We start from the raw sequence: 111,249 nt of genomic DNA on the forward strand, positions 1-111,249 counted from the left end.
AGTCGTTGCCCGGCAGGTCCAGTCAGACCTGCCACTAGGAAGGGGGTTTCGTCAGACCCTCTCTCGGGGCGGGCCTTGCCAGACTCGCCCACTACTTTCGACGCGTTACCCCGCCAGTGCCGAGGACGAACCTCGCCGTCACGACAACGCTTAGGGTAGTGCCTCTCGCAGTCCAGAACATGACGACGAGCGACTGGGGAGACTGGCTCCCGCGTGCGGTCGAATCGGCGACACCCGACAGTATCGCAGTCTGGTATCTGGGCTGTAACGGCTTCGTGCTCAAGGCGAGCGACGGCACCACCGTGTTCATCGACCCCTACGTGGGCCTCGGTAGCCCGCCGCGGACGATTCGGATGATTCCGGTCCCCTTCGACCCCGAAGACGTCGAAGAAGCCGACGCCGTCTTCGCGACGCACGAACACTCTGACCACGTCGACGGGCCGAGTCAGGCACCCATCCTCGAACGGACCGGCGCGACCTACTACGGCCCGGACGACAGCCTCGCCGTCGCCCGCGAGGACCAGGCGTGGGAAGACGACTACGACCTGACCGACGACCAGTTCCACGAAGTCACCGAGGGCGACACCCTCGAAATCGGCGGCTTCACCGTCTACGTCGAAGTCGCACACGACCCCGACGCGACCCACCCCGTGAGCTACGTCTTCGAACACGACGGCGCAACCGTGTTCCACGGCGGCGACACGAAACCTAGCGACGAGTTCACGCGCGTGGGCGAAGACTACGACATCGACCTCGGCATCCTCGCCTTCGGGTCGGTCGGCACCATCCCGGACAAAGAGACCGGCGAACCGGTCCGCACCCGCTGGTACAGCGACGAGAACCAGATCATCGAGGCCGCCCACGACCTCCAACTCGACCGCTTGCTCCCGAGCCACTGGGACATGTGGAAGGGCTTGACTGCCGACCCGAGTGCCCTCCACGAACACGCCCGGAGTTTCGCGTACCCAGAGCGACTCGACGTGGTGGAAATCGGCGACCACGTCGACGTCTGAACAGAGACCGTTTTTCGCTGCTGAATCTCACGGTGGCGACGACAGTCGTCACAATCACTCCGGCGCGCGCTGGCTCGCGTCTCGAAGAGCGAGGCGACGCAGTCGCCTCGTGGCGAACGGGGAGCGAAGCGACCCGTGAGTCGAAGAGCGCGAGCCGATATCGCGCGAGGGATGAGCGGTGTGGAGGGAACGTAGTGACCGACACACCGCGAATCGGATGGGGAGGTAGTGGCTGCGGTATCCACCGTCGTGATTCGTGAACGACTTCTCGAACACAGTCCCGCTGACGACGACCGAACCGAAACACGACACCGACGATAGCACGAAACGCTTTGTACTCCACGGCCTACCTGCCGGACATGAGTCTGCTGTCACTCGGTCTCGTTCTCCTCGTGGTGGCGGCCCTGGTGGGGTCACTCGCTGTCGTGGTCGCCCTCGACCGCCCGGGTGGAACGTGGGGCCAGCGACTGCGGTCACGACTGGTGATGGGCGTCCCGTGGGGGACGCTCGTCGTCGTCACGCTCGTCGTCGCCAACTACCTCGTCGTACAGGACGGCTGGAACCACTGGCATCGGCCCATCACGCTCCCGTTCCGGGCGTGGTCGTACCTCTACCCGACCGGGATGTTCTTCGCGCCGTTCTCCCACGCCGACGCGGGCCACCTGACCGGGAACATGATTGCGACGCTCATCCTCGCGCCCATCGCCGAGTACGCGTACGGGCACTTTCCCGAAGACCGCGGGACGGCGTCGTTCGCCTCGCTAGGGTCGAACCCGTTAGTTCGCGCGCTGGTGATCTTCCCCGGTGTGACGTTCGCGGTCGGCCTCCTGACCTCCGTCTTCGCGCTCGGGCCGGTCATCGGATTCTCGGGCGTCGTGTTCGCGTTCGCCGGGTTCGCGCTCGTTCGGTATCCGATGACGACGCTCGTGGCGATTCTCGGCGGGCAGCGACTCCTCTCGCTGCTGTACAGTACGCTGCAACAGCCCATCGTCACGGCGAGTGCGACCCCGTCCCCGCCGAGTCCACCGTGGTGGGCGGGCATCGCGATTCAGGGCCACGCGCTCGGGTTGTTCATCGGTATCTTGCTCGGCGTGGTCGTCTTCTTCGGCCGGGACGACCGCCCGAGTGCGCTGCGGCTCTGGCTCGCAGTACTCTTCTTCGCGGTCTCGAAGAACCTCTGGGCAATCTACTGGTACCTCGGCGACGAGCGGTTCCAGTTGTTCCGCGGCCCGGGACTGGCACTCGTCGCCGTGCTGGCCATCGTCGTCGCCAGCGCGCTCCACCTCAGAGAGCGCGACCTCTCGTCGTTCACACCGCGCTCCGCGTCGTTGGTGGTGCTCGTCATCGTGACGGCACTCATGGTGGGCGCAGCGGTTCCGGTCAACCTCATGACCGTCAGTGACGGGAGCGTCCCCGGTGACTCGGTCGAGGTGCGCGACTACGAGGTCACGTACGCGGAGAACGTCCAGAACCAGATGGTCTCCGTCATCGATATCGACGCGCTCGGGCAGACGACGAACGTCAGTTCTTCAGGCGTCATCGTCTCCAGTGAGGGACGCAACATCTGGTATCAGGACGTCTCACGCGGGCGGCTGGCGTACAGCGGCCGAGCGACCGTCCGCCTCGGCGGCGTCGGCTGGCGCGAGACCGTCACCGTCACGCGAGACGGCTGGTCGGCGGTCGGCGGCGGGAAGACGTATCGGGTCTTCCTCCACCCACCGGAAGGCGAGAAGCGACTGGTCTTCACGGCGGGCAACGCGACCACGGAGGCACAGCTCGGTGGCAAGAACGTCTCCGTCGCAGCGACGGAACAGGGGTACGAGGTATTGGTGAGTCAGAACGGGACGGTCCTCGACCGCGCTGGGGTTCCGCAGGGGAACCAGACGGCGACGCTCTCGGGCATCACGTTCGTGCGTGACAACCGGAAGAACGGCGGCGACCGAATCTACGCGGTGCTCGACGGGACGAAGGTGCGCGTGTTCGTGAAAGAGACGTACAAGTAGTGACTGCAGACTCGAGGGAGCGCGGCCGAGTCCGGTCTCCGATTTTCAGCCGGACCACTCGATACGGAACACTTCCGTGTCGATGGTCTTCGTTTCCTCGTCGTGGAAGTCGAACTGTCTGTCGAGGTCTAACTCCGCCGCGAACGCGTGGGTCACCTCGCCACCCTCGTCGTCGGCGAAGGACTCGACGAACTCCCGGCTCCCGCCGTTGTGGATGGAGTAGGACACGTCGGCGATGCCGGCGGCGGCGTCGAGGAACGCCCGGTCCGCGTGGACGTTGTCGCGCTGTGCGCCGAAGGGTGGGTTCATCACCACGGTCACGGGGTCGTCCGTCGCGGGACAGAGCGGCGGGCGAGTCGCGTCGGCACAGCACCAGTGAATCGTCGCGTTCGCACCGATGCGACGCTCGTTCTCTCGCGCCGTGCCGAGTGCGTCACGGTCCACGTCGACGCCGACGACGCGACGTGCGCCGCGGAGTGCCGCGCCAAGGGCAAGCATCCCGGTGCCGGTACCGAGGTCGACGACGGTTCGGTCAGCTACGTCGCCTTCCATGTCGGCGACGTGAATCAGCGACGCCGCGACTTCCGGCGGCGTCGGATACTGTTCGAGGGCGACGCTTGGCGAGTCGAACCCCGCGACCACGCCGAGTTGCTGCGCGAGTGCGCGCCGTGTACTCATCGCTCGTGACTCAGACGTCGACGGTGATGGGTGCATCGAGTTCGAACGCGAGGCCCTCTCGCTGCGCACGCTCGGCACACGCCGACAGCGCCGGACGAACCTTCTCTGGGTTCGCCACAGTCTCGCAGTGGACCGAGACGGTCCCCACGCCGAGGAACGACGCGGCGCGGACGAGCCCACGCACGCGGTCGGCCTCGCGCTGCGTTTCGAGCGAGCAGTCCTCGGCGAAACTCGCGCGCACGTCGAGGACGGTCGGGACGTAACCCGCCTGCGTCAGTTCCTGTTTGAGGTCCCGGAGATACTCCGGAGCGGTCGATTCCAGGGTTTCCGCATCGAGGCGCACCGGCTGGGTGTCCTCGGGTCGACAGTGTTCGATGGCTCGTTCCACGTTCGGAGACGGCGTCGCGCTCATGACGATAGTGCATACTTGGTAGGAATACAAAAAGGTTTGTGTATGTCCAGAAGTTATATCGTGTCGATTGGCGCACTGTTCGACTACGATACATCAATCGAAGCCGTGAGAGAATGGAACACGCTTATTATTCCGGGGATTTAGAACCGTGTATGAAACAGTGCCCGCGGTGTGATTCGTCACTCAGCCACTACGCGCTGAGGGACGTCGAGGCGTACGGGTGCGACAGCTGTGGGTGGGTGGGAGTCGACGTGGAACATCGGTCCGAACCGGTCCGTATCGAATCGTGGCAGGACGCGATGTCGCGGTTCTACCAGAAGTTCCGCTACGAAGAGTTGCCCGAACACGCCCAGAAGCTCGAACGGGTCGAAGCCGAGCGCAAGGCCGCAATCGCGGGGAACGAAGCGGAAACGGAATCGGAAACGGACGCGACGAGCACCGCCGACGAGGACCCCGACGACGTGGCGGACGAACCGCAACCGACTGCTGCTGTGGAGACGACCGCCGACGAAGCAGCAGCGGACACCGACGACGTGGACGACGAGGATACCGTGGACGACGACACACTCGAACGAGAGCCAGCACCGACCCACGCCGAGTGAGTGCTGTCGGCCGACTGTTCTCCCGAACGATAGACGGTGAGCGGCGCGACTGCGCATAGAGACGAGCCGCCACAGGAGAGTTGGCAGGACGGGCGAGTAGTGTCGTGACTGCTGACGTCGGCGTCGAAAGAATTCGGGTACAGGTGACCGCTTATTCGTCTGCGGCCGGCGCTTCGGCTTCCTGCTCGCGCTCGTCGACGTCCTCGTCGGAACGGGCTGCGACCAGCGAGCCACGGGCGACCGAGTACAGCGGTTCGCTCGCGTGCTGGACGCCACTGATGGAGAACGGGATGTTCGCGTCTTCGAGGTGGTCACGGAACAGTTCCTCGAACCCGCTCGGGCTGGAGGTACCGCCGGTGACGACGACCGGCACGTCGAGCCCTTCCTCGATATCTTCTTCGTCCACCTCGCGGACGACGTTCTCGATGACGTAGTCCAGCAGGTTCTCGTAGTAGATGCTGAGTGCACCCTCGACGCCACCAACGTCGGTCGTGAAGTCCAGTTCGAAGTCGTTCTCCTTGATGGAGGTGACCTTGTCGACGGGCGTGCCCGTCGCCTGCGCGGCCTGCTCGTCCACCCAGTCGCCACCCCGGGCGACGGAGAACTTCATGACCGGCACCGCGTAGTACGCGAGACAGACGTTCGTCATCCCCGCACCGAAGGAGATGCCGAGTCCCGTGAAGTTGTTGTCGGCCAGTTCGGAGTAGATGACCGACATACCCTCGTTGATGGGTTCGGCGTCGTAGCCCATGTTCGAGAGGAACGACTCGATGGTCTTCTGGTGGTAGAGTGTGCTCAGGCTGGAGTCACTCGGGTCGGCCGGGACGGAGAAGTAGAGCTTCTCGTCCGGGTAGTTCGGCTCGCCGACGACCTGTTCGATGATGAGCTTCATCATCGGGATGGCCGACTTCTCCTGACTGGAGAGGATGCCGTGCTTCATCGGCCGTCGCGTGTTCTTGTTGAAGATGTTCGCGAAGTTCAGGGCGTCGTCTCCCACCACGTACACCTTGTCGTCCTTGCGGATGTGGAGGACTTCCGACCGCGACAGCATCTGCTCTGCCATATCGGAGTACTCGATTTCCACGAAGGAGTTTCGCTGCTGTACGAACACCGTGTCGTTACCATCCTGCTGCGCCGACAGGATATTCATCGTGCCAACGTCAAGGCCCTTAGCCATATTTGTCCATTTCCAACCTACCGTATAATAAAACTATGTGAAATTATTTCTGCATTAACAGGCTTCAAATAAAGGCTTGCTTCTAGAAACGTGTTGTGGCCGCCGGTGTCGGGTCTTCTACCGGAGTAATCGGTCATTACGTCGTGGGTCGCGCCAGTTCCGTCCGGGCCGACCTTCGGCCGCCCCACACGAAAATGTGGTATTTCGTCAACAAATTTTGCTGTGCGTACCAGTCGGCCCACTGATGGTCGTCTGAAACCAATCGGGCCCAGCCTCGCCAGCGTCTTCCGTCGAGAACAGACTGGACACGAAGACGTTGCTCGCAGTCGTCTGGAAAAGCGTCCCAAGAAACAGGTACAAGCGGTTCGGCTGGTCAGCGACCGAGCGCTTGCTTTATCCGACCGAAGAAGCTGGTCGCCGCCTTCGACCCACCGGCACTGCCGAGCGAGGCCTCCTCGTGCTTGCGCTCCTGTTCGCGCTGTTGTCGTTCGCGAAGCTCTTTCAGCTTCGCCGTCTGGTCGTCGACGGTAGAGTGCGACGTCTCGGTCTTCTTCTGCCCGCCTTTCATCGCTTTGAGATTCGCGATTTGCGAGTCCACGCCTTGCGAGCGCGTGACAGTTGCGGTGTTCTGGCTGAATCCCGAGGCGTCGATCTCCTCGTCGACGTCGAACTGGAGTCGGCGGTGTTCGGTCTTCTCGACGCCGCCCCACGAGAGGTTCACGCCGTCCATCGCGCTGTCGATGTCGGCTTGAATCTCCTCGTCGGAGTAGTGTTCGCTCTCCTCTTCTTCCTCGGCGTCCGCCGGGTGGAAGTCCGCCGGGTCTGGCTTGCGGTAGCGTTCGAGCTGGTCCGCGACGAGCGCGGCCCCGGTCGAGCCGACGACGAGCGTCAGGCCAACCGCGTACACCGCGACGACCGGCAGCGCGTAGTCGGTTCCATCGGTGACGTTCCAGTTCGCCGGATACGCGACGAGCCAGAAGAACCCGACCGCAGCCACGTCGACGGCCGCTCCCACCACGGAGGCGTACACCGCACGTCGTTCGACCGGCAAGAGGACGACGATACCCAGGATGAGCGTCGGCAGCGAGAGCATCCCGAAGCCGAACGCCGGGCCGGCCAGTTGGGTGTACTCCGCCGACCGCGCCTGGTACGAACTGGCCCACACGAACAGTCCCAGCGCGGCGAGCGCGAGCGCGATGCCGCCGAAGAACAGCCCGAATCCCAGATAGACGTCTGTCTCCTCTTCCGGTTCACCGATGTACTGCTTGTACAGGTTGTACAGTATGTTGTCCGGAGGTCCATCCCCAGCGAGGCCCTCCGTCTCGTCTGTTGCCTCGTCTGACATTGTGCCTCATTACAGGGTCATCTATGAAGACTGTTTGGTTACTCTTATCAAACTTGAAAAAAGTCGAACGGGCGGTGCGTCAGACGCGCGTCAGACGACTCAGTCCTTGCGCTTGACGACGTCGCCGAGCGTCTGGGTGGTTCCCGAGGAGTCGCTACTCCAGTCGGTGTCGTCCTCGCTGCTGCCACCGGCGTTCAGACTGATGGCGAGGAATTTTTCGAGTTTCTTCTGCATCCGGTCGGAGGGGAGCGTGTCGCCGCGTTCGAGTTTGCGGACGAGACTCGCCTTCTCGTTGAGTTCGTTGGCGAGTTGTTCCTGACTCAGGCCCTTCCCCTCGCGAGCCTTTCGGATGCGAGAGTCGTAGTCCTGGGCGATTTCGTCCATATCGTCGAACATATCCGAGCGACGGCGCGACCCGCCGGACGAACCCGACGACCCGGACGAGCCGCTGGATTTCGAGGAGGAAGAAGAACTAGACGAGCTGGTCGAATACTTCGTCGACCCGCTGGAGGTCTGCTGCGTGCGGACCTCGGTCCCGAAGTCGGCGCAGTTGCTGCAGACGTCGAGTTCCGCGCCTTCGACTTTCACCGTCTTCGGCTGCGACGTATCAGCACCACACATCTCACACTGAACCATGTCCGTGTGTTGACCGCCAGCAATGATAAAAGGTCCGCCGTGGCGGTTTGGGCCTCGTCCGAATACCCGGAGAACACCGCGCAGACATCAAAATTCCCCGACAAGAACGCTGGTAAACTGACCGACTCGACGGCTCAGGACAGCACCTTCCACGCACCCCAGAACCGCTGGAGTGCGGTGAGGTGGCCGACGACGGCGAACACGACGAGCAGCCAGCCGACGACGGTCAGGCCGTAGAACGACGCCGTGACGAACGCGGCGAGATAGCCCACGAGGCCAGAGAGCGCAAGGCGGTCCGCGCGGCCGAGGTAGCCCGCGTACACCCGGCCGACGCCGACGGCCTGTGCCTGCGTGCCGAGGTAGGAGGTCATCAGGACGCCGGTCACGGCGGCCATCCCGATGTCGTACCGGCCGATACCGGCGGCGAAGCCAGCGATGATGACGAGGTCGGCGTACCGGTCCAATACGTGGTCGAGCATGTCGCCTGCGTCACTGGCCACGTCCTGGGCCCGGGCGAGTTCGCCGTCGACGATGTCGAGCCACCCGTTCAGTGCCACACAGGTCGCGCCGATAGCGTACCAGATGGGGTCGCCGCCGCCGAGCGACTCGAACTCTGGTCCAGCGAAGCCGAACGCACCGCCCGCGGCGACGGCCAGCGCGAACGCGATGAGGCTGACCCCGTTGGGCGAGAGGCCGACCGCGTCGGCCGCGCGGACCCACGGGTCGAGGAAGGAACCGATTCGAGGGCGGAGTTGGTCGAGCGTCATAGGTAGTCGATGAAGTCCACGTCGCCTGCACTCGGTTCGCGCTCGCCGCGGACGACCGCTGCGATGTCGGTGGCTACGTCCTCTGGGTCGCGCTCGGTCGTATCTATCTCGTAGACGTTCTCGACGCCGTGGCGGTCGACCGCCTGCGAGAGCACCACGTCGAGGGCCTCGCTCTCGGCGTTCTCGTGGGCTTTCGACTCCGTCTCGCCCCGGTCGAGCAGGCGTTCTTTCAGGTCTTCGGGCGCACAGCGCAGCACGACCACGCATTCGGCGTCGAGGTAGTGTGCGAGGTGCGAGTCGAGGACCACGTCGTCGCGGTCGCCGACCCAGTCGGCGAGTGCGTCGAGGTCCACGACGACCGAGTCGCGCTCCTCGTCGACCTCGTCGTACAGTTCCTCGCGCTCGATGACCTCGTTGAGGTGGACCACGTCGAGGGCGAACTCGTCGTCGCCCGCGAGCAGGTCCGTCGCCGTCGTCTTGCCCGTCCCGGGTGTACCAGTGACGACGACTCTCACCGCGACAGCACCTCGTTTAGGACGGTGACCGCTTCGCGGGTTTCCTCTTCGGTGCCGCAGGTCACGCGTACACAGCCCGGTAGGCCGAAGCTGGTGCAGTCTCGCACGATGAGACCCTCGCGCTGTGCCTCTTCGAAGACGGTCGCGGCAGCCTCGGAACCGCGGGCGTCGGAGACGTCCACGAGGACGAAGTTGCCCTCGCTCTCGAATACGGGAGCGTCGAGTTCGTCGCGCATGTACTCGCGTGCCCACTGTGCGGTTTCGACCGACTTCTCGACGTGCTCGTCGTCGTCCATGGCGGCCAGTCCGGCCCGGCAGGCCAGTTCACTGGCGGCGAAGGGCGTGTTGACTCGCGCGTAGGCGTCGGCCCATTCCTCGGGGACGATGGCGTAGCCGAGGCGGATCCCGGCGAGGCCGTAGGCCTTCGAGAAGGTTCGCAGGATGGCCACATCGTCGCGGTCGTCGAGCAGCGTTCGTGCGCTCTCTGTCTCGGCGTACTCGCCGTAGGCTTCGTCGACCACGACGAGCGTGTCGTCGTCGGTCTCCGCGGCGATGGTCTCGACCGCGTCCAGCGAGAACGTCCCGCCAGTCGGGTTGTGCGGGCTGGTGAGGTAGACGACGCGCTCGTCGTCGTACTGGCTGAGGACCGTCTCTGCGTCGAGCGCGAAATCGGGCCGCGACAGGTCGTACTCTGCCACGTCGCCGTGGTGGAACCGGGCGCTCATCCCGTAGTAGGCGAAGCCGGGGTTCGGCACGAGGACGGTGTCGCCCGGTTCGAGTGTCGCACGTGCGAGGTAGTCGAGCGCGCCGTCGCCGCCGTTGGCCAGCCAGACCTGCGCCGGGTCGCAGTCCCAGCGGTCCGCGATGGCGGCAGTGAGGTCGGCGTGCGCCGCCTTCGGGTACGACGAGATGCCCGGGGCCGTGTCCTGAATCGCTTCGATAGCGTCTGGAGACGGGCCGTGCGGGTTCTCGTTCGACGCGAGCTTCGTGAGGGTCGCCGGGTCCACGCCGAGGTCCCGAGCGACCTCCTCGATGCCGCGCCCCGCCTGATAGGCGACGTGGGCCGAGAGGTCGCGTGGTTGCATGTGCGGGGAAACCGGCCGCGGGGCCTTAATCGGCCCGGTCCGTCGCGGAACTGCCCTCTTGGCCGCTGAACACTGGGTTCGGTGGTTCGTCAGCGGTCCTCGGCGCGCGCCCGGGCCTGCTGAATCACCGGCGGTCGGCCGCGAATCTCGATACTGACCGATTCACCGTACTCCACCGACTCGACCGTCGCGTGGTCGTGACACCACGAGAGGAACCGCATCGTCTCGTCGTCGTTCGGTAGCTCGAACTCGGCAGTCTCACACGGGAGTTCGGCGACGACACGGTCGCACAGGGCGTCGAGGCCCACGTCTTCGGTCGCGCTCACGGCGACTGGGTCAGGGGCGAGGTCGGCCAGTGCGTCCCGTTTCGCGGCGAGGTCAGCGTCGTCGACACGGTCTGCCTTGTTGAACGCCGTGACGACGGTCGAATCCGTGTCGAATTCGGCGTGGCACGTCTCGATTCGGTCCCGTAACTCGTCGACAGGCTGGCTGGCGTCGACGACGAGGACGACCACGTCCGCGTCGCGGACTTCGGTCAGGGTCGAGCGAAACGCTTCCACGAGGTCGTGCGGCAAGTCCTGGATGAAGCCGACCGTGTCGCTGACGAGGACGCGGCGGCCGTCGATGGTCGCCCGGCGCGTCGTGGTCTCCAAGGTCTTGAACAGGCGGTCTTCCATCGCCGCGGTCTCGTCGAGGTCGGCGTGTCCCTGCGCTGCATCGAGCGATAGTTCGTCGGCGAGTCGATGGAGCAACGTCGACTTCCCGGCGTTCGTGTAGCCCGCGAGCGCGACGAAGTCGAAGCCGTCGTCGCGCTTTCGGTCGCGGCGTGGGTAGCTCTCGTCGGGCAGTGCCTGTAGTTTGTTGTGCGCTCGGTCGATGCGCTGTTTGATCTCCCTGACCCACTCGCCCTCCGGGTCGCGGATAGTCTGCAGTCCCTGCCACTCCTCGTTTCGTCGCTGTTCCTCGCGCCTACGATGGAGTTCGTGGTTCAAGCGAGCGAGCTTTACCTGCAACTGCGCTCGTTTCGTGTTCGCGCCCGCCTCGAAGATGTCGAGGATGAGGCGATAACGGTCGCGGACCTCGACGCCGTCGGGGAGACGGTCGGTGAGGTTGAACAGTTGTGCGGGCGTGAGGCGGTTGTCGACGACGACCGTGTTCGCGTCGGTCTCCTGTAGGGCAGCGTCGACTTGGTCGACCTTGCCCGGGCCGAGGTTGTACGTAGCGTCCTCGGGCCGGGTCTGCGTGAGGATTCGTGCAACCTCGAAGCCGGCGGCTTCGGTGAGGGCCTCGATTTCGGCCGTGTTCGGCTGGTTGTCGTCGGTTCTGGCTGCGATTAGTGACTGTCGTGACATCGTGTACTGGTCGCTGTGTGGTCTGGTAGTGGGGCGATGAACGACGGGCCGCTGTACGAATCGGGTGGCTGACGGGAGCGCTGACTCGGCGAAGTCACCACGAACGGCCCCGTCGCTCGGGGCGTTCGAAAAACGAGGGCGACGACTCGACGACGGCTACTCGCGACTGCGAGGCTGTCGAGCAGTGCGGTCCCTCGTCAGAATTTAAATAGGGTCTCCATTCGACCTATCGGAAACCAATCTGGCAAAGAACATAAATCCTCGGTCGGGGTGAGAGTCGCTCGCATGCTCCGGATTCGCTGCTGGTTCACTCGGGGCGAATTCGACCTTCTTCTGCTGATTTTCCAACTATTCTGCTGCCAGAACCGTGGGCGAGCCGAGACATATGTACTGTATTTCGCTATACGAAATTGAGTCTGTTCTCTCAAGACGGCCAGTGTCTGAAACAGGTCAAAGCTGGCCGGAGAACCGTCGTCGCCGCTATCGGCTTGCGAGAACGGCTTGACACAGGAGACGAGTGGCCGGAAGACGCGCGTCTGGGAGTCCCGGTCCGGGACCGTCGCGGCAGTCGCTACAACGTCTTGTCGAGACGGTCCGCCAAGCGGAGCGACAGCGCCGCGATGGTCAGCGTCGGGTTTAACGCCCCACCAGTCACGAAGACCGACGACGACGCGACCCAGCAGTTGTCGAGGTCGTGGGTCCGACAGTCTGAGTCGACGACGCTCGATGCCGAGTCGGTCCCCATCCGCGTCGTCCCCATGTGGTGGAACGCCGGCCCAGTGTTCTCGGGGCCGACTTCCCACTCGACCTCGGCACCGAGTTCGGCCATGATGGCCTGTTGCTTCTCGACGGCGGCCGCGACGGTCCGGCGGTCGCGCTCGCTCAGCGACCACTGGATGTCCGGCACCGGGTTCCCGTGGTCGTCGGTCACATCCGGGTTCAACGTCACGCGATTCTCTTTCCGGGGCTCTTGCTCGCATAGACCGGTGACTTCTAGATACGACCCGTATGCGTCGCGGAGTTCCGTCAACAGGTCGTCGCCCCACGCGGCCTCGGTGTCGTCGTCGAGTGCCAGGCGACTCGGTGCTGGCCCGGCGTAGTTCGAGAACTCCAGTTTGTACGGGCCGCGGTCCGCGTCGGCGTCGGCGGTGTCGTAGAACTGGTGGCTCTCGCTCGTGATGAAGCCGACGTGCTTCTGGCGCGTCTCGCGGTCGACGCGGCCGCCGACGCGCGCGCCGAGGTGGTCCATGAAGTACCGACCAACGAGGCCCGACGAGTTGGCGAGGCCGTCGGGATACTGTTCCGAGCGCGAGAGCAACAGGAGCCGCGGAATCTCGATACCGCCAGCAGCGAGGACGAACTGTCTCGCCTCTTGTCGGTGTTCCTCGCCGTCTGGCGTCGCGTACACGGCTGCTTCGAGCGTCTCTCCAGCCGAGCCGTGTTCGAGTCGCTGGACTGGTGCGCGGTCGATGACCGTCGCTCCGGCTTCTTCCGACCGTGCGATGTGGACCGTCGCGTCGTACTTCGCACCGGAGGGACAGACTGGCTTGCAGGTCCCGTAGCCCTGACACGGCGAGCGCCCGTCGAACGCCTCACTGTTACGTGCATTTGGGGCGGTGTGCGTCGCGATTTCGAGTGTCTCACACGCCTCGGCGAAGATGGCGTCCGAGTGAGACGGCGGGAACGCCGGCATCGGGTACGGTTCCTCGCGTGCGGGCGCGAAGGGGTTGTCGTCGGCTCCGGCGACGCCCAATTCTGTCTCTGCTTGCGAGTAGTACGGCTGGAGGTCGTCGTAGCCGATGGGCCAGTCGGCCGCCACGCCGTCCCTGCTCTCGCGCGCGAAGTCGGCGTCGTGGAGTCGGTACACCATCCCTTGCCAGTGGAGCGTCGTGCCGCCGATGCCCTTCACGCGCGAGTGATTGAGCGGGTAGTGCTGCTCGCCCGAGTTCGTGAAGGCGTCGCGCTCGCCGCCCATGTCCCAGATAGATTCGGGCCCGTGGGTCGGGCGAATCTGGCGTTCCATCCGTTCGAGACGGTCAGCCGGGTCGAATCGCGGGCCAGCGTCGAGGACCACGACATCGTGCCCCGCCTCCGCGAGCTGGGCGGCGACGAGCGCACCCGCTGGGCCCGCGCCGACGATACAGACGGCTGCGCGTGGTTCGGGTGACCGGTCCAGATTCGACGACGACGGTTCGCTCACGACTCTGGCCCCCGCTGGTAACTTTCGGTCCCGCCTGGGTGGCCGACCGGGTTTTCGATACCGACGAGTTCGCCACCCGTCGGCGACGTGTAAAAGGCGTACAGCAGTTCGTTCACGACGTAGTAGCGAACCTGCGAGGCGGTCGTTCCGTCGGGGTCTGGCTCTACCCCGTCGACACCCATCGAGCGCAACACGCTATCGCGGGCGCCGGGTTCGAGTTCTGCAAACGGGCCGTCTTCCCACCGTGTCGCGCGGTCGTCGACGACGGCGAGCGCCGCCGCCATGCCCTCGCGATAGTCAGGCCGACCGTCGGTCCGCCCCGCAACGTACGTCCGGACGAACTCGTCGACACCGGAGACCTCGCTCGGGTAGACGACTTCTGCGACGGCGACTAGCGTCTCTACGTCGACCTCGGCGTCGACCCGGTCCTTGGCGTCGCGGAGGCTGGACTGCGAGAGGGCTGCTGCGCCGGTCCCGACGACGATGCCGGCCGAGGTGAGCGCCGCGAGCGCGTCCCGTCTCGTGAGTTCCATCTTGGCCGGATGTAGGCGACAGCGCGCTTAAGGACTGGGGATTTCGACGGTGTGTTCCAGCCGACCCACGCCCTCGACTTCGACAGCGACCTCGTCGCCGTCTTCGAGGTTGCCGACGCCCTCGGGTGTCCCGGTGGCGATGACGTCGCCCGGTTCGAGCGTCATGTACGTCGTAATCTCTTCGACGAGGTCTCGCACCGAGAAGATCATCTGCTGGCGCGAGCCGTCCTGTCGCAACTCGCCGTTGCAGTACGACCGGACGTACGCGTCGTCGGGCACCTCGTCGGGCGTCGCCAGCACCGGGCCGACCGGGGCCGCGCCGTCGAACGCCTTCCCGCGGACCCAGTTCGTTTCCTCGCGCTGGTCGTCGCGGTTCGACAGGTCGTTCACGCAGGTGAAGCCCGCCACGTAGTCCATCGCGTCTGCTGCGGCGACGTTCCGCGCCTGCTCGCCGACGACGACGCCGAGTTCCGCCTCGAAGTCCAGTCGATCCTTGCCGGCCGGCAGGGTGACCCTGCTTCCGTGCGACGAGAGCGTGTTCGGCGGTTTCAGGAACAGTAGCGGTCTGTCGGGCACATCGCTGTCCATCTCGGCCGCGTGGTCGGCGTAGTTGCGCCCGACACAGACGATTTTGCTCGGTTCGCAGGGTGGGAGAACGGTGACGTCGTCCTGTTCGTACTCGCTACTTGCTGCTCGAATCGTCCCGTCGTCCCACTCGCCTGTCCGGGTCGCCCCGGCAGGGTCGCGGAACCGTACGCGCTTCATGGCTGGGTGTCATCGTCTCGCGTGTTAAGGATTGAGGACCCGGCGACTCAGCGTGTCTCTGTCTCCCAGACGGCGACCGGAACGACAGGTTTAAAATTACTCACCGGGAATCAACGAATGCGCTCGGTTGGTGTAGCCCGGCCAATCATTTCGGCCTTTCGAGCCGATGACACGGGTTCAAATCCCGTACCGAGCACTTTTCCGAGGAATCGACGACTGAGCACCGCGTATCGTGTGTTCACCCCGGAGGATTACTCGGCGACCTGCCCGACGGCGGAAGACGATTTACTGGCGGCCGCTGCGTACAGTTCTTAGCTGAGTGACCAAATCGTTATCACCCACGACGGAGAGTGGAAAACATCCGATGTCGATGGAGTCCATGTACCCGACTGCGTACGATACGTACTTCGTCTACTGGGCCAGCGCCGCCGTTGGGGTGGCCGCGTTCGGCGTCTCTCTCGGGATGTGGTACGCCGCCGGGACGAGCGTCGGACTGACAGTCGCGAAGTCGCTGCTCGCAGCGAGTGCGTACGGCCTCACTGTGTTCGCCTTGCTGTCGTGCTGGCGGATGCTTCGAGAGTGGGAAGACGACTGGTGACGGCGAACGCAGACTCGTCCCAGAGTTACCCATGGCTCTTCAGTACACCATCTCGGTGTCGGCGCTCGCACCGTGAATCCGAGGCAGCAACCCACCGAGGAACACGCCGGTGGCGACGCCAGCCGCGGCACCGAGGACGAGTCCACCGATTGGATTCATCGAGAGCGACCACGCCGCCGTCAGGCCGGTCAGTGCACCGACGACGAGGCCGATACCGAGACCGACGGCCTGCGGACTCATCGACGGGGCAGTGTCGGGCCGCGAGTCGATGTACCAGCCGACGAGGATGCCGGTGAGTGCGCCGCCGCCCGCGCCGTAGACGATACCGTGCGTGATGGCCACGTCGGCCAGCAGCGTCGCGAGGATGCCGACGAACGCACCGAAGCCGACACCGATGCCGATGCCGCTTCCTGCGGCAGGAAACCGGGATGCAGTCTGTGTCTTCATGTGCGTGTGTAGGCAGTCTGCGAGCATCTACGCCGACGCTGATTCTCCGGCGCTGAGAACGGCTGGTGGCGATGAGTGCGAACCAGTAACTCTTTTGTGACCGCTAGAGAGTCACGAGCAACGGCACGAACCATGACTACGCAGGGTGACTCAGATTCGGGCGACGCCGTCGAGACCGACGGGGGGACGTCGTTCGTCGAGTACGGCATCGAGGACGAACCACCGCTGACCACGTCGGTACTGCTGGGTGTCCAGCACTACCTGACGATGGTCGGTGCGAACATCGCGGTCCCGCTCATTCTCGCCGGGGCGATGGGGATGCCCGGACCCGTGACGGCGAAGTTCGTGGGCACGTTCTTCGTCGTCTCCGGCATCGCGACGCTGTGCCAGACGACCATCGGGAACCGCTACCCAATCGTGCAGGGGGCACCGTTCTCGATGCTCGCACCGGCACTGGCCATCGTGGCGACTGCGCCCGCGCTTCCAGGAAGCGCCGGCTGGGAGAGCAAACTACTGTTCTTACAGGGGGCCATCATCGCCGCGGCGGCGACCGAGGTGTTCATCGGCTACCTCGGCATCGTCGGCCGGTTACGCCGCCTGCTCTCGCCGGTGGTCGTCGCGCCGACCATCGCACTCATCGGTCTCTCGCTGTTCAACGTTCCACAGATAACCGCTGCCGACCAGAACTGGTGGCTGCTCGGCTTGACCGTCGGCCTGGTCGTCCTCTTCTCGCAGTACTGGGGTGACAGACACAAGGTGTTCGACCTGTTCCCAGTGCTGCTCGCTATCGTCATTGCGTGGCTCGTCGCGGCGCTGCTCAGCGTCTCGGGCGTCATTTCGTCCGGCGCGAAGGGCTACGTCGACCTGTCGGCGGTGACCGACGTGTCGCTCGTCTTCGCCATCTACCCGCTCCAGTGGGGGATGCCCCGGTTCGAACTCGCGTTCGCCATCGGGATGTTCGCGGGCGTGCTGGCGTCCATCATCGAGAGCTTCGGCGACTACCACGCCGTCGCCAGACTCACGGGCACCGGCGCACCGAGTGAGTCGCGCATCAATCACGGTATCGGGATGGAAGGCCTGATGAACGTGTTCGCGGGCATCATGGGTGCAGGGGGCTCGACCTCCTACTCCGAGAACATCGGGGCCATCGGCCTCACGGGTGTGGCCTCCCGACGCGTCGTACAGGTCGGCGCGGCCGTGATGCTCGTCGTCGGCTTCTTCGGCCCGTTCGGCCAGCTCATCGCCACGATTCCGGACCCCATCGTCGGTGGCCTGTTCGTCGCGATGTTCGGCCAAATCGTCGCGGTCGGCCTCTCGAACCTGAAGTACGTCGACCTCGACTCCTCGCGGAACGTGTTCGTCATCGGCATCGCGCTGTTCACCGGACTCACGGTGCCGAACTACATGGGTGGATTGGAGGGCGTCGGCGCGCTCCAGTCCGGACTGGGAGATATCGCGCTCGTCGGTGGGATTCTCGGTACGCAGGCCGTCGCCAACACTCTGTTCGTCATCGGCGGCACCGGGATGGCCGTCGGCGGGCTCATCGCACTCGTGCTGGACAATACGATTCCCGGCACCGAGGAAGAACGCGGCGTCACGGCGTGGGAGGACATCGCGGAGGACGAGGACGACTTCGAGTCGGTCTGGTCGTAATCGGAACCCGCTACTATCGCTGTTCTCGGTCGAACCGGTGAGTACTGTTACGACGGCCTCTCGAAACCAAACTGATTACTCGGCGAAACTTTATGGGAGCAATGCGATAGCGTAGCAAATGCCCACTGCCGCCGCATCGGCACTCCGACGAGTCCACTGGTGGAGGCGATGAAGCAGGACGCCATCTACGTCGAGCGACCAGTCGACGGGTCCCTCGACGCGGTCTGGGAGCGGACCCAGCAGCCAGCCGAGCACGAACGGTGGGACCTCCGGTTCTCAGAAATCGAGTATCTCCCGCGAGACGGCGACGACGAACCGCAGCGGTTCACCTACGCGACGCGAATCGGGTTCGGACTGGGCGTCGAAGGGACTGGTGAATCGATTGCGACCACCGACGACGGCGGAACGACCACGTCTGTCCTCGAATTCCGCAGCGACGAGCGGCGTTCGCTCATCCGCTCTGGGCGCGGGCTCTGGCGATACGTGGAGACCGGCGACGGCGACGACCTGCGGTTTCTCACCGAGTACAACTACGAGACGCGCTGGGGACCGGTCGGGTCACTCGTCGACCGGTTCGTCTTCCGCCCGTTGATGGGCTGGGCGACGGCGCTCAGCTTCGACGTGCTCGCTCGCTGGGTCGAGGACGGGACGCCGCCGGAGACGAGTTTTCGCGCGATACTCGTCCACGCCGTCGCCCGAATCGGACTGGCCCTCATCTGGCTCTATCAGGGACTCGTCCCGAAATTGCTCGTCTCGCACCCGGCCGAGCGAGCGCCGTTCACCAGACTCGGCCTGGAATCGATGGCCAGCGAAGCAGTCATCGTTCTCGGAGTACTCGAAATCGCACTGGGCGTCGCGTTGCTCGCACGGTGGCGGTCGTCGTGGCTCCCTGCTCTCGCGGGCCTGCTACCGGTCTGCCTCGCGGCGGGCGCGCTAGTCTCGAATCCGTCGCTCGCGCTCGGCCCGTACAATCCGATCGTGCCCGCCATCGGGATGGCCGCGCTGGGCGTCATCGCTGCCCGTCTCGCCGAAAATATCCCGACCGCATCGAACTGTTTGCGGGTGTCACCCGAGCGATGACGAGTATCTTCCAACGCGCTCTCGGGTCGGCGTACTCGGCCCTCCATCCAGCGATTCAGAAACGGTACGCACTGACCAGCGAAGACGAGACGCGGTGTGTCGGGCGAGGAACGATGCGACACATCAGCAAGAACCGACTCGCACTACCGGTCCTCTGGGCTGGAACCGTCCGAAATCTCCTCTTTCCGGAGGGCGGAACCGACGTTCCGTTCGAGGTACGAACGTGCCCCTTCGACGACGGCGGCACCGAGACGGTCGCTTACATCAGACGCTTCGCGGTCGGTCCAGACCGTCGCTTCGACGCGTACATGCACTACGACGCGGACCGCGGTCGCATCGTGGACGCGCTCGGAACCAACCGTAGGCTCCACTCGGAACTCCAGTTTTCCGTGACTTCGGCGGGTGCGCTCCAAATCGAGACGGGCGCGCAGTGGGTGGCCGTCGCCGGTCGACAGGTGCCAGTTCCACGGCCGTTCCGTGCCGACATCGACGTGACCGAGCGATACGACGATGCGGAAGGGTGCTTCCAGATTTCGGTCGAGGTGTTCAATCCGCTCGTCGGGCGCGTCTTCGCGTACGACGGGAGTTTCACGGTGGAGTACGAGGACTGCGCTCGCTTGCGCCCCGAAGACGCGCCAGCGAACTGGCGTGGTCACTAATGGCGACAGACACAGCGGAGGCTGCGAGTGAGACTTCCTCGGTCCCGACTCTCGCCGACGCGAGTGCGGTTCTCGGTGCTGTCTGCTGGTGCGTACTGTTCGTTGCGGGACGCCTCGAACCGATACAAGCCAGCGTCGCACTCGCGCTGCTCGTGTCCGTACCCCTCGCTATCCGGGTCGTAGACACGCCTCGGCGTGACGGAACACGTTCCATGTGGTACCGATTTGCCGTGCTGAGTCAGCCGGTGGCGGCACTCTTCGGCGTCGTTTCGCTGACGACCAGCCCCGGACAGTGGGCGTTTCTGGCAGCACTTCCGTGGGCTGCGTCGATGGCGAGCGTGGCTGGCTTCGGTGCGTGGCGACTCCTCGGACGCGGCCCGTGGCCAGTCGAGGAACTAGTGGTCGACGCCGGACTCCTTTCGGTGCTGTTCGCTGGCGGCGCGTTGCTGTTCGACCGGGCTGGCTTCTCCGTGGTTTCTCAGACTACTGTCGCCCAGGTCCTCCACGTGGGCGCGCTCCTCCCAATCGTCGTAGGGCTCACGAGGAGGTACAGCGCAGGCAGGCAGCGACGGTCCTGGTTCGGGGGGACGGTCGCCGTTCTCACCGTGGCGGCTGGACTCGCATGGTTGGTGTCAGGACTCGTGGACGGCATCGACACCGAGTCGTTCGGCTTACTCCTCGCTTCCCACGGCCTCACAGTGGTGGCACTCGTCGGCTGGCGACTCGACATTCCCCAGTCACGAGCCAGACCACCGGGCATCCTGCTCAGTCGCATTCGTGGTGGCTGGAACATCGGCGCCGGTTTCCTCGAACGACGTGGAAAGACCGGCGACGCAGACGTTTCTGGGATGATGGGTACAGTCGAGGCGTACTCGACAGACAAGTTCGACCCGGACACGGTCGCTCCGTCGGTGCGTCGGTTCTTCGAACGCTCGGGCGAGTACGAACTGGCTGTCGACCCGAATTGGGCACTGCCGTGGCGACGACTCGCGGTGCTGTATCGGCCAGTCGCGACACGGATGCAGCAACTGTCGGTTCCGCTCGTCGCGGTCGACGATACGGCTGCACTGAGCGGGCGCGTCGTCGCAGTCGACAGTACCGACGAAGCGACCGGCGACCGGGCCTGGGTGCGGTCGAATTCGAATCGAGACCAAGTCCCGACCGAAGCTCGGATGACGTACGTTGGCGTCTACGACCAGTACGATGGTCCGAATCGGTCGTTCCTGCGCGTCGCCTTTCCGCTGCCGGGCTGTAACCTGTCCGGAGTTCTCCGCGTCGAAAACGGTGGAAGCGACAGCGATGCCCTCGTCCTCTCGTCGTTCGCAGCACCCGGCAACACCGACGATGCCGGACTGTATCTCGCTGTTCGTGGCTTCGGTGTTCGACTCCCACTCGACGAGACGCTCGTCGTCGAGCCAGCCGAGTCGGAAGGGGTCGTTACCGCGACCCACCGCGTCGAAACACTCGGGATGCGAGTATTCACGCTCCAGTATCGGATTCGGTTGGGAGCCGAGTGATTTCTCGTGGAAGAATCGACGTAACCGACTCAGTTCGCGTTCTTCGGGTCCAGCCCGTCACGAATCGCGTCGCCGAGTATCGACGCCGAGACGACCGTGAACGCGAGCGCGAGGACTGGCCAGAGGGCAATCCAGTAGACGTAGGGGAACGCCGCGGAGAACGAGTGGATGCCCTGTGCCGCGATTTCGCCCCACGAGGCGATCATGATGTCGTTCAGGTCCATGTAGGAGATGGCGGCCTCGATGAGGATGATGGTCGGAATCTGCCGGGTCAGCCCGACGATGGCCGCGTTCGAGACGTTCGGGATGACGTGCGTGAGGAGGATGCGTGCGTCCGACGCCCCGGCCGACTGCGCGGCGAGGACGTAGGCGTCTTCGCTGCGCTGGATGGCTTCAGAGCGGACGAGGCGCGCGAGGCCACCCCACGAGAGCAGCCCGAAGACGGCGACGAACAGGAACAGCGAGCGGCCCCAGTACGAGAGGACGATGTAGGCGACGAAGGCCGGAATCGTCTGCTGAACGTCGACGTAGCCCATCAGGAGCGTGTCGAGTCGGCCACCGAAGTAGCCCGCGATGGAGCCGACGACGGTGGCCACCGGGACGATGATGGTGCCGGTGATGAGTGCGACTTTCACCGCCACGTGAGCGCCCGTGAACAGCACGGGAATCATGTTCTTGCCGAACGGCGTCGTCCCGAGCGGGTAGCGAAGCGTCCCGTAACAGCGCTCCGTGGTCTCGGTGCCGAGACAAGGGTCGGCGACCCGAGCCGGTCCCCACAGGAACGCTGGCGGCTGGAAGGAGTGTGGCATGTTGATGCTGGCCTGCCAGAGCAGCGGGCCGAGGAAGCCGACCACGACGACGGCCGTGAGGTACACGAGACTCGCGATTGCGAGTGGGCGACGGCGGATGACGCGCCAGTATCGTTGCCGGAGACGCGCCGACGATGCTAGCGGCCAGCAGACGAACAGGAGGACCGCCCACACCGCAGGGACGAACAGCCAGTCCGACTGGACGAAGTTCCACGTCATCGGCGTCACGAGGAAGAACCCGAGGTCGATGTGCGGTCCGACCGCGACGAACGTCGGTCGCGTCGGGGGCAGCGCGACGTAGTCGTAACAGAAGAGGACGACGACCGCGAGAAAGCCAGCGAGTGCCAGCGAGATACGAGTGCTCGGCAGCGATTTGCCACCGTCGACCTCGTCCCAGTCGACGGATTCGAACGTCTCTGTCATGGCGAATCAGCGCCGGCCGGGACGACCGACGAGTTTCTGCGTGAAGCCGACGCCGCGAGCGAACACATGGTGACACCGGACGAGGGCGGCATGTAAAAACGTACCAATATGTACAGTCGTGATTTTGGTCACCGCATATTCTTTACTACTCGGACGTATCGTCCTGCCAAGATGAGCGATTCGACCCACCCGAGACCGACACACGGGGTGGACGAGGCGTGAGCCGCCTCACCTTCGTCGCACGCCGGTTCGGCCTCTCGGTCGTCGCGGCCTACGCCGTGATGACCGTCTCTTTCTTCATCGTTACCAGCATCCCGGACCCGAACGTCGGCCTCGCGGCGTTCCAGGCGAAAGGCGACAAACAGGAGGCAGCGAACGCAGTCATCGAGGCGAAGAACCTGAACGACCCGCTACTGGACCGCTACGTCGACTGGCTGGTCAACATGACGACGTTCGACTGGGGACACTCGGTGGGGCTGTTCGGGGACCCCGGCCCGGGCGTGACGACGGTCCTCCAACGGGCGATTCCGGTCACCCTCGCCTACCTCGTTCCCGCCCTCGTCCTGTCGACGATTCTCGCACTGGTCGTCGGGTCCTACGTCGCCCTGCGCCCGTCGTCGCGTCTCGCCCGCGGCGTCTCCTACGTCGGCTACCTCGGACTGGGTATCCCGAGTTTCTTCGTCGCCGAACTCATCCTCTTCGCCGCCAACGTCGAGTTCGAGTGGGTGACGCTCACGTTTCCGCGCTCGCTCGACCTCGCCGACCCGGTGTCGCTGTGGCCCTTCCTCGTCCCGGCAGCAGTGCTCGCCACGTCGCTCGCCGCCGGCCAGTTGCGCTACGTCCGCGCCGAAACGTCAGACGTACTCGGCGAGGAGTTCGTGAAACTGGTTCGAGCCAAGGGCGCGACAGACAGCCGAGTGCTTCGCCACGTCCTCTCGAACGCCGCACTGCCGCTCGTCTCGCTCTTTTTCGCCGACCTCGTCTCGACGATGATCGTCCAACTGTTCGTCGTCGAATTCGTCTTCGGCATCCCCGGCGTCGGCGACCTCGCCCTGCAAGCCGCGAAAGACCGCAACGTGCCGGTCATCATCGGCACCACGCTGACACTCGCCTACGTCGGTATCGGGGCGAACTTCCTGCAAGACGTGGCCTACGCCTGGTTCGACCCGCGCGCAGAGTTCGAGTAGTCGCCACCGCGTGTCGTTGGATATCGTATGTCAAATGCGCGTTTTTCCAATCGCCTGTTATAACTCACATGCCTGCGATAGTCCTGTATGTCCCCACTGACGCTCCCTTCCTCCTCGGTCTCGGGTGACGTGACTGCATGAGTCGACTGTGGTACATTGCGCGTCGCTTCGGGTTCGCCACGTTCGCAGCGTACATCGTCCTGTCCGTCGCTTTCTTCGTCGTCGCCACGATCCCGGACCCGAACCTCGGCATGATCGCGCGGGGAGCGCGTGACCAGGATTCGGCGCTCGCCGCAGTCAGAGAGGCGAAGAACCTCGACGAACCGCTCATGGACCGGTACGTGAACTGGCTCGTCGACTACGCCACGTTCGACTGGGGTACTGCCGTCGGTGCCTACGGGCAACCGGGCGCTCCCATCACCGACATCCTCGCCGACGCGGTCCCGATTACGTTGGCCTACGTCCTGCCGGGCGTCGTCGGCTCGTTCGTCGTCGCGCTCGCCGTCGGCTCGTACCTCGCACTCGCGCCCGAGTCCAGACTCGCGCAAGTCCTCTCGTCAGGGAGTTATCTCGCGTTCGGCGTCGCGAACTACTTCCTCGCCATCTGCCTCGGCTTCGTCATCAGCACCGAGCTCGGCTGGCGACTCAGCTTCCCCCGTGACCCGGTGGCCGCACTCACCACGGACCCTCTGTCACTCGTTCCGTACCTCGTCCCCGCAGCCGTCCTCTCGACGACGCTCGCCGGCGGCCAGTTGCGCTACGTCCGCGCCGAATCGGCCGACATCCTCGGCGAGGACTTCGTGAAACTCGTCCGGTCGAAGGGTGCATCCGACGTTCGGGTGATGCGTCACGTACTGTCGAACGCCGCGCTCCCGCTCGTCTCGCTGGTGTTCGCCGACCTCCTCTCGGTGCTCGTCGTGCAGGTGTACGTACTGGAGTTCGTCTTCGGCATGCCCGGAATCGGCCGCATCGGTCTGCAAGCCATCGCAGACCGGAACATGCCGCTCATCATCGGGACGACGATGGTCGTCGCCTACGCGGGCATCGGCGCGAACTTCCTGCAGGACGTGGCCGCGGCCTGGTTCGACCCGCGTGCCGAGTTCGAATGAACAGGTTCTTTACCGCGCTGGCTGGAAGGTTTCCGTAACGACTATGTCCGACAAACCTGCCTCGATGTACCGGCAAATCGACAAGCCGTCGTACACGCGCCGCGAGTACATCACGGGGATTCCCGGTTCGAAAATCGCACAGCACAAGATGGGCGACACCGCCTCTGACCCCGACGACTGGCCCGTCCAGATCAGTCTGTACCTCGAAGAGGAGTGCCAGATTCGCCACGGGTCCATGGAGGCCTCGCGCCTGTCCGCGAACCGCCACCTCATCAAGGAACTCGGCGAAGGCAACTACTCCATGATTCTCCGCAAGTTCCCCCACCAGGTCCTGCGCGAGAACAAGCAGGCGACCGGTGCGGGTGCGGACCGTGTCTCCGACGGCATGCGACAGGCCTTCGGGAAAATCGTCGGCACCGCCGCACGCTGTCAGAAAGGCGACCGACTGTTCACCTGCTGGTGCACCGTCGACCAGGCCCCCGCCGTCAAAGAGGCCTTCCGCCGCGCCTACAACAAGATTACCCCGCCGTGCCGCATCGTCGTCGAGCGTGGCGAGGAACAGCTCATCGCGTAATCGACTCTGCCGAGCTCGATTCATTTTCCGTCCCGAATTTACGACGCTCCCGAGCGTCGAGTCGCTTGCGTCGCGCCGAGTGTAAATGAACGGCGGCGGCGACGGCGAGCGTCACCGCGAACAGCCCCGCGTACGCGAGGCCTGAGACCGCCCGGAACGGTTCGACGCCGAACCAGGCGAGGCCGGTGAGGACGCCGAAGACGGCGGCGAGGCCGAGGTAGAACTCGCTCCAGTGGAGTTCGTTCTCCGGGACGACCTCGAGGTACACGTCGAACGCCGAGAGGTCGGTCGCGGGGGCGACGGTTCCGCGTGACTTGTCGTAGTCGACGATGCCGTGTTTCTGCAGCATCGGCAGGTGCGTCTGCACGAGTGACGTGTACACGCGCTTTCGTTGCTTGTACTCCAGCGTCTCCGCTGGAATCCCACACTCGGCAGCAGCCACGAGAGCAGTGAGTTCTCGGACCGTCACCTGCCCCCTGCCGGCGACGACCTGCAAGACGAGTCGCCGACGCTGGTTGCTCAGCGTGTGGAAGACGACGTCCTGCGTGAGTGGCTCGGAGACGGATTCCTCCTCGGCGGGCGACTGTGCCACTGGCACCGACGACCCACCGTCTCCTGGTTCGGTGACGACCAGCCCCGGCGATGAAGAAATGCGATTCACTAGTACTGTACTGGGTTGAGGAACATCTTAACCTTTCGCTTATTAGTCCAATTTTTATGATATATCGTCGTAGGACTGTCTCAGACTCAGCTGTACGACGGTTTCACGGACTCTGGACTACTGCGGCACGAAACGAGAGACAGGCCTTCAGCAGGCAGTTCGTACCGTGGCCACAGACGGCGGTAACGATGTCATACCTATGCCGTCGAAGCCTGTAAATAGCGTGACGAATAGCCACCTGAGCGTGGCGTTCGGGTGACGATATGCAAGAGACAGTGAAAGAACAGGGGACGCAGTTCGATTCGATAGTCAACAAGATACGCCGACCGGAGTACACTGGTGACAATCGGTGTCTCCCGTGTACCGCGACGAACCTCGTCATCGGTGCCGGGCTGACCGCGGGCGCGTACGTCGTCTCGCCGCTGGCGGCCGTCCCGGTCGCCGCCGGTTCGCTGGCGATGATCTACTTCCGCGGCTACCTCGTACCCGGCACGCCGGAGTTGACCAAACGCTACTTCCCGGAGTGGCTGCTGAAGAAGTTCGACAAGGGGACGAAAGAGTTCGACCCTACTGGGTTCGACGTCGAGACGGCACTCGTCGAAGCCGGCGCACTCGAAGAAGATTCGACCGGCCTCGACCTCCAGTTGACCCCGGCGTTCGCCGCGGCGTGGGAACACCGAATGGCCGAACTCGCCGACCGCGAAGCAGACGTCGACGAACTCGCAACGATTCTCGACGTGGACGCGGACCGACTCGCCATCACCGAGCAAGACGGTGACGCCTTCGTCGCCTGGCTCGACGGCGATTGGCTCGGGCAGTGGGAGTCTCGGGCGGCCTTCGTCGCCGACATCGCTGGAGCGAAAGAACTCGAAACCCGGTACGACGGCTGGGACGTGCTCCCGATGCTCGTCCGCTCGGAACTGCTCGGCGGTCTCCGACTGTTCATCGAACGCTGCCCGACCTGCAGCGGACAGGTCGCGTTCGGCCAGCAGGTCGTCTCGTCGTGTTGCCGGTCGTACGACGTGGTCGCTTCGTCCTGCCAGAACTGTGGTTCGCGACTGTTCGAGAGCGAAGTCGACCTCGACGCGTTCGCGGAAGCGACTGCCTGAACTGGTCCTTTTTCGATAGCGGAACCGACGACGAAGAGTGCTGACAGCGTCTCGCGTGCCGATGTCGCGCGTCAGTCGTTGTCCGCAGCCACCGCACTGTTGCATGATTGTGGCTGTCGCTGTTTCTGTGTCGTGGATGTGACTGTCGCTGGTCCTGAGTCGTGAACGCGCTCTGAGCGCGAGCTATCGAACGAGTACGACCGGTTCCACCGGCAGTGAGAAGAGGTCCGCCGTCGTCAGCGCTTCAGCGACCGCAGCAGGTTGAACCGCGACTTCCAGAGTTGGTAGCCCGTCGAGCCGGCGAACGCCACGAGGAAGCCACTCGACCAGAGCAGTGGGTCGACCAGTTCGAGTCCCGGAACGCCCGCGAGCGAGGCGACCACGGTACACAACCCGAGGACACCCAGCCCACGGTAGAACTCCGCCCAGGTGATACCGTGACTCGTCACCACCTCCATGTAGATGTTCACGTCACGCGCGCCGTCTAACAACTCGATGTACTTCCGGTTAGAGTCGTACTCCAGCACGCCGAGTTCGTCGAGTTTCGGCAGGTGCGTCTGGTGCAGCGAGACGTACACCGCGTCGCGGACGTTCCGCGGTGCAGGCTCCTCACCCGACTCGATGGACGCGATGAGTTCGGACAGGTCGCGTAGGGTGATGGTTCCCACGGTCTGGTTCAGGATACGGAGCGTTTCCCGTCGGCGCGGGTTGCTCAGAATCTGGTGTATGTCGCACTCCTGCAGTCTGTTCTTCCGTGTAAGTGTTGGTAACATCGTTTCCCCCGACGCCAGTCGCTTAAGCAATCCCCCGGCGTCCTCGAACTACTGGTAGGGGAGTTGATGGGTTATGTATAGCTCGCGTACTGGGTGGTAAGCGGTGCCATCCGGTAGGCGCGCCGAAATCGAGAGACCGGGGTGAGATAGTCGGTGATTCGGTGTGGTCGAACTCGTCGTGTAGCCGGTTCGAATCCCTCATTTGTTCCCGGAATCGTTCAGTTCGGTTCGTGTAAGCAACACCTCAGAACGGCCAGTAACGGGTTCGTAACCACCCAAGCCAGCCATAAGTAAACCCCTATACAACTGAGATGTCGCTAACCCACCACCGCTGAAGGACTCCTCGGGGGGAGCCGCGGAGGGAGGGGAACACACGAACAACCAACGAACGACCATGACACAAGACAACAAACTTTCGCTGTCTCGCCGCCAGGTACTGGCGGGTCTCGGAACCATCGGCGTCGCCTCGGCGGGCGCAGGTCTCGGTACGACCGCGTTCTTCAGTGACACCGAACGACTCCAGGGCTGGTACGAGGCGGGCCGCGTCGACCTGCTGCTCGACTACCGCACCACGTACATGCCGTGGGAGCGCTACGACCTCCAGATGATTCCCGAGGACGAGCGCCCACCCATCGTTCCCGGAACGAACGACATGGTGTACCAGCTCGACTCTGTGCCGGACTTCGGTGAAGTCCTGACCCACGACGAGTGGGGCCGCCGGGCACTCGCACTCGACGCGTGTGCGAGTCCGCAAGACGAGTTCGCAGCCCAACTCATCGACGGTGAGTCGGGGATGTTCATCGACTTAGACGACATCAAGCCGCTCGACCGCGGTGAGACCACCTTCTCGCTCCACCTCTGTGGAAACCCATCCTACCTGAAAGTCAGAGCGGAGGGCATCGAGTACGGTGAGGACTACCGTGAGGGCGTGACCACGCCCACGGAACCAGAACGCGAACACGGCGACGACGACGAAATCGGTGAACTCCAGGAGTTCATGCACGTCAAGTTCTGGTACGACCCGAACTGTAACAACATCAAGGACATGGAGACGCAGACGGTCTGTGTCCAACTCGCACTCGACAACAGTGACTCGATGGACGTCGAGTACGTGCCCGGCGGTGACCCCGACCCGACGAAACTGGCGAGCACCAAAGACGGTGCACTCGCACTCATCGACGCGCTCGAAGACGAGGTCGACCCGGACGACGAAGACCTCGACCCCAAGCACGTCGGTGTGACGCTGTTCAACGGTGACGGCAACGAGGTCCCCGTCATCAACGGGAACAGCATCGACCCCACCGCTGACGCGGCCGCGCTGCGAGCGCTCATCAACGACGACTACAACGGTGACCAGGCAGACGCCGATGGCTCCGTCGGTGCCGGTATCGCCGACGCAGCTGCTCGCGTCGCCGACTGCGCCGACTACAACATCGTCGTGTTCGTCTCGAACGGTGTCGAGAACGTCGAAGGTGCCCGCGAAGAGGCCGACGACGCGCTCGCGATGGACGGTGTCGACGAAGTCATCGCCGTGTTCATCCAGCCCGGCAACGACACGCTGACCGAGTTCGCCGGCTTCGCCGGACAGGTCTTCGAGGTCAACACGCCCGAGGACATGGAGGACGCGTGGACCAGCATCGTCCAACAGGTACAGGCCGCACAGGTCGTCGCCGGTGAAGAGGTCTGCCTGTTCGAGGGTCCCCTCGCACAGTTCCTCGACCTGCTCGACGACGGCGACATCATCCTCCCGCCCGCGACTGGCGAGGAGAACGCCTGCACGCTCGGTGCGGCGACCAACACCATCGGGAACTGCTTCAAAGAAGGTGTCCACTGCTACGGTCTCGAGTGGTACTTCCCGTGCAAGGTGTTCGGCACCGCAGCAGAACCCGGGTTCGCTGACCTGAACGTCTGCGACGAGCAGTACGCCAACATGGCGGCGTACCTCTACGACCGCTTCGGCCTGACCAGCCGCGACCAACTCGAAGGACTCGTCAACGTCGCACAGTCCGACACCATCCACTACGAACTCGTGTTCTCGGCGGAACAGTGCCGCCACAACACGATTCCCGAGGACGACGGCGACAACGGCGACAACGAGACCGGCAACACGACCATCCCTGTCTGAACTGGCCACAGAACAGTAGGGGACGAAATCGTCCAACCCCACCCACACTGGCGAGACTGACGCGATAACCGCGTTACGGCGGTTCGATTCCGCCGGTGGGCCTAACCCGCGACGACGGGGGACTCCCCGGGGGCGGGTAACACACAACCATATCATGACCACCAAGAACTCTACCAAACTGTCCCGGCGACAGGTACTCGCAGGGCTCGGCACAATCGGCGTCGCCTCGGCGGGCGCTGGACTCGGCACGACTGCGTTCTTCAGTGACACAGAACGGCTGCAGGGCTGGTACGAGGCGGGTCGCGTCGACCTGATTCTCGACTACCGCTCGACGTACATGCCGTGGGAACGCTACGACCTCCAGATGGTCCCCGAAGACGAGCGGCCGGCCATCGTCAAGGATACAGACGGGATGACGTACGAAATCGGTGCCGCGCCAGCAATCCGGTACGTCGAGTCCGGCGAGGCGCTCTCGCACGAGGAGTGGGGCCGAGTCGTCACGGGCGCGACCGACATCCCGACCGCGTGCAACTTCGACGACCCGACGGACATCTCGAACTCGCTGCCTGCTCGCTTCGAGACGGTCCGTGGCGGCACCTACCTGCCGGGCTACGTCGACGGTCAAGACAACGGCGATTCGAGCCAGACGGCCATGTTCGTCGACCTCGTCGACATCAAGCCCCACGACAGTGGTGAGACGACCTTCTCGTTCCACCTGTGTGGGAACCCGTCGTTCCTCTACGTGGAACTCGTCGAAGACGAGACCCACAGCGACGAAGATTACCGCGACGGCGTGACGACCCCGACCGAGCCGGAGCGCGAAGCGGGCGAGCCGGACGAACAGACTGGTGCGTTCGAAGGCGGTGAACTGTGCGACTACCTCTACGTGGTCGTCTCGCCCGACCCCAACTGTGACAACCGGACCGACTCGGAACTGCTCGGCCCCGAGGACGAGGACGACGGTGCCAGTATCGACCCCATCTACGCTGGGTCGATGTCCGGCTGGATCGAACTCATCCGGGACGCGCCCGACGGGAAGCTGACCATCCCGCCCGTCAATGGCGCGGCCGGTGACCCAGTCGTCGACGCGAACTGCTTCCAGCCCGGTGTCCACTGCTACGCGATGGAGTGGTACCTCCCGTGCCAGAACGAGGAGACCGAGGACGGGAAGTACGGCTTCGCAGACTTGCCCGTCTTCAACAACCCGGAAATCGGTTCGGGTACCTTCGCAGAGGAACTCGTCTCGCGCGGCTACGAGGACGGCGATTCGGGCGTCCCGCTGAACGCGAACATCACCCAGACCGACACCTGCCACGTCGGCCTGCAGTTCACCGCCGAACAGTGCCGCCACAACACGACGCAAGCCACCGACGTCGAGGTTACGACCAACACCGGCTGGGTGAACGTCGAGGAGAACTTCAACGGCGACGCATCGAAGACCGCCGAAGGGCACGCTCGTCGCGGGAACACCCCCGCCGACCAGCTTGCACTCCGGACGACGGGTGACGCCGTCGTCGACGGGTTCACCGGACACGCCTACACCGGCGGCTTCGAGAACTTCACCTTCGAGTACGACGGGGCCGGCCTGTACACCTTCACGGTCGGCGGGAACTCGGTCAGCGGGAACATCGGTGCCCCGAACGGTCGAATCGGCATCCAGACGAAGGCCGACGAGGCCGTCGTCGAGGTGCAGAACCTCTCGCTGGCACTCGACGGGACGATGCAGACGCTCTCCGGGCCGACCAGCGTCTCGGCCAGTAACGCCGGGTCTGGACGAGACCTCCGCTACCTGGTCATCGACACCACCGCCGGCGACCTCGCGAACGGCTTCACGGTCGCAGGGGAGGTCAAGATGACCGACAACGGTGCCACGCAACAGGAATCGTTCGCCTTCGACGTCGTCGTCGAGTGAGTCGAACGACCGACAGCCGAAACGCGGCCGACTGGGGCCGCACCGACTCACACTGGACGAACTGACGCCCGCTCGTGGCGTCACGGCGGTTCGATTCCGCCGGTGGGTCATAACCCGCGACGAAGGGGACTCCCTGGGGGGCGGGTGACACAAACCGATACCATGACTACCAAGAACTCTACCAAACTGTCCCGGCGACAGGTACTCGCTGGCCTCGGCACCATCGGTGTCGCCAGTGCCGGCGCAGGGCTCGGCACGACCGCGTTCTTCAGCGACACCGAACGGCTGCAGGGCTGGTACGAGGCGGGTCGCGTCGACCTCATCCTCGACTATCGCTCGACGTACAATCCGTGGGAACGCTACGACCTCCAGATGGTCCCCGAAGACGAGCGGCCCGCCATCGTCAAGGGCACGGGCGGCATGACGTACGAAATCGGTGCGGCACCAGCCATCCGCTACGTCGAATCGGGCGAAGCACTGTCGCACGAGGAGTGGGGCCGGCTCGTCACCGGTGCGACCGACGTTCCGGTCGCCTGTGACTTCGAGGACCCGACCGATATCTCGTCGGCGCTACCGGACCGGTTCGAGACCCTCAGCGGCGGCACCTACCTGCCGGGCTACGTCGACGGGCAGGACAACGGCGATGCCAGCCAGACCGCGATGTTCGTCGACCTCGTCGACATCAAACCGCACGACAGCGGTGAGACGACCTTCTCGTTCCACCTCTGTGGCAACCCGTCGTACCTCTACGTGGAACTCATCGAGGACGAAACCCACAGCGAGGAGGACTACCGTGAGGGCGTCACGACGCCGACCGAGCCGGAACGCGAAGCAGGCGAACCCGCAGAACAGACCGGCGCGTTCGAAGGCGGCGAACTCTGCGACTACCTGTACGTCGTCGTCTCGCCCGACCCGGACTGCGACAACCGAACCGATTCGGAACTACTCGGTCCCGAAGACGACGACGACGGCGACGACATCGCGCCAGTCTACGCTGGCTCCATGTCCGGCTGGATCGAACTCATCCGCAACTCGCCCGACGGGAAGCTGACCATCCCGCCCGTCAACGGCGCAGCGGGTGACCCCATCGTCTACGAGAACTGTTTCGAACCGGGCGTCCACTGCTACGCGATGGAGTGGTACCTCCCGTGCCGGAACGAAGAGACCGAAGACGGAAAATACGGCTTCGCAGACCTGCCCGTCTTCAACAACCCGGAAATCGGCGCGGGCACCTTCGCAGAGGAACTCATCTCGCGCGGCTACGAGGACGGCGATTCGGGCGTCCCGCTGAACGCGAACATCACGCAGACCGACACCTGCCACGTCGGCCTGCAGTTCACCGCCGAACAGTGCCGCCACAACCCCGAGTGCAACGAGGCGGGCATCGACATCTCGACCGGTGTGGCGGACTGGGAAGTCGTCTCCGTCCCGGCCGGTGAAACCGCTGGCCCGGCACAGAACATCTCGACGCACCCGGCGTGGGTCGACGCGCCAGTGAACAGCTTCGGTGCACAGACCTCGTGGATCAACCACGCTGGTGGCTCAGGTCAGTCGAGCTACGAAGCCGAGGACTACGTCTACGAGACCAACTTCGCCGTCTCGCCGGCGAACGTCGACGGCACCTGTGTGCTCGACTTCGAGTGGTCGTCCGACAACAAGGGGGCCGTCGAGTTCGACCTCCTGAAGCTGAACAACGACTTCAGCACGGAACAGGTCGCGGCGTACACCGACAACGACCGGCAGTATCAGGTCCTGTCCGGACCGGAGCAGTACGCGCTCACCGAACCGGGCCAGTACAAACTCCGCGTCACGGTCCGCAACAACGAGCCCGACGACGGTCCCAGCCCGACTGGCCTGCTCCTCTCGGGTGGCGTCACCTGTGAGTGCGCGGAGGTACAGATACAGTAGCCGGCCTGACCACAGCAGTTGCCTCTCTCACTCCATCTCTCTCTCCTCTCTTCGCGGCAGACGTGGGTACTCGGACGTCCGTCCGACGGCGGTTCGACTCCGCCGGTCAGTCTTCCGCCAGACGGCGGGCATCATCATGTCACACTCACCGTCACGACGGCTCACCCGGCGACAGGTGCTCGCCGGACTGGGAACCCTCGGCGTGGCGAGCGCAGGTGCCGGACTCGGCACGACCGCGCTCTTCACCGACACCGAGCGCACAGCAGGCTGGTACGAGGCCGGTATCGTCGACCTGAAACTCGACTTCCGGACGACGTACCGACCGTGGGAACGCTACGACCTCAACCCGGACGAGCCACGGCCACCGGTCGTGCCCGGCACGGACGGGATGACGTACGAACTGGGTGTGGTGCCGCAGTTCCGTTCCGAGAACGAACCGCCGCTGACCCACGAGGAGTGGGGCCAGCGCGTCCGCGAGATGGTCGTCTGCGAAGGCGAGTCGGGCTACGACCCGGAACTCGCCGGCCAACTCGTCGACGGCGAGCAGTGCGAGTTGTTCGTCGAACTGGACGACATTAAGCCGAAGGACGAGGGCGAAACGACGTTCTCGCTGCACCTGTGTGGCAACCCGGCGTACCTGCTGGTTCGTTCGCTGGTCGAGGACCACGAGGGGAATCCGCTACCGCGCTTCCCAGAGAATCTCGTCGTCGAGCCGGAGCGACAGGCCGGCGACGACGACCTGACCGGCGACGACGCGGGCGAACTCGCCGACTACATGCACGTCACGGTCTTCGCCGACGCGGACTGCGACAACCTCGAAGACGAGGGCGACACGGTCCTGTACGCGGGCTCGCTCCGCGGCTGGCTGGACCTGCTCGCCGCCGAAGGCGAAGTCGCGATTTCGGGCGACAGCACCGCCAAGACCGGCTGCTTCACGCCCGGAACGCACTGCTTCGTGCTGCGCTGGGTCCTGCCATGTGTCGAGTCCGATTTCCGCGACCTTCCGTCGCACGCCGACACGGTGTTCGATATCGAGGACCCCGACCGGGACGGCGACGGCGAGTTCACGTTCAACGACGAACTCCGCTGGCGCGGCCACGTCGTGACCGACGGCGCGGGCCTCGTGTCGACGGCCGACGCGAACGTGAGCCAGACCGACGGCGTCCACTTCGGCCTCGGCTTCCGTGCAGTCCAGTGTCGCCACAACGACGGCCCGTCGAACTGGGTCGGTGGTGAGGGAACGACGAACACGGAGACGACGACCGAAGAAGAACAAGGGACGACGACAGCCGGCCCTGGAACCACGACCACTGAGGAACAAGGGACGACGACCGAAGAACAGCAGCCGACCACGGAACCGGGGACGACTGCGACGACGACCACCACGACGACCGAAGAACAGCAAACCACCACCGAGGAGGAGACCACGACCACCACCGACGTGCCGACCACCACCGAACAGCCCACGACCACCACGACGACGTCGACTGGTTCGGGCGGCAGTGGGGTCAGGCGGTTCAGTCGTCGCTCCGGCGGTATCCAGTTCCTGCCCGACGTGACGGTCGACCCGTCCGAATCCGAAGTCGGCTGCCGGGCCTGTGCCCTCCCGGCTGATCCCGCTCCGAGCGAGGAGTTCGCGGTCACCGGCGTGGACACGTCGCTGTTCCCGTCGGTCGGCGTGACCGTCCAGACGCCGCCGCTTCGAACGGTCGACCTCGAATCAGGACTCGTCTGCGAGGACGGCTGTGGCCGCCTCGCGACGCTCGAACAGGTCGACGCGGGGGACCGACTCGACGTGGTCTTCCTGCTCGACGTCTCGGCGGGGATGACCGAACCGCTCGCACACGTACAGGCGCAACTCGCGGAGACGGTCGACGCCGTCGAGACTACCGGATACGACGCACGGTACGCCGTCCTCGTCTACGCGGACGACGACCTCGCGTCGTGGGACCCGACGAGCAGACACGCCGTCGCACAGGACACCGGCGACGGTAACCCGGCGGCCGCGTTCGTCGACGCCGCGACTGCCGGGGCGAGCGTGACCGGCCTCAGCCCCGGCGACCACGTCGGTTACGGCGGTATCGACGGCTCACAGGACGGGTACGAAGCGCTCGTCACCGCGAGCGAACTCCCGTTCCGGGCGGATGCACAGCAACTGGTCGTGCAGGTGACGAACTCGGCGAACGAGGCCGACGGCGCAGGCGAGACGCGAGCCGATGCAGTGGCCGCACTCGCCGGAACCACGTACGTCGCCGTCTCCAGCAACATCGACGCGGTCGACCAGCCGAAAGGGCTGGCGGCTACCGTCGGTGGGACGTGGATTCACGTCGGCGACGACGACTGGTCGGGCATCCTCGACGCTGCCGAGGCTGGTACGCGAGCGACGTACGAATGCTGGTACGTGTCCCCGAACGAGACCGCCGACGGGACGACCCGGCGCGTGAGCGTCGGGGCGACCGTAGACGGCGTCGACCGGTCGGCGGCGACTACGTACGAGGTGGCGAGGTGAGCAAGCCGGGCGAAACGAACGTGAACCGTTCGGCGAGAGAATCGAGCGACGGCGACGACACTAACGCTCCGTTCGGCGTGAGTCGGCGGAAACCACGAACCGTTGTGGTAACCGATTCTGTCGCTCGTGAACAGTATATCGGCCATACCTAAAGTATCAAAATGCTAAAAGACAGGCGTCACACGGAATTCGACAGCCGGCCGTCCGGGGGGACGGTCGAGACCGGCGACCCGGGGGAGACACGAATGACAGCACACACGAGAAGACACACGATTCGCAACCGGCCAGCGACGTGCCGGACCGGCGGCCGAACCACCGGGACGACATCGGAACGGGGGGCGCGATGACTCGTCGGAACACGATGAGTCGCCGGGCCTTGCTCGCGACGATGACCGGCATCGGCGCAGTCAGCACCATCCAACTGGTCGGGACTCGCGCGAGCCTGCTCGACGTCGAAGCACTGGGGAGTGGGTCCGCCGCGGGGGCGGTCGACCTCGAAGCGTACTGGCAACCCGGTGACTCGCACGGGCCCGGAGACGACTACCTGCGAGTCGTGTCGTCCACGACGGATGGTGACACGCCGACGGTACAGTCGTTCGGGCGGAAAGGCGGAAAAGACCACGACGAGGACGACGACGAGAAGGACAAGGAGTACAACGCGAGCGGGTCCGGGAGCCTCTGTGCGAAAATCGTCGACGGCGGAAACCCGAGTTGGGTCTGGCTCGCGTCGAACTGTCCCGAAGCAGACTGTGGCATCTACCGTGACCTGACGGTGACGGTGTTCTACGACCGCGACGGCGACGGGAAGCGAGACGACGACGACGACCCAGTACTCTTCGAGTCGGTCACCCTGTGTGAAGCGCTCTCGACGTTGAACACTGGGGTGCAACTAGATGGGACGGCGACGGGGGCGGAGACGCCCGAACCCTTCGAGCCCGGGACGCCGGTCTGCATCGGCTTCGAGTGGGAGTACGAGCGAACGCACGAGTACGACTGGAAGGACGACAGCAAGAAAGGCGACGACTGGTGGGACCACGACGGGAAGAGAGGTGACGACCGCGACGACGAGGACCACGATGGCGGATACGACGGGGGTCCCGTGACCCTCGACCTGCATCTGGTCGCCGAACAGGCCCGCCACCAGCCTGCGACGAACCCGTTCAGCGCAGACTGTGAGATCACCTGCGGCGGCGAGTGCGGCACGAAGGGCGACGGGAAGGGAATCAGCTGGATTTCGTTCTGCACGGACGAGAAAATCCATCCTGAAGACCTGACTCTCGGCGTCGTGGCGACGAACGAGGACGACGAAGTGACCAGCGTGTCGTGGGAACTCGACGAGGACGTCGACGCGAACGTCGTGCAGGTCGTCATCAAGTACGGTCGCTTTACCGCGTACCGTACCTGCGCCGACGGCGAGACGTTCGAGGAAGAGAGCTTCGACTGCCTGCGCTCGGGCGTGTCGACCTCTGGGGTCGGCTTGCGCGTCCTCGACGTGGCTGTCGACTCGAACTTCAACAAGTGTCCGTGCCCGCACGGGACCAAGGGACTCAAGTTCGAGTTCGACGGCGACAGACTCTCCGATGGCGATTGGGAGTACCTGCACTGCGGTGAAGAGGACCGCGACCGCGACGACTAAGACTGGAAAGACGAGGACGACAGGAGCGGCGGCTGGCACTGAGAAAACGGCGACTGACCGACTACCCGTAGCGGTCTCCTGACGCACGAACGTGCGACGGAGGGCGGTTCGATTCCGCCGACGGGCGTCCCTTCGGGGAGAGTGATACCGGGCGCGAAGCGTCCGACGAAGGGGAATACCATGACGAAGAAACAGACATCTACACGGCGATTGCCGGGGGGAACGCCGCTACTGACGGTGGTGAACGTCGTCGCGATAGTACTACTGCTCGCGGCGGTCGTTCCCTTCGTCATCTACTCGGTCCCACAGGTTGTGGGCGCAGACCAGAGTTACGTGGTACTGACGGGGAGCATGGAGCCGGCGATTTCGCCGGGAGACGTGGTCGTCGTCACCGCGGTCGACGCCGACGCGGTCGGTGTTGGCGACGTGATTATCTACAACCGTGAGCGCCAGTCGGTGCCGACCACGCACCGCGTCATCGAGGTGGTCGAGACCGAGACGGGCGAGCGAGCCTTCCGCACGAAAGGTGATGCGAACGAAGACCCAGACAGCGGGATGGTCACGGAGGCCGCCCTCATCGGGAAGATTACGCTGACGCTCCCGTACATCGGCTACGTCATCGAGTTCACGAACTCGCCGACCGGGTTCATCGCGCTCGTGTTGCTCCCGTTCGCACTGCTCGTGCTGAACGAGCTGTGGTCGCTGTTCCGCGCGTGGCGCGGGAGCGACGACGACGGTGATTCGGCTGCGGCGGCCACTGTGGCCACTGCAGCCACCTCCGCCGGGTCGACCAGCGACTCGGCAACTGCGAGCGAATCGGAGACCGAACACGCAGGCGAGGGAGAAGAGTCGACGGTAGCCACCGCAGCGATTGCGGCGACGGCGAGTACCGACGACGACACTATCACGTTCACGCGCGATGGCCTCCTGCTCGGGTCGGGTGTCGCCGGCCTGTTGACGCTGTACAGCGGTGTGGTCCTCTGGATCGCCTACTCGCGATCACTGCCGTTCCAGCAGTTCGTGACGTTGACGATGATGGGCTTCGTCGCCTCTGTCGCCCTGTTGCTCGTGCTCCTTCGCGCCTGGTCGAGTACGGCAACGACCGAGGACGACGCAGAACCAGAGGAGCCGCGGCCGTCGGTGACCGACGGTGGGCACGACCGCACCGAATCGGTCGAGAACCGTCGGAGAGAGGCTGGCAGCGATGATTGACCGCGCGGCACTCCCCGTCCTCGTCTGCGCGCTCGTGGTCGTCTCGACCGTGAGTATCGCACCCGCCGGGACCCTCTCGACGTTCTCCGACACGGAGCACGTCACGGTCCAGTTCGACGTGTCGAACCACGACCGCGATAACGACGGTGACGGTAGACGGGTTGCCAGTTTCACCAGCCTCGCGGCTGGGGGTGAACAGGGTGACTGGGAAGGTGCCATCCACGTCGTCTACGACGGCGAGGAGGCTCCGACCGTCGACGTCACCATCCCCGAAGACGGGACGCTCCAGTTCGAGATATCCCGTGCGAGCCCCGAGCCAGCACGGTTCTACATCGAGACTGGTCGTCTCACCGACGCGCTCGGTGTTTCCGAGTCGGCGGTCGACGAGATGCAACTTCGACTCGACGGCGCGGCACTCGCCTTCGAGGTCGTCCGTGGGACCGACGGGGACGACTACCTCACCTTCGTCGTCGACCACTTCTCGACGCGGACGGTGACCATCACTGCGCCACCGACGGTCGACGAGTCAGTGACGGCCGACGGATCGTCGAACGAGGCCGAGCGCGGCGAGTCGAGTGGAGCGAACGCGGACGACCGTGACGATGGGTCCAGCGACGAGGGAACCGACACTGGCGACGAGAACTCGACTGCCGACGACGACGACAACACGTCCGTCGGAGACACGGACTCGACCGTCGAAGACACGGACTCGACTACCGACGAGAACAGTTCGGTCGCCGACGATAACACGACCGACGTTGGTGACTCAGTTCCCGACGATGGGAACGCGACCGCCAGCGACGAGAACTCGACTGTCGACGACGGTTCAGCATCTGACACCGACACCGGGGAAACCGACGTGAACGACGCCGACGATGGCGACAACGTCACGAACGGCGACCAAGGCGCCGAGAGCCCGGACGGCAACACGACGGAGACAGATGGCCCCGCTGACGACTACGACCCCGCTGACGACGACGGCCCGACCGGGAACGAATCCGAGCAACCCGGAAACGAAACCGAGTCGACCGACGACGAACCGTCGACGACAGAGTCAGCCGAGAGTGGCGATGAGAGAACTGAAGCCGGCGAGACCGACGAGTCCTCCGAAGCCGGTGAGGAGACCACCACCGAGAGTCAGACTACCGAGGACGACGAGTCAGTCACGAGTGACTCTGGCGTGTCACAATCAGCCGAATCCTCGGCAGAACAGTCGACCGAGACAGCAACTGATGCGGCGTCGAGTTGAATCGAAGAGGGGTCCGCGACGCGTGCCGAGACGACCTGTCGTCGGTCCGCTCCTCGCGATAGGGCCGGTCCGAACTGAGTTAACGACACGAGCGGTTCTCGGCTACCTGAGCCGACTCGGATACCTGATTGGACTGCGCCCGGACGCGCCGAAGCGGAACGCGCTCCTCGTCGTGATCTACCTCCTCGTCTGTCTCTCGCTGTGGGGACTGCTGACCACGGTCCGTTGACCCGGTCACTCGTTCACCCGAAACTCGAACCGTGCACCGTCGAATTTTCCGTCTCTCGCCTCTCCCGACACGGCCTGCACGGTCCAGTCGTGTGCATCGGCGATTTGCGAGACGATTGCGAGGCCGAGCCCGGTCCCGTTTGCCGTGCCGGTCACGCCCGGTTCGAACAGGTCGTCGCGGCAGTCGTCGGGGATACCGGGACCGTCGTCGGCGACGACGAATCCGTCTCCGTCTGGCAGCGAGTCGACCGAGACGGTGACCGCCGAATCGCCGTGTTCGACGGCGTCTCCAGCTTGCAGGGGGCTTGTGGAGCCATGCTCCACAGCGTCACCGGACCGTGTCCGGTGGCTCGTCGAACCGTGTTCGACGGCGTTCCGGAACAGGTTCTCCAGCGCCCGGACGAGTCGTGAGCGGTCCGCTTGCACTGTCGTCGCCGTCTCGACCGAGAGTGTCGCGTCCGCGGTGTCGACGTTTCGCCACGCCGTCTGGGCCGCCTCGTCGAGTGGGACCGCAGTTCTGTCTGTGACGGTCTCTCCATCGCGGGCGAGCGCGAGCACGTCAGCGACGATGGTCTCCATGCGGTCGTGACTCGTCTCTATTTCGTCGAGATGGGCCGCTGCGTCTCCGTCGACGTTCTCGCGGAGCAGGTCGACGTACCCCTGTGCGATGTTGAGCGGGTTCCGCAGGTCGTGGCTGACGACGCTCGCGAACTGGTCGAGTCGTTCGTTCGTCGCGGCGAGTTCGCGTTCTCGCTCTCGGCGGTCGGTCACGTCCCGCGAGTTGACGACGATGCCTTCGACGAGCGGGTCTGCGAGCAGATTCCGGCCGACCGACTCGTGAATTCGCCAGTCGCCGTCGGCATGCTGGGTTCGGTACTCGGCCCGTGCGACCGCGGTGCCATCGTCGAGGCCGTCGCTGAAGAGGGTCGCCAGTCGCTCCTGGTCGTCGGGGTGGACGTACTCGAACGCGCTCGTTCCGACCATGTCGCGTGGCTCGTAGCCGAGGATTCGACTCGTCGAGGGACTCTGGTAGGTGATCGTGCCTGCACTGTCCAGTACCGTGACGATGTCAGAGGAGTTCTCGATGAGCGTCTGGAAGCGACGCTCGGTTCGGCGTTGATCGGTGATGTCTCGGAGTAAGACGAGGGTGAGGTCGTCTGACGTTCCGGGCGAAGAGACGGCGGCGTCGACGTAGCGCCGGGTGGCCCCTTCCCCGAGCACGAATTCGGCACGAGCATCCTCATCAGATTCGCGGTCGCTTCGGTACCGGTCGAGCAGATCGACCGATTCCGGCAGGGCTTCGGAGACGGGGTCACCGGCCGAGAGCGACCTGCCGAGCAGTCGATTCGCGGCCGGATTGGCGTCGACGACGCGGTCGCGTTCGTCCACGACGAGGTAGCCGTCGCGCATCGTCTCGATGACCGACTCGCGCCCGACCGGGACCACGTCGAGCAGTCGGTATCGGACGATTGCGACCCAGAACGCGAGACCGGAGATGGTGAACACGACCGAAGTCAGGTTGACGTGCTCGTTCGGGCCGACACCGAGCACGAACGCGACGTTCAACACCAGTGGTACGGTCGCACCGAACAACAACAATCCAGCTTGTCCCCGGAACACGGATTCCTGCCGGCGAGCCCACTGGGCGATGACGAGCGAGCCAGCGACGTTGAGGGTGTACGAGTAGAACGCGTGAAAGTAGAACGCAGGGCCGAGGTCTCGGTCCAGTACTGGAAACGGTTCTGCCACGACTACGGCGTCCGTGTACAGCAGTCCCGGCGCGGTGAAAAAGACGACGAGCATGACCACGGGCTGGAGCGACAGGAGTCCGACCAATCGCGGCGTCACCCAGTGCTCGCGGCCGGTGTACGAGAGTGTGAACAGAATCCAACTGGCAGGGACGAACACCGACCAGACGTTCGTCACGAGCAGCCAGAACGACTTCGCCGTCTTCGCCTCCTGCCAGAGTTGGACCGCGTAGGTCACCGACCAAAGGCTCGCGAACAGCATCACGACCCCGAACGAGACCAAAACCGTCCGGTGGCTCGGTCGACGACGCGCGTACAGAAACCCGTAGCCGGCGATAGTGCTCGACAGCACGAACGAGACCAACAACAGCCCGACGTAGGCGTAGAGTTCGGCCGACATATGTTTGTGGCGACTGGGGACCCGGGCAGCGGTAGAGTCGCCGCGCTCGTGCATCTACTCACGACCCGCCCGCTTAACTTCGCTGGCCAACCACGAGGTGTCGACGATTCGATTGCTTTTCCGGCAGAGAAAGCCGAACCGGCGGGATTTAAGCGGGCGCGATACGCGCGTTCAGACGCATGAAACTTCACGAGTACCAAGCGAAGCAAGTCTTCGCTGACGCCGGTATTCCGACGCCGGATTCGACGCTCGCCGACAGCGTCGAAGGCGTCGTCGAGGCGGCCGAGGAGATCGGCTACCCGGTTGCTGTCAAGGCGCAGGTACAGGTGGGCGGCCGAGGCAAAGCAGGCGGCATCAAGCTCGTCGAAGACGAAGCCGAGGCACGCGAGGCAGCCGAGTCCATCCTCGGCATGGACCTCAAGGGCTACCACGTCGACAAAGTCCTCGTCGAGGGCGCTGTCGACTTCGTCAACGAACTGTACGTCGGCATCACGATGGACCGCGGCGAGGGCAAGCCGGTCGCCATGGTCTCTACGAAAGGCGGCGTCGACATCGAGGAAGTCGCCGAGGAGACACCGGACGCCATCGTCCGCGAGCACATCGACCCCGCGTTCGGGATGCACCCGTACCAGGCCCGTAAGGCCGTCTACGAGGCAGGTGTCGAGCGCGACGTCGCTCGTGACGTCGCCTCGGTCCTCCAGACGCTCTACCAGCTCTGGGACGACCGTGACGGCTCCGACGCCGAAATCAACCCGCTCATGATTACGGCCGACCGCGAAGTCGTCGCGGCCGACGCCGTCATGAACATCGACGAGGACGCGCTGTTCCGCCAGCCCGAACTCGCCGAGATGGAAGAGGAAGCCGCATCCGGCGGCGACGAACTCGAACAGATGGCCGACGAATACGGCTTCGACTACGTCCGTCTGGACGGCAACGTCGGCATCATCGGGAACGGCGCAGGGCTCGTCATGACGACGCTCGACCTCGTCGACCACTACGGCGGTTCGCCCGCCAACTTCCTCGACATCGGGGGCGGCGCGAAGGCAGAGCGTGTCGCGAACGCACTCGACATGGTGTTCTCCGACGACAACGTCGACTCCGTCGTCTTCAACATCTTCGGGGGCATCACCCGCGGCGACGAGGTCGCCAAGGGTATCAACGAAGCACTGGAGCAGTTCGACGAGATTCCCAAGCCGGTCGTCGTCCGCCTCGCGGGCACGAACTGGGAGGAAGGCATGGAGATCCTGAACAAGGACCTCGTCACCGTCGAGAAGACGCTGGAAGACGCAGTCCAGCGTGCGGTCGAGTTCTCCAAAGAGGTGAGTGACGAATGAGTGTACTCGTCGACGACGACAGCAAGGTAATCGTACAGGGTATCACCGGCGGCGAAGGCAAGTTCCACGCCGGTCAGATGATCGACTACGGCACCAACATCGTTGCCGGTGCCGTGCCGGGCAAAGGTGGACAGGAAGTCCACGGCGTCCCGGTCTACGACACGGTCCAGCAGGCCGCCGAAGAGCACGACGCCGACGCGTCCGTCATCTTCGTGCCGCCGGCGTTCGCGGGCGACGCCATCTTCGAGGCCCTCGACGCGCCCATCGACCTCGCGGTCGCCATCACGGAAGGCGTCCCGACGCAGGACATGGCGAAGGTGTACAAGCGCCTCGGTGAGGTCGACACGCGACTCATCGGCCCGAACTGCCCCGGCATCATCACGCCGGGTGAGGCGAAGCTCGGCATCCTGCCGGGCAACATCTTCGAGTCTGGCAACGTCGGTCTCGTCTCCCGCTCGGGGACGCTGACGTACCAGGTCGTCTCGAACCTCACCGACCGCGGCATCGGCCAGTCCACCGCCATCGGTATCGGCGGCGACCCCATCATCGGGACGGACTTCATCGACGCCCTCGAACTGTTCGAGAACGACCCCAACACCGACGCCATCGCCATGTGCGGTGAAATCGGTGGCGAGGACGAGGAAGAGGCCGCAGCCTACATCGACGAGCACGTCGACACGCCAGTCGCCGGCTTCATCGCGGGCCGCACCGCGCCGCCGGGCAAGCGCATGGGCCACGCCGGTGCCATCGTCTCCGGCTCCGGGACGGGTACCGCACAGTCCAAAATCGACGCCCTCAACGACGCGGGCGTCCCGGTCGGCGACACCCCCGAGGAAGTCGCCGACGCTATCGAGAGCTTCCTGTAAAACAGTCTCGCAGTCGCGGTTTTCTCGTTTTTTTGGGCCGAAGTCGGAGCGGAGCAGCCGCGCTCAGAAGCGGTTGCGCAGCCACGCCGAGAAGCGGGCGACCAGTCCGGGCGAGTCGTCGGCTTCGGCTGCATCGTCACTCGCCGTTGTGGTGTCTCCGGTCGGTTCGGTCTCAGTCTGCGCGTCGGCAGTAGCAGCCGCCGGACCACCGAGTTGCCCAGCCAGTGGGCCATCGGTCGAGCCGTCGTCGGCCCCTGCCTCGGTCTCGTCCACGTCCGGCAGGTCGATGTCGCCGATGTCGAGGTCCACGTCGCCGATGTCCGTCGAGTCAGTGGATACGTCGCTCGGCTCGGAATCCCGTTCCGCGACGCTCGGCTCGGAGTCTGGTTGCGTCTCCGGCGCTTCGGTGCTCGCCGCCACATCTGGCTCCGCGTCGACCGGTTCCGAGTCCGGCTGCGTCGATTGCTCGTCAGTCGGTTCCGCAGCAGCCGGTTCCATCTCCGGTTCAGCCGATGGCGCTTCGGTGACATCGGCAGCTTCCGTCGCCGAGTCTGGTTCCGGCTCGTCGTCGGACTCAACCGACTGCTCGTCCGCGGCATCGGCTTCGTCATCGGCCTGCTTCGTCTGGCCGACCGACGCCGCAGCGGCCGCGAGGCGGTCGACCGCCGCAGAATTGGGCGTCTGCGACGAGTCGGCCGCAGAACTCGAATCGGTCGACTTCGACGTCGAGGAATCGACTGACCGTCCTGATTCTTCCGCCGACTTCGTGTCGTCACGCTCCTTGTTCGGGAGCGGGTCGACACCGCCGGAGACGCGCGTGGTCCGCGGGCCGCCGCCGACGAGACCGCCGCCACTGCTGCCGGTGCTGTTCGACTGGTTCTCGCTCTCGGTCGTGCCGTCCACGCCAGCCGCGTCTTCCTCGTCGGCGTTCGCGGCCGTCTCGTCGGTCGTGGCTTCGTCACCAGTGTCTGCCGCCTCGTCGTCCGCTGGGTCGGGAGACTCCGCTCTCGCATCGAAGACTTCGTCCACACTCTCGCCGACGACCCGCTTCGTGTCGGCGTCTTCGGGTTCGTCCTCGTCCAGCGGGCGGGAGGTGCGGTGGACCCGTGGGCCGGTCCCCATGGTGTCCTTGAAGGCGTCGCCCGCGGCCCCGGCGAGTTCGTTGGCCCGGTCCTCGTCGCTCGACTCGTCGGTGCCGTCTTCTTTCTCGCGGTCTGTCATCGCTTGCCTCTCTCTCACCGCGCCCCGGCAATGAAGGTTTCCAGGGAAATCGCTATCTGGGACCGGCCCCGCAGTCGTGCCATGGCACGCGAAGTCACCCACGAGGACGACGGGCCATACATCGTCACGCCGGAGGACATCGACGAGGAGAAAGGCGACGTGGCTATCTGTCGCTGCGGACTCTCCGCCGAACGGCCCTTTTGCGACGGCTCACACCGCGCGGCGGAGGACGAAGAACCGGGTGTTCGGTACAAGTACGAAAACGACAGCGGCGACGGCGACCGACGAGAGATAGAACGAATCGAATACCGCGATTAGAACAGCCCGCGAATCGCGCCGAGAATCTTCCCGACGATGCCCTTGGACTCCTGCTTCTCGGCGTCGTCGGACTGACTCGTGTCTGCTGCAGAGGTCTCAGTCGCGGTCGGCGACGACTCGCTGGCGGCGTCCACAGGCTCCGAATCGTCCGAGAACGCGACCGGCTCCTGCTCGCTCGCCGTGCTCGACGAGTCCGCAGGCGTCGGCTCCGCGTCGGCAGGCTCGGGTTCCACCGAGGCTGCATCTGCGGGTTCTGCCGCCGCCGGCTCCTCGGGAGACTGCGCCGACTCCGCGCTGCTCGGCTCGGAGTCTGGTTGCGTCTCCGGCGCGCCGGCGCTCGGTTCCGGCGCGGGTTCCGCGACGGCCGGCTCCGAGTCCTGTTGCGTCTCTGGCTCGGCTGGCGACTCGGACGCGCTGGCTGCCGGCGTCTCCGTCGGTGCTGCCGGCTCCGGTTCGCTCTCGACAGGTTCCGGCTCGGGCGTGCTCGTCTCCGTCGGTTCCGTCGGTTCCGTCGATTCCGTGGCCGCGTCAGCAGGTTCCGCGGCCGGTGCAGGGGTATCTGCCACCGCCTCGGACGCAGACGGTTCCGGGGCAGACGCTGCCGGTTCGGCCGCCTCGGGTTCGCTCTCGCCGAGCAGTTCTTCGATGGTCCGACCGGAGGACTCGATTTCGTGCCCGGTCTCACCCGCAGTGTCGGCGTTGGCGGACGCTTCGATCGTCTCGAAGATACTGTCGAGGCCAGTGACGTCCTCGTCCTCGGCTTCGGACTCGTCGTCGACCGCCGCCGCTACGTCGGCCGCGTCGTCGCTCCCGTCGAGGTCGACTTCGCTGAGGTCGGCCATCCCACCGCCGAGCCAGCCCTCTGTCGACTCGTCGACGCCGATGTCGCCACCGGAGTCGCTCGTTCCTGCGCCAGCCGGGGCGGCTTCGACGGCCGCGGCGGCGTTCGCCGCGGCGAAGTCGGCGGGCGTCTGCTCGTGGAGCAGGGGTTCGCCGAAGCACTCGATACCCTCGCCGTAGTGCGTTTCGAGCGCGTCGAGGCGGTCTTCCTCGAACAGGACGAACCGCCAGCGGTCGTCCGCCCAGCCCGACAGCATCCGGAACGTGAGCGGGACGCCGTCGAGCAGGTTTTCCTGCACTGCGGCGATGAGCGCCGGGTAGTTGTTCCGGCCGAGCGGCGTGTCGGGGTACTCGAAGGTCGTCGTCCGCTGGTTCCCGTTCGGGTCTTCGAGGGCGATTCTGAAGGGTTGGCGCGGGTCCACGCCGCTCTCGATGGGCTCGCCAGTGTCGTCGACGAAGTACATCGAGAAGTCGTACGCACCGAAGACGGTGTCGAGCTGCTGTGGGACGACCCGGTCCGGATAGTCCCGCGGCGTGTCGATACCGCGACTCGACACCGACAAGGCACGGTGCGTGCGGTCGTACAGGGTCCGCGGTGACACGTCGTCGTCGAACGTCTCACCGACCAGTGCCGCGACCGCCGCGTCGTCGGGTGGGTCTGTGACGCCATACACCTCGCAGATCTCCTCGTCGGACAGGCCGCACCGACGCAAGACAGTGATGTGGTGTGAGATGAGGTCCGCTGTCGCTGCCATACGCCATGTCACCGGTTTGGAACGCTTAGGCGTATCGGCCGTCTGGGGGAAAACGGCACCGCCGCGACCGCGTTATTTATTCCTCGTCGTCGGTCGGTTCGTCAGTGACCTCACCGGGTGCTTCGATGGGCTCCTCGTCGACCGCCCCACGCGCGACTATCGGCTCTTCATCCACGTCGCCAGAGGCCACGACTGGGGGTTCCGTGAGTGCTGGCCCGGCCGGGTCGGTGGGTGGCGCATCCAGCGCCGGACCGACCGTCGCACCCTCCAACGCGGGCTGGGACGCCGCCGGTCCGATCTCGGGAAATTGCTCCCAGTGCAGTAGCGGCGTCCCGTCGACGGTCACACGGTCACCGAATCGTGTCCGCATGCTCTCGAGTGCCACCGTGTCGAGGAGGGCGAAGCGACCCGGGCCGTGCTGGAGTCTGACGATGCAGTGGTCACGGTCGCTCAACACGGCCCGCTGGACCGCAGCGAGGAGTCGCGCCGGTTCCCGGTGAGCGAGGTCGACCGTGGTTCGTTCGCCGTCAGGTGCAATCACGTCGACGCTCGCCGACGACGCCGAATCGTCGGTCACCACGGAGCAGTCGTAGCCGGCGACCGCCATGGTCCTCTCGAACGTATCCACGAAGGCCCCCCAATCGGCAGCCACCGTGAAGACGCTCGGCGCGCGGGAAAGCAACCCGGCGAGTCGCTCGCCAACGTTCTCGGTTCGCCCGTCGAACCCGTCTGGGAGCGCGTCGTCTGGTAACTCGAACGCCCGACAGACGACCACGTATGCGTGTGTTCTGGTATCGGTTGTCATGATACTGGGACCGACGCGACACAGGAACCTAAAGCTTCACTTCGGTATAACCGACGTCGGAGAAATCGACCGTGTCAGCCCGTCAGAATCGACTTGATCTTGCTCGCGATACCGCCACTGGAGCCACCGTCATCGTCTTCTGTGTCGTCTGCATCGGCCGCGTCGTCCGTGGTGACTTCCTCGGATTCTGTGTCGTCGGTCTCCGGGCCTTCGCCGTCGTCCACAGACGCGTCTTCGGCCTCCTCGGTCGCTGCGCCGTCGAAGGTTGCGGAGAGTGGCGAACCCTTGTTCAGCGAGGGCTCGTCGTCCTCGTCCGTTTCGTCCATCTCGTCAGCCAGTGATTCGTCATCGTCGGCCAGCGCTTCGTGGTCGTCGGCCGTCTCTGTCGCGTCGTCGGTATCGGCCGTGAAAATGGATTCCGGGTCGGTGGTCTCGGTCAAGACGTCGTCGGCCGGTTCGTCGGCCGAGGGGTCCCACGGGGCCCGCCCGGATGCGTCGGTCGTGTCGCTCGCGTCGGTAGCGTCCGCCTCGCCAGCAGTCTCGTCGACAGCGTCCGCCTGGGCGTCGCCGTCGTCTTTCGTGACCCACAGGAAGCCGTCTTCTTTGGTTCGCCCGTCCAGCAACAGGTCGTCGAGCAGGTCGTCGTCGGCTGCGATGGCCTCGTCGACCTCGTCCATGGGCTCGACCGCTTCGTCTGCACTGGCGATGATCTCTTCCGGTGACTGGTCCGACAGTTCGTCGTAGGTTTCGTCTTCGGCTGCCTCGTCCGTGTCGTGTTCCGCACTGAGTTGTTGGAACAACTCGCCCGCGGTCACGTCTTCGATTTCGTCGTCCGTTGGCGATTCGGAGTCCGACTCGTCCGTCGTCGGTTCGTGCTCGCTCGTCTCCTCGGAATCGGGGTCGGTAAAGAGTTCGTCGATGTCGAGTTCGTCGGCCGCGTCGCCACCGAACGTTGCTGAACTTGTGTCCGGCTTACTGTCGGTCATCGAGGGTTTCCTTCGTAACATCGTACCACACACGGTTAAATTTTTGCTATCTTTCGTCCCAAATTGTGTAGGTGCAACAGGTTCCAACAGAGACACCTGAGATTTTTTAATCGAGCCACGAATCGTTGGGTCGTGAACTTCGGTATCCTCTCGACGGCGAACATCGGCTTGACGGAACTCATTCCAGCGATCCGTGCGTCCGAGCACGAAGTGGTTGGGATCGCTTCTCGGGACGGAGACCGGGCCGACCAGGTCGCACAGGCGTTCGACATCCCGCAGGCGTACGGCTCCTACGAGACGATGCTCTCTGAGGCACCTATCGACGCGGTGTACATCCCGTTGCCGAACTCACTGCACGCCGAGTGGACCCGGCGTGCGGCCGACGAGGGACTGCACGTCCTCTGTGAGAAGCCGCTGGCCGTCGACGCAGCCGAGGCGCGCGAACTCGACGACTACTGTGAGGAACGCGGCGTGACGCTGATGGAGGCGTTCATGTATCGCTACCACCCCCGAACCGAACGCGCGATTCAGGTCGTCGAGGAGGAACTCGACACGGTTCGTGGCGCGTCCGCCACGTTCCAGTTCTCGCTGCGAGACCGACCGGACGACATCCGGCTCGACCCCGACCTCGCTGGGGGGAGTCTGATGGACGTGGGCTGTTACGCCGTGAGTTCGATTCGGACGCTGCTCGGCGAGCCACGTCGGGTTACCGCACGGGCACTCGACACGCGAGACTGTGGCGTGGACACGCATTTGGCCGGGACGCTCGAATACCGAGACGCGACGGCACAGCTATCCTGCAGTTTCGACACGCAGACGGTCCAGCGCTATCGCGTCGACGCCGAGAACGGGTGGCTAGAGGTCCGAGACGCGTTCAATCCATCCGAGCCCGAGTCGGCGACGCTCGAATACTCGGTCGACGGGCGGACGGTCACGGAATCGTTCGAGGACATCGACCAGTACCGACTGCAAGTCGACCACTTCGCCGAGTGCGTCGAACAGGGGACCGAACCGCGAACGGGCGCAGACGAAGCGGTCGCCAACATGCGCGTCATCGACGCGCTGAAACGGAGTGCCGACAGCGGCGAGACGGTCCGGCTGGACTGAGTACAAGACGCTCCGACCCCGAGTGAGCGACGATGACTGGATTCGACGGGGCCATCCTCGACGTGGACGGGACGGTCCTCCGCGGCGCAGACCCGATTCCCGGCGCAGCCGAGGCAATCACGAAACTGCGTGACCGCGGCTGTGCCGTCGTCTTCGTCACGAACAATCCGACCGTCGGCCCGGCTGTCGTCGCCGAGCGTCTTCGTGCGGCAGGCATCGACGCCGACCCGAGAGAAGTACTCACGTCGGGTGGCGTGACTGCGGATTTTCTCGCGGACGACAGACCCGACGACGACCTGTTCGTCGTCGGCGAAGTCGGCCTGCGCGAGCAACTCTCCGCCCGCGACCTCTCGCTCACGGACGACTACGCGGCGGCCGACACGCTGGTCGCCTCTATCGACCGCGAGTTCACCTACGACCGACTGAAGACTGCACTGTGGTCGCTCGCCGACGAGTCGGTCGGCTTCGTCGGCACCGACCCCGACCGGGTGATTCCGACAGCAGACGGACTAGTCCCTGGCTCCGGGGCCATCATCAACGCGGTCGCTGACGTGGCCGGCCGCGAGCCAGAGGCCGTGCTCGGGAAACCACACGAGGTGACTCGTGCGGCCGCGCTCGACCGCCTCGGCGTCGATTCGGCGCAGTGCGTGGTCGTCGGCGACCGACTCGATACGGACGTGGCACTCGCCACCGGGACCGATATGACGACCGTGCTGACGCTCACGGGTGTCTCCGACCGGACGACCGTCGAAGCGAGCGAATTCGTCCCGGACCACGTCGTCAGCTCACTGGCCGATGTGCCAGCCCTGTGGTGACGATACGTCACAGCAGACTTACAGAAACGCGTTTCTGCGCACCTTTACCGGCCGAGCGTCCCTGTGTCGAACCATGTCCCAGTACTCCGAACCAGGACGGCCGTCGCGGACCACGGCGAGGTGGCAGCGATGAGCCTCCCGACCAGCATCCTTCGAAGGGTCGGCCTCCTCACGTGGGACGGCCCGTCGGTGTCCGAGCGCGAGACACGGACACTGTCTGTCGACGACGGCGACGCACTCCGCATCGAGAACCGACTCGGGGCCGTCTCGGTCGTCGGCGAAGACCGTGCCGACGTACTCCTCGACAGCGAAATCCGCGCGGACAGCGAGGAACTCCTCGCACAGACGGCCGTCGAGGCGACACGACACGGAGACGGGATTCGAGTCGCCACGAGCCGTCCCGGGTGGGTACAACTCGGCGACGTTCGCGTCGACCTCGAACTACGAGTTCCCGCCGAACTTCGTGTCGATTCGGTCGAGACGTCGTCCGGTGACCTCGATGTTCACGGGACCGCTGGCGACCCGACGGTCTCGGCCAGTAGCGGCGACGTGACGGTGACCGACGTGGCCGGGGCTGTTCGCGCCACGGCGAGCAGTGGTGCCGTGACGATTCGCGCTGTCGACGCGGTCTCGCGAGCGACGGCGAGTAGCGGTGACATCCACGTCGACGTGGACGGAGTCGTCGAAAAAGTACAGACGAACTCCGGAGCCATCACCGTCGAAGCCGAACGGGTCGCCCGGGCCGAGGCGTCGTCGGGGACTGTCCGACTCCGCGTCGACGCGGTGGACGCAGACACCGTCGTCTCGACGAGCAGTGGGTCGGTCGACCTGCACGCAGCAGCGCCGGTTCGAGCGACGACCCGGGTCGACACGTCGAGTGGAGACGTTCAGATCGACGGTCTCGGCCCGAGCGACGGGCAGTTCACGAGCGGAACCGGTGTCGTCACGGTCCCCGGCGACGTGGCAGCAACGCTCTCCATCGAGACATCTTCGGGCGACGTGACCGTCCATTGCGGGTAATCGCTTTTGTCTCCTGAGCGAGTAGTCTAGTAGGAGTTCTCATGACCGGCATCGAATACGACGACTTTCTGGACTTGGACTACGCCCCGACTGACACCGACCTCCTGTGCGAGTTCACCATCGCCCCCGCCGAAGGGATGTCGTGGGAGGCCGCCGCCTCCCGTGTCGCCAGCGAATCATCGAACGGGACGTGGGCCGCCCTCCACGTCGAAGCGTCCGAACTGACCGACCTCTCTGCGGTCGCCTACGACATCGACGAATCGACCGGGACCGTCATGGTCGCCTATCCCGCGGACCTGTTCGAGATGGGGTCGATGCCCCAGATTCTCTCCTGCATCGCGGGCAACATCATGGGGATGAAGGCGGTCGACAGCATCCGACTGGCCGACTGTGAGTGGCCCCGACAACTCGTCGAGGGCTTTCACGGGCCGCAGTTCGGTTCTGCGGTCATGACCGAGAAACTCGACGCCGACGACCGACCGGTGCTGGTGACGGTTCCGAAGCCGAAAGTCGGCCTCTCGACCGACGCCCACGTCGACATCGCCGAGCAGGCGTGGCGCGGCGGCGTCGACCTCCTCAAAGACGACGAGAACCTCACCGACCAGCCGTTCAACCCGTTCGAAGAACGTGTCGAACGCTCGCTGGCGAAAGCCCGCGAACTCACCGAGGAGACCGGCGAGACGAAGGACTACCTCGTGAACATCACGGCCGAGACGGACGAGATGATTCGTCGGGCCGAGTTCGTCGCCGAACAGGGCGGGGGCTTCGTCATGGTCGACGTGGTCACCGCTGGCTGGGCGTCGGTGCAGACTGTCCGTGAACACTGTGAAGACCTCGGTCTCGCCATCCACGCCCACCGCGCGATGCACGCGGCGTTCGACCGGATGGAGCACCACGGCGTCTCGATGCGCGTCATCGCGCAGGTCTCGCGACTCTGTGGCGTCGACCACATCCACACCGGCACCGCCGGTCTCGGGAAACTGGCGAACGAGGACACGCCGGGCATCAACGCGTGGCTCAAGTCCGACCTGTACGGGATGAACGACGTGGTGCCCTGTGCCTCCGGCGGCTTGCACCCGGGCGTCGTCGACGCGCTTCTCGACGCGCTCGGCCCCGAGATACTGATTCAAGCCGGCGGCGGCATCCACGGCCACCCCGGCGGGACCGAAGCCGGTTCCCGCGCGCTCAGGCAGGCCGTCGAAGCCAGCCAGCAGGGCGTCTCGCTGGCGGAGTACGCGGCTGACGGGCACGACGAGCTACAGACTGCACTCGACAAGTGGGGCAGCGAGACGCCGCGATAAGAGAGAACGAAAAAGCAGGAAACAGGGAACTCAGTTGGTCCGGCGAACCGCCAGCAGACCCACGGCGACCGCAGCGAGTCCAGCGAGGACGCCGAAACCAGGTGAGCCGCCTTCGTCGGCCGTCGGCGTCCGCGTCACGACGGGCGAACCGTCGGCGTCGTCGGGGTTGGTCGCCGGCTCGGTCGCGGTCCTCGTCGGCTCGGTCCAGCCGAGTCCGCGAGCGATCTCCATGGCCGTGCTCTCGTTCTCGTCCGAGAGTGCGAACCGCCGTGTCTCCGTGAACTCGCCGGAGTTGATGTAGTTGGCGAGGCCCTGTCCCATCGACGCACTGGAGACGGGTTTACCGTCCACGAAGGTCACGAGACAGTAGCCGTCCTCGTTCAGCGTCTGATTGTCAGCGCTCACTGGGCACGCGCCGACGCCCTCGTCGAGGAAGTCCGTCTCGGTGAGCGTCTTCGTCATGTTCGCGGCACCCGATTCGGTGAGTTGTATCTGTACCTGCCAGTTCCCGGACTGGGATTGCTGGGGCGGGGAAACCTCCTGCACGTCGCTCGGTGCGATGACGACGCGTTCTTCCATCCTGCCATCGTCGGCCGGGTAGCGCGCGAGAACCGTCACGTTCGCGTCTTCCTGTGTCTCGGTCACTGCCGCCGCCGGCATCGCACTCGCGGCGAGTACGACGACAGTGAGGAGAGCCAGCGCGACGACGACGAACCCGTCGGTACGGTCGTTGTGGGGTGCCATAGCCCAGGCTTTGCGAGCAGCGTACTAATTGCTGTGGATGCGCCCTGAAGCGGACGGATTTTCCGTTTCGTGTCGGGAAAATAGCGCGATTTATCGTGTTCGGTGAAACTGTCGAATCGAACCCACACGTCGACCACCTCGACCGGTTCAACCGACCACTTTCACTTTCACTCTCCGCTTGGCTCGCCTACTTGTGTACGTGGGTCCTTTCACGCGTACGCGATGACCGAAACACACCACATCGCCAGCAGCGTTCAGCACCGACTCGACGACCCAACCATCACGCTCGACACGCCACTGTCGGCGGTCTCGGGTGTCGGAAACCACGCCGTCTGCGAGTTCGCCACCGCTCGGGAAGACGGCCAGTCCCTCCCGGGGTTGTTCGGCGAGACGGCCATCGAGACCGTCGGCGACTTGCTCCGGTCGCGAGTCGGCCTCGATACGCCCGCCGTCGACGGCCGGTGGCGGCGCGCCGCCGCACTCGACCTGCTCGAAGCACCGGTCGAACCAGCCGCCCTCGGTCTCCCCGACGACGAACACCTGCCGCTGGTCAGGTTCACCACCGCGCTCGGGTCGAGTTACGCCCTCGACGGCGGCCAGACCGACTGTAGCCCCGAGGCAATCACCGAGTGGGACTTCCGCGCTCGCGAGGGCCACTGGGTCTGGCGGACAGACGCTGACGCAGTCGACTCCACGCTCTCTGGGTACGAGTCGGTCGAGTCAGTTTTCGACGTACTACGGGCCGACGGCGACTGGACGGTCATCCTTTCGACCGCGCCAACGACCACGGCGCTCCAGCGAGACCCTGACCGCTATCGGCAGGTCGGCGTCACGCCGTACGCAGTCGCGGTCGCATCGTCGCTGTTCGGCGTCAACTACACCACTCGGCCGGACCTCGTCCGGTTCCGTACCGGGGCACACGCGGACACGAGCGTCCGCCTCGGCGAGAACGAACTCGCGCCGTCGGTCGTCTTCCACTCGCCCGACGGTCGCTTCGGCTTCTGTTGCGGGCACACGTCGACGGGCGATAGCTGGCTCTCGGGGGTACTCGAATCGGGCAAAGAAGAGTCACCGGCCTGAGGACGAGAGTCGAGAGACGGGCGACGAACTCAGTCGTCCGCCGGTTGCGCGTCCACGAGCGTCGCCGGGTCGACTGACGCGTACCGGACGATTGCGTCGACGTGTTCCAGCGCGAATCGGTCGCCAGACGTGATGCCGCGCTCGTCCTCGTCTCGCAGGTAGTTCTGGACGAATCGCTCGGCGACGAGTGCGGTTCTCGCGTCGTCGTTCTCCTCGATTTCTGTCTGGGCCTCCGCGAGCAACAGCGACCCGGTGAACACCTCGAAGATGTAGTCGGCGAGTTTCTTGGCCTGCAACTGCGCGTACTCCGAGTCTTCGGTGGCGAGCGAAGCGAGGGCGTTTCCGAGGCCCGCGTACTCCGCTTGAACAGTAGATTTCGCGTCGGCCAGTGCCGGGTGCGTGGCCTCGTCGAGGTTTTCTTGAATCGCGGCCAGCAGCGGTTCGTGGGCCTGCTCACGTTCCAGTGCCCGGAGCACGTCGAGTGCGAGGATGTTCGAAGTACCCTCCCAGATGGGCAGCACCTGCGCGTCGCGCAGCAGTCGATGGGTCACGAAGTCGTTCACGTAGCCGTTCCCACCGTGTATCTCCATGGCGTAGGAGGCCGTGTCGACGGCCATTCTGGCGGTTCGGGACTTCGCGATGGGGACGAGCACGCGCATGAGTCGGAACGCGTCCTCGTCGTCGGTTCGCTCGCGTTCGCTCAGGACGCGCCCGGCCTCGAAGACGTACGCCGTCGCGGCCTCGTGGTCGACCGCCATGTCCACGAGGTCGCGCTTCATCAGCGGATACTCCTGAATCGGTGAGCCGAACGCTTCGCGGTTGGCGGCTTCGACCTTCGATTCGAGGAGACAGCGCGCGACGATGGCGATGGAGGCCGTCGCGTTCGACAGTCGTTCGAGGTTGAGCATGTCGGTCATGTACCGAAAGCCCATGCCCTCTTCGCCGACGAGGTAGCCGGTCGCCCCGTCGAGTTCGACTTCTCCCGTAGGAACAGAGATAGTGCCGAGTTTGTCCTTCAGCCGCCGGTACAGTTGCGAGTTCAGTTCGCCGTCGACCGTGTGCGGGACGAGAAAGAGCGAGAGACCCTTTGTGCCCTCGGCGGCGTCGGGCGTCCGGGCGAGGACGAGCGTGCCTTCGGCGTCGATGTTCGAACAGAACCACTTCTCGCCGGTCAGTCGGTACTCGTTGCCCGCGACGTGTTCAGCGCGGGTCTCGTTCGCACCCACGTCGCTACCACCCTGTTTTTCGGTGAGGAACATCGCGCCCTCGACGTTGGCGTCGCCGTCGCGGGTCACGAGTTTCTCGTAGTAGTCTTCGAGGACCGGGTCACTGTCGGCGTACTTGTCGAGGACGAGCGCCACCCCGGCGGTCATCGACACCGGACAGGTGAAGCCCGGGTCGGCGTAGGAGAGCAGGTACTCCATGGCGAGGTGGTGTGTGAGCGGCATCGGTTCGTCGCGGCCCGGTGGGGCCTCGAACGAGTCGGAGACGATGCCCGCGCCGTAGGCTAGTCGCTCGTTTTCGAACTGTGCCGGGTGGTACTCCACGTAGTTCTGGACCTCGCCACGGGCATCGTAGGTGTGCAGTTCCGGCCCGTGATCGTCGACCAGGTCCGCGTTGTCGGCGATGGTCCGGCCGACGACTGCCCCGAAGTCGGCGAGTTGCTCGGCGGCCCACGAGTGTTCGTCGTCGGCCAACACTCGGGCCACCTCTCGCTGGAAGGTCCGGTCGAGTTCGTAATAGTTGACGTGTCGGCCGGCCTCGAACCGGCCGTAGTCGATGGGGTCCATACGGGACCCACGGCTGCATCGGACGAAAAACCATGCTAAAAATAAACTGATATGAACTCAGGGCGACTGGACGAGCAGCCCGACCGTGACGACGGTGACGAACACCCCGAGCGTGAGCAGCCCCCAGTTCCAGAACCGGTTGTCGGCCGTCGTCAGCCGAAGCGAGAAATTTTTGGACGAGAGCGGCCAGAACGGCTCGATTCCCATCGGCGTAATCACGTCACCGGCGAGGTGGCCGACGATCGCGAACGCACCCATCGCGAAGCCGAAGGTACCGAGCGTCTGCGGGTCGAGGCCGAGTTGCGGTGCGCCGTAGAAGCCTGCCGCGCCGACGACTGCACCGACGAACGCGGCGAAGACGAACGAGTGAGTCGGGCCGCGGTGCGGGATGAACGGGACGCGGAGGTCGTAGTCGGGCAGTGGTGTCAGGCCGAGCACCACCGCACCGCCGACGAGCGCGAACACGGTCGCGTCGGCCAGCACGAGGGCCGCACCGACCGGTGCGTAGAGGAGCAACGAGACGCCGTAGTGGCCGGTTCGATACACGCTCGGGGGTTAGCACGGGGGCCTCTCGAACGTTTCGACGGCGGCTGAACTTAAGCTATCAGGGGAGAGATGGTGACCATGCTCGCTGAACTCACCGAGTTTCTGGCGCAGTTCGCCCTGTGGGAGCGGACGGTGCTGGTACTCGGTATCTCGATTCTCGCGGCGGTGGTACTGGAGGTGGGTGTCCTCAGACTGGCTCGGCGGTTCGTCGCGAAGACGGAGAGCGTCTTCGACAATATCGTCGTCGAGGAGTTACGGTGGCCACTGGTCGTCTCTGCCGCACTCGGCGGCGTCTGGTTGCTCACGGCGACACCAGAAGGGGTCGGTGCCGGGACGACCGTGGCGTATCAGGCCGAACTGGAACAGTTCTTCGGGCAGCCATCGCTGGCCGTCATCGTCCTCGTCTGGGCGCGAGCGCTCAACAACATCGTCAACCGAACCGTCGACGAGATAAAGGACCACGGCGGCCGCTACGACTTCGCGCCCGTGTTCTCGAACGTCTGGACGCTCGTCGTCATGGTCGCCGCGGCCGGTGCCATCCTCGCCATCTTCGAAATCGACATCACGCCGCTGCTCGGCGCGGCCGGTATCGCCGGCATCGCCATCGGTTTCGCCGCGAAAGACACCGTGGCGAACTTCTTCGGCGGCCTCGCGCTCTACTTCGACGACACGTACAAAATCGGCGACTACATCGTCCTCGACACCGGCGACGCCGGGACGGTCGTTCGGGTCGGTATTCGCTCGACGACGCTGCTCACCCGCGACGAGGTGATGGTGACGGTTCCGAACTCCGTGCTCAACTCGGCGCGCATCATCAACGAGTCCGCGCCACAGCGCCGAAAGCGCATCCGTCTGCCCATCGGCGTGGCCTACGGGACCGACCTCGAAACCTTCGAAGAGGTGGCGATTCGGGTGATGGAAGCGCAGAAACTCACGCTCGACTCGCCGAAACCACGCTGTCGCTTCCGGCGCTTCGGCGACTCGTCGCTGGAGTACGAACTGCTCTGCTGGGTGAACAATCCGAACCGCGAACAGCGTGCTCGCCACTTCATCAACAAGGAACTGTACACGGAACTGACCGCGGCGGGCGTCGAAATCCCGTTCCCGAAGCGGGACGTAACGCTCACCTTCGGCGACGGCGAATCAGACTGGCCGGGCGACGGTATCTCCGCCGAGACGATGTTCAGACCAGAAGTCTCTCGGGAAGAGCCCGTCGACTGAGTGCAGTATTTTCTCCCGGACTGAGAGGGCGAGGACAGGTAAACCGAAGTACTGGTAGGCCGTCAGAAACGGTATGCTCTCGCTCGTCGGCGACCTCTACGACACCTTCGGGCCGTTTCTCATCCCTGCAACACTGTTCGCTATCGGGGTCGCCTTCTACGCGATAATGGTTTATCTGAATCAGGTTCGACTCTGAGTCGGTGCGGGTCGACGCTATTCTTCGACGACGACCGCCCCGTCCATGCCGAGTCCCTCGTGCGGTGTACAGACGTACTCGTACGTTCCGGGGACGGTGAACTCGTACTCGTAGGTGTGCCCGTCGTCGAACGTCTTCGATTGGTCGCCGGTCCCCCTCCAGTTCGCTGCGTCTGGCTGTTCCCGGACCACGACGTTGTGCGTGTTCGACCGCCAGTCGAAGGTGACCGTCGTGCCCACAGAGACGGTCAGTTCGGTCGGAGTGAACACGTACTCGCCGTCTGGTCCGACCAACACGGTGTTCTCCGGCACCTCCCGCTCTGTCGACTCGCTACCACCAGCGCCCAGACAACCCGCGACCGCGACCGGCAGCGCCAGCGCGCCAGCACGGAGCAGGCGTCGTCTCGTTGTCATCGGTCGAACTTACCGTCGAACGTCGAAAAAGACTCTCATCGTTCTCGATTCGTGGGAACTCCCCCGAAAACCTAGACTCGACACGGCGAATCTTGATACTACACCCCCGAGAAGCACCGACCATGACACAGAGTCGCGCCCGGCCGTTCCGCTTCGACGCTGAGGTCGACCCCGGTGAGAAGCGCCATTTCCGGTACGAAATCGGCGAGACCTATCTCGGGGACGCCGTCGAGATTCCCGTCACCATCATCAACGGCGAGCACGACGGACCGCGGGTGTTCTGTTCGGCGGCCATCCACGGCGACGAACTCAACGGTGTGAAAGTGATTCAGGAGGTCGTCGACCAGTACGACCCGGCCGACCTGCACGGAACGCTGGTCTGTCTGCACGTCCTCAACGTACCCGGCTACCTCGCCCAGCAGCGCTACATCCCCATCTACGACCAGGACCTGAACCGGTCGTTCCCAGGTAAGGCCCAGTCGAACACGGCCGAACGGATGGCTAACGCAATCTACCGGACGTTCGTCAGCCAGTGCGACTGCGGCGTCGACTTCCACACCTCGACGCGCAACCGGACGACGATGTACCACGTTCGGGCGGACATGAGTAACCCGGACGTGGGGCGACTGGCCCGTGCCTTCGGCGCGAACGTCATCCTCTCCGGCGAGTCCGACGACGGAATGCTCCGGACAGTGGCGACGAACGAGGGCATTCCGACCATCACCATCGAGATGGGCAAAGCCCATCGCTTCCAGCACGCGCTCATCGACCGGGCCATCGAGGGCGTCGAGAGCGTCCTCGCCGAGTACGGCGTCCTTCCCCACAAACCGGTCGTCTGGCCGGGCTGGCGCAAGGTCATCGACTCGACGCAGGAAAAGACGTGGCTCCGGGCCGACACCGGCGGCCTCGTCGACATGGAGTGGGGGCCCTACCCGCTGGTCCACGAAGGTGAGACCATCTGCACGGTGTCGGACCACTTCAAAACGGAAGAGCGCGTCGTGACCGCGCCCTTCACCGGCCTCATCGTCGGGGTCCTGGAGAACCCGCTCGCCCAGCCGGGCCACCCGCTCTGTCACCTCGTCCGCATCGACGAGGACACTCGCGTCGAGATAGAGGCCGAAATCGCGAACGGGAACGGGACCGGCTATCGGGCCGACGGGCTGCGGTGGGCAGACCTCGGCGAAGCAGAGTAGCGAAACGTCGTCGACTGCTCACTGCGTGATAGATTTCTCGACGCTGGGACCGAGGTCCTCTTCCGACTGCGCGATGTGTGGCTGCCACTCGGCACCGGCCAGCAGGCGAACGTCGAACCGTTCGACGACGTCCATGTCGACCGTACTCGTGAGTAGCTTCCGAACCTCGTCCGGGGGTGCGTTCGCCGTGAGGACAGCCCGCGAGTCGGCGGTCATGAATGCGTGTTCGACGGCAGGCACGGCCGCGAGACGGCCGAGAACACTGTCGTCGACCGAGGGACAAAAGTCGACTTCGACGAGGACCGCGACACCGTCTGCGAGCTTCGCGCTGTCGTAGTCGATGGTGAACCGACGGATGACGTCCTCCGCTCGCAGGCGGTCGATGCGATCCGACACGGTCGGGGGCGACACATCGACGAGTTCAGCGATGTCGCTGTACGTCCGACTGGCGTCTTCGAGGAGCAGTCGAAGGATGTGCAGGTCGATGTCGTCGGGTTCGCGCATGTCAGGACGTGGTCCATTCAGCAATATACACTTTTCGACATTGTTTGAAAACCGGCAGACTATAAATTAATGATTCGTTCGGATAACACGCATCGTCCGGTTGCGGTTTCGTTTGTTAGACGAACCCACCGGTAAAAGCCGGTGATACGGAACGGTATTCGATACGCGGCGCTATTGTTCAACGAGCGTTCACTTTCAGCGACCCAGCAAGTGGAACTCGGCGTTGGGGCGCATGTCCGCGAGGTGGGCCATGCGGTTCGAGAGGTTGAAGAACGAGGCGACACTCCCGATGTCCCAGATTGCGCGTTCGGAGAAGCCATGCTCGCGCAGCGTCTCGAAGTCGTCCTCGCCGATGCGTGCCGGTTCCTCGGTGAGGTCGACGGCGAAGTCGAGCATGGCGAGGTGGGCGTCGTTCAGGTCCGCGATGCGGTGGTTCGAGACGAGTTGGTCCGCGAGTAGTGGGTCGTCGGCGTAGATACGCACTAGCGCGCCGTGGGCGACGTTGCAGTAATAGCAGTCGTTCACACCCGAGACGGCGACGATGATCATCTCTATCTCCTCACGTTCTAGTTCGGTGTGTTCGACCAGCGCGTCGTAGTACGCGAAGAAGGCCCGGAAGTGCGACGGGCGGTAGGCGTACGCGAGGAAGACGTTCGGGATGAACCCCGCACGCTCTGCTTCCTCGTCGATTCGCTCGCGGAGGTCTTCGGGCAGGTCTTGCACGTCCGGAACAGGGAATCGCGTCATTGCGGGCACGTCGTCGGCCATGCGAGCACCGACGGCAGCCGAGGCTATCAATCGTGGGGACAGTCTCGCCGCCACGGCGGCGGGTTTCTGGCCAGATGTTGGACGAAGTTGGGAAGACCCTTACTTCCGGATACGGGCCACCCAGCAGTATGGCTCGACTCTCCAGACGACGATTCCTCGCCACGGGCGCGCTGGTCGCGCTCGCTGGCTGTACTGGCGGTGGCGATGGCGACGGACAGACCGACAGTCTCGCCGCCACGGACACGACTGCCACCGACGAGCAGTCCGGTGGCGGCGAAACCACCGAGATGGCGTCGACGACGGAGGAGTCCGAGACGACCACCGATTCCACGCCGACCGATGGCAGCGAGACCACGACGACAGACAGTGGAACCGAGACGACCGCTGGTGGCTCTGGCGGCGACACGGTCGTCGTCGCAGTCGGCCCCGGCGGCGACTTCGTGTTCGAGCCGAGCGACCTCGAAATCTCGGCTAGCACGTCTGTCCGTTTCGAGTGGGACTCCGCCGGCCACACCGTCTCGCCGACCAGTCAACCCGATGGCGCGGACTGGCAGGGCGTCGACGACACGAAAGACAGCGACTTCTCGCACGAGTTCACCTTCGACGTGGCTGGGACGTACGAGTACATCTGCAAACCGCACCAGAGCCTCGGCATGGCCGGCAGCGTCGTCGTCGAGTGAGGCGAGGATTCGGGGAAGCGAGACGGTTAAAGCGTCGTCCGACGATAGGTCTCTCGTGGAGAACGTTACCGACAGGGTGTCGAACCCGTTCGACCTGCGCCCTCCAGCACAGTACACCGTCTCCGACGGTGGCCCCGCGTCGGTCCCCGGCTACGGCGACGCGAACGCGGACTTTCACGTCATCGGCGACCACGCGGGCGCACACGGTGGCGACCGCACAGGTATCCCGTTCACGGGGACGCTCGGCGCGGAGCGACTACAGGGCGTCCTACACGACGTGGGCTTCCTCGACGAGGCCTATGCCGACGCGCCGGTTCCGTCGAACCTGTACCTGAACTACCTGTTCTTCCCGCGACTCGCCGACGGCCGCGAACCGACCGCCGACGACTACTGGGAACTGGAACGCTACTTCGACACGGAGTTGCGCGCCATCAACGCCCACATCCTCCTGCCGGTCGGCGAGCGCGCCATCGACCACGTCGTCCGAGAGTACACGACGCTCCGGCATCGGTTCCCGGACGACCTCGACGTTCCGGCCATGCACGCGACCGAGATTCGCGGTCGCGGGTTCATGGTCGTGCCAGTCAGCGACCCGGAGGACTGGGAAGACGAAGAGGAAGCGGCGCTCAGAGAGCGACTGACTGCGATTCTGAACTCGGACTACCGGCAGACGAAGGGCGTGGCAACGCTGGTCGGCTGAGTCGCCAAATCAGTCGAGCAGTCCTTTTACCCACGGCCGAACGAACGCCGAGAGCAGCAGGACGACGACGGTGAGCAGCGGCACGACCAGCACGAGTAGGTCCACACCCAGTGGGTCCACAGTGTCGAGCGCCAGTCCGAGCACCGGCAGTGAGACGCCGACGACGTAGAGGTACGACGGGCGGAAGTTCTTCGACTTGCGGGTGTGCTTGATGATGACCAGGAAGACGAAGGGCATCACCACGACGCCCGCGAGCAGCGGCCCGCCGACGGCGGCCGCCGCGATGGCGACCGCGAGCGAGACGCCCACGAGTTCGTTGATGCTGACCCACTTCTTCGGGCGCGAGGCTCGCCAGGCCCGGTTGACCGTGAACCCGAGTACGGGCAAGGCGACCAGCGCCGCGAGCGCACCGTACCACTGTTGGCCGGGCAAGGGCGGTTCAGCGACTAGCGCGCCAGTCCCGAAGACGAAGTCGAACGGCTGGGCGATGCCGTACCGAGAACCTGTCAGTGCCGACTGGAGGGCCGCAGTGTCTGTGCCCGCAGCCGAGAGCTCGTTGAGCAATTGGCCGAAGCCGTCGGCGTTGGCGGCCCAGTACTGGGCCAGTCCCACGACGTACAACAGCGCGGCGCCGAGCATGAGTGGCCAGCCCAATCGGAGGCCGTTCCACCAGTTGAACAGCGCGTTGTCCGTCCACGAACTCGACCCCGAGCGACTGCTCGATTCGTACGTCGAGTCTGTCGACCCCGTGGTCGAGTCGTCGGACGACCGATTTTTGGTCGTGGTCGTCGCCGTGGCGGCACCGGTCGCTCGATTGCGACTGCTGCCGGTCGACGACGAAGACGACGTGCGAGAGCCAGACGACGAGGAGCGCGAACTCCCCGACGAACTGGAAGTGCGTCCCGACGATCGTTTCGAAGACGAGCGTCCGGAAGACGACGAGCGCGAGGAAGACGAGGACGAACTGGACGACGAGCGTGACGAACGAGAACTGCTCGTGCTCGACCCGGTCGTCGTCCGCGAGCGACTCCCGGACGAGGTGGAACGACCCGACGAGTCGCTCCTCGCGTCGTTCGTCGTGTCATTCGTGTCACTCGTGTCACTCGTGTCGTCCTCAGAGTCACTGGACCCGCTGGAGCGCGACTTCCCGCGGTTCCAGATGTCGCCGGAGGGGAAGCTGATCTTGCGCTTGTAGACGAAGTCCTTGTGCCCGAGTCGGTCGTACGCGTTGCGGTCCGACGGGTCGCTCAGGACGTTGTACGCCTTCTTCAGCGCGTTGAACTGTGCCGGAGCGTCCGGGTGGTCGTTGAGGTCTGGATGATACTCCCGGACCTGGTTCCTGAACGCTTTCTTCACTTCCTCCTGCGACGCGTCCTCGTCGATGTCGAGGAGGTCGTAGAAGTCCATCTCGTCGTCGGACATGGGTGGACGATATCGTCAGTCAGCGAAAACGGGACGGGGGGTTATAGTTGCAATGGCATCGAATCGCCCGACGGCCGGTAGCGTGAAGTAGCCGCCGGGGGTCAAAAATCGGTCAGTGAGGACTGTCCGCGTCGTGTTGGACCTGTTGGCGGTCCTGTATCTCTCTCGTCGGCTGTGGCGTCGTTCGTCGCCGAGTCGTCAGGCTCGTCCGAACTGACGGACGCACCGGTTCCGCCGCCGCCCCACGAGTCGAGGTTCGCCTGTTCGCGCTCGGTGAACTCCAGATTCGACACGCGCACACCGACTTTCCGAACGCGGGCGTCTTCGAACTCGGCGAGCAGTTCCATCGCGGTCGCCTCCAGCAGTTCCGGGTCGTCGACCGGCCCCGGCAGCGACCGCTCGCGGGTGTTCACCTCGAACGGCGGTTCGACCGCCTTGATACCGATTGTCCGGTACAGCGCACCCTCGCGCTGTGCCCGGTCCGCGACCGCCTGTGCGAGGGTTCTGACTTGCTCGCGCTTCGGTTCTGGCTCGGATACCGGGTCACCGAACGCCGATTCGCGCGAGAAGCTCTTGGGCAACCCGCGGGGCGTCACCGGCCGGTCGTCGATGCCCCGGGCGCGGTCGTGGAGTTCTCGCCCGCGCGAGCCGAATCGGTCGCCGAGGTCTACCCGGTCCGCGGCCGCGAGGTCGCCCGCCGTCTCGATGCCCTCCCCCCGGAGTTTGCGAGCAGTGACCGGACCGATGCCGTGAATCTCCTCGACCGGGAGCGGTGCGAGGAACTGGCGCAATTCGTCCGGTTCGACGACCACGAGTCCGTTCGGTTTGTCGTGGTCGCTGGCGACCTTCGCCGCGCTCATGTTCGGCGCGACCCCGACGCTGGCGACGACGCCAACCTCGCGCTCGATTCGTTGTTTGATGTGCCGGGCGAGGCCCTCGGCGACGGGCCACGCGGTCCGGTCCGTGATGTCCAGATACGCCTCGTCGATGCTCACCTCGCGGACCACGTCGGCGCAGTCGTGCAGGATGGCTTTGACCTCGCTCGCGACCTCAGAGTAGTAGTCGAGGTCGACCGGCCGGTAGTACGCCGTTTCCTCGACCGGCGTCGAGTCGGCAGCGGTGGCCCGCCGTGGCATGCGGTCGAGTGCGGTCGTGATTGCCTGCGCACTCTCGACGCCGAAGGCTCTGGCCTCGTAGCTCGCGGTGGCGACCGCGCCGCCGTCGTCGCCGGCTTCGTAGCCCATGCCGACGATGACCGGTTCGCCCCGCAACTTCGGTTCGCGGAGTCGCTCGCAGCCCGCGTAGAAGCAGTCCATGTCGACGTGACAGACGATTCGCTCGGCGTCTTCCGGGTCGGGTGCGACGCCCGGGAGTCGTTCGCCGGTGTGTCCGTCGGAGTCGACCATCCGTCTCGGCCGGGTGTAGGGAAGGGGCGGGGTTGAACGTTTTGTCCGCGGTGTCTGGTGACTTTCGGGGTGCGTCGACGACTGCACCGACACTCTGGCGCGCGCTGGCGAGCGTGTCTGCGCCGTGGCGCAGACCGCGAGCAGAAATCGCGCGAGGTCGCCGTGAGCCTGCGAACGGCGGCAAGTGAGAGCGTGCTCTCACGAGGGATGAGCATCGCAGGCCGCAGGCCGAGAAGCGGAATCGGTTGGGGAGGCTGTGGCTGCGGTCATGTACCATCGGCAGTAGAGGGCAAAGACGCTGAACTACCACCCCCAGCTACGAAGAAACGGACAGCAGCAAACCCGAGACCGGCAGAAAAATCACGAAATTTGTTTGAAACCGAGTACTCAGACACCGAGCGTCGCTTTCGCGAACGCGAGTCCGTTCTTCATGCGCGACGGCCGCGCGACACGTTCCAGTTCGTCACGCGTGAGTTTGAAGTCGAAGATGTCGATGTTCTCCTCGATGTGTGACTTGCTCGTCGCCTTCGGGATGACTGCGAGGCCCTTGTGCTGGGTGGCCCAGCGAAGGGCGACCTGCGCGGGCGTCTTGTCGTACTTGTTCCCGAGGATGCGCAGCACGTCGTCGTCGAGGATACCGCCGGTGCCGAGCGGCGAGTACGCCGTGAGCATGATGTCCGTGTCCTGGCAGTAGCGCAGGAGTTCGCGCTGGGGCTTGTAGGGGTGGAACTTCACCTGGTTCGTGAAGATGCGCTCGGGCGATACGCGCTGGGCCTTCATCAGGCGCTTCTTCGAGAAGTTGGAGACGCCGACGTGGCGGACCGACCCTTCCTCGACGAGGTCGGCCATCGCCTGCATCGTGTCGCGCAGGTCGACGAGCGGGTTGGGCCAGTGCAGCAAGAGGAGGTCGACGTAGTCGGTGTCGAGTTTGCGCAGGCTGTCGTCGACGGAGCGCTTCAGTTTGTCCGGCGCGAAGCGGTCCGGGCGGACCTTCGTCGTGAGGAAGACGTCTTCGCGCTCGACGTCGGCGTCGTGGAGGGCGTTGCCGACGTACTGCTCGTTGTCGTACGCCTGTGCCGTGTCGATGTGGCGGTAGCCAGCGTCGAGTGCAGTTTTGACAGCGCCGTAGCACGTCTGGCCGGAGAGCTGCCACGTACCGAGGCCGATTTTGGGGACCCGTTCGTCCTGAACGGTCGTATACTCCATGCGCAATCTTGGGCCGTCAGCGGTATAACGGTTGACCAATCGACCGATAGCGTCAAGATGATTCGGTCGCCCACCACGGACGATGGGCTACGACGCGGTGGTGTTCGACAACGACGGCGTGCTGACCGAACTGACGGCCGTCTCGGTACTTCGAGCGGCGTCACGAGAGACGCTCGAAGCACACGGCGTGACCGACCCGACGGACGAGGACGTCGAGACGATTACGCTCAGTGCCAAGTCGGCAGCACTCGACCGGTTGGGCGCGAAGTACGACCTCGACGTGGACGCGCTCTGGGCGACGCGTGACGGGACGGCAGCCGCACACCAGATCGCCGAGATTCGTGCGGGGCGGAAGGCGCTGTACGACGACTTCGACGCGGTGCGCGCGCTCGACCAGCCACTCGGTATCGTCTCCAGCAACCAGCACGAGACCATCGAGGCCATCCTCGCCGAGTTCGACCTCCACGACCTGTTCGAGACGTACTACGGGCGAGAGCCGACGACCGAGAGCATCCGACTGAAGAAACCGAACCCGCACTACATCGACCGCGCGCTTTCCGACCTCGGGACGCGCGACGCGCTGTACGTGGGTGACAGCGAATCGGACGTGGTCGCGGCCCAGAACGCGGGCATCGACTCGGCGTACGTCGCGCGCCCGCACCGACCCGCGGACTACCTCGACGTGGAACCGACGCACCTCCTCGACGGACTGGACGACCTGCACGACATCGTCTGAGTCCCGACTCGACGGTGCATCCGTCTGTTTTCGAGACACTCGCGGTCGCTGTTTAGCCGTGTTCAATCATCCTTATATGCTATTCAATCTTATAATGATTTGCCAGTAAGGCTTAAATACGGAAGTTGTGCTACAACATATCACATGAAACGCGACAAGCGGACCATGAAAGATGTCAGTCACACGCCACCGAACGGAACCTCAGTCACCAACGTCTGGGACCGAGGGGCGGAGCGAACCGAACGACGAAACGACGACTAACGCGCGCTAGGCCCGTCGCTTCTCTAGTGGCTTGATTTCCCAAGCCACCACTATATATATACCAGTACGTTTAGGCAATCCAACCGAAATTATCCTTCCACAGGAACGTTTTAGGTAGATGAATCCGCATATGTGTACGTGGCATCTACTGATCCATCCCCGGCTGGTGAACGCACAGCTCGACTGTGGGTCCGGTCGCACTCGCCATTCGGCGCTGCTCCCAAGCGCGCAACAGTGCTCGATTCGCTCGAAGCACTCGAAGACGGCGGTTACTTCGAAGACGTGACCGCGCGACTCTGGGGCAAGCGCGTCGGCCTGTCGACGATGGCCTCTCGAACGGAAGAGGGCGCAGACATCCTCGACAGCGTCGCAGAATTCCGCGCGTGGGCTGACCGTACCGGCGCTCGAATCGAACAGTTCTTCCCGACCCGACAGATGGAGTCGAAGCTCGTCGAAGAGCGCTACATCGTACAAGAACTGCCGACGCTGGCACTCGCAGAGTACGAGGACGGCGAACTCGTCCACGTCACGCCCTGCGTCGCCGACGGGTCGGTCGAGACCGTCGAAGACCGTGTCTCGACGATTTCGGCGATGGCCGACATCGAAGCCGCTCGTGAGAGCGAGCGCGACGGTTCGGAGCGAGAACTCGCACCGGCGAAGGTGCAGTAGGAATGTCGGTGTACGTGGGGTCCAACGGACAGTACTACACTGCATCCGAGGTAGTGGAATACATCGAGCGCGGGAAGTGGACGCCGTGCTTGTGGGAGCGAGACACTGGTCGGGAACTCGTCGAGGACCGACGAGGCGAGATGTTGTTGCTCGTCCCGACCGACCAAGCCGATTTCGAAGCGTCGTTCGAAGCCGAACCGTCGCCCTGACCGACTGCGTCGTTTTTCGTCTCCGGTCCGGTCAGCGGGTGTCGTCGTTCGTCGCCCGTCGTTCGTCGCCCGTCGTTCGTCGTCACTGGAGAGACGCTGGACAATCGACCGTTTGCAGCCTCGCGACGGCTCAGGAATGAGAATCGGAACGGAGCGGTTCGGGCGTCGCCGTGGCAACACTCGGTGACCCCCCGTGCTTGACAGCGTAGCCGGCGCTCCCGGGTGTCGGATAGTTCCGCCGCGGGTTGTAGTGCCAGGTGACGAGCCCGCAGTCGTCGGTGCGGTCTGCGGTGAACGTCTCGAAGGTCTCGTTCCAGCCGACGTGGTTAGAGAGGAGTATTCCACCCGAGGAGAGGTACTCCCACGCGAGTTCGAACTCGAACTCCATCGTCGCCGAGGAGTGGTCGGAGTCGTGGTAGAACAGGTCGACCTCACCGATGGAGTCGAGGAGCGCTGGCAGTTCCTCTCGACTTCGCCCGAACGACAGTTCCCAGTGTTCGTGGAGGTCCTCCGGAATCAGCCAGCCGGGCTGGCGCGACGACGGGCACCGAGCGCTTCCTTCCTCTGAACACGACGGGCGAGTCCGCCGCCAGCGCTCGAACGCCGGGTCGTCGTCGCTCATCGTGCGCAGGTGTGGGGACGGGTCGATGGAGTAGAGCGTCCCGTGTCCGTTCTGGTCGAGCGCGTAGAGCAACGAGGCCGTGGAGACGCCGTTGTACACGCCGGTCTCGACGAGGACGTCTGGCTCGTACTTTCGGACGTACGCGTATGCCTTCTGACACTCTTCCAGGTGGGAATCGAACAGTCGTTTGTCGCCGTCCAGTTGCTGCAACGCGTCGCCGATGGCGGGTGGAATCCGACCGTGATCGAACTCGTCCCTGTAGGCCAGGAACTCCTCGTAGCCATCGAAGAATCGCTGGATGAACGCCTCTTCCGTGTCCTGCTTCTTCTTCCGGTCCGTCCACGACAGGCGCGGGTCAACCCGATAGTACCACTTCTGGACGACGGGCTGGAAGCGCGACGGGAGCCTGTCGTACATCGCGTGGACATCGGGGAATTCAATCATGTCTGATAGATTCATGGGTGGAGGTCGACCGTAGACATTTTGCCGTTCACAACGTTCGTATTTTGTTACAAACGTCTTACAGCGGCGACAGGGGACGGTTTGGAACTATCCCATCGATTGAGAACGAGCGTATGGAATCTGTCTGACTACTCGCCGTCTGGGACGGTTCGTACTGCCACCGATACTCGCGGTGGGCGTTCTACAATCCGTATCGCATGCCAGAACGTCGGCGACGCTTTCAACCCGCAAGAGCAGTGTTACTCCAGAGTACGGTGGTGATACTGGCACTACTGCGGTACGCTGAGCAGTCGTGACGCGTTGAAAATCGTCGGTCTGACGGGCGGTCACCGCGCGCCGGCGGTCACCCCGGGGAGAGAACACCCGGAGACGAATGGGATAAGTCACCGCCGTCCCGAGGTCCGCACATGCAGGCGCTGGTCATCGTGGCACACGGGTCGCACCTGAACCCCGAGTCCAGCACGCCGACGTACACTCACGCCGAGACCATCCGCGAGGCGGGTGGCTTCGACGAGGTGCGCGAGGCGTTCTGGAAGGAGGAACCGAGCTTCCGCGAGACGCTTCGAACCCTCGAATCGGACGAGGTGTTCGTCGTCCCGCTGTTCATCAGCGAGGGCTACTTCACCGAGGAAGTGATTCCGCGTGAACTACGCCTCGACGACTGGGACCCCGACCTCTGGGAGTCCGACGGGACGAGCGCGTCGCAGGCGACGCTGCACCCGACCGACGTGGACAAGACGGTCCACTACTGCGGACCAGTCGGGACGCACGACGCCATGTCCGATGTCATCGTCAAGCGCGCACAGACCGTCACCGGAGACGACGATGTGGGCGAGGGCTTCGGGCTCGCCGTCGTCGGCCACGGCACCGAACGCAACGAGAACTCCGCGAAGGCCATCGAGTACCACGCGGACCGCATTCGCGACATGGCCCGGTTCGACGAGGTCCACGCGCTGTACATGGACGAAGAACCGGAAGTCGACGACGTGACCGATTTCTTCGACGCGCCGGACATCGTCGTCGTCCCGCTGTTCGTCGCCGACGGCTACCACACACAGGAGGACATCCCGGAGGACATGGGCCTGACCGACGATTACCGCGAGGGCTGGGAGACACCAGCCGAGGTCGACGGCCACCGCATCTGGTACGCTGGCGCGGTCGGCACCGAGGCACTCATGGCCGACGTGATACTCGAACGGGCACAGGAAGCAGGTGCCTCGGTCGACGAGACACTGGCGCGCGTCCGCGAAGCGACCGGCGGCGTGCCGTCGATGGGTGACTGACGATGGCGGTCACACAAGCCGTCGAGACCGACCAGTTCGAGGCGCTCATCGAGACGGTCAGAGACGGCCCTATCGACTTCGACGGGATGTGGGTCGGCTACGAAGACGACGGCTACGTGTTCGAGATTTCCGGCTTCACCCGCAAGCACCTCTCCGAGGGCGAACTCGACCACGTCTGCCAGGTCAACGCCGACTGGGTGACGAACTGGCACTTTTGGGAGCAAGTAGTCGGCGGGCACGGGACGGCTCGGCGCGCGTTCCTCCGCAAGTTGGAATCGGCCGACGAACACGCGGTTCCCGACCGGTACGAGGCACTCGACGACGAGTCGCTCGTCACCGAGTGGGGACAGGTCCAGATCACGGTCTCGCTCGGCGAAGTCGGCTACCGCCGCTACGAGGTCCGCCACGTCGACGACGCCGAGGCCGACCGGAACGACCTCGAAGCGCACGACGAACCCCGGGCAGCCCGCGAACTGGCGAAATACGACGACCGCGGTCGGTACCGGCCGCTGAAGACGGCGCCCACGCTCCGCTCGGGTTTCGTCTTCCCCGACCTGACCAGTAGCGAGTTGCGCGACGTCCTCGACTTCTGCTATCCGGCGACCGTCGCCAACTGGCACCGCGAGCAGCAGGGCGAACTCGACGTGAGCCACTGGACGGAGACGGCCGAGCGCCAGACCGGGATCTACGACATCGTGGACGAACTCCCGCGCGAGGCGGTCGAGTGGGTCGCCGAGGCCTGCTGTGTCGACTCGCAGTGTCTGAAACGCCGCGAGTGGCAGTACGACGAGGACGACGACCTCTCGGTTCCCGGCGGCGACGGGGCGTTCCCCTGCCGCGAGCCCTGTTCGCTGGTCGTCGCGGCCGCCCGCAAGTGGACCAAGCTGGAAGAGGAGGAGGAGCACACCTACGAACTCACGCTGACCGAGAGCGAGAAAGAGCAGGTTGAAGCCATCATCGACGCAGTGTCCGAAGGCACCGTCGACGAGATTCGTGAAGCCGACGTGTACAAGGGCGCAAACCGCTACAGGGCGCGCTATCTGCGAGCGAAGCGATTCGACGAGGACGGGCACCTCGGTCACTTGGCCGAGGACGCCAGCGACGACTGAGCGAGCGCCAGCCCGTTCAGTCGCTGTGACACTTATCGGTACAACAGTACGAGCGCCGCGACCACACCGACGACGACGACGAGCGCCCCGAGCAGTACCTCGATTCCGCCCGCGACCAGTGCGGCACCCAGTGCCAGCACGAGGGCGAACACCGCGAGAACGACGACCGGGAGCGAGTCACCGAGGTCGAGCGAGTCGAGTGGACTTCCCGAGCGCGACTGTGCCGCTGGCGCATCGGTCGTCGCAACGTCGGCGGTCGCCGCATCGGCAGTCGCGGTCTCGGCCTGTAGCTCGGTGAGCGTCACCGGCACGTGCGTCTCCTCGGCACCGTATGCCGTGACGACTTTGAGTTTGCCGGACACTGGCCGTGGCGCGTTCTCGGCGACGGTCACCTGGAACGCGGCGGACGAGTCTGTCTCGACGAAGTGGTTCGTCTCGTCGATGGCGGCGACTCGCGCGAGGTCGTCGTCCAGATTACAGTGCACGTGGACTGCACGCCCGTGATTGCGGAGTACGACGGCGAACGACCCGTCGGTCTCGAACGCCTCGTAGGCGGGCTCGATGCTATGCAACTCCGTCTTGCTGATGTCCAGTGGGAGGGAATCGGTCGACATTCGTTACACCTTGGTACGAGAGAGAATCAGGCCGGGACGTCGTCGCGCATGTCCGGCGGCAGTAGGTTCGGGATACCGTCTTCGATGGGGTAGGATTCGCCGCAGTCGGTGCAGACGAGCGACCCCGAGATGATTTCTTCGTCGTCGCGTGTCTCGTCTTGGAGTTCCAGTTCACCCTTGTCGAGGGGACAGCAGAGGATGTCCATCAGAGATTCCTTCATACCAGCGGTGTTGGCGACGGCAAGCAAAAGGTTTCGGGAAATACACGCAGCCCGTCGTGCGCACTCGGCCAACCTCGCGGTATAGCGAACGAATCGAGCAGAAGACAGATACCGAGACTGACCGAGCGTGTACATATGCCTGCCCGGACACTCCTCGTCAGTGCCTTCGTCGTCGCCCTCCTCCTGTGTGGTTGTGCTAGCCCGTTCGCCACGGAGCCCACATCCACGGCGTCCGATTCGCCGCCGACGGCAGAACTCCCTGTCGAGACCGTGAGTCAGACAGTCGAGACAGCAGTACCGACCACGACGAAGACGGCCGCGACTTACGGAACCAGTCGCACGCGAATCGTCCTCCTGGTCGAGTCGGAGGCGTCCGAACCACACAACGTGACAATACGCCTCCAGCCGGATGGCGGTGAAGAGCGGACGGAATCGTTCGTCCTCGAGCCGTCCGACTCGTACGAAGTTCCACGTGAGGCGGACGTGTATGCGGTCGAAGTCCTCGTCGACGGTGAGACGGTCTTCGACAAGCGTTTCGGCGAGTCCGAGGAGTACTACGTCACGATACGGTCGGACGGAAGCGTCGGCGTCGACGGGTCCGTAGTCTAACGCCGCGGGAAAACCGCAGAAAGGAGCAAGTCGTCCTGCAGTCAGAACGGGTCGTCCAGCACCAGCGTGTCGTCGCGGTCCGGTCCCATGCCGACACAGAAGAGGTCGGCGTCGAGTTCTGCGGAGACGTAATCGAGGTAGGTCCGGCAGTTCTCGGGGAGGTCGTCCCACTCTTCGACTGCACTCCAGTCGACGGGGTCCCAGCCGTCGAAGGTGCGGAGGTTCGCCTCGCACTCGCCCCACTGCTCCGTGGTCGAGGGCATCGTGAAGATTTCCTCGCCGCGGAAGTCGTAGGAGTGGCCGACTTTCACTTCGTCGAGTCCGGCGAGCACGTCGACGTGGTTCACGGCGATGCCGGTAAACCCGTTTGCGCGTGCGGCGTGGCGAAGCATCGGCATGTCGAGCCAGCCGACGCGGCGCGGGCGGCCGGTAACGGTGCCGTACTCGCCGCCTTCCTCGCGGATGTACGTCGCCAGTTCTTCGCTCTCGGAGCCGTCGCCACCCTCGTAGCCGGGGGTGTGGCCTTCGACGCCGCCGAGTTCGGTGGGTAACGGACCCGTACCCACACGCGAGAGGTAGCCCTTCACGATGCCGATGACCTCGCCGTCGCCGACGACGGTCGGCGCGAGACCGGTGCCAGTGCAGGCACCGCCGGTCGTCGGGTTGGAGGAGGTGACGTACGGATAGATTCCGTGGTCGATGTCGATGCTGGTGCCCTGTGCCCCTTCGAGCATCACTTCCTCGCCGTCGGCGAGTCGCTCCGCGAGGAACTCGCCACAGTTGACGGTCATGTCGTTCTCGGCGAGTCGCTCGCCGAAGGCGCGGTACTGGCCGAACAGCACGTCGATGTCGAATTCCTCGCCCGTCTCGACGCCGTAGACGTCTTCGGCGAGGGCGCGTTTCTGCGGCACGACGTACTCCAGTCGTGCGCGAAGCATCTCGGGGTCGAGCAGGTCGCCGACGCGAACGCCCCGGCGGCCGGCCTTGTCCTCGTAGGTGGGGCCGATGCCCCGCCCGGTCGTCGCGGCTTCGAGGTCGCCCTCTGCCTTCACGTCTTCCTCGATACCGTCCAGCACGCGGTGATACGGCAGGATGACGTGTGCTCGCTCGGAGACGCGAACGTCGGGGTCGAGGCCCCGCTCTTTCAGCTCGTCTATCTCGTCGAACAGCGTCGCCGGGTTCACGACGCAACCGTTCCCGAGGACGCCGATCTTCCCGCGAACGACGCCGCTCGGCACGAGCGAGAGCTTGTACTCGGTCCCGCCGTCGACGACGGTGTGGCCTGCGTTGTCGCCGCCCTGATAGCGGACGACTACGTCGGCTCCGTCACCGTACAGGTCGACCACGCGACCCTTGCCCTCGTCGCCCAGTTGCGACCCGACTATGGTTACGGTCATTTACACCGTCGGATTCTGTCGCTCGTTGTAAACCGGTTTCGGTACGAAGAGCGTGGTTTTACACGTGTAAACGAGGCTGCATGGCCTTCCGGTGGGGGACGTTCCCACTGAACAAAAGACATATAATAACCCCTTGCTAAGCTTCCAATTCACCCATTTTCGCGTGCCACCGGGACGGTAAGGTTTAAAACCCACGCAGACAAGTTAACAAATGCCATGATAGACCGACTTGAGAAGGAAGTCGATATGTTGGAACGCCACCTTCAGGTCCTGAAGATGGTAATAGAGAACGAACCAATCGGCATCGTCAAGATGTCGAACGAGACGGGCTATCCCCACCACAAGGTTCGCTACTCGCTGCGCGTCCTCGAAGAGGAGAACCTCATCGAGCCGTCCAGCCAGGGAGCGATCACCACGGAGCGCACCGCGGAGTTCGTCGACGAACTCGACGGTAAGATCGACGAGATCGTCCAGAAGATGGACGGCATGAAGATCGAAGAGACCGCGGAAGTAGAGAACTAGATTCCTAGAGTTCCGGTACGTTGATGTGGAACTCGCCGCCTCGAGTCTCCACCAGACAGAGATGATAGCCCGACTTTCGTGAGAGTTTCACGAAGCTCTTCTTCGAATCGCGGCTGAGGAAACTGCCGCTCGTTGCCTCGGCCGCGGTTTCGAGTGCTCCAGGGTCGAAGAAGCTGGCAGTGACGAGGAACGCACTGGATAGCTGTTCGCTCGTCTGTTTGAGCCGGTTCGCCCGGTCTTGCAGGTCGACCATCATGCCCTCGGTGGCGGGGTCGCGCGAGTCGTTGAGGTTGGCGACGGCGAGCGGGTTGCCCATCCGGTCACGGACGACCACGTCGAACGTGGTCTGCTCGCGGTGTTCTTCGCCGTCCTCCTCGTAGCGCAGCGACACCGACCCGCCGAGTTCGGCGCGGTCTGCCTCGGGAATGGCGTCGTACAGGTCTCGCATCGCGCTCGCGTTGCCGGTGTCGCGAACCTCGTACAGCAGGTCGCGCACGAACCACTCGACGAACTGGTACTCGATGGTGTCGCGCAGAAAGTCGACGTAGGGCCGACCGTCGACCGCCGCGTCGTTCGCGTCGAACTGGGTGTGGTGCTCCAGACGGAGGTTTCCGTTGACCTCTTCGGCCGACGCATCCCCATCGTGAGCTTTCTCAAGCGTCGCCTGTCCCTTCGAGTTGTAGCGCACGAACAGGTTCGTCGCTTCAAGCGCCTCGGCGGGTGAGAGCGTCACGCTCGCCGTGGCGGCCGGCCCGCGCTGGGAGTCGAGTTGTGCTTCGAGGTCGGCGATTTCGGCTTGTAGGTCGGCGACTCTGGCTTCGAGACGGTCGACCTCGGTGTTTAGATGGTCGTTCTCTTCGCGGAGGTGACTCGCCTCGGCTTCGGCCTCGTCGCGAGCCTCTTCGACGTTCGACAACTGCTGTTGCAGCCGGTCTATCTTGTCTTCACGTTCGAGCATGTCGCGCCGAAGCGGCTCGTCGTCGCCCGCGCCCCGGCGTGGCTGTGCCTGTCCGGCACGCGAAGACTCCTGTGCTGGCGGCTGTCGCTGTGCCTCCTGTGACTGCGTGTTGTCCGCCGTCGGCGAGCGCTCTCGACGCTGCCGTCTGGACTGTCGCGGGGGCGTCGGCGTCGTTTGCCCGCCGTTCGCCTCCGTCGCGCGGGAGTCGTCAGGGTTGATGGACGGAATCGAACGCGTCTCTCGCCACTGTGCTTCTTCCTGAAACACGGGCTCTGAGTCGCCTTCGGCCTCCTTCTCGACCTCTTCGAGTACCTCGTCGGGAATCTCGACGGCGTCGGAGTCCACCTCTGCCGACACTTCTTCCCACGTAGTCTCGTCCGACTGGGGTTCGCGAGCGGGCTGGCCGCGGTCGTCGAGCGGGTCCGCCTGTGGCTCCTTTCGACCTGCCGGTTGCTCCCGGTGGTCTGGCTCTGGTCGCCCGCGGTCCGGTTCGCCTCGCCCGCGCTCTGCGCGCTCGGGCTCTTGTGCGGACCGTCGTTCCTGTGCGGACCGTCGCTCGTCAGCGGCTGGTTCAGGCTCCTGCTCGCGTGGGGCACGGTCGTCGCGCTCACGCGGCGTCTCGCGCTGGACCGACTCGGCTTCCGCGATGGGCTGGCCGGACTGGGAACGACCCTGTGCGGGGGCGTCGTCGCGCCCGGCGTCTGCTGCGGGTCGGTCGTCACCGGTCGCCGCGCCCGCGGCACCAGCGCCGGCAGCACCCGCTGCACCTGCGCCTGCTGCGTCGGCCGCCGAATCACGACCGTCGTCGACCGTGTCGTCGGTGTCGGCCGGCGGTGCCGGTGTTGCCTCGGGTTCCGGTTCTGGCTCTGGCTCACCAGGGATGTCGACGATGTCGACGTCCACGTCCCAGACGGTGTAGATGCCGACTTCACCGTCAGCCCGGTCGAACGCCTCGTCGTCGGTGAGCAGTTTCTCCTGATTACCCACGTAGGCACAGCTCATCGACCGGCCGCCGTGGTAGACGACGTAGTAGTCGCCACTGAGGACGTTCTCGGACAGTTCGATGTACCCCGTGAAGTTGGCCGACGAGAGCGTCCCGTCCGCCTCCGAGATGGGCGTGTCGTTCGTGTAGTACTTCGCTCGCTCCTCCCCACCGGTCTCCTGCATGGCGAACAGGAGTGGGAGCGAGGGGTGCGGCGCGTCGTACGCCGTCCCCGTTGCATCGTCGTAATCGTCGATGGACCCGTCGAAGACACCCACGACGCGACCGTTCAACATGAACAGCCACGTGGTACCCGTCACGACGCTTCCGGAGAACTCCGCGTCCGCGAGGTCACGAAGTCCGTCGAAACCGCCGTCGAAGGGGCGGGAGTCCCAGCCCTCGACGCGCTCTACCGTGCGCGAATCCATATAGTGGCTAAAACCGGATGCGGAACAAATAGTTTCCGGGGATTTTGGCCCCTCGCACCCTCGTTCGTGTCAATCGCTTAAATCTTCGACTCGGCGTCGTCCGCCAGTTCCTCCATCCGCTTCTTGATGCGGCCCGCGCTGGAGAACTCGTCCTCGCTCATCGCACTCGCCAGCGAGTTCCCGAGCACGAACACGGCGTGCTTGTGTTCACTCTTCGACTTGTGGACATCCGAGGGTTCCACGTCGAGACCGTTGTACTGCTCGAAGAGGTCGTCGGGCATGTCTTCACGTGAGGCGAAGTACTCCATGATCATCACCATCTGCTCGTGCAGTTCGAGCAGTTCGTCCTTGTGCATGCAGGTTTGTAAGGTAGTTCTCGGTTTAAGCGTTATCGCTTCTCCAGACGATTCTCTGGGGAAACCGGCCGACCGGCGCACCATGCAACCTTTTTTAAAACCGTCTGTCGTAGCCGCCGACAGATGCCGACCGTCCGACTGGACCTGCCCGAGGATACGGTGCAGAAACTCGACATGGAGACGAGCCTCCTCGGTTTCGAGGACGTACAGGAATACCTCGGCTGGATAATCGGCAACCGCGCCGCCATCGAGCAAGGGACCGAACGCGACCAGTTGCTCACCGAGTACGCCGCTCGTGTCGACGAACTGGAAGCGAAAATCGCCGCGGAAGCCACCGCGTCCGAGGCCGCGGACGCGGCCGTGTCCGAGGCAATCACGGAGAACGGTGACGACGAAACTGGCGGCACGGGCGGAACCGGCGACGTGGTCGTCCCAGAGACGGCCGACACTGACCACACTGACCTCGGCGGGAACTTCCAGCCAGAGCGGGTCGAACGCTTTACCGACGAGGATTTGGACCAGCACGCGGGCGTCCTCGCGGGCGTCGAGGGCGAGCGACTCGACGAGTTCGCCCGCCGCGCAGTCGCAAAGACGCGCAAGCAACTCGGGCGCGACCCGACGACCGGCCTGGACTACAGTTCGCAGACGAGCATCAGTCGGGTAAGCAACGACGTGCGACCGGGCGACGACCTCGCCGACCTCGACGCTATCGACGTTCCCGGGCGCTCTGTGGAGAAAGAAGAACCGCGGCGCGAGGCGGTCGGGGCCGCGCTCGCGTTCCTCAAGGACACGGACCGCGCGCGACGGTCTGACTTCGTAGACGCGCTGTACGAGGAGTTCCCTGCGAAGTACGACTCCGAGACCGGCTGGTGGAACTGCATCAAGACCGGCCTGAAACAGATAGACGTGGTCGCTGGCGGCGACGGCAAGCGGGTGTGGCGCTACCGGACGACCGAGATTTCGAACGAAGCCGGGACGCTGAAAGGTCGTGGGCCGAAGCGAGTCGTCGACTCGCGGTGACCGAATTCTTCTTAGGGCACACCCACCTTCTCTCGCACGTTCAATGGACGACCAGCGACGCCGTCTCGCCGTGTTCTTGCTCGTACTGGCGAGTATCATCGTCATCTACAGCGTCACGTACATGATGGTGATGGGCCATTTCGAGGGTGTCGACCGGGGGTTCTGGGCGTCACTCAACGTCGTCGTCGAGTCGATGACCTCGGCGGGCTACGGTGAAGACGCCGACGTCTGGTCGCACCCCGTCACGTACCTGTTCGTCGCGCTGTTACAGTTCACCGGCATCGTCGCCGTGTTCGCTGCGCTGCCGCTGTTCATCGTCCCGCTGTTCGAAGCACGGCTGAGTCGGTCCGCCCCGACCGAAATCAGCGAGATGTCGGAGCACGTCGTCGTCTGTGGCTACACGCCCCACGGCGCGACGCTCATCGACGAACTCGAACTGCGCGGCGTCTCCTACCTCATCGTCGAGAGCGACGAGGAACTGGCGACCGACCTCCACGCAGAGGGCCGGTCGATTATTCACGGCGACCCCGAACAGACCGAGATACTGGAGAAGGCGCACGCGCAGGACGCGCGGGCAATCGTCGCAGACAAGTCCGACGAGGAGAACGCGAGCATCATCCTCTCGGCGCGCGAGTGCGCCGAAGGTGTTCCCGTGGTGAGCCTGCTCGAACGACCCGAGAACGAGCAGTACCACCGATACGCCGGGGCCGACCGCGTCATCTCGCCGGAACACATCCTCGGGCGAAGCCTGGCGGACAAAGTGACGCACCGAGTCACCGCCGATATCGACCGGGACGAACCACAGACGGCCATGCCCGCCGGTGAGAACTTCGAAATCGCGGAACTCTCGGTCCAGCGAAACAGCGAGGTGTGCAACCGCCTGCTCGCCGACAGTCGGATCCGAGAACAGACGGGTGCGAACCTCATCGGGGTCTGGGACCGTGGTGAGTTCACCGCACCGCCGTCGCTCGACAAGCGACTCGACGAGGGGACCGTGTTGCTCGCCGCCGGCACCGACCAGCAACTGTCGAAGTTGACCGAGATGACCCGCTCGACCAAGCGCTACCACAGTTCGGGTGAAGTGGTCGTCATCGGCGCTGGCGAAGTCGGGTCGACCGTCACCGACGTGTTGACCAGCCGTGACGTGCCGACGACGCTGGTCGACATCGAAGACAAAGCCGGTGTCGACGTGGTGGGTGACGCGCTCGACGAGTGGACGCTCCAGTCGGCCGGCATCGAGAGCGCCCGGACCGCCATCGTCACGCTCCCGGACGACACCACTAGCGTGTTCGCACTGCTGGTAATCCGTGAACTCAACCCGGAAGTCGAGGTCGTGGTCCGGGCGTCGACCGCCGAGAGCATCCCGAAGATGTACCGCGCCGGCGCAGACTACGTGCTGGCACTCACGACCGTCTCCGGCCGGATGCTCGCCTCCATCGTCCTCGACGAGGACGTCATCTCGCTCGATACGCAAATCGGGCTGGTCCGGACCGAGGTTCCGGCGCTCGCTGGCCGGACGCTACAGGAGGCGGACGTGCGGGCGAAGACGGGCGTCACCATCGTCGCTATCGAACGAAACGGCGACGTGCTGACCGACGTGGGACCGGACTTCGAACTGCGCCCCGGCGACGCCGCCATCGTCGCTGGGACGGACGAAGACATCAACGAGTTCCAGGCGTGGGCGGCACCGACGACCGCAGAAGCAGACTGATTCGGTTCGTCGTCGACGCCTTCTGGCTGCCGACTGTGCCGGTCAGCGCGCAACAGTCGTCTGTTCTTCCCGATAGAGTCGCCAGGCAGTCACGCCAGCCCAGCCGCCGATGGCGACCGCGCCGACCGCCTCCGGGACTGCGAAGTACGTCCACACGTCGTCGTCGGTGTAGGCGAGGGCCTCCAAGACGACCCAGCCCACCCAGACGAGCAGGTGGCCGATGCCGAGCCACATCGTTCCGAGACCGACCCGCGAGGCGCCCGCGAGGACCCGCCCGGTCCCGTAGCACAGGAGCGCGATGGTCCCGACGAAGAAGAACGTCGTCGCGGCGAGGAAGTGGAGTCCGTTCAATGGCCCGTCGAGGTAGGCGACGCCGACCCCGCTCATGGCGACGAGTGCGACGACGAAGGCGACGATACCCGCCCGTTCGTACCGGTTCTCGCTGTCGAGCCACAGTCTGGCCGCGAACGGCTGGCCGAGCAAGCCACCGAAGACGAGGCCGCCGTTGAACAGGACGAACGCGAGTTGGTCGCGGCTCGTGAGGTCGAACAGGCCGTGCCCGTTCGCCTCGCCCATACTGGACAGTGAGCGTCTCGCCCACGAGAACTGCGGGTCGACGAGTGTCGCGAGAAAGAGCGTCGAGAGCGCGATGGCTGGTGCAGCCAGCCCGAACGGCGTGAGTGTCCGGCGGTCGGTCATCTGCCGATTCTTCTCAGTGTGATGTAATGAGCCGTGCGGTCTCCCGCGGTCTGGTGCTCCGGTACTGCCGCAGCGCGAACCGTTTTCGCACTGGCGGCCGGACTTGTCGGTATGTCCGGTATCGTCTTCTTCGGCAGCGAGGATTACGAGGAGACCGCCGCGTTCTACCGCGAGGAAGTCGGGGCGACGGTGTGGCTCGAACAGGCGGCGTGTACCATCTGCAAGTACGACAACATGCTCTTCGGCTTCTGTGACGCCGAGGAGACCGAAACCGAGGGCGTTCTCACGTTCGTCACCGACGACCGCGACGGCGTCGACGAGTTCTACGAGCGCTTCGTCGACCGTGCTCGCGACGAGCCATCGGTGAACGAACGCTTCGGCATCTACAACTTCTTCGCCGAGGACCCAGACGGGCGAACGATGGAGTTCCAGACGTTCTTGCACGAGACCGACCCGGTGTGAGCTACTGCAATAGGTACTCGACCGCTCCAGCGGTGTCGTTGGTTGGGCGAGGGCTACTGGCGGAGCGCCATTGTTCAAGCGCCGCGGGTCGGGCCTACTGGTCGCAGCGTTCGACGCCGGAGAACTCGAACCGTACGCCGCCGGCTGCACTCTCCATGAGTGTCACCGACCAACCGTGTGCGGTGGCGATCTGGTGGACGATAGCCAGTCCGAATCCGCTCCCCTCCTCCCTCGTGGAAAAGTGCATGTCGAAGACGCGTTTCTTCGTCTCTGCGGAGATGCCTGGACCGTCGTCTTCGACGTAGAACCCGTCGTTCTGTGCGCCGACCCTGATGGTGACCGAACTCCCACCGTGTGCTGCGGCGTTCCGAAACAGGTTCTCGAACAACTGCCGGAGTCGGGTCTCGTCGGCTTCGACGACGGCGTTCTCGTGGAATTCGAGGGACCCGTTCTCGGTCGCCGTCGTCTCCCACGCGTCGGTGGCGACTGCGCGCAGGTCGGTCGGTTCCGGGTCGCTGATTCGTTCGCCTTTCTGTGCGAGTTCGAGCAGGTCGTCGATGAGTTGGCGCATCCGAGAGAGGGCGGTGTCGACCGTCTCTAATCGCTCGGTGTCACCAGTCTGCATGCACAGGTGAACGTTCGCCTGTGCGACGGTGAGTGGGTTGAGCAGGTCGTGGGAGACGGTCCCGGCGAACTCGTGTAAGAACGCGTTCTGGCTGCGGAGTTCGGCCGCCTTCATCCGGTCGGTCACGTCGCGAGTGACCTTCGCGAAGCCCACGAGTCGACCGTTCTCTCGTAGTGGCGTGATGACGACGTCGGCCCAGAACTCGTCGCCGTTCTTTCGGACTCGCCAGCCCTCCGTCGCAAACCGGCCGTTTTCCTCGGCGATTCGCAAGTTGCGTTCGGGAACGCCAGCCTCGACGTCTTCGGGCGTGTAGAAGATGGAGATGTGTTCGCCGACGACTTCGGCGGCGGAGTAGCCCTTGATGGCCTCAGCGCCGCGGTTCCACGTCTGGATGAACCCCTCCTCGTCGAGGAGGAATATCGCGTAATCTTCGACGCTCTCGACGAGCAAGTGAAACTGCGTCGCGGTTCGCGTCGTCGAGAGTTCGACCGTGGCCCGATACTGGGCGACGAGGTTACGAATGCGGTTGACGAGGATGGCGAACTGTGCGTTGCCCCCCTGTTCGAGAACCGTCTCCGTCACGCCGGTCGACATGACACGAACGGCCTCTTCTTCCTCTCCGGGGGTCGTGAACAGGACGAACGGTGTGGCCGAGCGAGCTCGAATCTCCGCGAGCAGGTCTGCCCCGGTTCCCTCGCCGACCTGCGCCTCGCTGACCACGCAATCGATGGTTCCGTTCCTGTTGAGGGCGTCGAGTGCGCCGGTGATGGTCGTCACGACGGTGACGCCGAATCCCGGACACTCGGCGTCGATGTACTGGCTGAACGTCCTCGCTCGGGACTCGTCGTCGACGACGTAGAGGACGTGAATCGACTGCGTCGGCACCTTCCCGTGCTGCCAAGAACTGAATTCACCGTGAGACATAGGGGGGTACCGTGCGGTCGGCCGCGTTCACTGCGTGCGGCGGGCTACTCGACGGACGAAGCGAGCGCGAACGGGGCAGCGATGGTCTATCGGGGCCGCGATCCGCGTCGGCTTCTGCGACGGAGAGGCGTGCACGACTGCCGAGAGATGACATACCATAGGTACGCGACCAGCGGGAATACCCCTTCGCTCACGTCCCAACTCGAAATCACGTCCGTGCGATTCATCGGCCGAGGCGGGAGTCCCCGGCATATTTTGGCAACCCTAAAGTATCGACGGGGCCGACCGACACACGATGAGTCAGGAGTCGCCGCGCAACGACCCGTACACCTTCGACGACGTGGCCGTCGTGATGGGCACATACAACGAGGAAGCAGCTATCGAGCACGTGCTGACCGACATCGCCGAGGTCACCGATGGTCGGGCCGAAGTCGTCTGCGTCGACGGCTCCGACGACCGCACGCCCGAGGTCGCCCGCGAACACGGCGCGACGGTCGTCGAACAAGAGCCACAGGGCTACGGCGTGGCAGTCCGCGAAGCGGTGTTGACGCCTGATCGGCCGGTCGTCGTCACGACCGACTGTGACGACACGTACCCGATGGAGGCCCTACCCCGTTTCCTCGCCCTCGTGAACGACGGCTACGACGTGGTCTCCGGCGACCGACTCCACTACGGGGCCGACGCGATGCCGGCGGTGAACCGCTTCGGGAACCACGCGTTCGCGGCACTCGCGTCCGTCCTGATGGGCGAACGTGTCCACGACACCACGACCGGAATGCGGGCGTACCGACGCGACCTGCTCCACGACATCGAGTGGACGGAAAACACCGGCCTCTCTGCAGAACTCTTGATTCGGCCCGCGATGCGTGGCTACCGCGTCATCGAGACGCCTATCGAGTACGACGAGCGCCGCGGCGACACGAAACTCGACCCGCTCGGCGGCGGTGCAGCCATCGCGAAGTCCATCGTCAAGGTCTGTCTGGAAGAGCGGTTCCGGTAGTCGCCACGACGTCTCGTTCTCCTGCTGTCAGCGTTCCGTTTATCCAGACACCGTCGAGGTGTTCGTCGGGATGCTCTGGCAGATACGTTCCCTCGGTCCCGCAGTCGATGGTCAGTGAACAGACCGTCGTCTCCGGCGGCCAGAGAACCTGCACCTGTTCGTCCTGCACGCGAGCGTCGAACTCCTGCCGGTAGGTGAGCGTCGCTCCGCCGTCGAAGTTGAACACGACGTTCACGGCGAGTTCGTCGGTTCCGTCGAGCGCGACTGGGCCTCCCTCGCCGAGTGGTCGAACGCCGTCGTTCGTCAGTCGCAACCCGTCGGGCGTGAGCGTCCACTCGAGCGTGACCGACTCGCCGACAGACCGGTTCAGCGTGAACTCTTTCGCCGTATCGCCGGATTCGAGTCTGACGTACGCGCTCGTCGCGCCGGTCGGCACGCCGACGCGGGTCGTCCCGGACAGTCGTTCGCCGTCGCGGAGCGAGAGGCGTTCGACGTGGGGTATCACCGCGTCGTTCGGGTCCGGTGTCCACTCGCCGCGATAGGTGAAGCGATACGGTGTCCGGTTCGGGTACGCGTCGAGCAACTCGAAGTCGCTACTCGCGTCCTGCTGCTGGCCGAACACCACGTCGCCGCCGAACCCGGGGTCGTTGCGCAGCGACTGGAACGGGTGGTTCGACCAGTCTCCGTACGCGGTCGGGACGAACACGAGGGCGTCGTCGAAGTCGTGCTGTTCGAGGGGTTCGTACGCCCCGCCGTACTTCTCGGTGTAGTCGGCGTTCTCTCCGACCGGGTCGGCGAGTGCGGCCTGTTCCGCGACGGCGACGACCGGAACGGAGACGACGAGCGCGACGAGCAGGGCGACTCTCGCTGCACTCGCGGAGCGGCGACTGGCGACGACGCTCCGCAGGCGGTCAGTTACGGCGACGAGACCATACGCCCCGAACACAGAGAGCGGGAGCAGCAGGTCGAAGTGGTAGAACGGGCCGAGCAGGCCCATCAATCCGTCGCCGGTCCGGTCGAGGCCAGCCTGCACGTTGTAGCTGCCCCAGAAGTAGACGTTGCCGAGGACGACGCTGGCGAAGACACAGAACAGGAGGAAGCGGAGTGCGCCGTCGGAGAGATGTGGCCGGTCGAGCGTCGGGCTGCCCTTGTTCGCGCGAACGCCAGCCAGCCACGCGCCGACACCGCCGACGAAGGCGACGGTTCCGAGCCAGCCTGCAGCGGTCCAGTCCGCCGCGAACTGCCAGAGGAGGACGATAGTCGTCCGGATGGCGAGCCCAGGCGTCCAGTCGAGTTCGTGGTCCAGAATCTGTCGCTCGCCGAAGCCGAGGCCGTCGAGTGGCGCGAACGCTTCGTAGGGGAACACGAGTGGGTCGCCCGTGACGGCCCAGTTGTACGCGAGGGCGGTCAGGACACCGCAGATTCCGAGGACTGCGACGATTCCGTTCCGCAGGAGGTGGGGACGCAACCGTACCCCATCGGCCCGCGTCGCGGCCACCAGCGTCCAGCAGGCGTGGCCGACGAACGGGAGCGCGAAGAGGACGGCCGTGAAGGGTCGGGCGAAGAAGGCGAGTGCGACGGCGAGACCCGCGAGGATGGCGTAAGCGAGCGGGTAGCCCGCTCCAGCCTGCGCGTGCCTGACCGTCCTGACGTAGGCCAGCGCGAACAGCAGGTTCAGGAACGTCGTCGGCGCGTAGGGGAGAAAGACCGACGACGTGAGCAGGAACATCGGCGACAGGAGCAGAAGGATGCCCGAAAGCACGCCGACCCGGCGGTCGAACGCTTCGGTGCCGAGGGCGACGACGAGTGCGGTCGTCCCGGCTGCGAGGACAGCGAGGACGAGTCTGGGGACGCCCAGTGCCAGCCCGGGCGCGAACATCGCGGCAGGCACCGGCGCGTACTTCGGGTACAGCGTGTCGCCATCGACGACGAAGAACCACGGGCGGAACTCGTCGACGAGCGTCGCTGGCGGGTGCAGTCGCAACTGGCCGTCGAGCAACATCGCGGCCTGCTGGAGGTAGACACCTTCGTCGTGGTTGTTCGAGTGGTACGGAAAGAGGTCGGTGGCGACGACGAAGACCACGACGGCGGCGGTAGCGGCCAGCAGGAGTGTCGGGACGTACCGGCGGGTCAAGAACTGCTGAAGCCGGGAGAGGCGTGTCGAGTGTGCAGGACCGTCGGACCGCGACATCAGTTCAGTCGTCGGCCTCGGCGAAGGTCCCGTCTTCGTCCATCTTCGGGAACCACGCGAGGTCGTGGTCGGCGGTCAGTTCGACGGCGACGGACTGGTCGAGGTCGACCTGGTCCGTGTGGTTGTGCATGCACTCCAGCACGTCCCCGTTGTCGAGTTCGACCCGATAGAGGATGCTCGGGCCGAGGTAGCGCCGGTAGACGACGCGGCCGTCTGCTTCGTCTGGACCGGCGGGCCGCGCCGAGATGTCGTCCGGGCGGACGAGCACGTCGAGCGTCGTCCCGTCGTACTCGGCGGCGAGTCCGTGCATCGTCTCGCGGTCGATGGGACCGACGCCGGTCTGAACCGTGTCCTCACGCAGGAAGCCCGAAAGGAACGAAGCGTGGCCCAAAAAGCCCGCGACGAAGCGAGATTCGGGGTGCTGGAACACTTGTTCGGGCCGTCCGACCTGTTCGAGGTCACCGTCGTTCATCACGGCGACGCGGTCCGAGATGGACATGGCTTCCTCTTGGTCGTGCGTGACCGAGATGGCCGTCACGCCCGCTTCCTTCAGGATTCGGCGAACCTCCTCGCGCATCTCGACGCGGAGGTCCACGTCGAGGTTCGAGAACGGTTCGTCGAGCAGCAGGATTCTCGGTTCTGGTGCGAGCGACCGGGCCAGTGCGATGCGCTGTTGCTGCCCACCGGACAACTCGTCCGGGTAGGACTCGCGGTGGGACTGCAGGCCCACGAGGTCGAGCATTTCGTCCACTCGCTGGGCTTTCTCGTCCTCGCTGGCCTCTTTCAGGCCGAACGCGATGTTCTCTGCCGCGGTCATGTGCGGGAACAGCGCGAACTCCTGGAAGACGACGCCGACGCCGCGTTGTTCCGGCGGGACGAACGAGTCCGCACCGGACACCGGCTCGCCGTTCAACGCGACGACGCCGCCGTCGATTCGTTCGAGGCCGGCGACCAGGCGCAGGGTCGTGGTTTTCCCACAGCCAGACGGCCCGAGCATGGTGAGGATTTCACCTTCTCTGACCGAGAGCGAGAGGTCCGAGATGACCTCCTCGCTGCCGTAGGACTTCGCGACGCCGTCGAGTTCGAGGACCGTTTCGGAGTCCTCGACCGACGGTCGTTCGTACACTGTCTCGACGTCTGCGGTTATCGTTGCATCACTTGACATCGTATCCCTCCTGCGAGAGTATCACGAAGATGGAGACTGCGGAGACCCCGAGCAAGATGAGCGCGGGGAACGCCGCGTCGTAGAAGGCCTGATTCTTGTGTGCCTGCCAGATGTGGGTGACGATGGTCTTGTAGCCACTGGGCTGGAGCAACAGCGTCGCGGGCAGTTCCTTCATCGTCGTCAGGAACACGAGTGCTGCGCCGCCGAGCAGGCCCGGCGCGGCGAGCGGCAGCGTGATGGCGCGGAACGCTCCGACCGACGACCGGCCGAGCGTTCGGGCCGCCTCTGGCAGCGACGGATTGACCTGCAAGAACGAGGCGCGGGTCGACCCGACCGACTGCGGGAGGAAGCGGACCACGTAGGCGAAGACGAGCACTGGCAACGTCTGGTAGAAACTCGGGAGCGTCCGCGTGGTGAGGTAGACGAACGCGAACCCGACGACGATGCCCGGCGCGGCGTAGCCGACGTAGCTCAGTCGCTCGAACAACTCGCCAGGGGTCGTGTCGTACTTCGCCGAGAGGTACGCGACCGGGAGGCCGGCGAGCGTCGCCACGGCCGCCGCCGCGACGGACAGCGTCACCGAGTTCCAGAGGTACTGGAACTCGAATGGGAGCCGCCAGTTCTCGTTCGGGCCGCCGAGCAACCACCCGACGAGGACGACCACGGGGACGACGAGTGCGACCAGCACGACGCTCCCGCAGAACGCCAGTGCAGGCCACTTCCAGTGGCCGAGTCGGGCGAGCGTCGCGCGGCCACCCTGTCGCCCCGTCGTGAACTTCTCGGCACTTCGAAGACGGCTCTCGACGAAGAGGATGAACACCGTCACGGCGATGAGCTGGATGGAGAGGATGGCTGCGAGGCTCAGGTTCCCTGTGTTCGTCTCGGACTGGATGACCGTGGTGAACACCGGGTAACGCATGATGGCGGGCGTCCCGAAGTCAGACAGTGCGTAGAGGGCGGTGAGCAGCGAGCCGGCGGCGATGGCCGGCCGAAGCTGTGGCAGGACGACCCGGCGGATCGCTTCTACTCGGGTGTGTCGCAGCGTCCGGGCCGCGTCGACGAGCGACATGTCGACCGTCTTCAGTCCGGCACGCGTCGTGATGTACACGTACGGGTAGGTGTACAGCGTGAGGATGAGCACGGCTCCTTCGAGTCCTTCGACTGCTGGGAGCGACTCGACGCCGTACGGTTCGAGCAGTCCCTGTAGCTGACCGCGCGGGCCGAGTGCGGCGGTGAAGACGAACGCGCCGATGTAGCTGGGAATGACCAGCGGGAGCGTGACGAGAATCGTCCAGATACGTCTCCCGGGCAGGTTCGTCCGCACCGTGAGATAGGCGAGGGGGACGCCGATGAGGACCGAGAAGAGGGTGACGCCCGTGACCATCACGGCACTGTTGACGAACACCGAGGTGGTCGTGTCGCGGGTGAGCAGGTCGAACGCCTGCGGGAGCGACACCTCACCAGCGGCGACGAACAGCCAGAGGAGCGGGAGGACGACGACGATACCGACGACTGCACTCGCCAGTGCGAGACCGAGGGGATACGACCTGCTCGACCCACTGTCGTCGGCCGTCGCTGTGGTCGAGCGAGACGATGACTCCTCGGTCGTCATGTGTTACACCTGGATTCCGACGTCGCGCATCAGGTCGATGGTCGGCTTGATGTCCGACAGTTTCGCGAGGTCGAAGTCCGGCGTGGCGAGTTCGTCGATGGCGGGCAGGTCCCCGACCGGGTCGACTTCGGGCACGACCGGGTACTCGAAGGTCTGCGTAGCGAAGTACTCCTGCGCCTCCGCAGAGAGCAGGTGGCGGACGAAGTTGACCGCGTTCTCGCGGTCGCCCGCGGACTGGTCCTTGCCCTCGGAGTTGTCGACGACGGCCGCACCGGCCACGTTGAAGATGGCCCCCGCGTCGTCCTTCGTGAACGCGGTCGCGATGGGCGCGTCCGGGTTGTCGTCCAGCACGCGCTGGATGTAGTAGTGGTTCGTGAATCCGGCTTTGATGTCGCCATTGGCGACCGAGCGAGCGACGACGTACTCGTCGTTGTAGCGTTCGACGCCGGCGTCGAGCATTCCCTGCAGCCACTGTTTCGTCTTCTCCGGGCCGTTCATCACGCGCATCGCGGTGACGAACGCCTGGAAGGAACCGTACCCCGGTGCCCAGCCCATCTTCCCGTCGAACGTGTCCTGGTCCGGGAAGGCGAAGACGTCGTCGGGAATGTCCGACTCGGAGAACGTTTCCGTGTTGTACGGGATGGTCCGCGCGCGGCCCGAGGTGCCGGTCCACGCGCCGCCGTCGGCGCGGTACTGGGACGGGACCATCTCCTGTACGTCGTCGGGGAGGGCGACGGTCCGGCCGGCGTCTGCCAGCAGGCCGAGTGCACCGGCGTTGACCGAGAAGAACACGTCGGCGTCGGTCGCACTGCCAGCGGTCTGTATCTGGTTCGCGAGCGTGGTCGATGCGTTGTACTTCGGGACGATTTCGAACCCGTCGTACTGGTCCTGAATGTACTGGATGAGGTCGTTGACCAGTGGTTCACCGCGCCCCGAGTAGAGCGTGAGCGTCCCCGTGAGGTCGGGCATATCGGCCATCGATGTCCCGCCGGGCGCCGGTCGCCCGTCCATGCCGGACCCGATGAGGCCGATGTCGGAACTCTCGTTCCCGTCGTCGTCTGAATCGGTGAGCGAACTCAGACAGCCTGCTGTCGCGACGAGTCCTGTCGTCGCCGCACCGGCGAGGAACCGGCGTCGACCGATTCGGCGCTGATGCGTCTCACTCGCGTCCTGTCGTCTCATACCTCAATTTAGGTAGGCCTAAACGATTTAATACTGCCGATTCGTCTTCGTGGGGTTTACCTGACTATCGCCCGAATTCGTCGGGCTGACTCCCCGAGCCGACTGCGAAATGCGGGTTCGGACTCAGTCGTCCGCCGGTGCGGCGACTGACTCGTGGCCCGGCACGGGGGTGAGTTCGTCCAGACAGTCCAGCCAGTCGCGGCTGTACTCGCCGACGTGGTTGAGGAACTCGCCGTTCTGGTACTCCTCGAAATCGCCTTCTGCGAGCGCGTCGGCCATCGCCCGCATCACACCGGCGTAGGTGTCTGCGTCGCCGCCTTCCGCGTCGACGACCTCCCAGAAATGTTCGTTCAGTTCCAGCCCGGCGACCTCGTTCTGCAGGTCGTCGAACGTCGAGCGCGGCGCTTTGTTGTGCTCACAGAGCGGGAAGCCGTTGAGCAGGTCGTCGCCGAGCACGTCGGCCGCGCGCTTCAGGAACACACCCGACCAGATGTCGTCGAACCGGCCGACGTTCCACGGGTTGTCGTCCATCGGGCACTGGTAGAACGCCGGGATGACTTCTCGACGGAACGCGAGGTTCATCGAACAGACCGTCAGATACTGGTCCCGGTCGGCGACGAACTGGCGCTCGAAGTCTCGGCTCTCGGTTCGGGTCTGGGCCTGTCCCTCCAAATCGCCGTCCATCAGGATGCGGACTGCGTCGAGGTCAGGGACATTTGTCCAGAGTCCTTGCGAGGCGACCACGCTGTCGATTTCGGCCGTGTCCGTCTCGACCGTCTCGTCCATCGCAGCGTATGGGTAGCCACGCGGGTAGAGGTCGTGGCGGTCCGAACTCTGGTACAGCACGTTGACCCACTGTTCGTCTGAGGCGACCGACTCGACCTCGCCCTCGTACCCGAGGTTCGTGAGGTGACGCCCGAAGAAGTCCTCGTCGTCGTGCGGGAGCGTGTCGTCGTCGATGAAGAAGCCGTACTCGAAGTCGTGCGCCCACATGTACAACAGTCCGAAGGAGGTCTGGGCGTGACTCGCGGCCGGGACGAGGTGGGAATACTCGGCGATTCCCTGCTCCTCGTACCAGTCCTCGCGGTCGGATTCGTCGAAGACGCGACCCGAGACGCCGAGGTCGTCGAGCATCGTCCGCATTCCCTCGGCGTCACAGAAGTCCTCGGTGACGAGGACGACGTGTAGCCGGTCGGTGTCGAAGCCGTGCTGGCGGGCGTTCTCGATGTACGCCCGCATACACTCGTACTCCCGTATGGTCGGAACGACCACGCAACAGTCCTCGCTCATTCGTCCTGTAGGGTGTTTAGGGCCACCTAAAAGGTTGTCTATCTTCGTCAGCGACGGGAACAGGAGTCGCCACACAAGGCAGCAATATCATGGTCTTTGGTTATGTTACGTGCCTGTGAACAACGCATCGACCATCAATGTCGTCGCAATCACAGATCAGTCAGTACAAAGACCTCGTCAGGTCGATGTTCACCACGCTCTACGAAGAACAGAACTACGACGCCTTCGACGAGTTCTACACGGCAGATGCAGTCCGCTACGGCGGTCTGCAGGGACCCATGGAGGGTCGTGAGGTCGTCGCTGGCTACGTCCAGCAGGCACTCAGCGGGTTCTCAAACGTCGAAATCGACGAATCGCACTGCCTCTGTGAAGACGATATCGTCGCCTACCACTTCACGCTGGCCGGCGACAACACGGAGTCGTTCATGGGTGCGGCTGCGACGGGCGAGCGCGTCGAAGTCGACAACGCCGTCTTCTGCCGTATCGAGGACGGGAAAATCGCCGAGGAGTGGGCCCAGACCGACCTCCTCGGCTTGCTCACCGGGGTCGGCCTCGTCGAACTGCCGTTCTGACCGAGGCGTCCGCGCCTACCACTGCGCGACGACGTCGCCGATACAGCCGATGTCCGGTCTGTCGTAGTCGAAGTGACTCGGCACGTAGTCGACGTTGTGGTCGTCGTAGTTGGCGGGTTCGGTCCCTTCACAGCCTTCCTCACCGATCGCGGAGTCGAACTACCACTCAAGACAGACCAACAAAATTTAAATCATACGTTCGATGTACTTTTTAAAATTTTACTACGTTTAGAATAATTTTCGTAAAACGATTTCGGGACGTCTCGCCGAGGCCACCGCCCGGCCTCGGCCTGACGTGACCGAACGACGTCGACACTATTCGGGCATGTCGTCGATGAGGACGACAGCTTCACCGTCGATGATGGTCGTCTCCTCGTCGATGTCCTCGATGATGGTCGAGAGCCGATACTGGCCGTTCCCGAGCGACTCGAGGACCTCGACCGTGGCGGTGACCCGATCGCCGATGTGGACCGGTGCCTGAAACTCTACGTCTTGTGAGAGGTAGATAGTCATCCCGGGCAGGCGCGCCAGTGCTGCACTGATGAGCCCAGAGACGAGTGTCCCGTGGACGATTTTACCACCGAAGCGTGTGCTCTGTGCGAACTCCTCGTCCAGATGGAGTTTGTTCGTGTCGCCGCTCGCGCGGGCGAACTCTTTGACGTCTGCTTCGTCGATGACCTTCGAGAAGCGGACGATGTCGCCGACGGTGATGTTCTCGGGCTCGTCGACGGTTCGCTCGAACGTCCAATCTGCTTCTTCGTACGCGAGCGATTGGATACTACTCTCCAAGAGGACGTTCTCCGGGTCCTCGCGCGACGAGGAATAGTAGCTCGTTCGGGGGGTGAACGCGGCGAATGCGGCTCGGTTGGCCGCCGTCGCGCCTTTGAATGCGCTCTCGGCGAAGCGCGTCCACGCCGTCGCCATCGCGGTGAGAGGTGTCACAGCGTCGCTAGCTCGTTCGCTCATGCTATCCTCCGTAGGCTGTACGGGTGTAAACCTTCTTTGGCTCTCGAGTCGCCTTGCCGTCCGTTTTCGTACATATCGTGGATCAACCCTGTTGTGGTGTCGTGTGATGTCGGCACATGTTGCATCGCATCTTCACCACTGATTGGTTCCCAGTGGTATTGAATGGTTCTCAGCGGAAAACTTAAGTTCACCGGCGAGATACATTGTGTTGATGACGGACGATTCGCCGCCGATGCCCTGGTCGCCGAAGTTCATGCAGCAGATGCAGGAGCAGTTCCAACGCCAGATGTCGGAATCCGGCGAACAGATGATGGGGTCGCCGCAAGAACTGTGGAAACAGTTCTTCTCGATGAGTGCCGGGTCTTCGGACACGATGGCAGACCTCAACGCGATGAGTCTGGGCAGCGCGATGTTCAAAACGCGTGTCCAGAGCGGGGGACGCATCAGCATCCCCGACGCAGAGCGCGAGGCACTCGATATCGGTGAAGGCGACATCGTCCAGACCATCGTTATCCCGGTCAAACGCAACACCAGTGATTCCAATGAGTGAAAGTCAGTTCCAGAACCCGATGAAGCCCGTCTTCCAGATGCAGCGCACGATGCTCGAACAGAGCCAGAAAGCGACACACGACGTCATCGAGGCGCAGAAGGACGCCGTCCACCAGCTGACGGAGTCCATGCAGAGCTTCCAGAAGCTCTCCGAGCAGAACTCCGACCTCTCGAAGAAGGCGATGCACGCCTACTTCGACGCCGTCGAGTCCATGATGCCCGAGGACTCCGTCGACTTCGACGAGTTCGAGGCCGCCCTCGACGAGCAATACGACGCGCTCACCGAGAGCCAGAAGCAGATGATGGAGTCCACGCTCGACGCCTGGAAAGAAGGCGAGAAGGCGTTCGACGACTACGCAGACAGCTACGCCGACGCCGTCGACACCGGCTTCGACAACTTCCTCGACGCCCACGAGCGGATGGAGTCCGGCTTCTCGGACGTCTCCGAGGACGTCTCGAAGAACCTCTCCGCCTGAACGGGCGGTCCCTTTTAAGACAACCGCACCCAATCTTTCGAACATGACAGACTCATACCCACAATCTTCGGTACCGACAGACTGGAACGAGTTCGCCACCCGGATGAACGAGCAGTTCTTCCAGGCGATGGAGAAGAACATGGAGGCACAGGCCGAGTTCGTCGAACAGTGGTCCGACGCCGTCGAGAGCGGTGACTTCGGCGACGGCATGCAGTTCGGCGACAGCATGGAAGGCTACAAGCGCGCCTACGAGGCGTGGATGGACGCCGCCGAGCAGATGGTCGACCGCGCGAACGACTCGATGGAAGGCGAAGACGTCGAATTCGAGGAGTTCCGCGACATCTGGCTCAACACCGCCAACAAGGCGTTCAAGGAGGTCATGAACACGACCGCCTTCGCCGCCTGGACTGGCTCGTCCGTCGGCCAGATGCTCGAGATGCAACAGCAGGCCGACGAGGCCGCCGAGGAGACGCTCCACCAGCTCGGCTTCGCGACCGAAGGCGACGTGACCGAAATCGGCGACCGACTCGTCGAACTCGAACGCCGCCAGCACGCCGTCGAAGCGAAGCTCGACCGCGTCCTCGAACACCTGGAGGAGTAAGATGCAGAACCCGTTCGCCGCGACGCTCGACCTGCAGCGACAGGCGTGGAACAACGCCGCCGAGCTGATGGAGAAGACCCAAAGCGCGCCCGAGAGCGCCGAGACCTTCCAGTCCGTCGAGGTCGGCGAGACCCCCAGCGAAGTCGTCTACGAGGAGAACAAGCTCCGACTGCTGCACTACGAGTCCCGGACGGACGAGCAGCACTCGGTGCCCATCCTCATCGTGTACGCGCTCATCAACCGGCCGTACATCCTCGACCTCCAGCCCGACCGTTCGGTCATCCGGACGCTGCTGGACAACGGCTTTGACGTGTACATGATCGACTGGGACGAGCCGTCCAACATGGACCGCTCGCTCACGCTCGACGACTACGTCAACCGCTACATGGACAACTGCGTCGACGTGGTCCGCGAGCGCTCCGGACAGGAGCAGGTCAACGTGCTCGGCTACTGCATGGGCGGCACGATGTCGACCATGTACGCCGCACTCCACCCGGAGAAGGTCCACACCCTCGCACTCATGGCCGCTGGCCTCTGCTTCGCCGGCGACGCTGGCGTGCTGGAGATGTGGGGCGCCGAGGACTACTACGACCCCGAGAAGGTCACGGACACGTTCGGCAACGTGCCCGCGGAGTTCTTGGACATCGGCTTCGCGCTGATGGACCCGGTCCAGAACTACGTCACGAAGTACGTCCGCCTCTACGAGAACGTCGAGGACCAGGACTTCATCGAGAACTTCGCCCGCATGGAGGAGTGGCTCGGTGACGGCATCGACGTCGCCGGTGCGACGTACGAGCAGTTCATCGAGGACGTCTATCAGGACAACAAGCTCTACGAGAACGAACTGTACTTAGACGGTAAGCACGTCGACATCCAGAACATCGACATGCCCGTCCTGCAAATCGTCGCCGAGTACGACCACCTCATCCCGCCGAACGCCTCGAAGCCGTTCAACGACGCAGTCCCGAGCGAGGACAAGACCATCATGGAGTTCCCGACGGGCCACATCGGCATGTCGGTCTCCTCGCGCAGCCACGCCGAACTGTGGCCGGACGTCTGCGAGTGGTTCGAGGAGCGCATGGTCGAAGACACCGGCGAGTCAGAGCCCGAACTCACCGACGTGAAGGGCATCGGTCCGGCCTACGCCGACCGCCTCGTCGACGTCGGCATCGAGAGCGTCGACGACCTCGCGGCCGCCGACGCCGAACAGGTCGCAGCAGACGCCGACCTCTCCGTCGAGCGTGTCGAAGGCTGGATCGACAGCGCGAAGGAACTGACAGAGTAGTTCCAGTCCGCTGTCGACACCTGACTCGAACACTGGAGTGCGACCCGGCCGCTGGGTTTTTCGAGTATTGTACATTTCGCTTGACTGTCAGCCGTACACTTCGTTCCACTGTCGGCCGACGTCGACACGTTCGTCGCTGCCAGTCGGTGCCGAGCTCCTGTGGATGACTGTCGGACTGTAGAATCGATTGGTATCATAATATTCTGAGGAATGCTTAAGTCGACTATGTGCGACAGTTCTCGTATAGACGAACGGTCCGCATCGTGGTGGTGTGCTGTCACGGAGCGTGAACCGGTCGCACCCGCAGGATTCAAATTATGTCAATGGACGGACGTACGTGTCTGGTAACAGGCTCAGGACGCGGTATCGGGCGAGGAATCGCAGAACACCTCGGAAGCGAGGGAGCGAACGTCATCATCAACTATCGGTCCTCCGGCGAAGAAGCGCAGGAGACCGTCGACGCCATTCAGAGCCTCGGCGGCGACGCCATCGCCTCGCAGGCGGACGTCACCCGTATGGAAGAGGTCATGGCCATGCGCGAGGAGGCGCACGACGCCTTCGGCCCCATCGACGTCCTCATCAACAACGCGGGTATCACGATGGACGGCCGGTTCGTCAACATGTCCCGCGAGGAGTGGGACACCGTGATGGACGTGAACCTCGGCGGCGTCTTCAACTGCACCAAGACCTTCTACGACGACATCTGGGAGTCCCGAGAGGGTCGCCTCATCAACATCTCCTCCATCGTCGGAAAACAGGGGAACTTCGGACAGGCGAACTACGCCGCCGCGAAGGCCGGGATGTTCGGTTTCACGCGGACCATCGCTATCGAACTCGCCTCTGGCGGGTCGACGGCGAACTGTGTCGCGCCCGGGTTCACCGCGACTGAGATGCTGGAGGCCGTCCCGGACAAGGTGAAAGACCGCATCGTCTCGCAGATTCCGCTCGGTCGCTTCGCGGAGATCGAGGACATCGCCCACCTCGTCGGGTTCCTCGCCAGCGAACACTCGTCCTACATCACCGGCGAAGTCATCGACGTGAACGGCGGGATGGACCTCTAAATCGCACGGCAACGACCGTTCATCGAGCGATTTTTCGTTCTCTGGTGTTCCGACCGAGACTCACGTGTCAGTCTCCGCGCTAGCCGCCGCCTCGGTCCAGTCGTCCCACGCTGGTCGCGGCGTCCCGTCGTCGCGTCGAAGGCTCATCCCCTCGAACGCGGGTGGGACAGCAGCCTGATCGTACATGAACGACCAGAGCAAGAGTTGCAGGTCGAGCGGGGCCGTGTCGGCGAGTAGCCGCTCGACGAACTGGGCCTGTTCCGCCTCCGAACTCTCCCACCCCGAGGCGACGGTGCCGGCGCTCCAGCCGGTCTCCGTGATGGCTACGCGGCGGTCGACGTGGGCCGGGATGGCGTCGAAGTAGTCGTCGGGAATCTCGTCCGGCGCTTTGTAGATGAGTCCGGGGTAGGTCGTGAACCCGACGAGGTCCGCGCTCGGGAAACGGTCGATGAGGTCCCACGCCGCGAGCGACGGGTCGTTCTCGCCCCCGAAGAGGCCGCCCTGTAGCCCGCGAAGTCGTTCGAGCTGGAACCCCACAGAGACGGTCGTCTCGGGCGAGACGGACGCGACCGCGGCTTTCGTCGCCTCGAACAATTGGACGAACCGGTCGAACTCGTCGGGGTCGTTCTCCCACAAGATGTTCGCCTCGACGCCGAGACCGAGGTACGGTGGCCGGTGTTCCGCGGCGAACTCGCTGGCGATGTAGACGTACTCCTCGCGGTTTTCTTCCGTGAGCGGTCGATGGGCCTCGCCCGTCGACGCGTCGAAGACGTTCACCTCGAACACGGGGTCGTAGTCGTACTGTTCCGCTAATCCGGCGACGACACCTGGGCCACTGTCCGACTCGGCGAGGTCGTCCCACCGTCCACCCCAGCGGACGACCGACCCCATCTCGGCGGCGAGTTCGAAGAACGAGACGAAGTCCGTCTCACCGTAGCTTCGCGGTGAGAGGGAGACACCCAACTGTGCGGCTGCTCGACCGGTCGGTTCCGCCTCACTCTCGTCCGAGTCTTCGATGTCGTCGTCCACGCCGTTCTCGGTCGTCGATGCCCCTGGTTCCTCACCCACTGTCGTCGACTGTGCCGACGTTGTGGGTGGTCGTGTAGTCCTGCGCGAGTCAGTCGGTCCAGGCGAATCGTTCTCGGCAGTGTAACACCCCGTGATACCGAGCATCGCGGCGAGTGTCAGAAATCCCCGTCGCTGCATGCAGCCCCATTCGACTGAGGAATATAGTGAATTTTGTCAGTAGAACGGTGCTACACCGCGTTTCGTGTCGGTGTGAAGAACGGTCAGCCGACTACCGAATTCCGTTCAGGTTCGCGACCGTTCGCAGGTCAGAGAAGCGCTGTTGCATGTCGAGTTCGTCTTCCAGCGCGGTGAGTGCGGATTCGAGGGGCACGTCGAGTTCGTAGGAGTAGAAGTTCCCGCGCGACCCGGAGCGGTTCTCACGCGCGGTGAGGATGCCGAGCATCCGCAGGTCCGAGAGGTGATTGTGGACCGAACGCTGGGCGAGGCTGTCGACGCCGTAGCCCTCGGCGATTTTGAGGTAACGGTTGTAGATTGCCCGACTCCGCTCGGGAGTCTCACCTTCGGCAGCGATGGAGACGACGGCGAGGAGGGTGAGGTGACCGTGTTGTGTGAGTTGCCGGATGCCCTCTTCGACACGCTCGCGTTCGAGGACGTGTCGTGCTTCCTCGACGTGTGTCTCGGTCACGTGGTCGTCGTCCGCGTTCTCGGCCTGCTCGGCCGCCAACAGGAGGAGGTCGAGTGCTTGTCGGGCCGACCCGCGGTCCTTGGCGGCGAGTGCCGCACAGAGCCGGATGACCGCTTCGTCGCAGGTTCCCTCGCGGAGTGCGATGTCCGCACGCGAAGAGAGGATATTGTTCAGTTCCTGTGCGTTGTACGGCGGGAACTGGAGTTCTCGCTCGCAGAGCGTGTCCTGTACTCGGGGGTCGAGCTGGTCGCGGAACTTGAAGTCGTTCGAGATGCCGATGATGCCGACTTTCGCCTCGGTCAGGTCACCCTTCGAGCGTGCGCGAGGGAGTTCGTAGAGGAGTTCGTCGCGCTCGCCGATGGAGTCGATTTCGTCGAAGACGAGGAGGATGGTCCCACCCAATTTGTCGAGTTCCTCGTAGAGTTTGTTGAAGACGGTCTGTTGCGGGTAGCCAGTCGTCGAGATTTCGGCTCCGTCGGGGCGGAGTTCGTTGACGAGTTCGACGGCCACCTGGTACGAGGAAGAGAGTGGCTTACAGTTGAGCGAGATGACGGAGAGGTCGACGTCGTCGTACTGCTCGGCGTCTTCCTGCAGGAGGTTCATCAGGTACTCGGTCACCGCGGTCTTGCCCACGCCAGTGTTCCCGTAGAGGAAGATGTTGTTCGGCTCCCACCCGTCGATGACCGGCTGAAGCGCGTCCATGTACGCCTCGATTTCCTCGTCGCGCTCTTCGATCCGGTCCGGCTGATAGCTCTCTCTCAGAGCATCCTTGTTCGCGAAGACGGCGCGTTTTCGCTCGAACCGGCGCATACAGTTCCGGTGACACTCCGGGTATAAAAGAACCTCCATTGCAAGTGATTCAAGTGTTTCATGTGAATCCTCACGGTCGTTCACAGTTTCAAGGTCGCTGTGGCCGGTTTTCGGCGTGAGTTGGTCTCGGTAGCCGGTGGTCCCGAGGCCAACTAATCGTGCTAGCACTAGACGAGGACACACAGACACCACTGATACAAGTGAAACTAGTAATAGCTAGTCTAGTAGTAGAGTAACACACCAGTGTTTCTGGTGAAGAGTAGACATGTTTGGTTCAGTATATTCGGTATCGTCGATGTGGTTCGAGACCGCGTTTCCTGCGCTCGAAACGAATCGTTTGGTTCAGCTGCTCGTACTCATATCTCTATATATCGCTCTACAGGGACCAAGCGGTAGACGCGTCGTCGGTGTAGACACACACCACCATTACAAGTGAAGATAGTCGTTATCGTTGGGAAGGAACGGTCTAGCCTCAGTATTGGACGCAGAACGGCGAGTCATCAGTTCCACTTCTGTGGGCAATAGTCACACGCCCAATCTGCACCCTCCCCCTCCCACCCCTCTCTCGGCTAGCTTCACTTGCAATAGTGGTGTCTGTGTGTGTTCGTTCGGTGGCTCTGCGTCTCGTCGCCGTTCACTTGCAACAGTGGTGTCTCTCTCCTGTACGAAAAATCGTGGTGCGTGTGACCAATCCTCTCGATTTGGTCACTTGCAATAGTGGTGTGTGTTCGACGGGTGGGAGGTGCATTTCACTTGCAACAGTGGTGTGTGTCGGTTGTTGAGTCGGGTTACGGCCTTGTTCGTGTTCCACCCGTTTCACTTGCAATGGTGGTGAGGGTCGGTTCGTGTGGGGGTTCGTCGACGGTGAGACAGACACACGCTGCAGTGACCGTACAGAAGACCACGACAAGTGCGCGTCGACCAGTCGAGTACTGACCAGCCACGTGCTCGACTGCCCAACTGTGCGAATGATTCTCGTGGGCTCTTCGGTGGAACCTCGGCAGCCACCCCTCGACCCGCGACTGCTACCACTCGGCCCGCGACTGTCATCCCCGATGCTTGACCTCCGCTGAAGCAACGGCCGTAACCGGACAAGCTGTTCACTTGCAAGGGGGGTGTGTGTCTGGCCGTCGACGGCGGGTTTCGGCTGCTACTCCAGGCGACGAGTGATTGTCCGGGCAAGGAACTAAATCGTAGCCGCGAGTGGCTCAGAACATGGACCGTGTAGCAGTCATTGGCGCGTCGATGACCCAGTTCGGGAAGCGCGACGCGTGGATTCAGGAGTTGCTCGCCGAGGCCGGGCAGGCGTGTCTCGACGACGCGGGCGTCGCCCCGGACGAAGTCGACCATCTCTACGTCTCGAACATGGCGAGCGGGGAGTTCGAAGGCATCACAGGCGTGATGAACGCCCTGGCGCAGGACCTCGACGCCATGCCCGCGTACACACAGCGGGTCGACCAGACGTCGTCTTCCGGCGGGGCGGGGATGTACGCCGCGTGGCAGTCGGTCGCCTCGGGTGCCTCAGACATGACGTTGCTCGTCGGCGGCGAGAAGATGACACACCGGACGACCGAGGAGTCGACCGACGTCATCGCCTCGATTACGCACCCAGTCGAGTACAAGCACGGACTGACACTCCCGAGCTTCGCTGGGCTCACGGCGCGACACTACCTCGAACGGTTCGACGCGCCGCGTGAGTCGCTGGCGAAGGTCGCCGTGAAGAACCACAAGAACGGGGTACACAACCCACACGCGCAGTTCCGAAAGGAGGTCGACCTCGAGACGGTGATGGAGTCGCCCATCGTCGCCGACCCGCTTCGCCTGTACGACTTCTGTCCGATTACGGACGGGAGCGCGGCGCTCATGTTCTGTCCGGAGTCGGTCGCCAAGGAGTACACCGACGAGTACGCTATCCTCTCGGGTGTCGCGGGCGCGACAGACACGCACGTGGTCCATCAGCGAGAAGACCCGACCGTCATGGGCGGGGTCGTCGAGAGCGGCAAACAAGCGTTCGAGATGGCCGGTCTGACCCCTGACGACGTGGACGTGGCCGAACTCCACGACATGTTCACCATCCTCGAATTCCTCCAGATGGAAGGACTCGGCTTCGCCGAACAGGGTGAAGCGTGGGAACTCGTCGAAGAGGGCTACACCGAGATGGATGGCGAACTGCCCATCAACACCTCGGGCGGGCTTAAGTCGAAGGGCCATCCGCTCGGGGCGAGCGGCGTCGCACAGGGGTACGAAATCTACCAGCAGGTCGTCGGCGGTGCCGGCGAACGCCAGATAGACGATGCCGAGGTCGCCCTCGCGTGCAACGTCGGCGGGTTCGGCAACTGCGTCATCACCACCATCATGGAGGCAGCACAATGAGCATGGACGCGACGGAGTACGAGGACGGCACGATTCAGTATCCCGGTCACCCCATCGGTCCAGGTGGGACAGAACCAGTCGGGACCATCGACCTGAGCGAGTACACCGCAGAGGTCGTCACGTGGACGAAAAGTATGGCGACGCCCCCGGGTGTCGAGGCACCAAACATCATCGCTATCGTCGAATTCGACGTCGAAGGAGAGATAGTCCGTGCCATCGGCAGCGCGACCGACGACGTACAGACCGGCGACGAAGTTCAGCCGGTGTACGTCGAGGAGTTGCGCGACCCCGAGGCAGGGATTCGCGTCCCGGAGAGCCAGGACTGGGACGGCTACCGGTTCGAGCCGGTCTGAGCGACCGCGATTTTCTAGAGCTCTATTTTCACGCGCTCCATCTGGGACTCCTTTTTCACTTCCTGCGCTTCGGCTATCCGGTGAATATCGGTTCAGGTACGTGCCAGTCCACGTCGACGACTCGCTTCGGTGTGGTTCTGGTCCGGTCCCGAGCGACGACTTCGAAGGTCCTGTTCGCTGCTTCCGGAGTGAACGCAGCAGCGACTAGGAGTCGAGCGAGGTCCCCACGGGGAATCGAACCAGTGACCGATTCGCCCCCTTCGCCGACGAGCACGTCACGCGTCGGTGGGTCACTGGAGAGTCCGCCCGGGCGAAATATCGTGTAGGTGAGGCCTGACTGCTGGAGGTGTGTTTCGCCGCCTGCCTTCGCGTCGAGGATCCGCGACAGCAAAATTCTGAACGGCATCGGCATTCCACGCCTCGAATTCCCCACACCGAGCGAGGAGACGAGGACGAAATGCCCGACTTCGGCCTCGGAAGCAGCGTCGACGAGCCTCTCGACACCGGCACCATCGACCACGTCGCTACCCGTCACCTGCCGGAGGCCGGGTGACGAACCGACTGTACAGACGAGGATGTCGACCCCTTCTACCGCTCGTGCCACGTCGTCTCTGACCAAACAGTCACCGACGAGAACGTCCTCGACGCCGCGCTCTCGCAGGCGTTCGGCGTCGTCGTTCGAGTGGACGAACGCCCGTAACTCGATTCCTGCATCGAGGAGAACCTCGACGACTGCTCCCCCAGTCCGGCCACCCGCACCAGCGACGAGAATCGTCGCCGTGGAAGGGTCCATCGAGAGTAGTACGATTCATAAGCGTATTGGACTTTCGGCCGGGTGAGAAACTACCGAAACCGGTTTGTTCGTGGCCGGTGTCGTGTCTCCGTTATCGTCGACGGCCCCCAGAGGAACTCCCACCAGCTGCATCCCCACGACCGCCCGAGCCGTCGTCGCCGGCGTCGTCCCCGTTTCGGTCGGTTCCAGTGGCACCACCATCGGCGCTGGGTTCGTCGTCGTCACCGTCGACGCTGTCCTCGTCGTCCCCGTACCGTCGCTTCAGCGTTTCGAGTTCGGCGTCCACGTCGATTTCGACCGGCTCGTCGTCGGACTCGATCTCGTTTCCGCGGTCGTCACCGTTCTCGCTCGACCGGTCTCGGTCGCCGGCAACCGCACCAGTCGAACCCCGCTCGCTGTCGGACTGTGGCGTACTGCCGTGTGACTCGTCCGCGTCGTCGCGGCCGCGAGGACCGTACTCGTCGAGGGTGTGGTCCTCTCGACGGGCGGCGTCGACCTGTCGCTGAATCTCCTCACGAAGGTCGCGCGCTTCTTGCAAGACCCCACGCGCGTGTTCGTTTTCGGGGAGTTCGGTCCCTTCGAGGACCGACTGGAGGTCCGTGAGGGCGTCACTCACCCGGCCGAGGGTCTCGCGACTGACAGACTCGACACGCGAGCGAGCGGAGGAACCGGCCTCTTCGCCGCGTTCGCGGGCCCGTCGTCCGCCTTCGGCGAGACGAATCGCACGCTGGAGCGCCTGGAGGAGTCTGATGTTCGTCTCAAGTACGGCGATAGTCGCGGGAATCGCGACCTCGTCGGCGAACTCCATGAACTCGCGGGGAGTCGGGGGGCGAGGGATACCGAACGGGCCTCGTGGGGGGCGCGGCCCCTGTCGCTCCAACAACTGTCGAAGTTCGCGCAACTCGCTCGCGAGCGCCTCGGCGTCGTCGGCCAGTTCGCGGTCGTCCGGTGAATCGGTCATACACACCCGTTCTCACCTCGGCGACAAAAACTGTACGACGAGACACCACGTCGACGAGAGGGACCGACACACCGACACCCACACCAACAGGGAGTGCGGGCGACCGCCGAGTCGGCGAGCGGAAACGGGCGTCAAACAGACCGACGACGCGAGACGGTTTCATCCGGCTTTCTCGTTGGTAAATCCACTCTCCAGCCACAATATTTATTGTATCCTGTTTCGTCTTCTTTGAAAGAATGAGGACCGAGCACGGCGGCGGCGTCCCCCAGAGCGCGACGTTCGCCCAGACGCTCGCGACACTCAAGGCCGAAGGGAGCAGTATCCTCCTCGTCGGCCGCACGAGTGTCGCGGCACATCGGGCGGCCTGCCGCCGGCTCGTCGGTGACGAAGACGACAGTCCGACACGTCGTCGGCTCTACGTCCACACACTGGACAACGAGCACTGTGGCAGCGAACCCGGCGACGCGATTGCTGAGTCGGAGACCGTGTTGGTCACGCAAGGAAGTGACGACGGCACGACAGCGACGCCCGACGACTGGGCCGGCGACACCCAGTCGACTGTCGTCGACTCGCCGTTGTTGAGTACGCTCGGAACCGAGATAATCGACGCAATCGAAGGACTGACAGAGGACGACGACCCGGACCCGGGCGAGTTTCGTCTCTGCTTCGACTCCGTGACGCCATTGCTCCGGGAACACAAGTCACAGAACGTCTTTCGCTTGCTCCACATGATTACGTCTCGAACACGCCAGGTACAGGGGATGGGCCACTTCCACCTCCCGCTGGACCGAGACAGTGACTACGTCCGCTTGCTCGAACCGCTGTTCGACGCGGTGGTCGAGGTCCGCCGGAACGACGAGTCAGACCGACTCGAACAGCGATGGCACCTGCGTGACCGTGACGCCGACAGCGGCTGGATCGCGCTCTAAAGGCCCGACTTAGCGAACGTTTTCGACGAGTTCGACGAGCGTCGACTTTTCCTGCACACCGACGAGTCGTTCGGCCGGCTCGCCGTCGGCGAAACAGAGCAAGGTCGGTACGCTACGAACACCGTACGCCTGTGCGAGTGACTGGAGTTCGTCGATGTCGATTTTCGCGACCACGGCATCCGTCTCCGCGGCGACCTCGGCGACAACTGGTTCGAGCATCTGGCATGGGCCACACCAGTCGGCGTGGAAGTCGATGAGGACGACCGGGTTTTCCGCGACGAGTTCGTCGAGTTGGTCCTCGCTCTCGACGTGAACCGGTTCGGAGGCCGTCGGCGTCCCAGTGTCATCGCCAGACTGTCCGTCAGTCACGTCGTCAGATTCGCTCATACGACCGCTACGGCCAGCCACTGTTTAACCGTTGTTCGGGTTGTCGCACCTGCCGCACGACCGCCGGCCGCGATGCTTTCTCACCGAATCTCCCGAAACCGGCGGCTGAAGCCAGTACAGCGTTCGTATCGGGCGTCGATATGGAACGAACCACTATATCGAACATCGGTGTACGACTAGCACAGATTACCAATGGTCGAAGTCGGTATCGAGATGCTGGCGGGAATCGCCGTCACCATCTTACTCATGTTACTGTTCCTCGGTGTCGTCGTGGCGTGGGACATCGCACTCGCGCTGCGGGACGTCGCCGAGAAGGTCGACTTGCTGAAAGACGAGGTCGACGAAGACCTCGGAACGATAGACGGCACGCTTACCCGCGTCCACGACCGGATGGGCGGCTACGTGCCGGGGCAGCAAGCACGACACGACAGCCCGGCGGCCGAATCAGCGGTCGGGTTCGCACCCTCGCAGGGGGCACAGGCGGCCACTGCGACGAATCAGGTCGGTGTGGGGCGACCCACGGCGAGTGGCACGGGCCAGACCGTCGGTGGGTTCCAGACGGCGACCTACGAAGCTGCGGCGGAGTCGGCCGTCTCCCCCGACCAGGCCGAGGCCGAGCCCGACGCTGACGAGGCTGTTGCCGACGCCGACAGCCAGGATGTTGACGACGAAGCGAGCGAGGACGCAGAGGACGCGGAGGACGAGGAGAACACGACCGACGCCGACGTTGACGACGCTGCAAACGACAACCCGGCCGAAGACGACGATGCTGACGGCGGTGACGACGACAGCGAAGACGAATCGAACGATTCCGACGGCAGCGATGGCGACGACGACGATGGGGACGACCCCGACGACGGTGACGATGGCTCAGCAGGAGTCGACGACACCGTCGACCCTGCCGACGAAGACACTGCCACCGAAGACGATGAAGAAGCGTCTGCCGACGCGGACACCGACGATTCGGCGGACGAAGACGACGACGTAGAGCCGACCGCCGACGAACCACTGGTCGCCGACGCGAGCGATGTGGACGACGAGGCCATCGCGGAGGCACTCGGCGTCGACGTGTCCGAACTCGACGACCTCGAACCCGACGAAGCCGCGGCCGGCGTCGTCGAATCGTTCGGTCAGAACGCCCGGACCAACCGCCGGTTCGGCGAGCTGCAATCGGGTGGCGACCCACAGGACGACAGCGAGTTCGAGTACATCGACGCCCTCGTGACCGATGTCGATGTTCCAGAGGAAGCGGCTGAGAGCGCCAATTCGGGGCGCTTCGTTCCGGCCCAGCCAGACGAACCGTGGTACCGAACTGAAATCGACCCCGATACGGTCGACGCTGCCAGTCCGTCCGGAACCAGCCGACAGGGACATCCGTCTTCTGACGGTGGGACCATCCCCGTCGAGACGCCATCCGACGAGTCCGAGTCCCGGGAGACGGTCGCCGTCGACGACCCGCTAGCCGATTTCGAAGACTCCAACGCTGCCGAGGGAGGCCTCGAATACGCCACCGACACTGTGACTGATGAGGACGAGGCGACTGCTGCCGACGAGAGTGTGGACCTCGACACCGACGCCGAGGCGTCCGTGCCGGATGCTGAGGAGGACGAGATGATTGGCGACGAAGAACCACCGGAGGACCAGCCTGCGAGCATCGGTGACCTCGTCGACCAACAACTCGAATCGCTCACCGAAGCGGCCGGTGGCGAACGACTCACGGCCGAAGTCGGCAGCATGGGGCTCCAGCAGGCGACCCGCGAACTGGATGGCTCCAGTTACACCTTCCCGCTTTCGGGCGTCGACTTCGAACTGTCGGCGACGACCAACGGTGGGTCCGCGGCGCTCCGGTTCACGCCGCGCGAAGTGCTCGGACTCGGCGGTGCCCGCGAACGACTGCTTCGCTATCAGCTTCGAAAGTATCTGGAACAGGACGGCACCGGGCACGCAGACGTTCACGTCGACGGGGACGATGTGATCGTCGACGTCCCCGCTGCGACGGGTGAATCGGTCGAAGACTGGACCGACGCCACGATTCGGATACTCGACCGAACCCTCTACCTGACCGACCGCGACTGAGTCCGGCGATACGTTTCGTCGAAATCCGGTCGAGGTCTCGCGACTGTTCTCCTTCTCACTCCGCGCCGCTTCGAAAGGCGTAGGTTCGCTCGCCCGTGACGGCCCGTATGGTCGGTACCCGCGACGAGCCATTCACCGTCGACATCGACGTTCGCTACAACGACGTCGACCTGCTCGGACACGTCAACAACGCCGTCTACGTCAGCTACCTCGAAGAAGCCCGCGTCGAGTATCTTCCCGAGGTGCTTGGAGACACCGACGCGCTGGACGGCGTCATCGCGAACCTCGAAATCGACTATCATCGGCCCATCACGCTCGAAGACGACGTTCACGTCGAAATCGCTATCACCGAAGTCGGCACCAAGAGCGTCCTGTTCGAGTACGAAGTCGTCGCCTCCGGCGATGTCGCCGCGACCGCATCCACGGTGCAGGTGGCCTACGACGTCGAGACCGAGGAATCACGCGAAATCCCGGAATCCTGGCGAGAACGCGTTCGGTCGTTCGAGAACCTCTGAGCGGTCGCGGTTTCGGTTGCGGTCGAGTCGCCGAAGAAGCGACGAGAGACGACACCTTTTCGACGCCCCGTCGCCACGCTCTCTCTGTGCGCATCGAGAACAGTTTCATCCCGGTGCGGGGCGTCGGCGAGCAGACGGAGCGAAAGCTGTGGCGAGCGGGGGTGACCCACTGGGACGACTTCGACGGGGCCGTGGTCGGGACGACCACTGCCGACCGCATCGAGGCGTTCATCGACACGGCGCGCGACCGACTGGCCGAGAACGACTCGCGCTTCTTCGGCGACGTGCTGCCCAATCAGGAGACGTGGCGACTGTACGAGAACTTCCGCGACGAGACCTGCTTCTTCGACATCGAGACGACCGGCCTGTCGAAAGAGCGTGACGTGGTCACGACCGTTTCGTTCCATCAGGGCGACGAGACCACGACACTGGTCCGCGGCGACGACCTCACGGCCGAGACGCTTCGCGAGCAGTTCGCCGACGCGTCGCTCGTCGGGACGTTCAACGGCGCGAGGTTCGACGTACCCTTCCTCGAATCCTCGTTCGACATCTCGGTCGACGTACCCCACGTCGACCTCATGTACCCGTGTAAGCGACTCGGCCTCGACGGCGGGCTGAAAGCTATCGAGACAGAAATCGGCATCGCACGTGACGGCCCAGAGATTTCGGGCCGTGACGCTGTCCGACTCTGGCACGAGTACGAAGGCGGCAGTCAGGAAGCACTCGACACGCTCGTCGAGTACAACCGCGACGACACGCGAAACCTTCAGACGCTCATGGACGTGGTCGCAGACGGCCTCCACGCGGACCTGTTCGACGGCTGTGACGTGACAGGTGCGAAGTAGCGAGAGGTTCGAACTATCGTCGAGGACTGACGACGCTTCTTCCCGTTTTTCGTAACGACAGCGTACGGACGTACGCAGCGGTCGCTCACGAGATGGGCACGAAAGGATAACGGGTCGGCAGGTTCGGGGCGGATACGGACAGGCGTGACGTATCCGCGTCGTCCGAACGAGTGGGTGCCGGGGTGGGGACCGGACCGGTTGCCCAGGCGAGTCGACGTGGGCGGCGTCGAGGTCGCCGGGAGTAGGCGGCTGACCTGCCGACACTTCGACCGAAGAGTGACAGGTGAATAAAGCTGGTTCAAGCTGAAAAATCTATTTTCGTCTGACGCGTCGTTTTGACGATACGGCGAGAGGCCGGCGGTTCGGGCCCTCGAACACCGGAATCGAGATTTTCAGGAACCGCCCAGTCGGATTCGGGTGGTCTCACTCGGTCGACTCCACGTAGTCGACCGCTTCCTCCGCGGTCTCGACCGTCTCGATACCGGGGATGTCGTGCGTGTCCAGTCCGACGATGGGTCGCTTGTACACCTGGGCGAACCCGATCTCCGAGAGCGTGCCCGGGCCGCCGTCGATGGCGATGACTGCCTCGCCGTTCATCGCCACCAGCGCGTTTCGTGCGTGGCCCATCCCCGTCGCGATGGGGATGTCCACGTACGCGTTCGCGCCGTCGTAGTTCTCGCCCGGCAGAATCCCGACGGTCGTCCCGCCGCCGTTGTTCGCGCCCTCACAGACCGCTCGCATCACGCCAGTTAACCCCCCACAGATGACCGTGTGTCCGCGTTTACCGAGCAGGTAGCCGACCTCCTCCGCCAGTTCGT

General features: G+C 64.3%; 108 protein-coding genes, 1 tRNA gene and 1 pseudogene (1 of these 110 only partly in view). 59 read left to right on the plus strand and 51 right to left on the minus strand.

Features of this window, described 5'->3' with window-relative positions; translation table 11 throughout:
• Positions 1-179: 179 nt before the first annotated feature.
• On the plus strand, positions 180-1,013 hold the full coding sequence (locus ACSC1P_RS00315) for an MBL fold metallo-hydrolase (protein ID WP_435358129.1): 834 nt from the start codon (positions 180-182) through the stop codon (positions 1,011-1,013).
• Positions 1,014-1,372: 359 nt separating this feature from the next.
• Positions 1,373-3,016 (plus strand): rhomboid family intramembrane serine protease, encoded by a 1,644-nt coding sequence (locus ACSC1P_RS00320; protein ID WP_435358130.1) that lies wholly within the window; start codon positions 1,373-1,375, stop codon positions 3,014-3,016.
• Positions 3,017-3,061: 45 nt separating this feature from the next.
• Here the strand turns inward: ACSC1P_RS00320 and ACSC1P_RS00325 are convergent, their stop codons facing one another.
• On the minus strand, positions 3,062-3,694 hold the full coding sequence (locus ACSC1P_RS00325; RefSeq protein ID WP_435358131.1) for an METTL5 family protein: 633 nt from the start codon (positions 3,692-3,694) through the stop codon (positions 3,062-3,064).
• A 10-nt stretch (positions 3,695-3,704) separates the two neighbouring features.
• A complete protein-coding gene (locus ACSC1P_RS00330) occupies positions 3,705-4,106 on the minus strand; it encodes a DUF7961 family protein (RefSeq protein ID WP_435358132.1) in 402 nt (133 codons plus the stop codon).
• Between the two features lie 152 nt (positions 4,107-4,258).
• Between ACSC1P_RS00330 and ACSC1P_RS00335 the strand changes: the two genes are divergently transcribed.
• On the plus strand, positions 4,259-4,708 hold the full coding sequence (locus tag ACSC1P_RS00335; RefSeq protein WP_435358133.1) for a TFIIB-type zinc ribbon-containing protein: 450 nt from the start codon (positions 4,259-4,261) through the stop codon (positions 4,706-4,708).
• Between the two features lie 151 nt (positions 4,709-4,859).
• Here the strand turns inward: ACSC1P_RS00335 and ACSC1P_RS00340 are convergent, their stop codons facing one another.
• The 10 genes from ACSC1P_RS00340 to ACSC1P_RS00385 all read right to left on the minus strand — a co-directional run bounded on the left by ACSC1P_RS00340 (position 4,860) and on the right by ACSC1P_RS00385 (position 15,083).
• Entirely contained in the window at positions 4,860-5,885 is a 1,026-nt protein-coding gene (locus ACSC1P_RS00340) for a disk-shape morphogenesis protein volactin (RefSeq protein ID WP_435358134.1), read from the minus strand.
• 373 nt (positions 5,886-6,258) lie between these two features.
• A complete protein-coding gene (locus ACSC1P_RS00345; protein WP_435358135.1) occupies positions 6,259-7,230 on the minus strand; it encodes a cell division protein CdpA domain-containing protein in 972 nt (323 codons plus the stop codon).
• A gap of 99 nt (positions 7,231-7,329) precedes the next feature.
• Positions 7,330-7,866 carry a multiprotein bridging factor aMBF1 gene (locus ACSC1P_RS00350; RefSeq protein ID WP_435358136.1) on the minus strand — a complete coding sequence of 179 codons (537 nt, stop codon included), beginning with the start codon at positions 7,864-7,866 and terminating at the stop codon, positions 7,330-7,332.
• 134 nt (positions 7,867-8,000) lie between these two features.
• Positions 8,001-8,633, minus strand: coding sequence for a CDP-alcohol phosphatidyltransferase family protein (locus ACSC1P_RS00355; protein WP_435358137.1), 633 nt, complete (start codon positions 8,631-8,633; stop codon positions 8,001-8,003).
• Positions 8,630-9,148 (minus strand): adenylate kinase family protein, encoded by a 519-nt coding sequence (locus ACSC1P_RS00360; protein ID WP_435358138.1) that lies wholly within the window; start codon positions 9,146-9,148, stop codon positions 8,630-8,632. The genes ACSC1P_RS00355 and ACSC1P_RS00360 overlap by 4 nt, the downstream gene beginning before the upstream one ends.
• Positions 9,145-10,233: a histidinol-phosphate transaminase gene (gene hisC / locus ACSC1P_RS00365; RefSeq protein WP_435358139.1), complete on the minus strand. Its 1,089-nt coding sequence runs from the start codon at positions 10,231-10,233 to the stop codon at positions 9,145-9,147. Before hisC ends, ACSC1P_RS00360 begins: the two co-directional genes overlap by 4 nt.
• Positions 10,234-10,322: 89 nt before the next feature.
• On the minus strand, positions 10,323-11,585 hold the full coding sequence (gene hflX / locus ACSC1P_RS00370; protein WP_435358140.1) for a GTPase HflX: 1,263 nt from the start codon (positions 11,583-11,585) through the stop codon (positions 10,323-10,325).
• A gap of 571 nt (positions 11,586-12,156) precedes the next feature.
• Positions 12,157-13,785, minus strand: a complete 1,629-nt coding sequence (locus ACSC1P_RS00375) for a GMC family oxidoreductase (protein WP_435358141.1) — start codon at positions 13,783-13,785, stop codon at positions 12,157-12,159.
• Positions 13,782-14,318, minus strand: coding sequence for a gluconate 2-dehydrogenase subunit 3 family protein (locus ACSC1P_RS00380; protein WP_435358142.1), 537 nt, complete (start codon positions 14,316-14,318; stop codon positions 13,782-13,784). The genes ACSC1P_RS00375 and ACSC1P_RS00380 overlap by 4 nt, the downstream gene beginning before the upstream one ends.
• A 27-nt stretch (positions 14,319-14,345) precedes the next feature.
• On the minus strand, positions 14,346-15,083 hold the full coding sequence (locus ACSC1P_RS00385; RefSeq protein WP_435358143.1) for a fumarylacetoacetate hydrolase family protein: 738 nt from the start codon (positions 15,081-15,083) through the stop codon (positions 14,346-14,348).
• Between the two features lie 121 nt (positions 15,084-15,204).
• Here ACSC1P_RS00385 and ACSC1P_RS00390 point away from each other — a divergent pair.
• Positions 15,205-15,279, plus strand: a tRNA-Glu gene (locus ACSC1P_RS00390).
• Between the two features lie 168 nt (positions 15,280-15,447).
• Entirely contained in the window at positions 15,448-15,681 is a 234-nt protein-coding gene (locus tag ACSC1P_RS00395; RefSeq protein ID WP_435358144.1) for a hypothetical protein, read from the plus strand.
• 39 nt (positions 15,682-15,720) lie between these two features.
• Here the strand turns inward: ACSC1P_RS00395 and ACSC1P_RS00400 are convergent, their stop codons facing one another.
• The gene (locus ACSC1P_RS00400; protein ID WP_435358145.1) at positions 15,721-16,128 is read right to left on the minus strand and encodes a hypothetical protein; all 408 of its coding nucleotides are present in this window, start codon (positions 16,126-16,128) and stop codon (positions 15,721-15,723) included.
• Between the two features lie 132 nt (positions 16,129-16,260).
• Between ACSC1P_RS00400 and ACSC1P_RS00405 the strand changes: the two genes are divergently transcribed.
• From ACSC1P_RS00405 to ACSC1P_RS00420, 4 genes are all read left to right on the plus strand, one after another.
• Positions 16,261-17,781 (plus strand): uracil-xanthine permease family protein, encoded by a 1,521-nt coding sequence (locus tag ACSC1P_RS00405; protein ID WP_435358146.1) that lies wholly within the window; start codon positions 16,261-16,263, stop codon positions 17,779-17,781.
• A 168-nt stretch (positions 17,782-17,949) separates the two neighbouring features.
• Positions 17,950-18,861: a DoxX-like family protein gene (locus tag ACSC1P_RS00410; RefSeq protein ID WP_435358147.1), complete on the plus strand. Its 912-nt coding sequence runs from the start codon at positions 17,950-17,952 to the stop codon at positions 18,859-18,861.
• Entirely contained in the window at positions 18,858-19,520 is a 663-nt protein-coding gene (locus ACSC1P_RS00415; RefSeq protein WP_435358148.1) for a DUF4166 domain-containing protein, read from the plus strand. Before ACSC1P_RS00410 ends, ACSC1P_RS00415 begins: the two co-directional genes overlap by 4 nt.
• Positions 19,520-21,037: a YndJ family transporter gene (locus ACSC1P_RS00420; protein WP_435358149.1), complete on the plus strand. Its 1,518-nt coding sequence runs from the start codon at positions 19,520-19,522 to the stop codon at positions 21,035-21,037. Before ACSC1P_RS00415 ends, ACSC1P_RS00420 begins: the two co-directional genes overlap by 1 nt.
• Positions 21,038-21,066: 29 nt before the next feature.
• Here ACSC1P_RS00420 and ACSC1P_RS00425 read toward each other — a convergent pair whose 3' ends face one another.
• Entirely contained in the window at positions 21,067-22,269 is a 1,203-nt protein-coding gene (locus tag ACSC1P_RS00425) for an ABC transporter permease (RefSeq protein WP_435358150.1), read from the minus strand.
• A 218-nt stretch (positions 22,270-22,487) separates the two neighbouring features.
• Between ACSC1P_RS00425 and ACSC1P_RS00430 the strand changes: the two genes are divergently transcribed.
• From ACSC1P_RS00430 to ACSC1P_RS00440, 3 genes are all read left to right on the plus strand, one after another.
• Positions 22,488-23,456 carry an ABC transporter permease gene (locus ACSC1P_RS00430; protein WP_435358151.1) on the plus strand — a complete coding sequence of 323 codons (969 nt, stop codon included), beginning with the start codon at positions 22,488-22,490 and terminating at the stop codon, positions 23,454-23,456.
• A gap of 137 nt (positions 23,457-23,593) precedes the next feature.
• The gene (locus ACSC1P_RS00435; protein WP_435358152.1) at positions 23,594-24,565 is read left to right on the plus strand and encodes an ABC transporter permease; all 972 of its coding nucleotides are present in this window, start codon (positions 23,594-23,596) and stop codon (positions 24,563-24,565) included.
• A 43-nt stretch (positions 24,566-24,608) separates the two neighbouring features.
• Positions 24,609-25,139 carry a 50S ribosomal protein L16 gene (locus tag ACSC1P_RS00440; RefSeq protein WP_435358153.1) on the plus strand — a complete coding sequence of 177 codons (531 nt, stop codon included), beginning with the start codon at positions 24,609-24,611 and terminating at the stop codon, positions 25,137-25,139.
• On the opposite strand, the gene ACSC1P_RS00445 is transcribed toward ACSC1P_RS00440, so the two are convergent.
• Positions 25,129-25,800, minus strand: coding sequence for a DUF7344 domain-containing protein (locus ACSC1P_RS00445; protein WP_435358154.1), 672 nt, complete (start codon positions 25,798-25,800; stop codon positions 25,129-25,131). The genes ACSC1P_RS00440 and ACSC1P_RS00445 overlap by 11 nt on opposite strands.
• A gap of 263 nt (positions 25,801-26,063) precedes the next feature.
• Here ACSC1P_RS00445 and ACSC1P_RS00450 point away from each other — a divergent pair, with 263 nt between their 5' ends.
• A complete protein-coding gene (locus ACSC1P_RS00450; RefSeq protein ID WP_435358155.1) occupies positions 26,064-26,909 on the plus strand; it encodes a DUF8054 domain-containing protein in 846 nt (281 codons plus the stop codon).
• A gap of 236 nt (positions 26,910-27,145) precedes the next feature.
• On the opposite strand, the gene ACSC1P_RS00455 is transcribed toward ACSC1P_RS00450, so the two are convergent.
• Positions 27,146-27,682, minus strand: coding sequence for a DUF7344 domain-containing protein (locus ACSC1P_RS00455; protein ID WP_435358156.1), 537 nt, complete (start codon positions 27,680-27,682; stop codon positions 27,146-27,148).
• 394 nt (positions 27,683-28,076) lie between these two features.
• Between ACSC1P_RS00455 and ACSC1P_RS00460 the strand changes: the two genes are divergently transcribed.
• From ACSC1P_RS00460 to ACSC1P_RS00495, 8 genes are all read left to right on the plus strand, one after another.
• Positions 28,077-29,807: a hypothetical protein gene (locus tag ACSC1P_RS00460; protein ID WP_435358157.1), complete on the plus strand. Its 1,731-nt coding sequence runs from the start codon at positions 28,077-28,079 to the stop codon at positions 29,805-29,807.
• A 154-nt stretch (positions 29,808-29,961) separates the two neighbouring features.
• On the plus strand, positions 29,962-31,719 hold the full coding sequence (locus ACSC1P_RS00465; protein WP_435358158.1) for a hypothetical protein: 1,758 nt from the start codon (positions 29,962-29,964) through the stop codon (positions 31,717-31,719).
• A 162-nt stretch (positions 31,720-31,881) separates the two neighbouring features.
• Positions 31,882-33,627 carry a hypothetical protein gene (locus tag ACSC1P_RS00470; protein WP_435358159.1) on the plus strand — a complete coding sequence of 582 codons (1,746 nt, stop codon included), beginning with the start codon at positions 31,882-31,884 and terminating at the stop codon, positions 33,625-33,627.
• Positions 33,628-33,763: 136 nt separating this feature from the next.
• Entirely contained in the window at positions 33,764-36,136 is a 2,373-nt protein-coding gene (locus ACSC1P_RS00475) for a vWA domain-containing protein (RefSeq protein ID WP_435358160.1), read from the plus strand.
• Positions 36,137-36,497: 361 nt separating this feature from the next.
• Complete coding sequence (locus ACSC1P_RS00480) at positions 36,498-37,772, plus strand: hypothetical protein (RefSeq protein WP_435358161.1); 1,275 nt, start codon at positions 36,498-36,500, stop codon at positions 37,770-37,772.
• Between the two features lie 180 nt (positions 37,773-37,952).
• Positions 37,953-38,984, plus strand: coding sequence for a signal peptidase I (locus tag ACSC1P_RS00485; RefSeq protein ID WP_435358162.1), 1,032 nt, complete (start codon positions 37,953-37,955; stop codon positions 38,982-38,984).
• Positions 38,977-40,233: an ICP22 family protein gene (locus tag ACSC1P_RS00490; RefSeq protein ID WP_435358163.1), complete on the plus strand. Its 1,257-nt coding sequence runs from the start codon at positions 38,977-38,979 to the stop codon at positions 40,231-40,233. Before ACSC1P_RS00485 ends, ACSC1P_RS00490 begins: the two co-directional genes overlap by 8 nt.
• A 22-nt stretch (positions 40,234-40,255) precedes the next feature.
• On the plus strand, positions 40,256-40,462 hold the full coding sequence (locus ACSC1P_RS00495) for a hypothetical protein (protein ID WP_435358164.1): 207 nt from the start codon (positions 40,256-40,258) through the stop codon (positions 40,460-40,462).
• Between the two features lie 5 nt (positions 40,463-40,467).
• Here the strand turns inward: ACSC1P_RS00495 and ACSC1P_RS00500 are convergent, their stop codons facing one another.
• Complete coding sequence (locus tag ACSC1P_RS00500) at positions 40,468-42,609, minus strand: histidine kinase N-terminal 7TM domain-containing protein (RefSeq protein ID WP_435358165.1); 2,142 nt, start codon at positions 42,607-42,609, stop codon at positions 40,468-40,470.
• A 179-nt stretch (positions 42,610-42,788) separates the two neighbouring features.
• On the opposite strand from ACSC1P_RS00500, the gene sucC reads away from it, so the two are divergent.
• Both sucC and sucD read left to right on the plus strand, forming a co-directional pair.
• The gene (sucC, locus tag ACSC1P_RS00505; protein ID WP_435358166.1) at positions 42,789-43,943 is read left to right on the plus strand and encodes an ADP-forming succinate--CoA ligase subunit beta; all 1,155 of its coding nucleotides are present in this window, start codon (positions 42,789-42,791) and stop codon (positions 43,941-43,943) included.
• Positions 43,940-44,809: a succinate--CoA ligase subunit alpha gene (gene sucD, locus ACSC1P_RS00510; RefSeq protein WP_435358167.1), complete on the plus strand. Its 870-nt coding sequence runs from the start codon at positions 43,940-43,942 to the stop codon at positions 44,807-44,809. Before sucC ends, sucD begins: the two co-directional genes overlap by 4 nt.
• Positions 44,810-44,872: 63 nt before the next feature.
• Here sucD and ACSC1P_RS00515 read toward each other — a convergent pair whose 3' ends face one another.
• Positions 44,873-46,030: a hypothetical protein gene (locus tag ACSC1P_RS00515; RefSeq protein WP_435358168.1), complete on the minus strand. Its 1,158-nt coding sequence runs from the start codon at positions 46,028-46,030 to the stop codon at positions 44,873-44,875.
• Between the two features lie 81 nt (positions 46,031-46,111).
• Between ACSC1P_RS00515 and ACSC1P_RS00520 the strand changes: the two genes are divergently transcribed.
• Positions 46,112-46,348, plus strand: coding sequence for a CDGSH iron-sulfur domain-containing protein (locus tag ACSC1P_RS00520; RefSeq protein WP_435358169.1), 237 nt, complete (start codon positions 46,112-46,114; stop codon positions 46,346-46,348).
• Here the strand turns inward: ACSC1P_RS00520 and ACSC1P_RS00525 are convergent.
• The 3 genes from ACSC1P_RS00525 to ACSC1P_RS00535 all read right to left on the minus strand — a co-directional run bounded on the left by ACSC1P_RS00525 (position 46,345) and on the right by ACSC1P_RS00535 (position 49,734).
• Positions 46,345-47,943: a hypothetical protein gene (locus ACSC1P_RS00525; protein ID WP_435358170.1), complete on the minus strand. Its 1,599-nt coding sequence runs from the start codon at positions 47,941-47,943 to the stop codon at positions 46,345-46,347. The two genes, ACSC1P_RS00520 and ACSC1P_RS00525, sit on opposite strands and share 4 nt — an antisense overlap.
• A 76-nt stretch (positions 47,944-48,019) precedes the next feature.
• Positions 48,020-48,748, minus strand: a complete 729-nt coding sequence (locus ACSC1P_RS00530) for a hypothetical protein (protein ID WP_435358171.1) — start codon at positions 48,746-48,748, stop codon at positions 48,020-48,022.
• Positions 48,749-48,822: 74 nt separating this feature from the next.
• On the minus strand, positions 48,823-49,734 hold the full coding sequence (locus ACSC1P_RS00535; protein ID WP_435358172.1) for a putative sodium/potassium/calcium exchanger: 912 nt from the start codon (positions 49,732-49,734) through the stop codon (positions 48,823-48,825).
• Between the two features lie 132 nt (positions 49,735-49,866).
• Between ACSC1P_RS00535 and ACSC1P_RS00540 the strand changes: the two genes are divergently transcribed.
• The 4 genes from ACSC1P_RS00540 (at position 49,867) to rbcL (ending at position 53,977) form a co-directional block, all read left to right on the plus strand.
• A complete protein-coding gene (locus ACSC1P_RS00540) occupies positions 49,867-50,841 on the plus strand; it encodes a Gfo/Idh/MocA family protein (RefSeq protein ID WP_435358173.1) in 975 nt (324 codons plus the stop codon).
• Between the two features lie 32 nt (positions 50,842-50,873).
• Positions 50,874-51,656, plus strand: a complete 783-nt coding sequence (locus ACSC1P_RS00545) for an HAD-IIA family hydrolase (protein ID WP_435358174.1) — start codon at positions 50,874-50,876, stop codon at positions 51,654-51,656.
• Between the two features lie 129 nt (positions 51,657-51,785).
• Positions 51,786-52,676: a DUF4097 family beta strand repeat-containing protein gene (locus ACSC1P_RS00550; RefSeq protein ID WP_435358175.1), complete on the plus strand. Its 891-nt coding sequence runs from the start codon at positions 51,786-51,788 to the stop codon at positions 52,674-52,676.
• Positions 52,677-52,717: 41 nt separating this feature from the next.
• Positions 52,718-53,977: a type III ribulose-bisphosphate carboxylase gene (gene rbcL, locus ACSC1P_RS00555; RefSeq protein WP_435358176.1), complete on the plus strand. Its 1,260-nt coding sequence runs from the start codon at positions 52,718-52,720 to the stop codon at positions 53,975-53,977.
• Between the two features lie 30 nt (positions 53,978-54,007).
• Here rbcL and ACSC1P_RS00560 read toward each other — a convergent pair whose 3' ends face one another.
• Complete coding sequence (locus tag ACSC1P_RS00560) at positions 54,008-54,721, minus strand: preprotein translocase subunit SecD family protein (protein WP_435358177.1); 714 nt, start codon at positions 54,719-54,721, stop codon at positions 54,008-54,010.
• A gap of 222 nt (positions 54,722-54,943) precedes the next feature.
• Between ACSC1P_RS00560 and ACSC1P_RS00565 the strand changes: the two genes are divergently transcribed.
• Positions 54,944-55,801, plus strand: a complete 858-nt coding sequence (locus ACSC1P_RS00565; protein ID WP_435358178.1) for a hypothetical protein — start codon at positions 54,944-54,946, stop codon at positions 55,799-55,801.
• A 29-nt stretch (positions 55,802-55,830) separates the two neighbouring features.
• Here the strand turns inward: ACSC1P_RS00565 and ACSC1P_RS00570 are convergent, their stop codons facing one another.
• On the minus strand, positions 55,831-57,591 hold the full coding sequence (locus ACSC1P_RS00570; protein ID WP_435358179.1) for an acyl-CoA dehydrogenase family protein: 1,761 nt from the start codon (positions 57,589-57,591) through the stop codon (positions 55,831-55,833).
• 57 nt (positions 57,592-57,648) lie between these two features.
• Complete coding sequence (locus ACSC1P_RS00575; protein WP_435358180.1) at positions 57,649-58,137, minus strand: metal-dependent hydrolase; 489 nt, start codon at positions 58,135-58,137, stop codon at positions 57,649-57,651.
• Between the two features lie 78 nt (positions 58,138-58,215).
• Between ACSC1P_RS00575 and ACSC1P_RS00580 the strand changes: the two genes are divergently transcribed.
• Both ACSC1P_RS00580 and ACSC1P_RS00585 read left to right on the plus strand, forming a co-directional pair.
• Positions 58,216-59,358 carry a mechanosensitive ion channel family protein gene (locus tag ACSC1P_RS00580; protein ID WP_435358181.1) on the plus strand — a complete coding sequence of 381 codons (1,143 nt, stop codon included), beginning with the start codon at positions 58,216-58,218 and terminating at the stop codon, positions 59,356-59,358.
• A gap of 73 nt (positions 59,359-59,431) precedes the next feature.
• Positions 59,432-59,554, plus strand: coding sequence for a hypothetical protein (locus ACSC1P_RS00585; protein WP_435358182.1), 123 nt, complete (start codon positions 59,432-59,434; stop codon positions 59,552-59,554).
• Positions 59,555-59,571: 17 nt separating this feature from the next.
• Here ACSC1P_RS00585 and ACSC1P_RS00590 read toward each other — a convergent pair whose 3' ends face one another.
• Positions 59,572-59,967, minus strand: a complete 396-nt coding sequence (locus tag ACSC1P_RS00590) for a plastocyanin/azurin family copper-binding protein (protein ID WP_435358183.1) — start codon at positions 59,965-59,967, stop codon at positions 59,572-59,574.
• A gap of 122 nt (positions 59,968-60,089) precedes the next feature.
• Between ACSC1P_RS00590 and ACSC1P_RS00595 the strand changes: the two genes are divergently transcribed.
• On the plus strand, positions 60,090-61,160 hold the full coding sequence (locus ACSC1P_RS00595) for a succinylglutamate desuccinylase/aspartoacylase family protein (RefSeq protein WP_435358184.1): 1,071 nt from the start codon (positions 60,090-60,092) through the stop codon (positions 61,158-61,160).
• Positions 61,161-61,178: 18 nt separating this feature from the next.
• Here the strand turns inward: ACSC1P_RS00595 and ACSC1P_RS00600 are convergent, their stop codons facing one another.
• Both ACSC1P_RS00600 and ACSC1P_RS00605 read right to left on the minus strand, forming a co-directional pair.
• Positions 61,179-61,664, minus strand: coding sequence for an Lrp/AsnC family transcriptional regulator (locus tag ACSC1P_RS00600; protein ID WP_435358185.1), 486 nt, complete (start codon positions 61,662-61,664; stop codon positions 61,179-61,181).
• A gap of 195 nt (positions 61,665-61,859) precedes the next feature.
• Positions 61,860-62,432 (minus strand): peroxidase-related enzyme, encoded by a 573-nt coding sequence (locus ACSC1P_RS00605; RefSeq protein ID WP_435358186.1) that lies wholly within the window; start codon positions 62,430-62,432, stop codon positions 61,860-61,862.
• Between the two features lie 128 nt (positions 62,433-62,560).
• Here ACSC1P_RS00605 and ACSC1P_RS00610 point away from each other — a divergent pair, with 128 nt between their 5' ends.
• Both ACSC1P_RS00610 and ACSC1P_RS00615 read left to right on the plus strand, forming a co-directional pair.
• The gene (locus tag ACSC1P_RS00610) at positions 62,561-63,112 is read left to right on the plus strand and encodes a plastocyanin/azurin family copper-binding protein (protein WP_435358187.1); all 552 of its coding nucleotides are present in this window, start codon (positions 62,561-62,563) and stop codon (positions 63,110-63,112) included.
• Between the two features lie 55 nt (positions 63,113-63,167).
• A complete protein-coding gene (locus ACSC1P_RS00615; RefSeq protein ID WP_435358188.1) occupies positions 63,168-63,812 on the plus strand; it encodes a uracil-DNA glycosylase family protein in 645 nt (214 codons plus the stop codon).
• Between the two features lie 9 nt (positions 63,813-63,821).
• Here ACSC1P_RS00615 and ACSC1P_RS00620 read toward each other — a convergent pair whose 3' ends face one another.
• A complete protein-coding gene (locus ACSC1P_RS00620) occupies positions 63,822-64,451 on the minus strand; it encodes a molecular chaperone DnaJ (RefSeq protein WP_435360279.1) in 630 nt (209 codons plus the stop codon).
• On the opposite strand from ACSC1P_RS00620, the gene ACSC1P_RS00625 reads away from it, so the two are divergent.
• On the plus strand, positions 64,450-65,007 hold the full coding sequence (locus tag ACSC1P_RS00625) for a hypothetical protein (RefSeq protein WP_435360280.1): 558 nt from the start codon (positions 64,450-64,452) through the stop codon (positions 65,005-65,007). The two genes, ACSC1P_RS00620 and ACSC1P_RS00625, sit on opposite strands and share 2 nt — an antisense overlap.
• A gap of 35 nt (positions 65,008-65,042) precedes the next feature.
• Here ACSC1P_RS00625 and ACSC1P_RS00630 read toward each other — a convergent pair.
• The 3 genes and pseudogenes from ACSC1P_RS00630 to ACSC1P_RS00640 form a co-directional block, all read right to left on the minus strand.
• Positions 65,043-65,234: pseudogene (locus tag ACSC1P_RS00630) on the minus strand (DnaJ domain-containing protein); the annotation flags it as partial.
• Positions 65,235-65,335: 101 nt separating this feature from the next.
• Positions 65,336-66,640, minus strand: a complete 1,305-nt coding sequence (gene dinB / locus ACSC1P_RS00635; RefSeq protein WP_435358189.1) for a DNA polymerase IV — start codon at positions 66,638-66,640, stop codon at positions 65,336-65,338.
• A 387-nt stretch (positions 66,641-67,027) separates the two neighbouring features.
• Positions 67,028-67,846, minus strand: coding sequence for an aldo/keto reductase (locus tag ACSC1P_RS00640; protein WP_435358190.1), 819 nt, complete (start codon positions 67,844-67,846; stop codon positions 67,028-67,030).
• A gap of 82 nt (positions 67,847-67,928) precedes the next feature.
• Here ACSC1P_RS00640 and ACSC1P_RS00645 point away from each other — a divergent pair, with 82 nt between their 5' ends.
• From ACSC1P_RS00645 to ACSC1P_RS00655, 4 genes are all read left to right on the plus strand, one after another.
• A complete protein-coding gene (locus ACSC1P_RS00645) occupies positions 67,929-68,582 on the plus strand; it encodes an HAD family hydrolase (RefSeq protein WP_435358191.1) in 654 nt (217 codons plus the stop codon).
• Between the two features lie 144 nt (positions 68,583-68,726).
• Positions 68,727-68,843: a DUF7989 family protein gene (locus ACSC1P_RS22110; protein ID WP_492764731.1), complete on the plus strand. Its 117-nt coding sequence runs from the start codon at positions 68,727-68,729 to the stop codon at positions 68,841-68,843.
• A gap of 138 nt (positions 68,844-68,981) precedes the next feature.
• Positions 68,982-69,512 carry an HTH domain-containing protein gene (locus ACSC1P_RS00650; protein ID WP_435358192.1) on the plus strand — a complete coding sequence of 177 codons (531 nt, stop codon included), beginning with the start codon at positions 68,982-68,984 and terminating at the stop codon, positions 69,510-69,512.
• Between the two features lie 2 nt (positions 69,513-69,514).
• Positions 69,515-69,721, plus strand: a complete 207-nt coding sequence (locus ACSC1P_RS00655) for a hypothetical protein (RefSeq protein WP_435358193.1) — start codon at positions 69,515-69,517, stop codon at positions 69,719-69,721.
• A gap of 130 nt (positions 69,722-69,851) precedes the next feature.
• On the opposite strand, the gene ACSC1P_RS00660 is transcribed toward ACSC1P_RS00655, so the two are convergent.
• Positions 69,852-70,787, minus strand: coding sequence for a class I SAM-dependent methyltransferase (locus ACSC1P_RS00660; RefSeq protein WP_435358194.1), 936 nt, complete (start codon positions 70,785-70,787; stop codon positions 69,852-69,854).
• A 425-nt stretch (positions 70,788-71,212) separates the two neighbouring features.
• On the opposite strand from ACSC1P_RS00660, the gene ACSC1P_RS00665 reads away from it, so the two are divergent.
• Positions 71,213-72,088: a CbiX/SirB N-terminal domain-containing protein gene (locus ACSC1P_RS00665; RefSeq protein ID WP_435358195.1), complete on the plus strand. Its 876-nt coding sequence runs from the start codon at positions 71,213-71,215 to the stop codon at positions 72,086-72,088.
• 2 nt (positions 72,089-72,090) lie between these two features.
• Positions 72,091-73,197, plus strand: a complete 1,107-nt coding sequence (locus ACSC1P_RS00670; protein ID WP_435358196.1) for a DR2241 family protein — start codon at positions 72,091-72,093, stop codon at positions 73,195-73,197.
• A gap of 32 nt (positions 73,198-73,229) precedes the next feature.
• On the opposite strand, the gene ACSC1P_RS00675 is transcribed toward ACSC1P_RS00670, so the two are convergent.
• A complete protein-coding gene (locus tag ACSC1P_RS00675) occupies positions 73,230-73,811 on the minus strand; it encodes a DUF7524 family protein (RefSeq protein WP_435358197.1) in 582 nt (193 codons plus the stop codon).
• A gap of 26 nt (positions 73,812-73,837) precedes the next feature.
• Positions 73,838-74,032 carry a methytransferase partner Trm112 gene (locus ACSC1P_RS00680; protein ID WP_435358198.1) on the minus strand — a complete coding sequence of 65 codons (195 nt, stop codon included), beginning with the start codon at positions 74,030-74,032 and terminating at the stop codon, positions 73,838-73,840.
• Positions 74,033-74,167: 135 nt separating this feature from the next.
• Here ACSC1P_RS00680 and ACSC1P_RS00685 point away from each other — a divergent pair, with 135 nt between their 5' ends.
• Positions 74,168-74,641, plus strand: a complete 474-nt coding sequence (locus ACSC1P_RS00685) for a hypothetical protein (protein ID WP_435358199.1) — start codon at positions 74,168-74,170, stop codon at positions 74,639-74,641.
• 41 nt (positions 74,642-74,682) lie between these two features.
• On the opposite strand, the gene ACSC1P_RS00690 is transcribed toward ACSC1P_RS00685, so the two are convergent.
• Entirely contained in the window at positions 74,683-76,038 is a 1,356-nt protein-coding gene (locus ACSC1P_RS00690) for an adenylosuccinate synthase (protein WP_435358200.1), read from the minus strand.
• A 216-nt stretch (positions 76,039-76,254) separates the two neighbouring features.
• Here ACSC1P_RS00690 and ACSC1P_RS00695 point away from each other — a divergent pair, with 216 nt between their 5' ends.
• Positions 76,255-76,560: a hypothetical protein gene (locus ACSC1P_RS00695; RefSeq protein ID WP_435358201.1), complete on the plus strand. Its 306-nt coding sequence runs from the start codon at positions 76,255-76,257 to the stop codon at positions 76,558-76,560.
• A 4-nt stretch (positions 76,561-76,564) separates the two neighbouring features.
• Here the strand turns inward: ACSC1P_RS00695 and ACSC1P_RS00700 are convergent, their stop codons facing one another.
• Both ACSC1P_RS00700 and ACSC1P_RS00705 read right to left on the minus strand, forming a co-directional pair.
• A complete protein-coding gene (locus ACSC1P_RS00700; RefSeq protein WP_435358202.1) occupies positions 76,565-78,928 on the minus strand; it encodes a DUF7527 domain-containing protein in 2,364 nt (787 codons plus the stop codon).
• Between the two features lie 77 nt (positions 78,929-79,005).
• Complete coding sequence (locus tag ACSC1P_RS00705; RefSeq protein ID WP_435358203.1) at positions 79,006-79,284, minus strand: UPF0058 family protein; 279 nt, start codon at positions 79,282-79,284, stop codon at positions 79,006-79,008.
• A gap of 123 nt (positions 79,285-79,407) precedes the next feature.
• Here ACSC1P_RS00705 and ACSC1P_RS00710 point away from each other — a divergent pair, with 123 nt between their 5' ends.
• Together ACSC1P_RS00710 and ACSC1P_RS00715 are read left to right on the plus strand one after the other, a co-directional pair.
• On the plus strand, positions 79,408-80,304 hold the full coding sequence (locus ACSC1P_RS00710) for a hypothetical protein (protein ID WP_435358204.1): 897 nt from the start codon (positions 79,408-79,410) through the stop codon (positions 80,302-80,304).
• A 43-nt stretch (positions 80,305-80,347) separates the two neighbouring features.
• Positions 80,348-82,015, plus strand: coding sequence for a potassium channel family protein (locus ACSC1P_RS00715; protein ID WP_435358205.1), 1,668 nt, complete (start codon positions 80,348-80,350; stop codon positions 82,013-82,015).
• Between the two features lie 42 nt (positions 82,016-82,057).
• Here the strand turns inward: ACSC1P_RS00715 and ACSC1P_RS00720 are convergent, their stop codons facing one another.
• Positions 82,058-82,714: a DUF998 domain-containing protein gene (locus tag ACSC1P_RS00720; RefSeq protein WP_435358206.1), complete on the minus strand. Its 657-nt coding sequence runs from the start codon at positions 82,712-82,714 to the stop codon at positions 82,058-82,060.
• A gap of 111 nt (positions 82,715-82,825) precedes the next feature.
• On the opposite strand from ACSC1P_RS00720, the gene ACSC1P_RS00725 reads away from it, so the two are divergent.
• Positions 82,826-83,176, plus strand: coding sequence for a VOC family protein (locus ACSC1P_RS00725; RefSeq protein WP_435358207.1), 351 nt, complete (start codon positions 82,826-82,828; stop codon positions 83,174-83,176).
• Between the two features lie 94 nt (positions 83,177-83,270).
• Here the strand turns inward: ACSC1P_RS00725 and ACSC1P_RS00730 are convergent, their stop codons facing one another.
• Positions 83,271-84,725: a PAS domain S-box protein gene (locus ACSC1P_RS00730; protein ID WP_435358208.1), complete on the minus strand. Its 1,455-nt coding sequence runs from the start codon at positions 84,723-84,725 to the stop codon at positions 83,271-83,273.
• A gap of 295 nt (positions 84,726-85,020) precedes the next feature.
• On the opposite strand from ACSC1P_RS00730, the gene ACSC1P_RS00735 reads away from it, so the two are divergent.
• Positions 85,021-85,725: a dolichyl-phosphate hexose transferase gene (locus ACSC1P_RS00735; RefSeq protein ID WP_435358209.1), complete on the plus strand. Its 705-nt coding sequence runs from the start codon at positions 85,021-85,023 to the stop codon at positions 85,723-85,725.
• On the opposite strand, the gene ACSC1P_RS00740 is transcribed toward ACSC1P_RS00735, so the two are convergent.
• The 5 genes from ACSC1P_RS00740 to ACSC1P_RS00760 all read right to left on the minus strand — a co-directional run bounded on the left by ACSC1P_RS00740 (position 85,694) and on the right by ACSC1P_RS00760 (position 93,165).
• Entirely contained in the window at positions 85,694-87,916 is a 2,223-nt protein-coding gene (locus ACSC1P_RS00740) for an ArnT family glycosyltransferase (protein ID WP_435358210.1), read from the minus strand. The two genes, ACSC1P_RS00735 and ACSC1P_RS00740, sit on opposite strands and share 32 nt — an antisense overlap.
• Positions 87,917-87,920: 4 nt before the next feature.
• Entirely contained in the window at positions 87,921-89,081 is a 1,161-nt protein-coding gene (locus ACSC1P_RS00745) for an ABC transporter ATP-binding protein (protein WP_435358211.1), read from the minus strand.
• Complete coding sequence (locus ACSC1P_RS00750) at positions 89,071-90,693, minus strand: ABC transporter permease (RefSeq protein ID WP_435358212.1); 1,623 nt, start codon at positions 90,691-90,693, stop codon at positions 89,071-89,073. The genes ACSC1P_RS00745 and ACSC1P_RS00750 overlap by 11 nt, the downstream gene beginning before the upstream one ends.
• 3 nt (positions 90,694-90,696) lie before the next feature.
• Positions 90,697-91,875, minus strand: coding sequence for an extracellular solute-binding protein (locus ACSC1P_RS00755; RefSeq protein WP_435358213.1), 1,179 nt, complete (start codon positions 91,873-91,875; stop codon positions 90,697-90,699).
• Between the two features lie 123 nt (positions 91,876-91,998).
• On the minus strand, positions 91,999-93,165 hold the full coding sequence (locus ACSC1P_RS00760; protein WP_435358214.1) for an alpha-1 4-glucan-protein synthase: 1,167 nt from the start codon (positions 93,163-93,165) through the stop codon (positions 91,999-92,001).
• Positions 93,166-93,302: 137 nt separating this feature from the next.
• On the opposite strand from ACSC1P_RS00760, the gene ACSC1P_RS00765 reads away from it, so the two are divergent.
• Positions 93,303-93,737 carry an ester cyclase gene (locus tag ACSC1P_RS00765; RefSeq protein WP_435358215.1) on the plus strand — a complete coding sequence of 145 codons (435 nt, stop codon included), beginning with the start codon at positions 93,303-93,305 and terminating at the stop codon, positions 93,735-93,737.
• A gap of 315 nt (positions 93,738-94,052) precedes the next feature.
• Here the strand turns inward: ACSC1P_RS00765 and ACSC1P_RS00770 are convergent, their stop codons facing one another.
• On the minus strand, positions 94,053-94,703 hold the full coding sequence (locus ACSC1P_RS00770) for a MaoC family dehydratase (protein WP_435358216.1): 651 nt from the start codon (positions 94,701-94,703) through the stop codon (positions 94,053-94,055).
• 211 nt (positions 94,704-94,914) lie between these two features.
• On the opposite strand from ACSC1P_RS00770, the gene ACSC1P_RS00775 reads away from it, so the two are divergent.
• The 5 genes from ACSC1P_RS00775 to fabG all read left to right on the plus strand — a co-directional run bounded on the left by ACSC1P_RS00775 (position 94,915) and on the right by fabG (position 98,675).
• Complete coding sequence (locus tag ACSC1P_RS00775) at positions 94,915-95,253, plus strand: AbrB/MazE/SpoVT family DNA-binding domain-containing protein (RefSeq protein ID WP_435358217.1); 339 nt, start codon at positions 94,915-94,917, stop codon at positions 95,251-95,253.
• Positions 95,246-95,728, plus strand: a complete 483-nt coding sequence (locus tag ACSC1P_RS00780) for a hypothetical protein (protein ID WP_435358218.1) — start codon at positions 95,246-95,248, stop codon at positions 95,726-95,728. The genes ACSC1P_RS00775 and ACSC1P_RS00780 overlap by 8 nt, the downstream gene beginning before the upstream one ends.
• Positions 95,729-95,771: 43 nt before the next feature.
• Entirely contained in the window at positions 95,772-96,329 is a 558-nt protein-coding gene (locus tag ACSC1P_RS00785) for a poly(R)-hydroxyalkanoic acid synthase subunit (RefSeq protein ID WP_435358219.1), read from the plus strand.
• Position 96,330: 1 nt separating this feature from the next.
• Positions 96,331-97,614 carry a class III poly(R)-hydroxyalkanoic acid synthase subunit PhaC gene (gene phaC / locus ACSC1P_RS00790; protein WP_435358220.1) on the plus strand — a complete coding sequence of 428 codons (1,284 nt, stop codon included), beginning with the start codon at positions 96,331-96,333 and terminating at the stop codon, positions 97,612-97,614.
• A gap of 317 nt (positions 97,615-97,931) precedes the next feature.
• The gene (gene fabG, locus ACSC1P_RS00795; RefSeq protein WP_435358221.1) at positions 97,932-98,675 is read left to right on the plus strand and encodes a 3-oxoacyl-[acyl-carrier-protein] reductase; all 744 of its coding nucleotides are present in this window, start codon (positions 97,932-97,934) and stop codon (positions 98,673-98,675) included.
• A gap of 60 nt (positions 98,676-98,735) precedes the next feature.
• Here the strand turns inward: fabG and ACSC1P_RS00800 are convergent, their stop codons facing one another.
• Positions 98,736-99,743 (minus strand): hypothetical protein, encoded by a 1,008-nt coding sequence (locus ACSC1P_RS00800; RefSeq protein WP_435358222.1) that lies wholly within the window; start codon positions 99,741-99,743, stop codon positions 98,736-98,738.
• Between the two features lie 229 nt (positions 99,744-99,972).
• Positions 99,973-101,199 (minus strand): orc1/cdc6 family replication initiation protein, encoded by a 1,227-nt coding sequence (locus tag ACSC1P_RS00805; RefSeq protein WP_435358223.1) that lies wholly within the window; start codon positions 101,197-101,199, stop codon positions 99,973-99,975.
• A gap of 1,215 nt (positions 101,200-102,414) precedes the next feature.
• Here ACSC1P_RS00805 and ACSC1P_RS00810 point away from each other — a divergent pair.
• Together ACSC1P_RS00810 and ACSC1P_RS00815 are read left to right on the plus strand one after the other, a co-directional pair.
• Entirely contained in the window at positions 102,415-103,572 is a 1,158-nt protein-coding gene (locus ACSC1P_RS00810) for a thiolase family protein (RefSeq protein WP_435358224.1), read from the plus strand.
• Positions 103,569-103,925: a PhlB family protein gene (locus ACSC1P_RS00815; RefSeq protein ID WP_435358225.1), complete on the plus strand. Its 357-nt coding sequence runs from the start codon at positions 103,569-103,571 to the stop codon at positions 103,923-103,925. The genes ACSC1P_RS00810 and ACSC1P_RS00815 overlap by 4 nt, the downstream gene beginning before the upstream one ends.
• Positions 103,926-103,998: 73 nt before the next feature.
• On the opposite strand, the gene ACSC1P_RS00820 is transcribed toward ACSC1P_RS00815, so the two are convergent.
• Together ACSC1P_RS00820 and ACSC1P_RS00825 are read right to left on the minus strand one after the other, a co-directional pair.
• Positions 103,999-104,718 (minus strand): NAD(P)H-binding protein, encoded by a 720-nt coding sequence (locus ACSC1P_RS00820; protein WP_435358226.1) that lies wholly within the window; start codon positions 104,716-104,718, stop codon positions 103,999-104,001.
• 91 nt (positions 104,719-104,809) lie between these two features.
• The gene (locus ACSC1P_RS00825; RefSeq protein WP_435358227.1) at positions 104,810-105,679 is read right to left on the minus strand and encodes a DUF7547 family protein; all 870 of its coding nucleotides are present in this window, start codon (positions 105,677-105,679) and stop codon (positions 104,810-104,812) included.
• Positions 105,680-105,915: 236 nt separating this feature from the next.
• On the opposite strand from ACSC1P_RS00825, the gene ACSC1P_RS00830 reads away from it, so the two are divergent.
• A complete protein-coding gene (locus ACSC1P_RS00830; protein ID WP_435358228.1) occupies positions 105,916-106,608 on the plus strand; it encodes a DUF7504 family protein in 693 nt (230 codons plus the stop codon).
• Between the two features lie 9 nt (positions 106,609-106,617).
• Here the strand turns inward: ACSC1P_RS00830 and trxA are convergent, their stop codons facing one another.
• The gene (gene trxA, locus ACSC1P_RS00835) at positions 106,618-106,995 is read right to left on the minus strand and encodes a thioredoxin (RefSeq protein ID WP_435358229.1); all 378 of its coding nucleotides are present in this window, start codon (positions 106,993-106,995) and stop codon (positions 106,618-106,620) included.
• Between the two features lie 192 nt (positions 106,996-107,187).
• Here trxA and ACSC1P_RS00840 point away from each other — a divergent pair, with 192 nt between their 5' ends.
• The 3 genes from ACSC1P_RS00840 to ACSC1P_RS00850 all read left to right on the plus strand — a co-directional run bounded on the left by ACSC1P_RS00840 (position 107,188) and on the right by ACSC1P_RS00850 (position 110,431).
• Positions 107,188-109,071 (plus strand): hypothetical protein, encoded by a 1,884-nt coding sequence (locus ACSC1P_RS00840; RefSeq protein WP_435358230.1) that lies wholly within the window; start codon positions 107,188-107,190, stop codon positions 109,069-109,071.
• Positions 109,072-109,178: 107 nt separating this feature from the next.
• Positions 109,179-109,586, plus strand: a complete 408-nt coding sequence (locus ACSC1P_RS00845) for an acyl-CoA thioesterase (RefSeq protein ID WP_435358231.1) — start codon at positions 109,179-109,181, stop codon at positions 109,584-109,586.
• A gap of 86 nt (positions 109,587-109,672) precedes the next feature.
• Entirely contained in the window at positions 109,673-110,431 is a 759-nt protein-coding gene (locus tag ACSC1P_RS00850) for a ribonuclease H-like domain-containing protein (RefSeq protein ID WP_435358232.1), read from the plus strand.
• A gap of 423 nt (positions 110,432-110,854) precedes the next feature.
• Here ACSC1P_RS00850 and ACSC1P_RS00855 read toward each other — a convergent pair whose 3' ends face one another.
• Positions 110,855-111,249 carry the 3' portion of a TIGR00725 family protein gene (locus ACSC1P_RS00855; protein WP_435358233.1) on the minus strand. Its footprint extends 46 nt past the window's final position, so the window shows 395 of its 441 coding nt (coding positions 47-441); its start codon lies beyond the right edge, outside the window; it ends in the stop codon at positions 110,855-110,857.

The sequence above is a fragment of the Haloarchaeobius caseinilyticus genome, from assembly GCF_051207395.1.
Taxonomy (GTDB): domain Archaea; phylum Halobacteriota; class Halobacteria; order Halobacteriales; family Natrialbaceae; genus Haloarchaeobius.

What these genes read in the sequence shown, in the direction of transcription:
- ACSC1P_RS00315 (WP_435358129.1), top strand. Translation starts at nt 180, where the DNA reads ATGACGACGAGCGACTGGGGAGACTGGCTCCCGCGTGCGGTCGAATCG.
- ACSC1P_RS00320 (WP_435358130.1), top strand. Translation starts at nt 1,373, where the DNA reads ATGAGTCTGCTGTCACTCGGTCTCGTTCTCCTCGTGGTGGCGGCCCTG.
- ACSC1P_RS00325 (WP_435358131.1), bottom strand. Translation starts at nt 3,694, where the DNA reads ATGAGTACACGGCGCGCACTCGCGCAGCAACTCGGCGTGGTCGCGGGG.
- ACSC1P_RS00330 (WP_435358132.1), bottom strand. Translation starts at nt 4,106, where the DNA reads ATGAGCGCGACGCCGTCTCCGAACGTGGAACGAGCCATCGAACACTGT.
- ACSC1P_RS00335 (WP_435358133.1), top strand. Translation starts at nt 4,259, where the DNA reads ATGAAACAGTGCCCGCGGTGTGATTCGTCACTCAGCCACTACGCGCTG.
- ACSC1P_RS00340 (WP_435358134.1), bottom strand. Translation starts at nt 5,885, where the DNA reads ATGGCTAAGGGCCTTGACGTTGGCACGATGAATATCCTGTCGGCGCAG.
- ACSC1P_RS00345 (WP_435358135.1), bottom strand. Translation starts at nt 7,230, where the DNA reads ATGTCAGACGAGGCAACAGACGAGACGGAGGGCCTCGCTGGGGATGGA.
- ACSC1P_RS00350 (WP_435358136.1), bottom strand. Translation starts at nt 7,866, where the DNA reads ATGGTTCAGTGTGAGATGTGTGGTGCTGATACGTCGCAGCCGAAGACG.
- ACSC1P_RS00355 (WP_435358137.1), bottom strand. Translation starts at nt 8,633, where the DNA reads ATGACGCTCGACCAACTCCGCCCTCGAATCGGTTCCTTCCTCGACCCG.
- hisC (WP_435358139.1), bottom strand. Translation starts at nt 10,233, where the DNA reads ATGCAACCACGCGACCTCTCGGCCCACGTCGCCTATCAGGCGGGGCGC.
- hflX (WP_435358140.1), bottom strand. Translation starts at nt 11,585, where the DNA reads ATGTCACGACAGTCACTAATCGCAGCCAGAACCGACGACAACCAGCCG.
- ACSC1P_RS00380 (WP_435358142.1), bottom strand. Translation starts at nt 14,318, where the DNA reads ATGGAACTCACGAGACGGGACGCGCTCGCGGCGCTCACCTCGGCCGGC.
- ACSC1P_RS00385 (WP_435358143.1), bottom strand. Translation starts at nt 15,083, where the DNA reads ATGAAGCGCGTACGGTTCCGCGACCCTGCCGGGGCGACCCGGACAGGC.
- ACSC1P_RS00395 (WP_435358144.1), top strand. Translation starts at nt 15,448, where the DNA reads ATGTCGATGGAGTCCATGTACCCGACTGCGTACGATACGTACTTCGTC.
- ACSC1P_RS00400 (WP_435358145.1), bottom strand. Translation starts at nt 16,128, where the DNA reads ATGAAGACACAGACTGCATCCCGGTTTCCTGCCGCAGGAAGCGGCATC.
- ACSC1P_RS00405 (WP_435358146.1), top strand. Translation starts at nt 16,261, where the DNA reads ATGACTACGCAGGGTGACTCAGATTCGGGCGACGCCGTCGAGACCGAC.
- ACSC1P_RS00410 (WP_435358147.1), top strand. Translation starts at nt 17,950, where the DNA reads ATGAAGCAGGACGCCATCTACGTCGAGCGACCAGTCGACGGGTCCCTC.
- ACSC1P_RS00415 (WP_435358148.1), top strand. Translation starts at nt 18,858, where the DNA reads ATGACGAGTATCTTCCAACGCGCTCTCGGGTCGGCGTACTCGGCCCTC.
- ACSC1P_RS00420 (WP_435358149.1), top strand. Translation starts at nt 19,520, where the DNA reads ATGGCGACAGACACAGCGGAGGCTGCGAGTGAGACTTCCTCGGTCCCG.
- ACSC1P_RS00425 (WP_435358150.1), bottom strand. Translation starts at nt 22,269, where the DNA reads ATGACAGAGACGTTCGAATCCGTCGACTGGGACGAGGTCGACGGTGGC.
- ACSC1P_RS00435 (WP_435358152.1), top strand. Translation starts at nt 23,594, where the DNA reads ATGAGTCGACTGTGGTACATTGCGCGTCGCTTCGGGTTCGCCACGTTC.
- ACSC1P_RS00440 (WP_435358153.1), top strand. Translation starts at nt 24,609, where the DNA reads ATGTCCGACAAACCTGCCTCGATGTACCGGCAAATCGACAAGCCGTCG.
- ACSC1P_RS00450 (WP_435358155.1), top strand. Translation starts at nt 26,064, where the DNA reads ATGCAAGAGACAGTGAAAGAACAGGGGACGCAGTTCGATTCGATAGTC.
- ACSC1P_RS00455 (WP_435358156.1), bottom strand. Translation starts at nt 27,682, where the DNA reads ATGTTACCAACACTTACACGGAAGAACAGACTGCAGGAGTGCGACATA.
- ACSC1P_RS00460 (WP_435358157.1), top strand. Translation starts at nt 28,077, where the DNA reads ATGACACAAGACAACAAACTTTCGCTGTCTCGCCGCCAGGTACTGGCG.
- ACSC1P_RS00465 (WP_435358158.1), top strand. Translation starts at nt 29,962, where the DNA reads ATGACCACCAAGAACTCTACCAAACTGTCCCGGCGACAGGTACTCGCA.
- ACSC1P_RS00470 (WP_435358159.1), top strand. Translation starts at nt 31,882, where the DNA reads ATGACTACCAAGAACTCTACCAAACTGTCCCGGCGACAGGTACTCGCT.
- ACSC1P_RS00475 (WP_435358160.1), top strand. Translation starts at nt 33,764, where the DNA reads ATGTCACACTCACCGTCACGACGGCTCACCCGGCGACAGGTGCTCGCC.
- ACSC1P_RS00480 (WP_435358161.1), top strand. Translation starts at nt 36,498, where the DNA reads ATGAGTCGCCGGGCCTTGCTCGCGACGATGACCGGCATCGGCGCAGTC.
- ACSC1P_RS00485 (WP_435358162.1), top strand. Translation starts at nt 37,953, where the DNA reads ATGACGAAGAAACAGACATCTACACGGCGATTGCCGGGGGGAACGCCG.
- ACSC1P_RS00490 (WP_435358163.1), top strand. Translation starts at nt 38,977, where the DNA reads ATGATTGACCGCGCGGCACTCCCCGTCCTCGTCTGCGCGCTCGTGGTC.
- ACSC1P_RS00500 (WP_435358165.1), bottom strand. Translation starts at nt 42,609, where the DNA reads ATGTCGGCCGAACTCTACGCCTACGTCGGGCTGTTGTTGGTCTCGTTC.
- sucC (WP_435358166.1), top strand. Translation starts at nt 42,789, where the DNA reads ATGAAACTTCACGAGTACCAAGCGAAGCAAGTCTTCGCTGACGCCGGT.
- sucD (WP_435358167.1), top strand. Translation starts at nt 43,940, where the DNA reads ATGAGTGTACTCGTCGACGACGACAGCAAGGTAATCGTACAGGGTATC.
- ACSC1P_RS00515 (WP_435358168.1), bottom strand. Translation starts at nt 46,030, where the DNA reads ATGACAGACCGCGAGAAAGAAGACGGCACCGACGAGTCGAGCGACGAG.
- ACSC1P_RS00520 (WP_435358169.1), top strand. Translation starts at nt 46,112, where the DNA reads ATGGCACGCGAAGTCACCCACGAGGACGACGGGCCATACATCGTCACG.
- ACSC1P_RS00525 (WP_435358170.1), bottom strand. Translation starts at nt 47,943, where the DNA reads ATGGCAGCGACAGCGGACCTCATCTCACACCACATCACTGTCTTGCGT.
- ACSC1P_RS00530 (WP_435358171.1), bottom strand. Translation starts at nt 48,748, where the DNA reads ATGACAACCGATACCAGAACACACGCATACGTGGTCGTCTGTCGGGCG.
- ACSC1P_RS00535 (WP_435358172.1), bottom strand. Translation starts at nt 49,734, where the DNA reads ATGACCGACAGTAAGCCGGACACAAGTTCAGCAACGTTCGGTGGCGAC.
- ACSC1P_RS00545 (WP_435358174.1), top strand. Translation starts at nt 50,874, where the DNA reads ATGACTGGATTCGACGGGGCCATCCTCGACGTGGACGGGACGGTCCTC.
- ACSC1P_RS00550 (WP_435358175.1), top strand. Translation starts at nt 51,786, where the DNA reads ATGAGCCTCCCGACCAGCATCCTTCGAAGGGTCGGCCTCCTCACGTGG.
- rbcL (WP_435358176.1), top strand. Translation starts at nt 52,718, where the DNA reads ATGACCGGCATCGAATACGACGACTTTCTGGACTTGGACTACGCCCCG.
- ACSC1P_RS00560 (WP_435358177.1), bottom strand. Translation starts at nt 54,721, where the DNA reads ATGGCACCCCACAACGACCGTACCGACGGGTTCGTCGTCGTCGCGCTG.
- ACSC1P_RS00565 (WP_435358178.1), top strand. Translation starts at nt 54,944, where the DNA reads ATGACCGAAACACACCACATCGCCAGCAGCGTTCAGCACCGACTCGAC.
- ACSC1P_RS00570 (WP_435358179.1), bottom strand. Translation starts at nt 57,591, where the DNA reads ATGGACCCCATCGACTACGGCCGGTTCGAGGCCGGCCGACACGTCAAC.
- ACSC1P_RS00580 (WP_435358181.1), top strand. Translation starts at nt 58,216, where the DNA reads ATGCTCGCTGAACTCACCGAGTTTCTGGCGCAGTTCGCCCTGTGGGAG.
- ACSC1P_RS00585 (WP_435358182.1), top strand. Translation starts at nt 59,432, where the DNA reads ATGCTCTCGCTCGTCGGCGACCTCTACGACACCTTCGGGCCGTTTCTC.
- ACSC1P_RS00590 (WP_435358183.1), bottom strand. Translation starts at nt 59,967, where the DNA reads ATGACAACGAGACGACGCCTGCTCCGTGCTGGCGCGCTGGCGCTGCCG.
- ACSC1P_RS00595 (WP_435358184.1), top strand. Translation starts at nt 60,090, where the DNA reads ATGACACAGAGTCGCGCCCGGCCGTTCCGCTTCGACGCTGAGGTCGAC.
- ACSC1P_RS00600 (WP_435358185.1), bottom strand. Translation starts at nt 61,664, where the DNA reads ATGCGCGAACCCGACGACATCGACCTGCACATCCTTCGACTGCTCCTC.
- ACSC1P_RS00605 (WP_435358186.1), bottom strand. Translation starts at nt 62,432, where the DNA reads ATGGCCGACGACGTGCCCGCAATGACGCGATTCCCTGTTCCGGACGTG.
- ACSC1P_RS00610 (WP_435358187.1), top strand. Translation starts at nt 62,561, where the DNA reads ATGGCTCGACTCTCCAGACGACGATTCCTCGCCACGGGCGCGCTGGTC.
- ACSC1P_RS00625 (WP_435360280.1), top strand. Translation starts at nt 64,450, where the DNA reads ATGAGTGGCCAGCCCAATCGGAGGCCGTTCCACCAGTTGAACAGCGCG.
- ACSC1P_RS00620 (WP_435360279.1), bottom strand. Translation starts at nt 64,451, where the DNA reads ATGCTCGGCGCCGCGCTGTTGTACGTCGTGGGACTGGCCCAGTACTGG.
- dinB (WP_435358189.1), bottom strand. Translation starts at nt 66,640, where the DNA reads ATGGTCGACTCCGACGGACACACCGGCGAACGACTCCCGGGCGTCGCA.
- ACSC1P_RS00640 (WP_435358190.1), bottom strand. Translation starts at nt 67,846, where the DNA reads ATGGAGTATACGACCGTTCAGGACGAACGGGTCCCCAAAATCGGCCTC.
- ACSC1P_RS00645 (WP_435358191.1), top strand. Translation starts at nt 67,929, where the DNA reads ATGGGCTACGACGCGGTGGTGTTCGACAACGACGGCGTGCTGACCGAA.
- ACSC1P_RS22110 (WP_492764731.1), top strand. Translation starts at nt 68,727, where the DNA reads ATGAAACGCGACAAGCGGACCATGAAAGATGTCAGTCACACGCCACCG.
- ACSC1P_RS00655 (WP_435358193.1), top strand. Translation starts at nt 69,515, where the DNA reads ATGTCGGTGTACGTGGGGTCCAACGGACAGTACTACACTGCATCCGAG.
- ACSC1P_RS00660 (WP_435358194.1), bottom strand. Translation starts at nt 70,787, where the DNA reads ATGATTGAATTCCCCGATGTCCACGCGATGTACGACAGGCTCCCGTCG.
- ACSC1P_RS00665 (WP_435358195.1), top strand. Translation starts at nt 71,213, where the DNA reads ATGCAGGCGCTGGTCATCGTGGCACACGGGTCGCACCTGAACCCCGAG.
- ACSC1P_RS00670 (WP_435358196.1), top strand. Translation starts at nt 72,091, where the DNA reads ATGGCGGTCACACAAGCCGTCGAGACCGACCAGTTCGAGGCGCTCATC.
- ACSC1P_RS00675 (WP_435358197.1), bottom strand. Translation starts at nt 73,811, where the DNA reads ATGTCGACCGATTCCCTCCCACTGGACATCAGCAAGACGGAGTTGCAT.
- ACSC1P_RS00680 (WP_435358198.1), bottom strand. Translation starts at nt 74,032, where the DNA reads ATGAAGGAATCTCTGATGGACATCCTCTGCTGTCCCCTCGACAAGGGT.
- ACSC1P_RS00685 (WP_435358199.1), top strand. Translation starts at nt 74,168, where the DNA reads ATGCCTGCCCGGACACTCCTCGTCAGTGCCTTCGTCGTCGCCCTCCTC.
- ACSC1P_RS00690 (WP_435358200.1), bottom strand. Translation starts at nt 76,038, where the DNA reads ATGACCGTAACCATAGTCGGGTCGCAACTGGGCGACGAGGGCAAGGGT.
- ACSC1P_RS00695 (WP_435358201.1), top strand. Translation starts at nt 76,255, where the DNA reads ATGATAGACCGACTTGAGAAGGAAGTCGATATGTTGGAACGCCACCTT.
- ACSC1P_RS00700 (WP_435358202.1), bottom strand. Translation starts at nt 78,928, where the DNA reads ATGGATTCGCGCACGGTAGAGCGCGTCGAGGGCTGGGACTCCCGCCCC.
- ACSC1P_RS00705 (WP_435358203.1), bottom strand. Translation starts at nt 79,284, where the DNA reads ATGCACAAGGACGAACTGCTCGAACTGCACGAGCAGATGGTGATGATC.
- ACSC1P_RS00710 (WP_435358204.1), top strand. Translation starts at nt 79,408, where the DNA reads ATGCCGACCGTCCGACTGGACCTGCCCGAGGATACGGTGCAGAAACTC.
- ACSC1P_RS00715 (WP_435358205.1), top strand. Translation starts at nt 80,348, where the DNA reads ATGGACGACCAGCGACGCCGTCTCGCCGTGTTCTTGCTCGTACTGGCG.
- ACSC1P_RS00720 (WP_435358206.1), bottom strand. Translation starts at nt 82,714, where the DNA reads ATGACCGACCGCCGGACACTCACGCCGTTCGGGCTGGCTGCACCAGCC.
- ACSC1P_RS00725 (WP_435358207.1), top strand. Translation starts at nt 82,826, where the DNA reads ATGTCCGGTATCGTCTTCTTCGGCAGCGAGGATTACGAGGAGACCGCC.
- ACSC1P_RS00730 (WP_435358208.1), bottom strand. Translation starts at nt 84,725, where the DNA reads ATGTCTCACGGTGAATTCAGTTCTTGGCAGCACGGGAAGGTGCCGACG.
- ACSC1P_RS00735 (WP_435358209.1), top strand. Translation starts at nt 85,021, where the DNA reads ATGAGTCAGGAGTCGCCGCGCAACGACCCGTACACCTTCGACGACGTG.
- ACSC1P_RS00740 (WP_435358210.1), bottom strand. Translation starts at nt 87,916, where the DNA reads ATGTCGCGGTCCGACGGTCCTGCACACTCGACACGCCTCTCCCGGCTT.
- ACSC1P_RS00745 (WP_435358211.1), bottom strand. Translation starts at nt 89,081, where the DNA reads ATGTCAAGTGATGCAACGATAACCGCAGACGTCGAGACAGTGTACGAA.
- ACSC1P_RS00750 (WP_435358212.1), bottom strand. Translation starts at nt 90,693, where the DNA reads ATGACGACCGAGGAGTCATCGTCTCGCTCGACCACAGCGACGGCCGAC.
- ACSC1P_RS00755 (WP_435358213.1), bottom strand. Translation starts at nt 91,875, where the DNA reads ATGAGACGACAGGACGCGAGTGAGACGCATCAGCGCCGAATCGGTCGA.
- ACSC1P_RS00760 (WP_435358214.1), bottom strand. Translation starts at nt 93,165, where the DNA reads ATGAGCGAGGACTGTTGCGTGGTCGTTCCGACCATACGGGAGTACGAG.
- ACSC1P_RS00765 (WP_435358215.1), top strand. Translation starts at nt 93,303, where the DNA reads ATGTCGTCGCAATCACAGATCAGTCAGTACAAAGACCTCGTCAGGTCG.
- ACSC1P_RS00770 (WP_435358216.1), bottom strand. Translation starts at nt 94,703, where the DNA reads ATGAGCGAACGAGCTAGCGACGCTGTGACACCTCTCACCGCGATGGCG.
- ACSC1P_RS00775 (WP_435358217.1), top strand. Translation starts at nt 94,915, where the DNA reads ATGACGGACGATTCGCCGCCGATGCCCTGGTCGCCGAAGTTCATGCAG.
- ACSC1P_RS00780 (WP_435358218.1), top strand. Translation starts at nt 95,246, where the DNA reads ATGAGTGAAAGTCAGTTCCAGAACCCGATGAAGCCCGTCTTCCAGATG.
- ACSC1P_RS00785 (WP_435358219.1), top strand. Translation starts at nt 95,772, where the DNA reads ATGACAGACTCATACCCACAATCTTCGGTACCGACAGACTGGAACGAG.
- phaC (WP_435358220.1), top strand. Translation starts at nt 96,331, where the DNA reads ATGCAGAACCCGTTCGCCGCGACGCTCGACCTGCAGCGACAGGCGTGG.
- fabG (WP_435358221.1), top strand. Translation starts at nt 97,932, where the DNA reads ATGTCAATGGACGGACGTACGTGTCTGGTAACAGGCTCAGGACGCGGT.
- ACSC1P_RS00805 (WP_435358223.1), bottom strand. Translation starts at nt 101,199, where the DNA reads ATGCGCCGGTTCGAGCGAAAACGCGCCGTCTTCGCGAACAAGGATGCT.
- ACSC1P_RS00810 (WP_435358224.1), top strand. Translation starts at nt 102,415, where the DNA reads ATGGACCGTGTAGCAGTCATTGGCGCGTCGATGACCCAGTTCGGGAAG.
- ACSC1P_RS00815 (WP_435358225.1), top strand. Translation starts at nt 103,569, where the DNA reads ATGAGCATGGACGCGACGGAGTACGAGGACGGCACGATTCAGTATCCC.
- ACSC1P_RS00820 (WP_435358226.1), bottom strand. Translation starts at nt 104,718, where the DNA reads ATGGACCCTTCCACGGCGACGATTCTCGTCGCTGGTGCGGGTGGCCGG.
- ACSC1P_RS00825 (WP_435358227.1), bottom strand. Translation starts at nt 105,679, where the DNA reads ATGACCGATTCACCGGACGACCGCGAACTGGCCGACGACGCCGAGGCG.
- ACSC1P_RS00830 (WP_435358228.1), top strand. Translation starts at nt 105,916, where the DNA reads ATGAGGACCGAGCACGGCGGCGGCGTCCCCCAGAGCGCGACGTTCGCC.
- trxA (WP_435358229.1), bottom strand. Translation starts at nt 106,995, where the DNA reads ATGAGCGAATCTGACGACGTGACTGACGGACAGTCTGGCGATGACACT.
- ACSC1P_RS00840 (WP_435358230.1), top strand. Translation starts at nt 107,188, where the DNA reads ATGGTCGAAGTCGGTATCGAGATGCTGGCGGGAATCGCCGTCACCATC.
- ACSC1P_RS00845 (WP_435358231.1), top strand. Translation starts at nt 109,179, where the DNA reads ATGGTCGGTACCCGCGACGAGCCATTCACCGTCGACATCGACGTTCGC.